Raw genomic sequence first — 111,192 nt, 5'->3', positions numbered from 1 at the left:
AGTTCCTGCTGGCGCCCGAGCATCCGGGAGAAGGAGATGTCCTGCGCGGCTTCCGCCTGGCCGACGATGAGGCCCGTGTCCTGCTGGGGGAAGAAGCCCTTCGGTATCCAGACGAACAGGGCGACGGACAGCGCCACCGACACGATGAAGATGCACAGCGTGACGAGGCGGAAGCGCAAGGCAATGTCGAGGGCCCGTTCATAGCCCCTTGCCAGCATGTCGAAGCCGCGTTCGCTCAGGGCGTAGAGCCTGCCGTGCCTGACCGTCTCCGCGCTACGCAGGAAGCGCGAGGCCAGCATGGGGATCAGCGTCAGCGAAACGAAGGCGGACACCAGGATCGTCATGGCCAGCGTGACCGAGAACTCGCGGAACAGCCGTCCGATGATGCCGCTCATCAACAGCAGCGGCAGCAGCACGGCGACCAGCGAAAGGCTGATGGAAAGGATAGTGAAGCCGATCTCGCCGGCGCCCGTCATGGCCGCCTCGAACGGCGTCATCCCGTCGTCCACGTGCCGCTGGATATTTTCGAGCACGACGATGGCGTCGTCGACGACGAAGCCGACGGCGATGGTCAGGGCCATGAGCGACAGATTGTCGAGGGTGAAGCCCGCCATCCACATCGCCCCGCAGGCCCCGAACAGGGCAAGCGGCACGGTCAGGCTCGGAATGGCGGTGGCACGGACGCTGCGCAGGAACACGAAGATGACGGCGACCACGAGCACGATGGTGATCAGCAGCGTGGTCTGCACGTCGCGGACCGCCGCGCGGATGGTCTGGGTGCGGTCGCTCAGCACCCCGATCTTGATGCCGGGCTGCATGCTCGCGGTCAGGCGTGGCAGTTCGGCCTTGATGCTGTCGACCGTGGCGATGACATTCGCGCCGGGCTGCTTGAAGATGATGAGGAAGATGCCCCGCTTGCCGTCGGCCCAGGCGGCCTGCTTGCTGTCCTGGGGGCCGCTGACCGCGCGGCCGATGTCCTTCACGTAAAGGGGCGAGCCGTTCTGATAGGTGACGATGACGTCGTTCCACTTCTCGGCCTCGGTGAGCTGGTCGTTGGTGTAGATGGTGTAGCTGCGCAGGGGGCCGTCTATGTTGCCGGTCGGGTCGTTGGCGGTGACGCCGCTGAGCTGGTTGCGGACGTCCTCCAGCGTCAGCCCCTTGGCGATCAGCTTGTCCGGATCAAGCTGCACGCGGATGGCCGGCTTCTGCTGCCCGCCGTAAAGCACCTGCGCGACGCCCGGAAGCTGGCTGATCTGCTGGCCGAGCTTGGTCTCCACCTCGTTGTCGACCGTCGTCAGCGGGAGCGTGTCCGAAGTGGCCGAGAGCAAAAGGATGGGCGAATCCGCGGGATTGACCTTGCGGTAGGTGGGCGGGCTCGGCAGATTTGCCGGCAATTGCCCGGAGGCGGAGTTGATGGCGGCCTGCACGTCGTTGGCAGCGCCGTCGATGTTGCGGCCGAGATTGAACTGCAGGGTGATCTGCGAGGAGCCGAGCGTGTTCACCGAGGTCATTTCGGCGACGTCCGCGATCTGCGCGAAGGCGGTTTCGAGCGGCTGGGCCACGGACGAGGCCATGATGCTGGGGCTGGCGCCGGGCAGTTGCGCCGACACCTGGATTGTGGGGAAGTCCACCTGCGGCAGGGGCGCCACCGGCAGCAGCGGATAGGCGGCCATTCCGACCAGCAATATGCCCGCCATCAGGAGCGAGGTCGCCACCGGATGCTTGATGAAGGGAGAAGATAGACCGCCTGTCGCAGCCATGTTCGTGTCTTCACTCCCGCGCCGCAGATCCGGCCGGCGCGATGGACGAGGTCGCGGCGCTGTCGATGGCCGATGGCCGGGGCCGGGCCTGTTGCGTCTGGCTCTCCGCCGCCCTGAGCAGGACCCCCGGCTGGACGCGGTAGGCGCCATCCGTCACCACTCTGTCGCCGGGCTTGAGGCCGTCGCTCACCACCGTTTCGCCGGCGTTCGTCGCCGAAACCTTGATCGGCAGCATCTGCGCCTTGCCGTCCGGGCCGGACACATAGGCGAACAGTCCGTCGGGACCGTGCTGCACGGCGGCCTCCGGCATCAGCGTCACGTTCGTCAGCGTGTTGACGAGCAGCCGGACGGTGACGGACTGGCCCGGCCAGAGCGCGTTGTCCTGGTTGGGAAATGTCGCCTTCAGGCTGATCGTCCCGGTTGCGACGTCCACCTGGTTGTTGGTGTAGGAAAGCGTGCCCTGCGACAGGACCTTGCTTCCGTCCTCGGTCATGGCCTGCACCGGCGCGTGACCGCTGCCGAGCGCCTTGCCTATGGCCGGGATCTCGTCCTGCGGCACCGGGAAGACCACGCTGATGGGCTGGACCTGCTCGATGGTGACGATGCCGGTGGTGTCGGTCGGCTGGACAAGATTGCCCTCGTCCACCAGCCGGAAGCCGGCCCTGCCGTCGATCGGCGAAAGAATGTTGCAATATTGCAGGTTCACCTGGGCTGCCTGCACGGCCGCCTGATCGGCCTCCACGGTGCCCTGGTCCTGGGCGACCAGCGCCACCTGGGTGTCCAGGGTCTGCTGGGGCAGGGCCTTCTGCTTCGCCAGCCCCTGGTACCGGGCCAGATCCACCTGGGCGCCCTTGAGCAGGGCCTGGTCGTGCGCCAGTTGTCCCTTGGCCTGATCGAGCGCCGCCTGATAGGGGCGCGGATCGATCTGGGCGAGCAGGTCACCCTTCTTGACCATGTCTCCCTGAGTGAAGCCGATCTTGATGATGCGCCCGACGACCTGCGTGCGCACCGTAACCGTGTTGAAGGCCTGCACGGTTCCGAGTTCGTCCAGGTTTACCGGAAAATCTCCCGTCCGCACGTCGGCGAGCGTGACGGGAACGCCCGCGTCCTGCGCCGGCGGCGTTGCCGGCCTGTCGGTTCGGCCCACGGCCCCGGCCAGATGATCGCGCTCCATCCACAGTCCGCCCAGGGCCACGATCGTCAGAAGGCCGAGTATCAGCCTCCTGCGGCCCTTTGGTTGCAAGGATCGCGAAGTACCGGACATGCTTTGGCCCTGGCGTCGACGATCGGCTCGACCGGCGTGGAAAGGCTGAAATGTCCGATTGAGAGGAATGTTCCATGCTCATCGGCCCGCACGCGAGTGTGATCGGCAGGTGAACGGTCCGAACGGAAGGCGTCGCGGCCCGCCCGGATGGCGGACGCGAAGGATCATCGATCACACGCCGCCCCGACGCGAAGCGGCCGGATACTGGCCAATCGTCGGACGGCGCCTGTATAATGCGCCCCACCGGCCGAAATCATGCAAAGCCACCGATAAGGGAGGAAGCCATGCCGTCTGCCCTTGACGTCGAACGCTGGCCCGACCTGCCGTATACGGCATGGAAGCCCACCTGCGAGACGCTGCATTTGTGGACTCAGATCGTCGGCAAGATCCGGCTGATGCGCGAGCCCTGGCTCAACCATTCCTGGCATGTGCCGCTCTATGTGACCGCGCGCGGCCTGACCACCTCGCCCATGCCCGCCGGCGGGCGGGCCTTCCAGATCGATTTCGACTTCGTCGATCTCCTGCTGTGGGTGAGGACCAGCGACGATCATGTCCGCCAGATCATGCTGGCACCGAAACCCGTGGCGGAATTCTACGAAGAGGTGATGGGCGCACTGGCCGAACTCGGGCTCGACACGCCGATCACCACCCTGCCCTGCGAGATCGCCGAAGGCATCCCTTTCGATCAGGACAACCTCCACGGCGCCTACGACCGCCTCTATGCCAACCGCTTCTGGCGCGTCCTGCTCTCGTCGCACGAGGTGCTCTCAAAGTTCCGCACCGGCTTCCTCGGCAAGGTCAGCCCCGTGCACTTCTTCTGGGGCAGCTTCGACCTGGCGGTGTCGCGCTTTTCCGGCCGGCGCGCACCCCTGCATCCAGGCGGCGTTCCGCGCCTGTCCGACGCCGTGACCCGCGAGGCCTACTCGCATGAAGTGAGCAGCGCCGGATTCTGGCCGGGCGGCGGCCCGATCGACTACGCGGCCTTCTATTCCTACGCCTATCCTGCGCCGGACGGTTTTGCTTCGGCGCCGGTCCAGCCGCCGCAGGCGTTCTTTTCGCAGGAACTCGGGGAGTTCCTGCTGCCCTATGAAGCCGTGCGCACCGCAGCCGACCCCGAGGCCATGCTCATGGCGTTCCTGCAGAGCACTTACGAGGCGGCGGCCGACCTCGGCAAATGGGACCGCGAAGCGCTTGAATGCACGTTTGGCGTACCTTGCCGTCCACGGCCCGTTTAGCGGGGATCGGCCGCCAGGTCAGGGTCGGGGCGACGGCGTTACCGCCACCTGCCTCACTCCCGCGCGGCCGACCACCGTGAACACCGTTTCGCGGTCGATCCGCTCAGCCGTGAGCATGCGCACCAGATCGTCCACGCCGCCGACGGCATGGCCATCGATTGCCGAGACGATATCGCCTTCCTTGAGGCCGGCTTTCGCCGCGGGTCCGCCCGCTTCGACCGAGCGCAGGCGCACCGCCGTGCGGCTCGTCACCTGCGACAGCAGCGCCGCGCGGCGCGGCAGCGCGACCGTGTCGGCCGAGACGCCGATGAAGGCGCGGCGCACGCGGCCGAAGCGGATGATTTCGGCAATGACGAAACTGGCGGTGTTCGAGGCGACAGCGAAGGCGATGCCCTGGGCGCCACGGATCACGGCGGTGTTGACGCCGATCACCTCGCCGGCCGACGAGACCAGCGGTCCGCCGGAATTGCCTGGGTTGAGCGCGGCGTCGGTCTGGATCACGTCGTCGATGAGCCGTCCGCTCGAGGCGCGCATCGAGCGGCCCAGCGCCGAGACGACGCCGGTCGTCACCGTCCATTCGAAGCCGAGCGGATTGCCGATGGCGATGGCGATCTGGCCGCGCCGCAGGCGCTTCGAATCGCCGAGCGGGGCGATGTCGGGAAAATGCCCGTCGGCCCGCACCAGCGCGATGTCGGTATCGGCGTCGCGGCCGAGCACCCGCCCTTCGGCGGACGTGCCGTCGGGCATGGCGACGCGCACGGCGCGCGCCTGCCCGACGACGTGGAAATTGGTGACGATCAGCCCGTCCGGCGCGATGACGAAGCCCGAGCCCTGTCCGGCCGCGCCGCTGTCGGCGACACGTTCGATGCGGCACACGGCAGGGCCGATGCGATCGACCGCGTCGGCGACGGTGGCGGAATAGGTATCGAGCAGGCCGGCATCCGGCTGCGGTTCCGGTGCGGACAGAGCCATGTGAGGCCTCCGGGCAAAGCAACAAGTCGATGCCTATATGTGCTGAGCGCGCCAGCGTGCCGCGACCTGGCCGGATGGCCAGTTGCGGCCGTTCCTAGCCGTCAGGCGAGTAGGAACTGCGGCCTGATGCGTCGATATCCGGGTATCGAAAGGTCCAACGACCGAACCCAGGAGTGAGACATGAGCAATTTCAATCTCGCCGCCTTTTCCGACGCTGTCGCCGGCATTGCCGAAAAGGCAGCGCCGCTGACCGCCAGTTTCACCGCCCAGCATGGCCGCACGGCAACGGCCTTCCATTGGGGCGATGGATTCTATGTGGCTGCCGAGGAAGCAGTCGAGCCCGACGAACGACAGCAGCTCGCTCTTGCCGCCGGCGAAACGGTGAGCGCCGAACTGGTCGGCCGCGACCCGTCGACCGGCATCGCCTTGCTGAAACCGGCGTCGGATGATGCCAAAGCCCCGGTCCTCGAACAGGCCGGCCCGGTGCGCCCCGGTTCCGTCATCGTGGCGGCAGGCCGGGATGGCGCCTCGCCGCTCGCCACACTCGGCACGGTGGGCGAGGTCGGGCCGGCGTGGCGCTCGCTGCGTGGCGGAACCATCGACCGGCGCATCAACCTTGCCGTCGCGGCCGGCGGCCGGTTCGAGGGAGGGCCGGTGCTGGACGCCAAGGGTGGGCTGGTCGGCATGCTGCTGTTCGGCCCGCGCCGCCGGGCGCTGGTCATCCCCTACGAGACGATCGCGCGCACGGTCGCCACGCTGAAGAGCAAGGGTCACGTGTCGCGCGGCTATCTGGGAGCCGGGCTGCACCCGATCCACCATGGCCACATGCAGGGCGCCATCGTCGTCAGCCTCGATGAAGAAGGACCGGCGAAAGCGGCCGGCATCGTGCTGGGCGACATCGTCACCGGCTGGAACGGCGAACCGGTGCGCGGCCCGCGCGAGCTGATCCGCAGGCTGGGGCCGGACAGCGCCGGCGCCGCGGTCACGCTCGGCGTGCTGCGCGGCGGCGAGGCGCGCGACGTTGCGGTCATCATCGGCGAGAAGCCGTTGAGCTAGGGTCCCTCGGTGCCAGATGGGACAAAACGATGCCGGCAAGGCTTGACGGCGACGAAGGCCTCCTCGTGCTGGTCGCGCTCGGCGATGCCGAACGCGGCCGGAGCCTTGCCGCGTCTCTCGGCGGGACGGACGGCATCGTTGCGTTGACGCAACACGACATCCAGGCCGGCGACCATGCGGAGGTGGCGGTCGTGGACGATGTCGCGGCGATGCAGGACCTGCCGCCGGGCACGCCGGTCGTGATGCTCTCGGACCATGGCGGCGGGGCGATGCCGGACGGCAATATTGCCGCGACGCTGCGCGCCGATGCCGATCCTGTCCTGATCGCCGCGGCGGCGCGGCTGGCGGCTGCCGGCTACCGCATATGCGAGGCTACGGCCGGAGCTTCGGCTCGCCATCTCGACGAGGCCGGCGATCCCGACGGGAGCGCAGCCGGCCTGCCCATCCGCCTTTCGCCGCGCGAAGCCGAGGTGCTGGCGCTGCTTGCCGAAGGGGCACCGAACAAGGTGATCGCCCGCCGGCTCGGCATCTCGGTCCATACCGCCAAGTTCCACGTCGCGGCGATCCTGGTGAAGCTCGGGGCGGTCAACCGCACCGATGCCATCGCCATCGCCATGCGGCAGGGACTGGTGCTGGTCTAGCGCCCTTGCGATCCCGCATGCAGCGCCGCGACAATACGGTCGGGCAGGAGCGGCAGGTCCGCCAGACGGGTGCCCAGCGCGTGGTTGACGGCGTTGACGATGGCGGGCGCCACCGGGATGGTGGCGATCTCGCCGATGGCCTTGGCCCCGAACGGCCCGGTCGGCTCGCCTTCCTCCACCAGGAGAACACGCAAGGACGGCATTTCCGGCGCGTTGACCAGCGTGTAGCGGGCGAAGCTGTCGGCCAGGATCCGACCTGCATCCGCGTCCATGGCCACGTCCTCGTAGAGCGCATAGCCGATGCCGATCTGGACGCCGCCGTGTATCTGGCCTTCCACCAGCATGGGATTGATGGCGCGGCCGACGTCGTGGACGGCGAGATAGTCGCTCACCTGGACCCGGCCCGTCAGCGTATCGACCTCGACCTCGGCAAAATGCGCCGCATAGGAGCCGGGATTGGCGCTGGCGCGATGGGTATGGGTGGCCGCGGGCAGAACGGTTCCGCGCGTCGCCAGCCAGCCGGCCAGCTCCGCGAACGTCATGGATGCATGGGCGGCCTCGGCCCGGCCGCCGCGCAACCTGATCTCGCCCGGGGCGGCATTTAGGGCGAGCGCCGCGGCATCGGCGACGGCCGCCGCAAGCGCAAGCGCGGCCCGGCGCACGGCTTCTCCCGCTATGTAGGTCATGCGGCTGGCGCGGGTGCCGAGATCGTAGACGCAGGCGTCGGTGTCCGCCGGAGCGATGACGATCTCGCCGGCGCGCAAGCCCAGCACCTCGGCGGCGATCTGCGCCAGCGAGGTGTCTGACCCGCAGCCGAGATCGTGCAGCGCGCAGACCAGCTCGGCCCCCCCGTCCGCCCGCAGGCGCAGCGTAGCTGTCGTGGCTTCGTCGTCGCCGGGAAAGCAACCGTTGATGTGGGTGGCGGCGGCCATGCCGACGCCGCGCCGGAACCGGCCCTTGCCGGCGCACGCCGCCCGGCGCTCCGCCCATTTGAAAGCTTCCGCCCCGCGCGTCAGGCAGTCCGCCCCCCGCGCGTTTCCGAGATCCAGCCCCTGCCACGGATCCCGCGCGCCGGGGGCCACGATGTTCGCGATGCGCGCAGCCACGGGGTCGAGGCCCATGTCGCGCAAGGCCAGGTCCAGCGCGATCTCGCCCACGGCATGGATCTGCGGCGAGCCGTAGCCGCGGAAGGCGCCCGTCGGCAGCGTGTTGGTGTAGACGGCCCGCCCGCGATATCGTTCCGCCGGCACGCAATAGAGCCGGGCCAGCCTTTGCAGCATGGAGCCGGGCAGGTAGTTGCCGCCGGTGCAGTAGGCGCCGATGTCCACCACGACGTCGGTGTCGCGCCCCAGGATGTGCCCATCGGCTGAAAGCGCGATGCGCATCCTTCCGGTAACGGCGGAGCGGGTCCTGGTCGCGATGAAGGTCTCGTGCCGGTTAAGCGCAAGGCGCACGGGCCGTCCGGTCTGTCCGGCCAGATAGGCGCAGATGGGATCGAGGATCGGCTCGGCCTTGCCGCCGAAGGAGCCGCCGATCGGCGCCTTGGTCACATGCAGCCGGCCGGGTTCCATCGCCAGCGCCTGCGCCACCACCGCCTGCACGGCAAAAACGCTCTGGCAGGGGGAGTGGACGGCGATGCGTCCGCCCGCCTCGGGCCAGGCCAGGCAGACATGCGGCTCGACCGCGCAATGGTGGCTGCGCGGGGTTCTGACCGCCACCTCGGCGACGTGGTCGGCGCGCGCGAAGGCGGCCTCCGGGTCGCCATGGACGAAGACCACCTCGTCCACGGGGTTGCGGTAGGTCGGACCGTCGGCATCCGCGACAGGCCCCCCATGGTCGAGCGCATCCTGCGGTGTCAGCACGGCGGGCAGGTCTTCGTATTCCACCGCGATCCTCGAGAGGGCGGCGCGGGCAAGGGCTTCCGTCTCGGCCAGCACCACCGCCACCCGGTCGCCGACATGGCGAACGACGGGAGGAAACATGCGCTCGTCGGCGAGAGCGACCTGCCCGCAATACCAGATCGAGCTGTTGTAGCCGTTCTGGGGCGTGTTGGCGTGCCACCAGACCCCGATGACGCCGGGAAGGCTCAGGGCGGCCGCGGGGTCGAGGCTGACGATCCGGGCGTGGGCGCGCGGCGAAAGCAGCAGCGCGCCATGCACCAGCCCTTCAACCACCATGTCCGCGGCGAAGCTCAGACGGCCGGTGACTTTCGCGACGCCATCGATCAACGGAACCCGCCGCCAAACCTGCTCCATCACAGCGCCTCGTCGAACAGCGGATCACGTGGCGACAACCCGCAGAGCCGCGCGATCAGATCAAGCCCCAGGCCGCGGATCGCCTGCCGTTTCCAGCTCCGCGAAGCGCGTCCGGGAATGGCGGCGTTGACCTCCTCGCTCAATGCCTGCATGAAGTCGCGCAGGGCGGCGGAAGTGAGCGGCCGGCCGGCCAGCGCTGCCCCGGCACGGCCAAGCCGGATCGGCCGGGGGCCGAGGCTGCCCGCCACCAACCGCAGCGCGCCGAAGCGGCCGTTCGAGAACTCTCCCATCGCGGCCATGTTGAGCCGCGAAATCGTCAGATCGCGGCGAGGACCGAGCTTGGCGAACGCGCTGCGCGGCAGGAGCCTTGCTTCCGGGAGGACCGCTTTCACGATGAGGCCGCCGGCCTCGGGATGGAAATCGCCGAGCGGGATCTCGGCGCTCGCACCGCCGGGCATCATCAGCCGCAGGCGGGCCTCCGCGAGCGCCAGCACCGGCACCAGATCGGCGGCGGGGGCCGCATTGGCGACGTTGCCGCCGAGTGTGGCACGGTTGCGGATCTGGACGGACCCGCATTCGGCGGCCGCCTGCCCCAGCGCCGGAAAACGCTTCGCCAGTCCGGCATGGGCCGCCAGCGCCGCCACGGTGGTGGCGCCCCCGATTTCGATATCGCCGCCGTCGGCCTTGATGCCGGCGAGGCCATTTATGGCCGAAACGTCCACCAGCAACCCTTGCCGCGGCAAAGGCCGTCCCGGCAGGAGAAGGTCGGTGCCGCCGGCGATGAAGCGGACAGGAAGGGGGCCCGCCATCAGCCGTGCCAGCGCGGCAAGGTCGGTGGGCCGGGCCGGCGCCAGCGCGGTCAAGCCCGGGCTTCCCTGCGCCGTTCCGCCTCGGCAGAGACGGCGCGCACGATATTCTCATAGCCGGTACAGCGGCAGATGTTGCCGGCCAGCGCGTGGCGGATATCTTCGGTTCCCGGAGCGGGGTTTGCCCGCAGCAACCCCTCCGCCGCCATCACCATGCCCGGCGTGCAAAAGCCGCACTGCACGGCGCCGTCCTCGACGAAGGCCGCCTGCAAGCTGGAAAGCGTGCCGGACCCACCCAGGCCTTCGACGGTGACGATGTCACGCCCCTGCGCCTGAAAGGCGAGCATCAGGCAGGCGTGGGCGGGCGCGCCGTCCGCCAGGACCGTGCAGGCGCCGCATTCGCCTTCGAGACACCCTTCCTTGAGTCCGGTCAGCCCGAATTCCTGGCGCAGGACCTCGCTCAGCCGTGCCAGCGGGTCGCTGCACGTTGAAACCTTCCTGCCGTTGACCGTGAAAGACAGTGCCATGGGCGTGCATTTCCGATAATACGCGCCACAATGCTACACGGGAAAATTCCAATGACAATTCATCATATTGTAAACATATCAAGATATATGATGACTATTGTAATCATATGATTACAATACGAGACAGAATTCCTTGCTTCCGTCATGGATCGGCATGACCATGACGGTGCCCCCTCATCCCCTGCCGGCGGCGAACGATCCAGGGCGCCACATCCGGCATGCGATGCGGCCATAGGCGGACACCGGCATCGAGATCGCGCCTGACGCGGCAGGCCATCTATTGGGAGCAATGCTGTACACTGTCGATGAAACCGCGCTCCGTCGAGAGCCCGCGACATGATCATCAGGGCGACCAGGCGATGACGACTGCAACCGGCATTTCAAATCCGACGCGGCCAGTGCCTGGCCTCGCCGACATGTCGCCTGCCTATTTCGGGCTGGTGATGGCCACCGGCATCGTCTCGTTGGCGGCCTTCATGATGGAGCGGCCCACGCTGGCATCCATCCTGTTCTATCTCAATATCGGGCAATATGGCGTGCTGTGCGTGCTCTATCTCCTGCGGGCCTGGCGCCATCCGCGAAGGTTCTTCGGCGACATGACCGATCACCTCACCGGGCCAGGCTATTTCACCGCCGTCGCCGGCACCGGCATCCTGTCCAGCCAGTTCATGGTGCTGGGCGAGAATTATGCGGCCGGCGGGGCGCTCTGGCTGGTCGCCGTCATTCTATGGTTCGGTCTCACCTACACAATCTTCACGGCCTTCACGGTAAAGCGCGACAAGCCGACGCTCGACAAGGGCATCAACGGCGGCTGGCTGCTGGCCGTGGTGGCCACACAGTCGCTATCGGTGACCAGCGCGCTCCTGGCCACGCATAGCGGCCAACCCTACCGGCTGGAACTCAACTTCATCGCCCTGTCCACATGGCTGTGGGGTGGCATGCTCTACATCTGGCTGATGGCGCTGATCTTCTACCGCTACGCCTTCTTCCGCTTCTCGCCCGGGGACCTGGCGCCGCCTTACTGGATCAATATGGGGGCGATGGCGATCTCGACGCTGGCCGGCTCGCTGCTGATCCTGAACGCGCCGCAGGCGCCCTATCTCACTTCGCTGCTGCCCTTCCTGAAGGGTTTTACCATCTTCTATTGGGCGACCGGCACGTGGTGGATCCCCATGCTGCTGCTGCTCGGGGTCTGGCGCCACATCTATGAGCGGTTCCCGTTGCGCTACGACCCGCTCTATTGGGGGGCGGTGTTTCCGCTCGGCATGTACGCCACCTGCACCTTGCAGCTCGACCATGCCATGGAGTTCGGCTTCCTGACCGGCCTGACTCGCACGTTCTTCTACATCGCGCTCGTTGCGTGGTCCGTCACCTTCGCAGGAATGCTGTATCGGCTGGCATCCATCCTGCGGCGCAGGACGCGCATTTCGCCATGATGCGAAAGGCGCCTCCCGCGACCCGCCTCGTCGGACGATAAGATCCCGCCTGCTCAGCGCAGGCTCATGCGCTGCAACGTGCCGTCGCGCAGGACGAGCTGGTGCCAGATGGCCATCAGCGCGTGCAAGCCGGCAAGGATCAGGATGAAAGTGCCGGCATTCTCGTGGAGATCGGCGATCAGGCCGGGCGGTCCCTGGACCGGTGCCGTGAGCGCCGGAAGCTGCAGGCCGAGGAAGGACACCGTCACCCCCATGCGCGATGCGGCGTACCAGCCGGTGATCGGCAGCCCGATCAGAAGCAGATAGAGCAGGCCATGACCTGTCTTTGCCGCGGTCGCGAGCCAGCCATGCTGGGCGCTCGTATCTGGCGCCGCTCCCGACAGCCGCAGGATCAGGCGCGGCACGATGAGGACCAGCACCGCCAGCCCCAGCGTGAAATGCAGCAGGGGCGGGTTTTCGATCACTTTGCGGCCACCCTCTGCAGTCAGCCAGGCGCCGAGCACCAGAAGGGCGGTCAACCAGTGAATGACGATCATGCTTTTGGAATAGCGGAAGGAATTGCTGGTCATAGTCTGCTTTTCCTGCATTTTGAAGGCAATATATTACCGAACGCGGCGGTCCGGCCCGTTACTTCACGACGGTCTGCGGCGACCCGCCCGTTTCGAACAGCCTGTTCGGCGCCGGCTTTCCGGAAGCGCCCGTCATGCCAGTCCCGGAAGATTGCCGCCGCTCGCGCGTGTCTTCCTCATCGTGCCGGTCCTTGCGCTTCATCCTGACGACCGAAAGCGTCGCCGGGTCGATCCTGGCCTTGAACGCCTGCCCGGTCTCGTCGACGCCCCTGACCTGATAGCAGCCGTCATCGATCTTGATCCGGCTCACCTGCCAGCCACGCGCCTGCGCCATCTTCTGCACCGCTTCGCGCGGTTGCCATTGGGTCATGGAAACGTGGCAATCGTCGTCTGCCATTGCCAGGCCGGGTCCAGCCGCGGCGAAAAGGAGCGAAGCGAGCAATATATGTTTCATCATGCCGTTTGTCCTGCATCAGCGTTCACATGCGGAAATGGTGGCACCCATTCCTGACGGGTAGCTGAAGCCGAATCGACTTTTGCGTCAGGCGGCTGACAGGTTCGGCGGCCAGAGATCAGGAACAGGCGCGGTGATACCTTCATGAGAGTCCTTTTGGTGGAAGACGACGCGATCCTCGGCGCAGCGGTGCGTGATCACATCGCGGCCGACAGTCATTCGGTCGACTGGGTCACCCGCCTCGACGCAGCGATCGACCATCTGGACAGCGCCGCCTACGACCTTGTCCTTCTCGACCTCATGCTTCCCGATGGGCAGGGCATCGCCTTTCTGCGCGATCTGCGCCGCAAAGGCGGCGTAACGCCGGTCATCATCCTGACGGCGCTGGATCAGATTTCGGACCGCATCAACGGGCTCAATGCGGGAGCGGATGACTACATGACCAAGCCCTTCGATCTGTCCGAGTTGTCGGCGCGGCTGAATGCGGTGGCACGTCGCTACAGCGGCAACCCCAACCCGCTCGTCAGGCTCGGGGATCTTCAGGTCGACCTCGCCGCCAGGACCGTCATGCGCAATGGCCGCTCCATCGATCTGACGGCGCGCGAGTGGGCGCTGTTCGAGGCTTTCGTCCAGCGTCCCGGCCAGGTGATTTCGAAGACGCAACTGGAAGAGCGGCTCTATACCTTCGGCGCCGAGGTGGAGAGCAACACGATCGAGGTCCATGTCAGCCGTCTGCGCAAGAAACTCGGGCATTCGGTCATCGATACGGTGCGCGGGATCGGCTACCGGCTGGGCGACGCCCGATGATTGCGCCCCGAAGCCTGCAATGGCGTCTGTCGCTCTGGCTGGGGCTGGGCATGACCCTGCTCTGGGTGGCGACGGCCGCGGTGACCGCCCAAAAACTTCGCCACGAGATGGACGAGGTCTTCGACAGCGCCCTCGAGGAAACCGGCCAGCGCCTTCTGCCGCTGGCCGTTCGCGACGTCATCGGCCGGGACAGCGACGACGAACCCGACCAGAGCGTCGCGACGATGCGCGAGCACGATGAATACTTCACCTATGTGGTGCGAGACGCGGAAGGTCGGGTACTGCTGCGCTCGCACAAGGCCGATTTGTCGGTCTTTCCGCCGTTCATCGGCATGGGATTCGCGAATACTCCCACCCACCGCATCTATTCCGATGCAGCACTTCAGGGCACAGTCACCATTTCCGTCGCCGAGCCGCTGGCGCGGCGGCGCGCGGTGGCATGGCAGACGTTGCTCGGACTGGCGCTTCCGCTCGGCCTGCTCGTTCCTGTCAGCCTGATCGGGGTATGGGCGGTCGTGCGCCTGTCGATGGGGCCGCTCCGGCGCTTCCGCTCGGACATCGAGGTCCGGGGTGCAGGCGATCTGACACCCATTTCCGCGGAAGGCCTGCCTTCGGAGATCCAGCCGAATGCGCTGGCAGTGAACCGCTTGCTTGAGCGTCTCAGCCGCACGCTGGAGGCCGAGCGCAGCTTTACCGCCAATTCCGCGCATGAACTGCGTACACCGGTCGCGGCGGCGCTTGCGCAAACGCAAAGACTGATCATCGAAACATCGGACAAGGCCGCGCGCGACCGCGCCCGCGAAATCGAGGCGGCCTTGCACCGGCTTTCCAGGCTGTCGGAAAAGCTGATGCAACTGGCGAGAGCCGAAGGGGCGCGGCTTCGGACAACGGAGCCGACCGACCTCGCCGCCATCCTGAAGATGCTCGTGGGAGAAATGGCGGAAACCGCCGACGGCACCGACCGTATCAAACTGACGCTGCCCGATGGCTCCATGCTGTCGCGGATCGATCCCGATGCCTTCGCGATCCTGGCGCGCAATCTGATCGAGAACGCGCTGAAGCACGGTTGTCGGCAGGAACCGGTGCGTGTGGCGCTGTCGGCGGACGGCGTGCTGCGCGTCGCGAATGCCGGACCGGCCGTAGCGCCGGATCTGCTTGCCCGCCTGTCTGAGCCGTTCGAACGGGGACAGGCGCAGGCGGATGGCGCCGGTCTCGGATTGGCTATCGCCAAGACCATCGCCGCCGGCGCCGGCGGCAGGATCGAGCTGCTATCCCCGCGGGAGGGGCGGCAGGACGGTTTCGAAGCTCGGTTCTTCATCGGCGGATGACGATGTGATCTGTCTGGAAGCGCCAAATGTGCGAAGATGATGTCGACGGCGGCCCGCTGCGCGACCGAAACGATCGAGAGGATGACGTGAAGCGATCTGTGTCGTTGGATTTTCCGATGGCCTTGTCCCTGGCAACCGTTCTGGGGATGGTTCTGGCCATCGCCGGCAGGTGGCTTTTCGGCGGGGAACTGGCTTTCCTCGGCCCGCCGGGCCTGGCACTCGTCTATCTTGCCGGCGGGATGCCGGCCGCATGGCGGGCCCTGGCCGCGCTCTGGCGCGAACGCATCCTCGACATCGACCTGCTGATGGTCGTCGCGGCGATCGCCGCCGCCGTGGTCGGCGCGCCTTTCGAGGGCGCCGTGCTTTTGACGCTCTTCAGCATTTCCACCACGCTGGAGCATCGGGCGCTGGGGCGCGCGCGCCGCGCGATCGAGGCGCTGATGGCGCTTCGGCCGGAAACGGCGCTGCGCAAGGGCACGGACGGCAAGGTCGAGGAGGTTCCGGCGGCCGAACTTGCCGTCGGCGATGTGGTGGTGCTGCGCCCCGGCGCACGGGTGCCGACCGACGGCGTGATCCTGAGCGGGCGCGGCGGCATCGACGAGGCCAACATCACCGGCGAATCCATGCCCGTCTCCAAGGAGCCCGGCGAGCAGGTGTTCGAGGCCACCGTCAATCTCGACGGCGTGCTGGAGGTGTCGGTCACCAGGACGGTCGGCGAAAGCACCATTGCCCGCATGATCCTGCTGGTGACCGAGGCGCAGGCCGCAAAGGCCCCCTCCGAGCGGTTCAGCTCCTGGTTCGGGCAGCGCTACACCGTTGCGGTCCTGGCGGGCGCGGTGCTCGCCTTCGCCGCCTTCTACTGGCTGGGGCGAGACTGGGAGCAGGCGCTCTACAAGGCCGCCACGCTGCTGGTCGCGGCCAGCCCCTGCGCCATCGTCATATCCGTTCCGGCCGCCATCCTGTCGGCGCTGTCGGCCGCCGCGCGAGGCGGCGTGCTGTTCAAGGGGGGCGCCGCTCTCGAAACGCTCGCGGCCGTCGACACGTTTGCGTTCGACAAGACGGGAACCCTGACGACTGGCCGCGCCGCAGTGACGCAGGTGGTCGCGCTGGACGGCGACGAGGAGCGCTTCCTGTCGCTGCTCGGCGGTCTCGAAGCGCATTCGGAGCACCATATCGCCGCCGCGATCCGCAGGGAGATCGCTGCGCGCGGCCTCGACATCGCACGCGTCGCGGACGTGACATCCCGTGCGGGTGCCGGCATTATCGGGTCCGACGCGTCCGGCACCCTGTGGGCCGGAAACTCCTATCTGGTCGAGGAAACAGGCGCCCGCGTCGACCATCCCGCGCTGGAGGCGCTGGCAAGCAGCGCCCAGACAGTCGTCTATCTCGGGCGCGGCCCGGCCGTGCTGGGCGCCGTCAGCGTGGCGGACGAGGCCAGGGCCAGTTCCGCTCCGGCGTTGGTCGCCCTGCGCGACAGCGGCGTGCGCCGGATCGTCATGATGACGGGCGACCGCAGGCCGGTGGCGCTGCGCATCGGCGCCGAACTCGGGCTGAAGCCCGACGAGATCCATGCCGCGATGCTGCCCCAGGACAAGGTGCGCGAAATCGGCGAACTGGCGGCAAGCGGCAAGGTCGCCTTCGTGGGCGACGGCGTGAACGACGCTGCCGCTCTTGCCCGCGCCGACGTCGGCATCGCCATGGGAGCGGCCGGCTCGGAGGTCGCACTCCAGGCCGCCGACGTGGCCCTGCTTTCGGAAGACTTGGAAACGCTTGCCCACGCACACCGGCTGGCCCGCCGCTCGGCCGCCATCATCCGGCAGAACCTCGCCGTCGCGATCGGCGCCATGGTGGTGCTCGTCGCCGGCGGCCTGTTCTTCGACCTGCCCCTGCCGCTGGCGGTCGTCGGCCATGAGGGCGGCACCGTCCTTGTCGTGCTGAACGGCCTGCGCCTGCTGTCGGATCCGATCCGCCGGGACAAGCGGCCTGCGGCGCCTGTGGGTTCGGCCTTCCAGCCGCAACCTCCGAAACAATTCGCTCGGGCAAAGACACCTGAACGCGTGGGATAGTCAGGCCGGCGCCTGGATCACGCGCCGGCCGGGGCGGTGGCGGCACTCACGGGCGGCGCCGCCCTGGCATGGCCGCGCGCCTCGAGGGAACGCAGAAACCGCCGCACGAAAAAGAGCGTCACCAGAAGCAGGCCGGGATAGCCGGTGCCACCCATCACGTAGGGGATCAACGCGTTGCCTTCCTGCACGGTGCGCAGATTGAAGGACAGCAGGCCGAGCGTGATGATGGCGCCGAACACCCACATGCCGAGCAGCCAGATACCGGTTTCCCAACCGGTCAGGTGCCTGCCCCAGCCGGCAGGCGCCGGCGCCTCCGCCGCGCCGGCGGCCGCCGAAGGCTCGCGCAGGCCGAGCGTCAGCAGATCGTAAACGATCAGGCAGACACCCGCGGCGAAGACGAGACCGAACAGCGGCACCAGCGCCTTGCTGAACAGCATGGCCGGACCGATATCGCCGCCGAACCAGTCCAGCCCGAGCGTGCGATAGACGAACACTTGCACCGTGCCGCCGATGGCGAAGGCGAAACCGAGCCCCAGCATGCCGGTGAAGACCAGCCAGAAGGCGAGCTTGCCCGGCCGCTGGTCGAAATTCGTCACCCCGCGCATGATCGGGACCGCGTAGTAGGCAGCCGCCAGGCCGAGCATCCCGAAGGTGCCGAACAGGGCCAGATGCGCGTGGCTCGCCGTCACCCAGGTGCCGTGCGACCACACATTGGTGAGCGCGAACGTCATGGTGAAGCCGAGGATGCCGGCGCCCACCTGTTCCAGCACCACCGACCCCAGCAGGAAGGCGAAGGCCGGCATGTTGGGGATCGGCTTGCCGTCCTGATGGGCGTCGAGATAGATGTGCCAGAAGCAGAAGATCAGCGGCAGCGGCTCCAATGCGCTGAACAGCGAGCCCCAGAATTGCCAGAACTCCGGCGTGCCGATCCAGAAATAGTGATGCGCATTGCCGATCAGCCCCGACAGCCACACCAGCGAGATGCCCCAGAACACGGCGTAGCCGACCGACTTCACGTCGGCCTTGAACAGCAGCACCAGCAGGAAGCCGACCAGCGAGATGTGGATGACCTCCCACACGCCCTCGACCCAGTAGTGGACGACGTACCAGCGGAAATATTCCTGCAGGTCGAGCCGCTCGACGAAGAACATGCCGAAAATCCACACCAGCGTCAGCGCCAGCACGCCGAGCCCGAGACCCCAGTGGATCTCGTTCCATTGCGAGACCGGCGGGAAGGTGCGCAGCACCACGTAGCAGAGGATGGCGAAGCCGATCAGGATGACCACGTCGGCGATGCGGCCCGCTTCCAGATATTCGAGCCCTTCCTGCAGCAGGGGCTGCCCCATCCACCAGCCGGCAATGCCCTGCTGCGCCAGCATCTGGGTGGCCAGGTTCCACACCACCACGGCCAGCAGCGCGTAGAACAGAAACTTGATCAGCCATGGCGAGGCCAGTTCGCGCTTCGACAGCAGCGGACCGACGAACAGGATCGTGCCGATGAAGCCGCACAGAACCCAGAAGATCGCCAGGTTGAGATGCTGGGTGCGGATGACGTTGAAGTTCAGCGTTCCGGCAAGCAGCGTCGGGTCGAGATGCTGGGCTGAAAGCAGAAGGCCGAGGGCGGTCTGGAAGAAGAACAGCACCAGCATGACCATGAAGAAGCGCAGGGAAAGGCGCTGGGTCCGGTATTCGATCCTGAACATGGCTCAATTCCCCCCAAGGCTGCGGATATAGGCGACGACGTCTTTTATCTGGTCTGCATCGAGTATCTCGGCAAAGGACGGCATGACGCCGGCCTCAAAGCCGGCGACGACCTTGGCGTCGGGCTTCAGAATCTTTTCGGTCAGATAGACGTCGTCGGCGACCACGCTCGACCCGTCGGCGAGCTTGACGGTGGAGCCGTAGAGGCCTCCCCAGCCGGGGCCGACCAGGCGCTGCTTGTCCTTGGCGTGGCAGGCCGTGCAGCCATTCTCCTCGGCCAGCTCGGCGCCGTGCGCGGTCGCGGAAATCGGCGTCGCGGCGGCCTGGCCGGTCCCTTCGGCCGGCGAAAGCGCGGCCTGCCGTGCTGCAACGGGCATCGGCGTCGCCTCAGGGAACGTCAGCCCGTCGACCTTCGGCACGGGCGGCCAGCCTTCGGTGTTCATCTCGGAGGTGTATTTCAGGAACGCCACCAGTTCGTGCACGTCGTCGCGGCTGAACGGCAGGTTCGGCATGTGCGTGGGCTTGCCCCCGCGCCGGTTGATGCGCTCGGCGGCGGCCGGATATTTTTCCAGATAGGCCTCGATCGTGTCGACGCCGGCTTCGGCGGCGATGGCCTTGTCCTGCAGTTGCAGCTTCACCGCGCCGCTCGTGGGCCAGGCGCCCGCCGAGGGCAGGAACGCTTCAAGCCAGGCCGGCCCGACCCCGGCGTAGAGCTTGGTCAGGTCCGGGCCGAAATAGGCGCCGTTGCCGACGATGGTGTGACAGCCCATGCAGTTGTAGGACTGGAATACGCGCTTGCCCTGCACCGCGTCAAAGCCGGCATAGGTTACCTTCGAAGGAACGACCTGCCCGCGCGAAGTGATGAACGAGACGCCCGACAGCGCCAGGAAGATGATGCCCATAAGGCCGAGGACTGCGAGCGCGCGACGGCGCTTCACCCCCTCATGGCACGGTTCGCCCGGCTTGCAGCTCATGGCCTATCCGCCTTGCCGGAGGGAATTTCGGCACAGCATGCGGATTGCTTTTCGCGCTCCAGCATGTCGTGCTCGAACAGCGTGCGCAGGCTGCCGAGGAACGCATAAAAGACATAGACGGCGAGGATGAACCCCACGATGAAATAGGCGGTCCACATAAAATGCGATTCCGCCCAGTAGCCGAAATCACGCCAGTAGGGCCAGGACAGCGCAAGGCTTGCGCCGCTGGCCACGATCGCCACACCCAATCGAATGATACGTTGCACAGACATATCCCCTCCATCGACACAATCGCTGCCGGCATGACGGAGCCGCGTCCCGCCGATCGCCCCTCGCGCCCTCGCCCCGTCGCCGATTGGACAGCCCCCGATTGGACAGGCGCCGATTGGACAGGCGCCGGCCAAACAGGTATTTTAGATGCCAATTCATAGCGCCGTTAATAGGCATTGTAAATACTAATTAAGGGAACCTCATGCGACTTGCCGCCTTCACCGACTACGGCCTGCGGATTCTGATGCGGCTTGCCGGCACGCCGGACGCGCCGTCGACCACCGCCCGCATCGCGGAGGAGTTCCAAATCCCCTACAACCACCTCACCAAGGTCGTGCAGGATCTCGCCCGCGGCGGCTTCGTCACAACCCAGCGCGGCGCCGGCGGCGGCATCCGGCTGGCGCGGCCGGCCGACACGATCACGCTTGGCGAGGTCGTTCGCCACCTGGAAGAACGTTACGACATGGTGGAATGTTTTCGGGCCGACGGCGGCGCGTGCCTTCTCACCCCGCGCTGCCGGCTGAAACCGCAGTTGGCCGCTGCGCGCGAGGCCTTCCTGGCCGAGCTGGACAAGACCAGCGTCGCCGAATGCGCTTATCCCGGGCCGGTGTCGGGCAAGCCGTCACGCCCGGCGACATAGCCGAACGCCAGGTCCGGCGGCACCGAAGGATGACTGCCGATGCTGGCCCCGCATTCGCCGTTCGGATGGCCGATTCGGGCGTGCCGGTGGCGGAACTCGCCGCGACCTAGCTTCGGGCGCCGTCTTCTATGCGCGGCAGGAACCAGGTCAGAAGGCCGGCCAGCGGCAGGAAGGCGCACAGCCAATAGACGCTTTCAATGCCGATGCTGTCCGCCAGCCCGCCCAGAATGGCAGCCGCGATCCCCGCCAGCCCGAAGTTGAGGCCATAGAACAGCCCGCCGATCAGACCGACGCGCTCCGGCAGCAATTCGATGGCGTAGATCAGGATCGAGGCGAAGGCGCTCGCGATGATCAGGCTGATCACCACGGTCAGCACACCGGTCCAGAAGAAATCGGCATAGGGCAGCAGAAGTGTGAACGGCAGCGGGCCGAGGACCGAAATCCAGATGATGCGATAGCGGCCGATCCTGTCGCCGGCAATGCCGCCGATCAGCACGCCCACGGCCTGAGCTACCAGGAAGACGAACAGCATGATCTGGGAGGTCGGGATCGATACGCCGAAACGCTCGATCAGGTAGAAGGTGTAGAAGGATCGGAAGCTCTCGGTGTAGGCGATCTTTGAAAACATCAGCAGCGTGAGAATGATCATGCCGGTCATGACGGTCGCCCGCGAATGCAGCCGGCTGTTTGCGGCGCTTCCTTGGAGCGAAGCCTTCAGGGTCGCGATATGCTTGCGGATCAGCGCGTGTTGCCCGGCAGTCCAGACCATCAACGCCATGGCGAGCAGCGCCGCCAACGTGAACCACGCAAGGCTCGCCTGGCCATGCGGCACGATGATGAAGGCGGCAAACAGCGGCCCGAGCGAGCCGCCGGCCTGGCCGCCGACCTGGAAGACGCCTTGGGCAAGCCCTTGCCGGCCGCCGGAAGCCTGGCGCGCCAAACGGGTCGCTTCGGGGTGGAAGATCGCCGAGCCGATGCCGATGCAGGCGACCGAAACAAGGATTATGCCATAGCTCGGGGCGAAGCCGAGGCTGATCAGGCCTGCGAGGGTGAAGGTCATGCCCACGATGGTCGAATACGGCATCGGGCGCCGGTCGGTCACGTAGCCCACGACCGGCTGCAGCAGCGAGCCGGCAATCTGGAAGGTCAGGGTGATGAGCCCGATCTGCACGAAATCGAGCGCATAGGCGTCCTTGATGATCGGATAGATGGCCGGAATGAGCGACTGGATCAGATCGTTGAGCAGATGCGTCAGGCCAAGAACGACCAGCACGGCCATATAGGTGCGCGGCTGCGTGACGGAGGGACCGAACTGGTTCAACTCTTGCTTCATTTTGAGGGAGGTGTTCCGTGCGACGCTTTTGCTTGATCTCGCCGCACCGTATCCTCACGCCGGCTTGAAGAAAACGGCCAGCAGGGGCCATTCGCAATGGTCCAGCCGCGAGATTGTGCAAACTGCGCGCCGTGGCAGCGGCAACCCGCCGGCGCGGCGGGGTCGGCGACACCGCGATGCCGGATCGCGATCGCCGGGAGATCCCGCCCGATGTTTGAGCGCGCGCAAAGTTCTCGGCCGCAGAGGCGGCTAGCAGGAGGTTTGTGCTCCCGCTGCCGCCGTCCTGGCTCCGGGATCCTTGCCAGGCCGGAGAGACGCATTGACGATTGCCATGGACGTGACGCCGGAAAAGCCGGAACCCGATTGGGACCCCCGATCCGACGCGGTGTTTTCCAACCAGATCAAGGCCTATGACGAAATGCGCCACCGCTGTCCGGTGGCGTATAGCGACTATCTCGGCTGGTCGCTGTTGCGGCACGAGGACGTGGTGCGGGCGCTGGACGACCACCACAGCTTCAGCAGCGCCGGTTCCCGCCATCTGTCGGTGCCGAGCGGCATGGACCCGCCCCGGCACACGGCCTACCGGCAACTGATCGAGCGCCATTTCGAGCCTGCTCGCGTCGAGGCCTTCGAGCCGCTGTGCCGCGCGATCTCGGCCGATCTCGTGTCCTCTTTTGAACGGAACGTGGAGATCGATCTGGTGGCGCGGCTTGCCCGGCGCTTCGCCGTGCGCATCCAGTGCGCCTTCCTCGGCTGGCCGGACAGCATGCACGAGCCGCTGCTCGAATGGGTTCGCAAGAACCACGAGGCCACGCTGGCCAGGGATATCGTCGCCATGGCGACGATCGCGCTCGAATTCGACGGCTATATCAGCCAATTGCTGGAGGCGCGGCGCCGTGCCGGCACAGCCGCGCCCGACGACATCACCACCGATCTTCTGCGCCAGCGGATCGGCGGGCGGCCGCTGAGCCAGGAGGAGATCGTCAGCATCCTGCGCAACTGGACGGTCGGCGAGCTGGGCACCATCACCGCCTGCGTCGGCATCCTCGCCCACTATCTGGCGCAGAAGCCGCAGCTTCAGCGGCAGCTTCGCAAGGAGCTCGGCCTGCTGCCGGCCGCCATCGACGAGATATTGCGGCTGCACGCGCCGCTGATTTCCAACCGGCGGGTGACGACGAAGCCGGTCGAGATCGGCGGGCGCAGGATCGCCGCCGGCGAGCGCGTCACGCTGATATGGGCCTCGGCCAACCGCGACGAGGCGGTCTTCGGCGATCCCGACGAATTCCGCCTCGACCGCGACCCGGACGAGAACCTGCTTTACGGCCGGGGCATCCATGTCTGTCCGGGCGCGCAACTGGCCAGGCTGGAACTGCGCGTCGTCATGGAGGAACTGCTGAAAGGCACAAGCGAGATCGCCCCGGCGCCCGGCCGCCAGCCGGTGCTTGCCATCTATCCGGCCAGCGGGTTTTCGGCGTTGCCCCTGCGGATCGGATAGTCTGCGGATCCGCCGGCGCCCGGACGGTCCGCAGCCGGCCATCACGATCTTGTTCCCGGACATTGACGAACCGGCCGGACCTTTCGCTTCCCGGCTGCGTTATGTTGACGGCTGCCCGATCGGCAGCGGCGTGGTGCCTGTCGCCTGTAATTTCCGTCGTCTTCTATGTCCGGAAGAGTTTTCCCGATGTCCGACTACAAGCCCTTGGCCCGGCAGGAAGCCATCGTCGTCGGGGCCGGTCGGCGCGCCGGGCAGGGCGCCGCGATCACGCCCGGCCGGGGCGCGCCCGAGGGCCGCGACATTTCGATGTCGGCCTAGGTGACATGGGCGGCTGGGCGCAGATCTCGGACGATGCGCTGGTCACCCGGCTTCAGCGCGCCGCCTTTTCCTATTTCCTCGACTATGCCGATGCGGAAAACGGCCTCGTCGCCGATACCTCGCGCGAGGGATCGCCCTGCAGCATCGCCGTGGTCGGCTTCGCGCTCTCCTGCTATCCCGTCGCCGTCGAGAACGGCTGGCTTCCGCGCGCGGAAGCCGCCGCGCGCACGCTCAAGGCGCTCAGGTTCCTTGCCCGAAGCCGGCAGAGCGAAGCGCCCGACGCCACCGGCTACAAGGGCTTCTATTATCACTTCCTCGACATGCGAACCGGCAGGCGCGTCTGGCAATGCGAGCTTTCGCTGATCGACACCGCCCTGCTGACCGCCGGCATCCTTGTCGCCGGTTGCTATTTCGACGGCGGCAACGAGGAAACCGAGATCCGCGAGCGCGCCGATGCGCTCTATCGCCGTGTCGACTGGCGCTGGGCCCAGAACGGAACCACGGGCCTGACGCAAGGGTGGAAGCCCGAATGCGGCTTTCTCCACTATGGCTGGGAAGGATATAACGAAGCGACCATCCTCTATGTCCTCGGCCTCGGCTCGCCGACTTTCGCGCTGACGCCCGGCGGCTACGAGCGCTGGAGCCTGACCTATCAGTGGGAGAACCTGCTGGATCGCGACGTTCTTTATTCCGGCCCGCTGTTCACGCATCTGTTTTCCCATGCATGGATCGATTTTCGCGGCATCCGCGATGCCTTCATGCGCGAAAAATCCAGCGACTATTTCGAGAACACCAGAAGCGCCATCGCCATCCATCGCGAATATGGCGAGCGCAATCCCTATGGTTTCAGCGCGTACAGCCGCGATTTCTGGGGCGTCACGGCGGGAGACGGCCCGTCCGCGCCCGAGATCCGCGAGGACGGGCGGGACCGCCGCTTCTTCGGCTATATGTCGCGCGGCGTGCCCTATGGGCCGGACGACGGCACGATCGCGCCATGGGCGATGCTGGCGTCGCTGCCCTTCGCCGCCGATGCCGCGCTGGCCGGCACGAGGCGCCTTCTGGAAACCTGGCCTCAGGTCTGCACCACGGACAGGTTTTCAAGCGGCTTCAATCCGACGCTGCGCGAAGGTTCGGGCGGCTGGCTTTCCGATGGGTGGTACGGGCTCGACCAGGGCCTGCTGGTGATGATGATCGAAAATCATCGCACCGGCCTGATCTGGCAGCTCATGCGGCGCTGCGCCTGGATACGCGACGGCTTGCGGCGCGCCGGCTTCGAAGGCGGATGGCTGTAGACATGCAAAATATCGCGCCGGCGACAGGGCCGGAGGACGACGCCAGCTATCTGCGGCGCGTGCGGCCGCGCGACCGGCCGAACCCTGCGCCGCGCGGTACCTACGACCTGGCCGTGGTGGGAGCCGGACCGGCGGGCGTGGCGGCCGCCGAATATGCCGCCCGGCTGGGCTTTTCGGTCGCCCTCGTCGAGCGCGACCATCTGGGCGGAAACTCGCTGAATACCGGATCGGTGCCGTCGAAGGCGATCATCCGAACCGCGCGCCTTTACGGCGCCATGCGCAATGCCGACGAATATGGCGCGCCCGCGCCATATGAGCCCGCTCTCGATTTCAGCCAGGCGATGGCGCGCATGCACCGGATCCGCACGCGCATCGCGGCCTATCATTCGGCCGACGATCTTGGCGCGCTCGGCGTCGACGTCTTTTTCGGAAGCGCCCGCTTCACGGATGCGCGCACGCTTGCCGTCAACGATGCCCGCCTGCATTTCCGCAAGGCGCTGGTCGCCACCGGCGCTCGCCCCCGGACGCTCGATGTTGCCGGCCTCGACGCGATGGGCTGCTATACGAGCGCGACGGTCTTCGGGATGGCGGCGCTGCCGAAGCGCCTCGCCGTCGTCGGCGGCGGCCCCTTGGGCTGCGAACTGGCGCAGGCGTTTTGCCGGCTGGGCGCGCATGTGATCATCGTGCAGAACAATGCCAAGTTCCTGCCGCGCGAGGAGCGCGACGCCGCCGAGATCCTGTCGCGCGCCATGGCGCGCGACGGCATGGAAATCCGCCTGAACACCACCGTGGTCGGCGCCCGGCGCGACGGCGCGGCCAAGGTTCTGGAAACCGTGAACTACGATGTGAAGGGCGAGGTCCGTGCCGACGAAATCCTGCTCTGCGTCGGGCGAACGCCCAATGTCGAGGAACTCTGCCTGGAACAGGCCGGCATCGCTTTCGATCGCGAAAAGGGGATCGAGGTCGATGATTTCCTGCGCAGCACCAATGCGCATGTCTATGCGGCCGGCGACGCCTGCCTGGCGCTGAAATTCACCAACGCCGCGCAGGCTTCGGCGCGGACCGCCGTGAGAAACGCGTTGATGCGGGCACGCGAGAGGCATGTCGACATCGCGACGCCCTGGTGCACCTTCTGCGATCCCGAGATCGCCCATATCGGCCTGCAGGTTTGGGAGGCGCGCCGGCAGCGGATTGCGATCAAGAGCTTCACCGTGATGATGCAGGATGTCGACCGGGCGATCACGGACGGCGAGGACACCGGCTTCGTCAAGATCCACATCGCCGAGGGCACCGATAGGATATTGGGCGCGACCATCGTCGCCTCGCGCGCCAGCGAGCTCATCAATGAGATGGCCGTCATCATGAGCGCCGGCATCGGCATGAAGGCCCTGGCCGAGATGGTCCACACCTACCCGGCCCAGTCCGATGCCATCATGCTCGCCGCGCAGGCCTGGCGGCGCGAATTCGACAAGGCGGTTCGGGCGGCACCGGCGTGAAGGCGCTTCGGCGCCGCGCCGGAACGACTCCGCGGAAAAAGCATTCTTGCCCATGACTGGAGAAGATCATGACGAAATATTCCATCGGCGACCATGTGAGCTGGAATTCGGAGGCCGGGCGGGTCAGCGGCAGGATCATCAAGGTCCATCACGAAGACTTCGACTACAAGGGGCACCGCCATCATGCCTCGAAGGACGATCCGCAATATGAGATCAAGAGCGATAGGACCGATCACGTCGCCGCGCATAAGGAAGGCGCGCTGACGAAGATCGGCTGACGGCGGCACGGTTCGCCACCATGCGGAGATTTTAGAGCGAGATGATCCCTTCCGGACCCCCTGTCCCGCTCCAAACTCACAAACGGCCAGCTTCAATGATGCGTTGCAGGAAGGCGCGGGTGCGCTCGTCGGTGGGATTGCTGAAGATTTGCGATGGCGGACCCTCCTCGTGGACCTTGCCGCCATACAAAAAGCACACCTTGCTGGCGACCTCGCGCGCGAACCCCATCTCATGCGTGGCCAGAAGCATGGTCATGCCCTCGGCGGCGAGGTCGCGCACGATGTTGAGCACTTCGGAGACCAGTTCGGGATCGAGGGCCGAGGTGATCTCGTCGAGCAGCAGCACCATCGGCCCCATTGCAAGGGCACGCACGATGGCGACACGCTGCTGCTGACCGCCCGACAGGCGGTCGGGATATTCCTTGGCCTTGTGCTCCAGTCCGATGCGCTTCAGCAGGCGAAGCGCCTTTTCTTCCGCCGCGGACGGCCTTTCATTCAGCACCTTGAGGGGCGCGAGGGTCACGTTTTCCAGAACCGTCATGTGCGGGAACAGGTTGTAGCTCTGAAAGACGATGCCGACGTCGCGGCGCAGCGCGTTGACGTCGACGCCCGGCCCGGACATGCGGTCGCCATGGATGCGGATCTCGCCGCCCTGGATGGTCTCGAGCCCGTTCATGCAGCGCAGCAATGTCGACTTCCCGCAGCCCGACGGGCCGATCAGGCAGACGACCTGATGCTCCTCGACCTCGAGACTGAGGCCGTTGAGGACCTTGAACTCACCGTAGCTCTTGATGATGTTGCGGATTTCGATCATCGCCATGGCGCGGGCAGCCTCAATTGCCTCCGGCGCGCATGCGGCGCTGGTCGCGTTCGATCAGCCTGTCGACCAGGCGGGTCTGTGGTATGGTGATCAGGATGAAGAGCAGCGCCACCGTGGTGACCGGCGACAGGTTGAAGTGGTTGGAGGCGATGATGCGGGCCTGGTTGAAGGCGTCTATCGAGCCGATGACGTTGACCAGCGCGGTATCCTTCTGCAGGCTGATGAAGTCGTTGAGCAGCGGCGGGATGATGCGGCGCACCGCCTGCGGAACGACGACATAGCGCAGGGTCTGCATGTAGGACAGGCCGAGGGAGCGGGCGGCCGCCACCTGACTCCAGTGGATGCTCTCGATGCCAGCGCGGTAGACTTCCGCGACATAGGCGCCATAGGTCAGCGTCAAGGCTAGGATGGCATAGGATTCCGGCGCAAGGTCCTTAAGCACCGGAAGCCCGGTCAGGGGGATGCCGAAGCCGATCAGGTAGATGTTGATGATCGCCGGCAGGCCGCGGAACATATCCGTATAGATCGTCGATATCAGCCGGACGGGTCGCGCCGCGTCGCCCGGCAGCAGGCGTGCGATGGCCACGACGAGGCCCCAGATCAGGACCAGGATTTCCGCCACCACGAAGATGCGGATGTTTGTCCAGAAGGCCTTGATGGTCAGTTCCAGGGAACTGGCGATCAACGGAACTTGGAAGAAGGTGCGGCTGACCGCAAGGTCGTTGGCGATGAAGAACTGCGCGGCGATCAGCATGATGACCACGACCGCCGCATAGCCGAACATTGAAAAGGCGTATTCGCGCAACGCCGCGGTCGCCACCCTGGCGGCCACCAGGTCGCCCGTCGCCAGCGCGGCCTTCGCCACCTGCGACTGGCGCCAGGACTGCACCGCCGGCCACAGCAGCAGCGGCGCAGCCACGCCGCAGACGACGAGGATCGCCGCGGCGACAACGTTTTGCGAACCGACGGAGGACAGGGCGGAATAGATGCCGTTCAGCGTCGACCAGGTCGCGAACACGACGAGGATGGCGACGAACAGAGCCGTGATCGACCACCCGGTCGCGTCCCTGGGCGGCGTTCCGGCGCTCCAGCGCCGTTCGCCGCCGAAAAGGCTGGGCGCGGCCCCGCCTCCCCGGTCGTAATCGTTCGACAACATCTGAATGCCGCCCCGGCGATCAAGGCTTGATGTAAGGGATCTTGGTCGGATCCGCACCCCATGCCTCGGCCAGATATTTGGTCGCCAGCTTGTCCAGGGTGCCGTCCTTCTTCAGCGATTCGATGCTCTCGTTCAACGCTGCCTCGTTCGGTGAACCCTTGGGATAGAGGGCGCCGTAGGATTCGCCGGTCGAATATTGATCCGGCACCACCAGGGCGCCGTTCGACTGCGAGACGGCGCCCAGCACGATCGAGGTGTCATGGATGACCGCGTCGACCTGGTTGGCCATCAGCGCCGTATCCATGCCGCCCATGTCGGGGAAGACCTTCACTTCCTTCGGATGCAGATGCTTGGCGACGAAGGCGGCGCCGGTCGTCCCCTGCATCACCGCGACCCGCATGTCCTTGAGCTTGGCTTCGTCGAACTGCTCGCCCTTCTTGACCATGACGCCGATGTCGGAATCGAAATACGGCGTGGAAAAATCAACGACTTTCGCGCGTTCCGGCGTGATGGAGATTTCGGCGAGCGCAAGATCGAAGTTCTTGGTCTGGCCGGCGACCAGAGCATCGAAGGAGACGTTGACCACCTTCACCTTGTCGAGACCCGCCCGATAGGCGATGTTGGCGGCCATGCAATATTCGTAGCCGTCCTTGATGGCATCGGGAGAATCGCCGTTCCACCAGCCGGGAGCCGGCAAGTTGGTCTCGACGGTCAGTTGGCCAGGGATGGCCGGCTTGATAGGAATTGAGCCCTTCGTGCCGGTCAATTCGCAATTTCCGATCGTTTCGGCATCGGAGAACGACACTACAGATAACGTAAAAAAGGTCGTTGCCAGCAGGGAATAACTCACGAGAACGAGATTTCTAGGCCACGATTTCATGATTACCTTCTCCCAAATTGCAGAATCCATGATTCATGCAACGGTCTTGCTTGAAATTGACCCTCCGGATTGAGCAATGGCAGTTTGCATGCGGTGCGTTTTCGCACTTTTGTTAACATCTGTGGCTCAAACACAAAAAGACAAGTGCCGATGCCTCGCGGCGCAAATGACGGCAAGCATTCTTGTCTTGGCTGGGCGGAATATGCCGGCAGTTCGACTGCGGCCGATTCGGATGCGCCGGCCCTTGGCCATCTCGGCGACCCGCCCGTCGATTTGAGCCACGACGAGCCGGCGCCGCCATTGTCGAAGGAGGTCGCCGGACGGGCGGCGGTCTATACCCGCTTCGGTAGCCACTTCTTTTCGAGGCGGCAGACCATGGTGTAGGCGGGGTCGAAGACATTGCCCACATCGTAGCGGACGGCCTGCCCCATGAGATGGCTCGCGGCCACGGGGCTCAGGCCGAAGTCGGCTGTCAGCCAGTTGAACATGTCGGTGGTGGCGTGCTGCAGCGCCTGGTCGAGCGGCCTTGCATTGCCGACCGAAAAGATGTCGGTCGCGTTCTCGCCGCGCGGCCAGACGAGATTGCGGCCCTTTTCGACCGTCAGGCGCAATTCGACCTCGAAGCAGGTCTCGATGCCGGTGCCGACGATCTCGCCGTCGCCCTGCCTGGCATGGCAGTCGCCGAGGAAGAACAGCGCGCCCGGCACGGCGACGGGAAACCACACCGTCGCGCCGGGGCGGAAACCGCGGTAGTCCATGTTGCCGCCATTCTCGGCGGAGGTGGCAGTGGAGAAGGCCTGCCCCATGGCCGGCGCCACGCCGAAACAGCCGATCATCGGCTCCAGCGGCAGCACGAGATTCTCGAGGCCCGGGACCGCGGGGTCCAATAGCACCGTCTGTGCCTGGCGGTCGATGCGCCACTGCACCTTGTCGCGCGGCGGCAGGCCGCGCACGAATTCCGGCTCGACGACGTTCCCGGCGAGCGCGGCACGCGTCCAGCCGGTCTCGCGGATCGGCGTCATGCGCAGGATCTCGACCCTGAGCGCGTCGCCGGTCTCGGCGCCGGCCACGAAGATCGGGCCGTTCATCGGGTTCGGCTCCGGGGCGCGCTGCACCCCGTCCTTGTCGACTCCGTTGGCGTCGATCGTCTCGGTGATCACCGTGTCGCCCGAGGCGATGGTGATCGCCGCAGGCAGGGTGCCCAGGACATTTTGCCATTCAGTGGCGGTAAAGCGGTGCGTGGTCATGGCTGACGGCGTAGCCGAGCGCCGCGTTTTCGGCAAGCGCGGCATGCCTGCGGCGCGGCTTCCGGCCCGGCGAAACAGCGCGCTCACAAGGCCGGGATGCCGCCGGTGCCGGTTCTTGACGGGCCGGGAGCGAATCCTAGCTTGCATCGCACCGGCGATCGCAATCGATGCTCCGGTTTTCCAGGGAGGAAAATATGAAAGGCAAATTTGCGGCCTGCTTTCTTGCCGGCCTCGCTGCAACGACGGCCGGCGTGATCCCCGCCGGCGCGGCGGATGCGCCGAAGCCGGTCTATTTCATCTTCACCGGTTACGCCTATCCCTACTTCGCGCCGATGGCCGAGGCGGTGAAGCAGGCCGCCACGCACCATCCGGACATGGCGGTCAAGATCGTCAACGCCAACAATTCTCCCTCGGACGAGATCGCCGATCTCAACGAGGCGGTTGCCGCGGGCGCCAAGGGCATCATCCTCAACACCATTCAGGAATCGGTCACCGGAACCGCCGCGAAGGCCATGAAAGCAGGCATTCCCATCGTCACGGTGGATCGCGACGTCGCCGACCCGTCGGCCCGCGTCGCCTTCATCGGCGACAATGACGTGACGCTCGGAAAAGAGGAGACGCAGTTCGCGGTGGATACCCTGGAGAAGAACAAGGTCAAGAAACCATGGCATGTGGTCATCCTTCAGGGCACGCTCGGCGCCAGCGTCTCGATCGGCCGCCTGAACGGCGCAATGGAGGTGCTGCAGCCCCTGGTTGACAAGAAGGAGGCCGAGATCTCCCTCAACCAGTCCGCGGATTTCGCCACCGACAAGGCGCAGGCGATGATCGCGACGGAGCTTGCCAAGACCACGGACATCCAACTCGTGGTCTGCGGCAACGACGCGATGGCGCTCGGCGTCGTCAAGGCGCTGCAGACGCATAACATCACACCGGGCAAGCAGACGCTCGTGGTCGGCGCCGACGCGCAGCCGGAGAGCCTGCAGGCCGTGAAGGAGGGCACGCAGCTCGACACGGTCACGCATTCTCCCTTTGTCGAGGCTTACTGGGCGGTCGAGGCGATGGCCAACATCCTTCAGGACGGCACCAAGCCGCCGGCTTCCAAGTTCCCCGACGGCAATGTCATCATCCCCATGACGGTCGTGACCCAGGCGAATGCCGACAATATCTCGGCCTGGGGCACGCCGGAGGAGATAGCGCCGCTGCCCTACGGCAAGGCGCAGGCCTATAGGGTGACCAGCGACAAGTGAGCGAAGCGGCCCCCGCAGAGGACCTCCGGCCGATCATCTCGGTCCGCGACCTGGTCAAGACCTTCGGGCCGGTCCGGGCGGTGGACGGCGTGAGCCTGGACATCTACCGGCAGGAGGTGGTCGGCATCATCGGCGACAACGGGGCCGGGAAATCGACCTTCCTGTCGCTGCTCACCGGCTTCCACCATCCCGATTCCGGCCGCGTGCTCTACCAGGGAAGCGAAGTGCAGATACGCTCGCCGCACACGGCGCGGAGCGAACTGAAGATCGAGATGATCTATCAGCGGCTGGAGCTCGCGCCGGACCTGACGGTCTGGCAGAACCTGTTCCTGGGCGAGGAGCTTCGCCGTTTCGGGCTGGGCATGGCGCGCAGCACCATGCGCGCCCGCGCGGGCGAAGTGCTGAGGCAATTGAACACGAAGATCTCGCCCGACGACATCGTGGGCGAACTTTCGGGCGGCGAGCAGCAGGCGGTGGCGATCGGCCGGGCCATCCTGTTCGACCGCCAGATCATCATCATGGACGAGCCGACGGCCGCCATTTCGGTGCAGAAGGTCGAAGATGTGCTGGCGCTCATCCGGCGGCTGCGCGGCGCCGGCAAGACGGTGCTTCTGGTCAGCCACAGGCTGGAAGACCTGATCGAGGTCTGCGACCGCATCGTCGTCTTCCGTCACGGCAGGGTCAGCGGCACGCTGGAAAACCGCGACCTCAGCGTCGGCGATCTTGTCCATGCCATGTTCTGAGCGGCCGGAATCGGCCAAGGAATCTATTTCGCGGAAGCTATCCGGGCCTGCAGGCCGGCAAGGATCAGGATCGCCGCCACGAAGATGTATTCATAGAGCGCCGGCAGGCCGATCAGCACGATGACGTCGTTGATCACGCCGATGACCAGGACGCCGAGAGCCGCGCCGACGATCGTGCCGCGGCCGCCATTGAAGGGAATGCCGCCGAGGATCACGCCGGCGATCGCCTGCAGGGAATCGCCCTGGCCCGTCAGCGGGTAGATCGAGTCCTGCCAGGCAGTGATCATGATGCCGGCCAAAGCGGCCATGAACCCGGAAACGGCAAGCACCAGCACCTTGACCATGTTCGTGCGGATGCCGACGGCGCGCGCGGCATTCTCGTTCGAGCCCGTCGCCCGGATCCAGTTTCCCAGCGGGGTGAACGACATCACCAGTTGCGCGCCGACGACGATGACAAGCGAGATGAGGATCAGGACCGGAAAGCCGGCGACGGTGCCGGCAATTCCGGAGAAGCCGAAGGGCCGCGGAGGGGTGGCGGCGTAGGGGCTGATGTAGTTTCCGCCGTTGAAGAGCAGGGCCACGCCGCGGATTCCCCAATAGGCGGCAAGCGTGACGATGAAGGAGGGAATGCCGCCGCGTGCCACGAGCAGGCCGGCGACGACACCGATGCCGGCGCCGGCAGCCAGGGTCGCAGCCACGGCCAGCGGCGCCGGCACCGCGTAGAAGACGGTCTGCCACGCGACGAACATCCCGGCGGCGGCCAGCATGCTTTCGACGCCCAGATCGATCATGCCCACCATGATCACGAACGCCTCGCCGACGGCGACGACGACCAGGAAGCTCGAACTCGTCAACAAGGCGGCGAGATTGCTCACGGTGAGGAAAGGGGGAGCGACGAGACTTGCGATGACGGAGGCCGCGATCAGGAAGGCCGCCGGCCGGCGCACCCCGCCAGGGCGGCCGGCAACGATTCTGGCGACGCCTCGCCACGACCAGTTCGTCATGGGCTTGTCTCCACCGCCCTTTGCGAAATCCATCCTTTGCGAGATCTCCGGGCCGGCGGTCGATCTTAGTCTTCGCGGCTGGATCTGGGCAAGACGAATGGCCGAAGGAACGCGGAGCGTTCCCCGGGGCAGGCTGCCCGGAGGGACTGGCCGAAACAAGCCGCTAACCGCGGAAATTCGGGACTATGCTGATAGCGGGAACCGATTTCAGCCAGCCAGGGGAATTATGGGATGGGCATGCAGAGTACTTAGCGCAGGAAGCTCGGAATCCTCTTCCGGCCTGCGCCGCAACCTCTCGGCCGTTTTAGATCGTCAATCGTAGCGAATTGGCAAATTGCGACGTGGCCGAGTCAGCCGGTTGGGCGAAGCCGTGATCGGCCAACTCTTCAATCCTGCCGTCTGGGTAAAGCCCAGTGGGGCGATGGGCGGCTCCTACAGAAACCAGCATGAACTCGTTGCCATCTTCACCAACGACCGCCGGCTGGGCGTCGAGGTTCCGAGGCCGGGCTATTGAAGCCGGCCTTCAGGCCACTTTCTCGTAGGCGATGTTCCGGGCCAGCCAGCAGCCGACGACGAGACCGCGAATGCCTGCGGCAGCGTCGCGCTCGACCTGGATGGTCCAGTCGCCGGGCGCGGGGGCATCCATCGAACGCTGGCAGGACAGCACGAACACATCCCGTCCCACCGGATGGATCGCGTGCATGGGACCGCGGCCCAGCAAGCCCTCGAAGCGGCCGAACAATGCCGTGCCGGCCTTGTCGATCTCCAGCCAGGCATCCAGTTCGCTGGAGAAATATCTGCCTTCCAGCCCCTGGGTGACGTCGCTGGCGACGCGGACCGCGCTCGCGCTCAGGTTTTCGCTGGGGCGCCTCAACCGCATGGCGTCGTCGTCGCGCGCCAGCGTCATCGAGGGCGCCTCCGCGGTGCTCTCCGACTTGAGGCGCAGCCGCTCGGGCGAGTGGGCGTAGCGCACGTCGAGCATCGCGCCATCCGCCCGCACGCTGAGCAGAAGGCCGTTGGCCTTGTCCAGATAGTGGCCGTTCCAGGCCGGATCGGCCACGCCGGCCGCCGCCGGCGTTTCCCGGTGGCCAAGGGCGGCGCGCAGCAACATGCGCGCCGCCTCATGGGAATCCGCTTCATGGTTGAGCAGGACGACCACCGACAAGCGCTGCGATGCGGCATGCATGCGGTGCAGGCGAAAGCCGCGCAATGCCCCGCCGTGCCCGGTCACGGCAACGCCGTCCACCGTCTCGTGCGAAAGGCCGTAGCCGTAGCGTGCGGATGTGCCGTCGCTGAATGTCTGCGGCCGCGACAGCCGCCGATAAAGACCGTCCGCGTCGTCGCGGGTGGCATCGATATGGCGTTCCCACGCCAGCATGTCTTCCAGCGAAGCCGAGATGCCGGCATCGCCCGTCCAGTAGATGCGGTTGGCGGCGGGGAAGAAGCCGACCTGGTCGTTGCCTTCGTAGCCGATCACGCCGTCCAGAGGCTTGCTGGTGTCGGCGGTCAGCAGCGCGGTTTCCATGCCGGCGGGCCCGAACAGCCGCTCGGCATAAAGCTCGGCAAGGGAACGGCCCGAAAAATCCTCCAGCAGGTCGGACAGGATGCGGAAGTTGCCGTTGGAGTAGGAATAGCTGCTGCCCGGCTCGAAGTGGGTGGTGCGCATGCGGGCCAGAAGCGGCTTGGCGTCCTCTCGCCCGAACACGCCTTCGGGCTCAGCGCCCTGAACGACGGTCAGCGCCCAATAGTCGCGCAGGCCCGACTGCATGTTGCAGAAATTGGCGATGGTGGGGCGGCGGCCCTCGAGGCGGGGAAGGAAATCCGCCACCCGTCCGTCGAGGCGGGCGGGGTCGCCCACCAGATCCAGGAGGACGCCGCATGTGAACTGCTTGCTGATCGAGCAGATCGGCAGCCGGGTAGCCGTCGTCATGGCCAGGCCGCTCGCCATGTCGGCATATCCCCATGCCTGCCGCGCCAGCACCTCGCCGTTCGCCACGACGCCCGCGACACCGCCCGGCCCCTTGAACTTCTCGGGAAGGGCTTCGAGCGCCCGCTTCAGGGATGGAAGATCGACCTTGCTCGCCAACGCGGGACTCCCGGTGCTGTTGCCGTGAACGGAGCCGGTATTGAAGATACCCGGCAGCGGAAGTCAATTTTTCGTCGTGGCGATCCCCGCATATTCGCGGGCGGCCCGGGGCTCGCCGAGCAGGCCGTGGCGTACGGCCATCGCGGCCGCCTGGGTGCGGTTTCGGGCGCCCAGTTTCTTCGTCGCCGCGCTCAAATGGAGGACGACCGTGGGGATCGAACGGCCGATGAAGCGCGAAATCTCCTTGGCCGAGTAGCCGTCGGCACAGTAGCGCAGGCACTGCCTTTCCCGCGCGGTGAGAGGGGCCGACGCAAGGCCCGGCACCGTATCGGCATAGGCCTGGTATGCGGCCTCGTGGAAAACCTGCGCGAGCAGGCCGAAATCGGCAATGTTGTGCAGCGCCTCGCCCGCGGTGGCGCCCGGCGCCAGCGTGCCGGTGACGGTGGCGTAGCCGCCATGCGGCATATGGATCGGCACGGTCACGCCGGCCGGCATGTCGTGGTCGAGCAGATAGCGCGCCACCGGTTCGGTTTCCGACGTCACGAAATGGCGGATGCGCGTGTCGGCTCCCGGCTCGTAGTTCCAGAAGAAGGGCACCGACGTGCGTGCGGCGAGCAGTTGCACCGGGTCTATGAGAAAATAGCCGCGGTCGCACCAGTATTCGTGCATGCCGCTGGCAATGTTGCGCAGCTTCATCAGCGACGGGATGGCGATATGACCATTCGGTTTCATGGGCACCGGCGTATAGTCGTAGATCATGGCGCCGAAGCCGAGTTTCTTCATGGCCTCGAAGGCATGATCGATGCGCTCGTCGAGGGTCTGATGCCGGGCGAATTGGTCCCTGATTGCCTCAATCCGGTCGAGCATGCCTGCCGCCAGTCTCCTTCGCCGCCGTGGAAATGATCCCGAACCTATCATTTCTTATAGCTGGCGAAAGCATGGCTGACGAATAAACTTGCCGAGGGCAGCGGACCGCCGGCAGGTCCGGGCGGCGGATTCGGGACGCTGCCTTTCACCAGGGCAGGGAGGGAACCATGTGGCGTGAGATCAGCCCCGACGAACAGGTCGACATCCGCGTCGATGGCCATCGGGTAAGGGCCTACAGCTTCGGCAAGGGGACGAACACGGTCCTGTGCCTGAATGGCGGGCCCGGCCTTCCATGCGACTACCTGCGTGAAGCCCATTCCTGCCTGATCGATCATGGCTATCGGGTCGTCGCCTTCGATCAGCTGGGCACGGGCGCCTCGGACCGGCCGGACGACGCCTCGCTTTGGACGATCGGCCGCTATGTCGCCGAAACCGAAACCGTGCGGCGCGAGCTCGGCCTCGGCAAGGTGCATCTGCTGGGGCACTCCTGGGGAGGCTGGCTCGCCATCGACTATGCGCTGACGCACCCCGAAAACCTCGCCTCGCTCATCCTTGCCGACACCGTCGCGGACATACCGCATCTGGTTTCCGAGCTTGAGCGGCTGCGTGCCGCGCTCGGCTCCGAAACCGTCGCCATGATGCAGAAGCACGAGGCCGAAGGCACGCTGGACCACCCCGAATACATGGCGGCCATCACACTGCTCAACTACCGCCACGTCTGCCGCCTGCCGGAGTGGCCGGCACCCGTGCGCCGCTCGCTGGACGACTGGAACATGGGTCCGTACGTGACCATGCAGGGGCCGAACGAGTTTCTCTATACCGGCAACCTCAAGGACTGGAACCGCGTGCCGGACCTGCCGAAAATCAAGGCGCCGGTGCTCATCGTCAACGGCGAGCACGACGAGTTGACACCCGCCTGCGCTTTGCGCATGAAAACGGCGATGCCCGAAGCGCAAGTGGCCATCATGCGCAATTCCAGCCACATGCCGTTCTACGAGAACCCTGGGGACTATTACCGCGTGCTGGTCGATTTCCTGTCGCGCCACGGAGCCGGCACATGAAGTACCGAACGCCGGGACGTTGAGGCATGCACCGGTACAAGTTCGTCCTCTATCGTCCGATCCAGTTCCTGCCGGTGCTGTTCGGCATCAGCGTCGTAACCTTCGTGCTGGTCCGGCTCATTCCCGGCGATCCCGCCCGTGTGCTGCTGGGCGCGCGGGCCACGCCCACGGCCATCGCCAACATCCGCCGTCAATACGGCCTCGATGAGCCGATGTGGCTTCAATATCTCTACTTCGTGAAAAACCTGCTCAACGGCGAGATGGGCAAGTCGATCCTCTACAAGATCGACGTGCTGAAACTCATCATGACCCGTATCGAGCCGACGCTGGTGTTGGTGCTGGCGAGCGTGGTGCTCTCTGTACTGATCGCGGTGCCAATGGCCGCACTTGCCGCCCGCAACCATGGCCGATTTGCCGATCACGCGGTGCGCGTCGTCTCGACGGCGGGCATCGGCTTTCCGCCGTTCTGGCTGGGGCTGATGCTGATCATCCTGTTCAGCGTCAATCTCGGTCTGCTGCCGGTTTCCGGCTATGGCGAGACGCTGGGAGAGAAAGTAGCCCACCTGGCCTTGCCCAGTCTGACGATCGCGCTGTCGCTTTCGACCGTGCTGACGCGCAGTCTGCGGGCGGCGATGGTGGAAGGCCTGCGCTCCGACGTCGCCGTCGCCGCACGGGCACGCGGCATGCCCGAGCGCGTGGTGTTCTGGCGCCACGTCGTTCCCAACTCGATGGTGCCGACCATCAACCTTCTCGCCATCAACATAGGCTGGCTGATCGGCGGGACGGTGGTCGTCGAAAGCGTGTTCGCCATCCCCGGCATCGGGCAATTGCTGGTGCGGGCGATCTTCTCGCGCGACTACATGGTCGTGCAGGGCGTGGCGATGATACTGGCCTGCGCCACGGTGCTCATCAACCTCATCGCCGACATCCTGACCGTCGCCGCCGATCCGCGGGTGAAGCTATGAGCGTGCGGGCCCTGGGCGGCGGGCGGATGGGCTGGCGGTGGCGGCTCGGCCAGCACACGGCGCTGGTGATCGGCGCGGCGATCCTGATCGTCTTCGTGCTGGCGGCGCTGCTCGCGCCCTATATCTCGCCCTACGATCCCATCGCGCAGAATGCCGACATCCGCCTGCTGGGCCCGTCCTGGGCACATCCGTTCGGAACGGACAATTTCGGCCGCGACATTCTTTCGCGGGTCATCTGGGGCGTGCGCATCGATCTCCAGATCGCCATACTGGGGGTGATCTTTCCCTTCATCATCGGCACGCTGATCGGCACGGTGGCGGGATTTTTCGGCGGGATCGTGGACGCGCTGTTCATGCGGCTCATCGATGTCATCCTGGCGTTTCCCTTCCTCGTGCTGGTCCTGTCGATCATCGCCATACTCGGGCCGGGCCTGAGCAGCTTCTACATCGCCATGGCGCTGGTGGGCTGGGTTTCCTATGCGCGGCTGATCCGCGCGCAGGTGCTGGTGCTGAAGAACAGCGACTATGCCGTCGCCGCCGTAAGTCTCGGGTTCAGCCGGTCGCGCATCATGTTCCGGCATCTTTTGCCCAATGCGATCGCTGGCTCGGTGGTGTTTTCGATGTCGGACGCGGTGCTCGTCCTGCTCAACGGCGCGGCCATCAGCTATCTGGGGCTCGGCGTCCAGCCGCCCATCGCGGAATGGGGCATCATGGTCGCGGAAGGCCAGCCCTTCATCACCACCGCCTGGTGGATCACGCTGTTTCCCGGCCTTTCCATCGTGATGCTCGCCTTCGGCTTCAGTCTGTTCGGCGACGCGCTCGGCGATGCGCTGGGGATGAAGGAATGAGCGCTCCCGTCCTCAGCGTCAGGGACCTCACCGTCGCCCTGGACGTGCCGGGCGGCGAGCCGCGCATGCTGCTCGACAAGGTTTCGCTCGATCTCGGGAAGGGCGAAGTGCTCGGGCTGGTCGGCGAAAGCGGCTCCGGCAAGAGCCTGTTCTGCCGCACGCTGGTCCGCCTGCTGCCGTCCAAAAACATGCGGATCGCGGAAGGCCGCATCATGCTCGGCGAGCGCGACCTGGCCAGGGCGAGCGAGGCCGAGATGCTGGATGTTCGCGGCGGCAGGATCGGGATGATCTTCCAGAACCCGACCAGCCATCTGGACCCGGTGATGACCATCGGCGACCAACTGGCCGAAGGGATACGCTACCATCAGGGGCTCGATGCGCGCGCCGCACGCAAGGAGGCGATAGCGATCCTGCGCCAGATCGGCTTTCCCGAGCCGGAGCGGCAGTTCGACGCCTATCCGCATGAGTTTTCCGGCGGCATGCGCCAGCGCGCGATGATCGGCGTCGCGCTGTCGTGCAATCCGGAGATCCTCATTGCCGACGAACCGACGACCGCGCTCGACGTCACCATCCAGGCGCAGATCCTGCAATTGCTGATGGACATACGCCGTGAACGCGGCCTGTCGATCATCCTGATCACCCACGATCTCGGGATCGTGGCGCAGACCTGTGACCGCATCGCCGTCATGCGCGAGGGCAGGCTTGTCGAACAGGGCGACAAGCGCGGCCTGCTGCGTTCGCCTTCCCATCCCTACACGAAGGCGCTCATCGGCAGCCATCCCTCGATGCCGCCTTCGGCGGGCGAAAGGAGGGCGGCGCCCGCGCCGGATGCAGCGGCAGCGACGGACAAGCCCTTGCTCGAGGTGGACGACGTCAATGTCCGTTTCGCCGGTTCCGGCAGTCTGTTCGGCGGGCGGTCGGGCGCGGTGCAGGCGGTGGCGGGCGTGTCGCTCAGGATCCTGGCGGGCGAGACGGTCGGCATCGTCGGTGAATCGGGCAGCGGCAAGAGCACCCTGGCGCGGGCGATCCTGGGGCTGGCGCCGATCGCGTCGGGTAACGTCATCTTCGACGGAACCAGCATGCGCGATGACCGCGTCGCCTTTCTCGCACGGCTTCGCCGCGAGACGGCGATGGTGTTCCAGGACCCATACAATGCCTTGAACCCGCGCCTTTCGATCGGCGATATGCTGGCCGAGGTGCTGAAGGTGCAGGACCGAATCCCGGCCGGCGATATTCCGGCGCGGGTCGGCGAGTTGCTCGACCTTGTCGACCTCGGCCGCGAGTTTGCTGCGCGGCGTCCGCGCAGCATGAGCGGCGGCCAGTGCCAGCGGGCCGGCATCGCCCGCGCGCTGGCGGTGGAGCCCCGCCTCATCATCGCCGACGAGAGCACGGCGGCCCTCGACGTCACCATCCAGGCGCAGATCCTCGATCTGTTCCGAGTGCTGAAGCGCAGGATGAACCTGACCCTGCTGTTCATTGCGCATGATCTCGCCATCGTGCGCAATCTCTGCGACCGGGTCGTCGTCATGCACCGGGGGCGCATCGTCGAGCAGGGAGCCTCGGCGCAGGTCTTCGGGCATCCGGCAGAGCCCTATACGCAGGCGCTGATACGAGCCATTCCCGATATCGATCCGGACAAGCCGCTTCTGCCGCAGGCGGCGCGGGAAGTTGCATAGCGGCGACCAGTCAGATCCAGACCAATCAGAAAGGGAACACGACAATGAAGAACAAATGGATGAAAATAGGCCTGGTGGCCATGATGGCGGGCCTGTCGTTTGGAGGGGGTATCGCCGAGGCGGCAGGCGTCCTGACCATCGGGCGGCGCGAGGATTCGACGACCTTCGACCCGATCAAGACGGCGCAGAACATCGATTTCTGGGTGTTCTCCAACGTCTACGACGTGCTGATCCGCGTCGACAAGTCCGGCAAGGTGCTGGAGCCGGGCCTGGCGGAAAGCTGGACCGTTTCCGAGGATGGGCTGACCTATACCTTCAAGCTGCGCGACGCCAAGTTCTCCGACGGCTCGCCCATCACCGCGGACGATGCCGCCTACAGCCTGCTGCGCATCCGCGACGACGAGGGCTCGCTGTGGAGCGATTCCTACCAGGTGATCGATACCGCGACGCAGGGTGACGACGCGCGCACGCTGGTGGTGAAGCTGAAAACGCTGTCGGCGCCGTTCCTGGCCTCGCTAGCCATGCCCGGCGCCTCGATCCTGTCCAAGAAGGGGCTCGAAACCATGGGCGCCGACGCCTATGCCGAGAACCCGATCGCCTCGGGCGCCTTCACGCTGAAGGAGTGGCGCCGCGGCGATCGCGTCATCCTGGAGAAGAACCCCAATTTCTGGGAAGCGTCCCGCGTCAGCCTGGATGGCGTCGAATGGATTTCGGTACCTGACGACAATACCCGCATGCTGAACGTGCAGGCGGGGCAATTGGACGCCGCCCTCTTCGTGCCCTTCTCCCGCGTGGCCGAATTGAAGAAGGATCCGGAGCTGGTCGTCACGCAGGACACCTCGACCCGTGAAGATCATCTTCTGATCAACCACGAGCACGGCCCGCTGGCCAAGAAGGAAGTGCGCGAGGCGCTGGACATGGCGATCGACAAGCAGGCGATCGTCGACACCGTAACCTTCGGCCTCGGCGAGGTCGCCAATTCCTACATTCCCAAGGGTGCCCTCTACCACGACGACAACGCGCTCCAGCGCCCCTACGATCCGGAGAAGGCCAAGCAGATGCTGGCGGATGCCGGCGCGGCCGGCCTGACGCTGAACTATGTCGTGAACGCCGGCAACGAGGTGGACGAGCAGATCGCCGTTCTGCTGCAGCAGCAGCTTGCCAAGGCGGGCGTGACCGCAAACCTGCAGAAGGTCGACCCCAGCCAGAGCTGGGACATGCTGATCGCCGGCGACTACGACCTCTCGGTCATGTACTGGACCTATGACGTCATCGACCCGGACCAGAAGACCACCTTCGTGCTGGGCCACGATTCCAACATGAACTACATGACGCGCTATCAGAATGAGAAGGTGAAGCAACTCGTCGCCGATGCGCGCATCGAGATGGATCCGGCCAAGCGCGAGGCGATGTATATGGAAATCCAGAAGACGGCCAAGAGCGACGTGCACTGGATCGACCTGTATTACAGCCCCTTCATCAACGTCACGCGCAAGAACATCGAGAACTTCTACCAGAACCCGCTCGGCCGCTTCTTCCTGGAAGATACGGTCAAGAACTGAGTCTTGCGCCCTGCGGCGCGGCGATTCCACAGCCGCGCCGCAGGGCCATGACCGGACGGCAGATCCGGCTTCAGCCGGAATATCCGGGCGCCGCTTGTCCCGGCATTGGAGAGAGGCGCCCGTATTATGGATCTCGTGGCACGATCCAGGCACCAGCTCAGTCTGTCTGACATCGCCCGGGAGCTGAACATAGCGCGCAGCACGGCACACACCATCTGTCACACGCTAGTGAGCCTGGAGCTTCTCATCCGGCGCAACGACCAGACATTCCAGATGGGGCCGCATGTGATGCGGTGGTCGAACGCCTTCACCACCCAGTCGGATGTCGCCGTCGAATTTGCCACCATGTGGGACCAGGAGACCGAATTGCCCGGCGCCACGATCACGCTCTCGGTCCTGGAAGGCGACGAGGTGGTCTATATCGCGGCCCGCAATTCCGATGCCTGCTTTTCCCGCGTCGAATTCCGGGCCGGAATGCGGATGCCGGCCGCCTTCACGGCCACAGGAAAGGCCTTCCTCAGCCATATGAGCGATTTCGATGTGCGAAAGCTTTTGGCAGACGGGCTACCGCCGCCGCGAACCCCGAAAAGTGTTCGGAACATCGAAGCACTGCTCCAGGAGCTCAATGAAGTCCGCAAAAACGGCTATAGCTGCGATAATGAGCAGGTAGCCGAGGGGATCGTCTGTTTTGGGGCATCGGTTCTCGATTCCCGTAACCGGCCTATCGCGGGTGTAGCGGTCAGCCTACCGGCGGAATCCATTCCAGATGTTCAACGAGAGCGCGTGATCTCGAACGTCCAACGTATCGCCACACGGCTTTCCCACAGGATGGGGGCCGACCTGACACGAAGGAGCGGATTGATCAGGAACGGAGATCAGCCGGCCAAATAGTGACGAAGCAAGCGGCCTGCACCCTGCTCTCCGAAAGTCCGGGAGCGTGGCCAGTTAGAGCGGATTTCGACCGTTATGAATCGAGAGTGGATTCCCTCGGAGCGTAATTTCTGATTCAGGATCCGTGCTGGTGATGGAGGCCGGCATGGATGGGCCAACCTCTTTCGATGGATTTGCGTTCGCGGCTTCTGGCGGCGGTTGATGATGGTATGAGCTGCCGTGCGGCAGCCGCTCGCTTTGGCGTTGCACCATCGACGGCGATCCGCTGGCAGGCGCAGCGCCGGGAAACTGGCGACTTTTCTCCCAAACCACAGGGCGGCGATATGCGGTCACGCCGGATCGAGGAGCGTGGGGCGGACATCCTGGCGATTTGGGAAGCGCGCAGGGACACCTCGCTTGAGGAACTGCGCCTGGCGCTGATCGAGATCGGCTTGCACGTCTCGATCGCCGGGCTCCACCGCTTCTTCGCGCGCCGTGGCATGACGCGCAAAAAAAGACTGGCCATGCCGTCGAGCAAGACCGTCCCGATATCCTGAAGCAGCGCCGGGCCTGGTTCGACGGCCAGATCGATCTGGAACCGGAGCGTCTTGTGTTCATCGACGAAACATGGACCACCACCAACATGACCCGCAGCCATGGACGCTGCCCAAAAGGCGAGCGGCTGCGGATGGGCTTCCCGCATGGCCACCGCAAGACCACCACGCTCGTGGCCGGGCTGCGCATGAGTGGCATGGTCGCACCGATGGTGCTGGATCGGCCGATCAACGGCGACTGGTTTGAAGCCTATGTCACTCAGGTTCTCGTGCCGGAACTGCGCCCCGGTGACGTTGTCGTCATGGATAATCTGTCGAGCCACAAGCGGGCCTCGGTGCGCGAACACATCCAGGCAGCGGGCGCGACACTGCGCTTCCTTCCGCCCTACAGCCCGGACTTCAACCCCATTGAGAAAGCCTTCTCCCGCCTCAAGGCCATGCTGCGCAAGGCGGGAGAGCGAACCGTCGGCGGCCTCTGGAGCCTGATCGGCAAGCTCGTCGATATCTTCCAGCCTAACGAATGCGCCAACTACTTCACTTCATGTGGTTATGAGCCAGACTGATCGAAAACCGCTCTAATCGATCATAGGCGAGCAATTTTGGTGGAAATTGATCGTAGTGGTAGTTCACGGCTTCAGAAAAATCGAGATTTAATGACGCGTTAGCCATTTTGGGTATCGCTTCCTGCCCTATACGATAATCAACGTTCGTTGATTATCGTATAGGGTGGTGAAGAGGCGTTGTCTATCGCATTTGGCGGTATTCGATAGTCAACAGGGGTTGGCTATCGTTGAGCAAAGGCAACCCGACTTGACTCTCGGCTATGCCTCCCCGTGATATCCAACATGGCTCTGAGAATCCTTATCAGTCGTCGCCTTTATCGCGCGCCGCTCCTGTTTCCGGCGCGCCCCTCGCGCCCCTTCCCCTTCAACCCGGCCGCAGATGCGCGCGCCACCCGGGAATCGCCCTGTCTCACCCCTCATCCGGCCGCAACTGCGCCTCGATGATCTCCCGCGCTGCCTCGTAGATCGGTTTGACCTCGGGCTCGCTGCCTTGGTGCGATTCGAGGAGATAGAGCGCTTGCTCGTACACCTCGCGGACCTCACCGTCGGATAACACCCCCTTCGCGCCCAGCGTCCCGATGAGGGCAGCGAGGATTGCCGCTGACGAAAGGTCGCTGGCGGCTATGGCGTCGATGCGCGGGTCTCGCTCTGCCATCCCCAGCCCCTCCCCAGAAGCCTGAACAACATCGCGCGCTAGGCGCAAAGCTGCAAGAGGGGTTGTCGTTCGGTGCGCAGACCCGGTGACATCGCCCGTTCCGGTTCACTGCGGCGGGCAATTCCCCCGTCGGAAGTTTGATTATCATGGTCGCATTCTCTCCCGAGGGAGGCGGCTGGGCTTTCGCGTTTGTACCCTCTCACGCATGCATCAAATCGCCGTGAACCACATTCTCCGCCACAGATCAGCCCATGAGGGCGCAGACGATCCAAAGTGCAAGGGACGTTAAGGCGCATTTTCGCGCCAGGGAGAAGATCATGATCGGCAAGGTTTTGGTTGCGATGGCCATTGTCACCGTCGCAGGGGCCCCGGCGTTTGCGGCGACAGAATATTGGGTCGGCCAGGACGCATCGACATACAAGTGTTCAGTGGTGAGCATGAAGCCGGACGGAAAGAAAATGATGGATGCCGGCCACAAGATGTTTGCCGACAAGGCCGCTGCTGAGAAAGCGATGAAGTCAATGTCCTCCTGCAAGTAGCGATTTGTGCTGACACTGTGCCGCCCGCTCCGGCTCGCCGGGGCGGGCTTCTCTTTTGGGGCAGGGCTTGTCAAGCAAAGGATACTGTCTCCGGCCCCAGGTGAGGCCCGGCGAAGTAGTGCTGAAGCACTGGCACGCAAAGGATCTGAGCTGCAGGACGTGATGGTTGCCCGCCAGGGGTCTGGCTTCTCTTCGAAGTCGGCGCTTGACCGCTCCATGATCGGGTCGGATGGAGAGGCATCCCACTCTTTTTTCCGAAGCTGCCAGTCTTAACTGACGTCCAGCCCGCCCGCGAGATTGCCTACCCACTCGTCCCTGAACGGGACCTCTATCCGCGCAGCGTCGCGGAATTCTCTATTCGATCGATCACTCAGGCGGTCTTGGCCTCCCAGCGATATGGCGTATTGTCCATCCACATCCGATGCAGGATGACTGCCAGGCGTCGAGCCACCGCCACGGTAGCCTTTGCCATACCTCGCCGACGCGCAATGGATAGTCCCCACGTCTTCAGCGGAGAGCTGCGCTTCGTGAGCCGCAGCAAGATTCCGGCGGCTTCTACCATTACCCAGCGGATTCCTGCATCGCCGCACTTGGAGATGCCTCTATCCCGGTCGATCTCGCCGGATTGATAGCGTGAAGGCGTCAATCCGAAGTGGGCTGGAACGGACCGAGATCGACTGAAGCGCGCCGGTTCGTCGACGCCAGCCCGAAAGCTTAGGGCAACCACCGGCCCAACTCCCGGTGCCGTCATGAGGAGTTTGCAGATGTCGTCGTTCTCAGCCAGCCGTTCCATCGCCTTTTGCAATCGCTGAAACTGCTCTCTCAGCACGCGGCGCACTTCCAGGAGAGGATCGATCACCAGGTGAAGATGCGGGGACTGTTCGAGCAATTCGATAATGCGCCGCTCAAACTGCAACCTGGTCACGACTCCAACCTTGAGGCCGAAGTTGCGCAGCAGGCCGCGTAGGTTGTTCTCCGCATCGACAATCTTCGCCTGCACGAACTTGCGCGCAGTGAGCAGCATCCGAATCTCCTGGCTCCGAACGGTCTTGACATGGACCGGCTTGTAGAGCCCGACCCGCATCATCTGCGCGATGCCTCGGGCATCATTGCGATCGGTCTTGTTGATCTGAGCTGAGAGCGCGGCCTTCATGTGCCGCGTCTCAACACAGATCACTGGATAGCCTGCGGCCGCGAGGCCGCTGTAGAGCCATTGCGAGAGTGGACCGGCCTCTAGGCCGACGCGCTTGTAGGGACCGCCAACTGCGTGAAGTGCGGTGCCGATCACAGTCGGCTCGGTCTCGACCTTGCACTCACGGATGAGATCGCCATGTGAACCGCCCCGGGTTTGCCGGAGGCCTTCTGGTTTAAGTTATGCCGCGATGGCCGGTTCTTCCAGCATGGCGTAGTAGCGTTCCTCGGCTTCGGCCGGCGGGATGTTGCCGATGGGTTCCAGCAGCCGGCGATTGTTGAACCAGTCGACCCAGGTCAGCGTGGCGAACTCGACCGCCTCGAAGCTTCGCCATGGTCCCCGGCGATGGATGACCTCGGCCTTGTGGAGGCCGTTGATCGTCTCGGCCAGTGCGTTGTCGTAGCTGTCGCCGACACTGCCCACAGACGGTTCGATGCCGGCTTCGGCGAGACGCTCGGTGTAGCGGATGCTGACATATTGCGATCCGCGGTCCGAATGATGAACCAGACCACCGCGATGAACGGGTCGGCGTTCGTGCAAGGCCTGTTCGAGAGCGTCGAGCACAAAGCTCGCATGGGCGGTCCTGCTCACCCGCCAGCCGACAATACGACGGGCGTAGGCGTCGATGACGAAGGCCACGTAAACGAAGCCCGACCAGGTGCTGACATAGGTGAAATCCGAAAGCCAGAGCATGTTCGGGGCCGGCGCGTGGAAGACCCGGTTCACGCGGTCAAGCGGGCACGGCGCGGCCTTGTCCTGCACCGTGGTGCGGATCGGCTTGCCGCGAATGACGCCGTGAAGGCCGAGGTCGGCCATCAACCGCTCGACCGTGCAGCGCGCGACATCAAAGCCCTCGCGCAGCATCTGCCGCCAGACCTTCCTCGCGCCGTAGACCTCGAAGTTCTCGGCGAAGACGCGCTCGATCTCCGGCTTCAGCGCGAGGTCCCGCTTCGCCCGCGTCGACAGCTTCTCGGGATCGGCGCGCTTGGCGACATGATCGTGGTAGGTCGACGGGGCGACCGGCAGCACCCTGCAGATCGGCTCGACCCCATGCGCCTCGCGGTGATCGTCGATGAACGCGATCATCGTTTGAATGGGCGGTCGAGCTCCGCCTGGGCAAAATAAGCGCTCGCCTTGCGCAGTATCTCGTTGGCCTGCCGAAGCTCCCGGTTCTCCCGCTCAAGAGCCTTCATCTTCTCGGCCATGTCTGTCGGAACGCCGGCTCGCTTGCCAGCATTAATCTCGGCCTTCTTCACCCAATCCAGCAGCGTGTGCGCCGAGCAGCCGATCTTTGCCGCTATCGACTGGCAGGCAGTCCAGCGCGAAGAATGATCAGCCTCGTGATCGAATACCAACCGCACCGCACGCTCGCGCACCTCAGGGGAAAACTTGTTCGTCGTTTTGCTCATCATGGCTCCATCCTATTGGGAAGTTGGAGCCTCCGGCAAACCCGGGGCGGTTCAGGCCCATCATTCCCCGGCGCACATGCATGCCCCGCAAGAGGGCCTTCGATCCCAGCAAGTACAAACTGCGCAACCGCGTCGAGCGAACCATCGGCAAGCTCAAGCAACTGCGCCGCATCGCAACCCGATACGATCGATTGCCCCTCAACTACCTCGCAACCCTATATCTCGCTGCAATCGCCTTCTGGTGCTGAATGTCGATTCAGCCTAGCAATCTCGCCATCGATAATGGATTTGACCGCCATGTCCGTGGCGTCTTGCTTATTTTCGCCGATAGTAGCCTTTGGCTTAAAGATTCCGTCGGGAACATTTTTCATCGACTGTCCTTCCTTAAACGAAAAAGGCCGGGGTTTACCCCGACCTTCTCCTGTTCGCCTCGATGGCCAGTGCCAGTACATCCATGGTCAAAGACCAGAGGCGAGGTCTTTATGCCGCCTGCAAATTCTCAGCTGAGGATTTGCCCTTACGCGGGTCCTGCACAACATCGAACGAGAGCTTTTGGCCCTCAACGATAGTACGCATACCGGCGCGCTCGACAGCGGAGATGTGCACAAACACATCCGCGCCACCGTCGTCCGGGGCGATAAAGCCGAAGCCCTTGGTGGAATTGAAGAACTTAACCGTTCCGATAGCCATGACGATTTCCTTTCAATCGGCAGAGAAATTCGCCGTCTGACCGAATGCCAAACGCCGTAGTCGTCGAATTTGAGAGGAAAGACCGGAGAAGCGCCTCGGCGCGAAACGAGATCAACAAGCAAAATCGATCATGCATACGTAGGCGATTACGCCAGTCGGCGCAAGCGCGTCGCCTCAATCGCCACCCTGATCTGGCGCGGGTTCCGTTTTTTCATTCTGGTCTGAGAGTTTTTTAGCCTCTTTGGCGGCCAGCTTTTCGGCTTTCTTTGCAGCCTTGGCGCGATCACGCTCATTGCGCTCGAAATTGTAATTCGGTGTACGGGGCATGAAGTCTCCTTTCTGGGAAACCTAGTTGGCCGGCTTAACCTATGCAACCCGCAGCCGAGCCTGATCCTCGCCCGCCATCTGCCCGAACTCGATCCATGTCATTCCGGTCGCCGTTACCAACGCCAGTTTTCTCATGATCATCCCTCGCCCCGGTCGGCACCGGCCGGCAATCGCGGAACTGGTCTGCGTCCTCGCCCGAAAGGGCAGTATGACGCTTGCAAGTGTCACGGCATCTCTAAGTGTCACAAAAAAGACTAATGAAATCAATGACGTGACACTTGATGACGCTTGTGACGCTTATTTGGGGGTGTTCTGAGAGTATATGAAGGCGCTGCTCCGAGCGCTGAGTGACGATCATTTCAGGCATCGGTCAAGGCGGGTGCCCTCAATCTCCACCCATCCGTCGCCGGTTCGGAAGGGTCTCACTTCATTCCATGTCAAACCCTCGCCAGAGCATCCCATCTCAAGGGTGGCGGCGGTTCGCTTTGTTATCCTGCATTCCCATTCCATGCCGACAACCCGCTCATCGTCCATCCACCAAAACCCGTCGTTCTGGACAGGAGGCGCGAAACCGTTGGTGCGGCGGAAGGCTTTGCAGATAGCCGGATCGGCATAAACGGGGCCAACGGTGATCGGCGGCAGGGTGACGTTCGGCGCCAGCACCATTGAGGTCGGTGGGGTATTGGACCGGCAACTATCAAGCCGGAAAATATTCGGCGCGGTCTGGCGGTCGTCCTCATCTTCCGGGGCATAGCCGTTGAACCATTCGACCTTTGCGCCGCCCGCATACCATAGCTCGCTATCCAGGCCGGCGAAGACAACCCAATCGCCTACGCCGTCGCCGTTCTCGTCAATCTTCTCGATGATGGCAGACGTTCCGTTGTCGGGCGCGTCGAGGTTGTTCGTCAACGCGAGATAGCAAACGACAACCCCGTTTGAGCAAGTCACCTTGCCGGCGGTGCGCCACGCCAGCTTCTGGTTTCGCCATTGCTCCAGCGTCACGTCGCTGAACATGTTGAGCCCGTCTGTGCCATAGATGACGTAGCGGGCCTTGTCGGTCGATGCAGACCAGATAGCATCCTTGTTTTCGCAACCGCTGGCGAACGACGGTGCCGACAGTGCCATGCATGCGCTGATGGCGAGGTGGGGTAAGGCCGGATACTTCATGTGGACCAGTCGCAGACAATCGATCCCGGTTCCTCGGCCGGAATGGCGCCGTAGTCCTCCGACAGCCCTTTCTCGAAATAGGAAGCGACTACGGAGCGGGGCGCGTCGAAAACCAGTTGAGCGGCCTGAATGCCGTTCTCCACCCCGAGCATAAGGATCAAGGCAGTAACCGGCACATTCACATATGTGCCTGAGAGCCCGTAGGTTACGACAACACTGTCCTCGGCCGGAGCGACCGACCGGAACGAAAGGACTTGCTCGACGTGGTCGGCAAGCTTCGCGGATCGGTAGCGCTCATCATTGAGCGTGTAGACCCTTGCGTCCCGATATTGCAGGTAGGCTAGTTCGCTCGATGGCGTGCATGTCTCAAACACCCCAAGGAAATCCGAGAAGTCGAAGGCATCCGCTCGGGCCTGGCTGGCGATGCAGGCAGCGGAGCTTATGAGCGCGACAGAAAGCAGCCCCTTCATCAACAACCCCTCCCACCGGGGAGCAAACCAGATCGCAAAACAGGAGTCGAGTCGGGAGAGCCGGAAAGGGGTTTTGTCGGGAGGGGGTAAGCGGCCTCGGCTTCTATCGGCCGCCGCCGTCACCGGCCGCGCCCTTGCGCAGTGCTACACCGGAGCCGCCCGCCGCACTGCCTTTTTCAAGGAACTGGATGCCGGCCTTCTCAAGCGCAGCCTTTATCCTTTCGACGGTCTCTTGCGAAACGAGTCCTGCGTGGTCCGGCTTTCCCTCAATTCGCCGCAACGTGATGAGGGGCACCCCTGCCATATCGCACAACTCCGCCTGGGTGATGCCCAGCAAATCCCGGCCGGCCTTGATAAGTCCCTTCATCGTTCCTCACTGAGTAATTTTTATCACTGATGCACTTGCTATCACCAACTGTCTAGTGATAAGAAGTTATCAGTCACTTAAAGACTGATTTGGAGCAACCCAATGCCGAACACCCCTGTTCCGGCCGCCGGCGAAGCTATGCCCCGGCCCAGCTACAACCGCGTGGAAATCATGAAGGCCGCGCACCGCTACGCCCAGATGTATCGGGGCCGCGACTGCTCCTATGCCTACCTGCTGAAACACGGGCTCAAGAATGCCTGGGCGGTGGCGAAGGAGGGGCTGACCCCGGCGCAGCGCCGGGCCGAGGCGATCAAGGCTGAAATCGCGGCGCTGGCCTACAAGCCTGCCCGCTATGACATTTTCCCGACCAAGCTCCGGCTTGAGGCCGAGCTGTCGGCGCTGGCGGCGTGAGGGAGGCGACAATGAAGAACATGGCTTCGCTTATCACCGATGCTCTCAAAGAAGTGGACGGCAAGAAGCAGGGAATCGACCTGCTGTGCCGCACCGTCGCGCAGTTCATGGAGGAACTGCACGGCGGCAGCTTCCGCATTCAGATCGAGCACGATGTCGGGCTGGTCGCTATCGTCCGCCGTCTTGATGGCAACGATCCTACTATCAAGCCGTCCGATCTGCGGGAGGCTGTGTGATGGAAAAGCTCACTCGTCGTTCGGTCCTGCAATCCGCGCCCGCCGTTGGGCTTGCCGCTCTCATGCCGGCTGCTGCCGTGAAGAGTTTCGGGCGCCGGCAGGCGTACGAAACTCCCCGAGGAAGGAACCCGCGGGCCACAGGCGATGGCTATGGGGATTTCGATTTTTGGCAGATGTCGGCGGTGGCGCGGCCGGTGTCGTGAAGCTCTGGGGTGAATGCGGACAGGCCGCTTCGTTGCGCCTCCGCGCGGTTTTGTCGGCCCGGCGCGCGGCTGGACGCGGCTCTGTCGGCGTTGATGATCACCATGGGCACGTGTGGGTTCGATGCCGGAGGCTGAGGGCCTGCGGTTGGAGGCTGGAGCATGCCATGCCGAGTCATGGACAGTTCTCCCGGTTCGTTGCCGTTGTGCCGGGCGGTCCGCGCGGTTGCCTCCACCGTTCGAACGTCTCGATGATGATCATGCGTCCGCCGCAGCAGGAGCATGGCGGCCGGAAGTTCTCCGGTTGGCCTGGCGTGTCGTCATCGGCCGGCGCGGCGACGTTCAGCAGTTCGCGGGCGCGTGCGAGGCTGGCCTTGCGAGCGGAGCCGGCGAGCAAGCCGTAATGCCTGATGCGGTGGAAGCCGCGCGGCAGGACGTGCAGCAGGAAGCGGCGGATGAACTCGTGGGTGGCAAGCGTCATGACCTGCTGCCGCTCGGCGCCAGGGCGGCGATAATCCTTGTAGCGGAAGGTGACGCTGCGATCGTCGAAGGCGATCAGGCGGCGGTTCGAGATGGCGACCCGGTGGGTGTAGCGCGACAGATAGGCGAGCACCGCCTTCGGCCCGGCGAACGGCGCCTTGGCGTAGACCACCCAGCGCTTCCTCCTGACGGGAGACATGTGGCCCAGGAATGCCCGCCGGTCGCTGAGGTGCGCCATCGATCCGAAGAAGCTAAGCCGGCCGGCGTCGTGCAGCGCGATTAGACGGGTCAGGAAGAGCCGGCGGAATAGCTTGCCGAGTACCCTCACCGGAAGCAGGAAGGCCGGTCGCGACGAGATCCACCGGGTCCCTCCCGGCGCGATGCCGCCGCCCGGCACGATCATATGGACGTGCGGATGGTGGGTCATCGCCGAGCCCCAGGTATGGAGCACGGCGGTGATGCCGATGCGCGCGCCAGGTGCTTGGGATCGGCGGCGATCGTCAGCATCGTCTCCGATGCCGCCTTGAACAGCAGGTCGTAGACGAGCGCCTTGTTCTGGAAAGCGATCGCGGCGATCTCGGCCGGCAACGTGAACACCACGTGGAAGTAGCCGACGGGCAACAGGTCGGCCTCGCGCTCGGCGAGCCACGTCCGCGCGGCCGCGCCCTGACACTTCGGGCAGTGCCGATTGCGGCAGGAGTTGTAGGCGATGCGCCACTGGCCGCAGTCCTCGCAGGCCTCGACATGACCGCCGAGGGCCGCGGTGCGGCAATGCTCGATCGCCGACATGACCTTGAGCTGATGTAAGCTCAGATGTCCGGCATGGGCGGCCCGATAGGCAGGCCCGGCAGCACGGAAGATGTCGGCGACCTCGACCCAGGCGCGCACGCCTCAGTCGTCGGGTGATTCTTCTCCCTTGAACAGGCCGAGCTTGTCGAGCGGGCTTGTGACGGTGCGCACCGTCCTGGTCGCGACCTTGGTATAGAAAGCAGTGCTGTTCAGCTTGGCGTGCCCAAGCAGGACCTGGATGACCCGGATGTCGACGCCATCTTCCAGAAGGTGGGTGGCGAAGCTGTGACGCAGCGTGTGCGGCCCGACGCGCTTGGCGATGTCGGCGGCCTGAGCCGCTTCGACGACGATACGATAGAGCTGCCGCGTGCTGATCGGCTTCATCGCATGCTGCCCCGGGAACAGCCAGCCGTCGCGATGCATTACGCCCTGCTGGTGTCCTACCTTCCACCACTGGCGCAGAAGGGTGAGCAGATCCTGCGACAGCATGGCATTGCGGTGCCGCCCGCCCTTGCCGCGTTCGACGCGCAGCAGCATGCGCTCGCTGTCGACGTCGGCGACCTTCAGCATCGACACCTCCGCGACCCGTAAGCCCGCGCCGTAGGCGACCGACAGCGCGGCCTGGTGCTTGAGGCAGGTCGTGGCGTTGAGGAGCCGGGCCACCTCGTCGCGGCTCAGCACCACGGGGAGCCTGCGCGGATGCGCCAGCCGGACGAGCCGGCGAGCCAGGTCCGGGCGGTCGAGCGTGTGGGTGAAGAAGAAACGCAGCGCCGACACGATGCCGTTCATGGTCGGAACAGGAACGCCATCCTCCTGCTGCTCGATCTGGAATCGGCGCAGGTCGTCGGCCGTAGCCGTATCCGGCGCTCGGCCAAGGAAGGACGCGAAGCGCCCGACGTCACGGAGGTAGTTGCGCTGCGTCTCCCCTGAGAAACGCCGCAGGTTCATGTCGTCGATCAGCCGTTGGCGCAGCGGGCTGGTGGGTGCATCGAGAACGGGATGAGGCATCGTCAGGCTCCTTGTTGAAGAAGCCCGTCATGCTCTGCCGCCACCGCACGACGCTCAATGCAAACGCGACGTCTGGCCAGTGTCCTCTACCTCAACCGCAGGCGCCCTCCCGCGCAGCGGTTCGTTCTCCGGTCGCCTGCTGCCGTCGCCCAGCCCAATCATGGGCATGTTCCGCGAATGGCAGGCGAAATATGAACAGGCTTGCGCCCCGACCCTGCCGTATTCGGAAGTGGACCGCGTTCTCGATGAATGCCGGGAGCTTGAAAGGCGGATGCTCGCCATCCCGGCTTCGAGCGCGGCGGACTTCGCGGCCAGGGCATTGCACTACCGGGCCGCGCACGAGGGCCGGGCAAGGAAAAGGGGAGACGCGTAATGTATGCCATCACCGCTCACGACCGCGCGCTGATCGACCAAGCTATCGCTGCCGGCGCCGTGCGCTACATTCCGCCGGGCGTTTCCGGGATCGATCTAGAAACCGGCCAGCCGTGGCCCACGGTAGAGGCCGCGATTGAAGCCCACCGTGTGCGCCAGGAGGAAATCGCCCGCCGGCTGCAAATGCTCGCGGAGAAAGCGGCCGCAAGCCGAAAGCGCGGGCGCGGACGGCTGCCGATAACGACGGAGGTCAATCGGAAGATAGTCCAGATGTGGAGGAGCGGGGCGACCCTGGCCGCCGTGGCCTATGCGCTCGATGTCTCGGCCACGAGTGCGATCTACCGCCGGTTCGAGATGTTGAAGCCTGGTCACAGGTGGAAACGTGGCAGGTAGGGGCTAAACGGCTTTTCCTTGAAATGAGGGAAAGCCCAAGTCCGCTCGACATTTCGCCGAAATTGTTTTTCGGGGTGCTCTCGGGGTGCCCTGACAAATCGGATGAAAGCCGGAAAGAAAGGGTGCTTTCGTAACCCGCTGTTATCGCTAGGGAATTTTGGTGGAGCCAATCGGAATCGAACCGACGACCTCTTGAATGCCATTCAAGCGCTCTCCCAACTGAGCTATGGCCCCACTCCCGGCCGGTGGCCGGCGCCGTTTCCGGCGAATGTCGGCGGATTTGGGTTTCCGCCGTCGATGCAGGCGGCTTCTAGCGCCGCCTTCGTCCAATGGCAAGCCTTAAAAGACGGCTTTCTACCGGAACCTTTCGTCCCGGCCGCAAGCCGGCCGCCGGCGCGTCAGATTTCGTCCTCGTCGTCGCCCACGCCGATCATGTTGGAGACGTCGTCGTCGCCCTCTTCCTCGTCTTCCAGGAAGGTGTCGTCGTCATCGTCGCCCAGATCGACATCGTCGTCGTCGTCGCCGAGGTCGGGCAGGTCGTCGCCCTTGGTCTCCTCGTCGGCATCCTCGAGCGAAACCAGCTCGGCACCCTCTTCCTCGGTGTCCAGCTCCTTCTCCTCGACCTCCTCCTCCTCTTCGAGCACAGCCGCCTTGCTGTCCTCGAAATAGGAGCGCGGATAGCTCTTGCCCGTATAGGGAGAGACGATCGGGTCCTTGTTCAGGTCGTAGAACTTGCGGCCCGTTTCGGGATCCACTCGTTTCGTGCCAAGTTCGGGTTTTGCCATGGCAAGCCTCTTGCGAAAAAGTCTGGTCCCCTTAATCGCTGTTTGCGGCGGTGTCAAAGCCAAATGCCGCGGGCCGGACAGGCCGCATTTGCGGCCTTTTTCGGGGATGACGACCGGGTCTTCGCATGTTAGGAACATTCTCGCAAGAACGACCACCGCGGCTTTGAGCAGGCGCTCGGCCACACAAACCCAGGACATTCGAACATGGCGCACGACGCCAAGCCAAATCCCGCGTCCGCGCGGCGCTCGCCGCCGCTTTCCGGCACCGCGCGCGTGCCGGGCGACAAGTCGATCTCCCACCGTTCCTTCATGTTCGGCGGCCTCGCCTCCGGCGAGACCCGCATCACCGGCCTGCTGGAAGGCGAGGACGTGCTGCGCACCGGGCAGGCCATGAAGGCCATGGGCGCGCATATCGAGAAGCGCGGCGCCGAATGGGTCATCCGCGGCACCGGCAACGGCGCCCTGCTGCAACCGGAAGGCCCGCTCGATTTCGGCAATGCCGGCACCGGCTCGCGCCTCACCATGGGGCTGGTCGGCACCTACGATATGGAAACGACCTTCATCGGCGATGCGTCGCTCTCGGGACGGCCCATGGGCCGCGTGCTCGACCCGCTGCGCCAGATGGGCGTGCAGGTGCTGAAAAGCGCTCCCGGCGACCGCATGCCGCTGACCCTGCGCGGGCCGAAGCATGCCGCGCCCATCGCCTACCGCGTGCCGATGGCCTCCGCACAGGTGAAATCGGCGGTGCTGCTGGCCGGCCTCAACACGCCGGGCGTCACCACGGTGATCGAGCCGGTGATGACGCGCGACCACACAGAAAAGATGCTGAAGGGTTTCGGCGCCAATATCGAGGTGGAGACGGACGAGCGCGGCGGACGCCACATCTTCATCGAGGGGCAGGGCAGGCTGACCGGGCAGGTCATCGCCGTGCCCGGAGACCCCTCCTCCGCCGCCTTCCCGCTGGTGGCGGCGCTGATCGTGCCGGGCTCCGACATCACCATCGAGAACGTGCTGATGAACCCGACCCGCACCGGCCTCATCGCCACGCTGCTGGAGATGGGCGCGCGCATCGACATTCTCAATGCGCGCAGCGCCGGCGGCGAGGACGTGGCGGATCTGCGCGTGCGCCATTCCGAGCTGAAGGGCGTGGCCGTGCCGCCGGAGCGCGCGCCGTCCATGATCGACGAATATCCGGTGCTGGCCGTGGCGGCCGCCTTCGCCGAGGGCGAGACGCTGATGCAAGGACTGGAGGAGCTGCGCGTCAAGGAATCGGACCGGCTGGCTGCGGTGGCGGCCGGGCTGAAGCTCAACGGCGTCGACTGCACGGAAGGCGAGGCCACGCTCGCCGTGCGCGGCGTGCCCGGCGGCAAGGGACTGGGTGGTAGGGGACTGGGCGGGCAGGCCGGCGGCAAGGATGCGGTGAAAACCCATCTCGACCACCGCATCGCCATGAGCTTTCTGGTCATGGGGCTGGCCGCGGACAAGCCGGTGACAGTGGACGACCAGGCCATGATCGCCACCAGCTTCCCCGAATTCATGGACCTGATGCGGGGCCTGGGCGCCGAGATCGACACGCAGCCGGCCGCCTGACCGCGCGGGATTACGCCGGCGCCGGCCCCTCGGCGACGAGGGCCAGCGTCAGCGGGTGCGCCGGATCGGCCAGCCCGTCTATGACGGAGAAATGGTGCCGGTCCGGCTCCAGAACCGCTTGCGTGGCGGCACCCAGCCCGGTCCAGACATTTGCAAGGAGCGCGTTCTGGCGCACGAATTCCGCGCGTTCGGCGCTGCCCGCCCAGCAGGTCAGGTGCGCACCCGCCATCGGCTCCAGCAGTGCCGGGCTTTCGGCCGCGGCCTCGGCGGCGTCGAGACGGAGCTGCGCATTCATCGACGTGCGCAGCAGCGGCCGCAGATCGTGCAGGCCGGAGACGGACACGACATGGCGCACCCGCGCCTGCATGGCGGCCGCCAGCGGCGAAGCGGCGCAGACCATGCGGCAGGCCAGGTGCCCGCCGGCCGAATGCCCGCTCAGCATCAGCGGGCCGTCCACCATGGAAGCCGCCGCTTCCGTGGCCGCCGCGACCTCGCGCACGATGCCGGAGACGCGGATGTCCGGACACTGGGTATAGGAAGGCAAGGCGACGGCGTAGCCATGCGCCAGCGGCCCGGCGGCCAGATGCGACCAGGTGCTCTTGCCGGTTTCCATCCAGTAGCCGCCGTGGATGAACACCACGAGGCCTTTGGGGTTTTTCTCCCGCGGCAGGAACAGGTCGAAGCGGTTGCGCGGCGCCGGCCCGTAAGGCAGGTCGAGCCGCGCCCGCCCTTCCTGCGCCAGCCGCGCGCGCAAAACTCTGGCAGGGCCGTCCCAGGCAGCCGGCCAGCGCTCGCCCCCGGCGATGTGGGCGCCGTTGCTGTAGGCGTCATCCCAGTCGGCAACGGCAAAATGCGGCATGCGGCCCCTCACGTCACCGCGGCGCGCACGGCAAAGCGCGGATCGCGCCAGGCGCCGGTGTCGAGGATCTCCTCCAGCGCCGCCGCCGCGCGCCAGACATCGGCATAGCCGACATAGAGCGGCGCAAAGCCGAAGCGCAGCGTGGCGGGCGCACGGAAATCGCCGATGACGCCGCGCGAAATCAGCGCCTGCATGACCGCGTAGGCATTTTCGTGGGCGAAGGAGACCTGGCTGCCGCGCCGCTGCGGCTGGCGCGGCGTTTCCAGCGCCACGCCGTGGCGGCCGCATTTCTGCTCCACCAGCGCGATGAACAGGTCGGTCAGCGCGATGCTTTTTTGCCGCAGCGCTTCCATGTCGACCTCGTCCCACAGGTCGAGCGCGGCCTTCAGCGCGCGCAGCGACAGGACGGGCTGCGTGCCGCACTGGAAGCGGCGTATGCCTTCGGCACCGGCAAAGCCGGTCTCGAAGGCGAAGGGCCGCGCATGGCCCCACCAGCCGCTGAGCGGCTGCGCCATGCCGTCATGGTGGCGGTGGGCTGCGTAGACGAAGGCCGGCGCGCCGGGACCGCCGTTCAGATATTTGTAGGTGCAGCCGACGGCGAAGTCGGCGCCGCAGCGGTCAAGCTCGACCGGCAGGGCGCCGGCGCTGTGGCAAAGGTCCCACACAACGAGCGCGCCGGCCCGGTGCGCCCGTGCCGTCAGCGCCTCCATGTCGCGCAGCGCGCCGGACTTGTAGTTGACGTGGTTGACCAGAACGACCGCCGTGTCCTCATCGATCAGGTCTTCGATGATCGGCGCGTCCCGCCCTTCCAGCCTGAGTTCCATGCCGGGACGCGTGGAGACGACGCCTTCGGCCATATAGAGGTCGGTGGGGAAGGAGCCGGCCTCCGCGACGATGACGCTGCGGTCGGGGCGCAGCGCGAGCGCGGCATGCAACGCCTTGTAGATATTGATCGAGGTGGTGTCGGCCACCACGGTCTGGCCGGCCGCCGCGCCGACCAGGCGGCCGATGCGGTCGCCGAGCTGCAGGGGCAGGTCGAACCAGCCGGCAATGTTCCAGCTCCGGATCAGGCCCTGGCCCCATTCCTCCTCTGCCGCCCTGCGCAATTCGTCAAAGACGGCGGGCGAGGCCGCGCCCAGCGAATTGCCGTCGAGATAGACGACGCCTTCCGGCAGCGCGAAACGGGCGCGGAAGCCGCGCAGCGGGTCGGCGGCGTCGAGCGCCTCGGCTTCGGCGAGATCGGCAAGCCTCGTCATCGCCCGCCCTTATTCGCGAAAGCTCTCGCGCGCCATGGCCGGGCCGCGGCTGCGCTTCAGGCTGGGCAGCGCCAGCATGGCCAGCACGAACAGGCCGGTGGCGAGCTTGAGGTCGGGCGGCGGCATGCCGGCCGCCAGGCACAGCGAGACGAGCTGGTAGTAGACGACGGCGCCGACGAAGGGCGCGAGCAACTGCCGCAGCACGGTCTGCTTGCCGGTGATGGCCTCGCCGATCATCAGCGCGGCCAGGCCGTTGATGAGGATGCCGAGCCCCATATTTACGTCGGCGAAGCCCTGGCTTTGCACCATCAGCGCGCCGCCCGTGGCGGTGAAAGCGCTGGCCATGCCGACCCCGCCGATGGTGGCGGCCCACACATTGATGCCCTGCGCCTCGGCCATGTCGGGATTGGCGCCGACGGCGCGCATGGCCGTGCCCTTCTCGGTGGTGAAGAACAGGTCAAGCAGCACGAACACGATCACCACGACGATGCCCGCGACCACGATCTTGCTGGCCGGGAAGCCGGCCTGGAGCCCCGGCACCCAGTCGAACACGGAAGAGGTGCCGAAGACGGAGAGATTGGAACGCCCCATGATGCGCAGGTTCACGCTGTAGAGCATGGTCATCATCAGGATGCCGGCCAGAAGCGTGTGGATACGGAAGCGCAGATGGATGAAGGCCGTGCAGCAGCCGGCGACGAAGCCGGCGACCAGCGCCACGGCGATGGCGGTGAGCGGCGAGGCGCCGGCGGTCAGCAGCACGCCGCACACGCAGCCGCCCAGCGGGAAGGCGCCCTCGCTGGTGAGGTCCGGGAAGCTCAGCATGCGGAAGGGGATCATGATGCCCAGCACCACGAAGGACAGGATCAGGCTTTGCGCCAGCGTGACCGGAATGAGCTGGACGAAGCTGGCGACGGTGGTTTCGATGAAGCCCATGTGGCAAAAATTCCCGTCTCAGCTCGCCAGAAGCATGCGGTCGGTCTTGACCGAGAAATGGCCGATCAGGTCGGCCACGGTGACGCTGGCCTTCTCCTCGCCGGCGATCTCCAGCCGCACGCGCCCGGCATCCAGCATCACCACCCGATCGCCATAGTCCACGGCATGCTGCATGTTGTGGGTGACCATCAGCGTGGTCAGCTTCAGCGCCTCCACGGCGCGCACGGTGGCCTTCATGACGATGTCGGCCGTGCGCGGGTCGAGGGCCGCCGTATGCTCGTCGAGCAGCAGAAGCTCCGGAGAGCCGCCGACGGCCATGATGAGCGACAGCGACTGGCGCTGGCCGCCCGAAAGAAGCTCGACCTTGGTGTCCAGCCGGTTCTCGAGGCCCAGCCCCAGCACGGCGAGCCGCTCGCGATAGGCGGCGATGCGCGCTGCGTGCAACCCGCGCCGCAAGGTCCGCCTGCTGGCGCGCAGCTCGGCCAGCAGCATGTTTTCGGCCACCGTCATGGAGGCGGCGGTGCCGCGCATCGGGTCCTGGAAGACGCGGGCCAGCCGCATGGCGCGCCTGTGCACCGGCACGGAGGTGACGTCGTCGCCATTGATGAGGATCTGGCCCGAATCCAGCGGGAGCGCGCCGGAAATGGCGTTGAGCATGCTGCTCTTGCCGGCGCCGTTGGAGCCGATGACCACGGCGAAGCCGCCCGTGGGCAGCGACAGGCCGAGCCCGTCCAGCGCCACCTTCTCGTCGGCCTGTCCCTTGTAGAAGACCTTGCGCGCGGAGCGGATCTCCAGCATCCCGATATCCCTTAAGAAAATGGCGGCGCCATCGCGCCGCCATGTCGTGCCCGCAACCGGGCCTGCTCAATCCACGAAGCAGTTGCAGTCGTCAAGGGAGGCGGGGATCTCGATGCCGAACTCCTTGGCCACCTTCTTCGAGATCAGCGGCGAGTGATCCTCATAGGCGGGCCTGGCCGGAGCGATGGTCTTGGGGTCCGCCCCCTTGAGAATCTGCGCCGCGATCTTGCCCGCATTCTCGCCGACCTGAACGTAGTTCACCGCGAAGCTCGCCGGCACCACGCCGTCGCGCACCGCGCCGTCGTCGGAATTGACGATGGGGATGCCGGCCTGGCGCGCGGCCGCCGACACGGCGGCGATCGCCGGCTGCAGCAGGTTGGAGGCGGGCGTGTAGATCACGTCGGCCTTGCCGGCAAGCGAAGCGATGCGCTGCTGGATGTCGTTGACGTTGTCGACGCCGACCTCGACCACCTCGAACCCGGCCGCCGGGGCCGCTTCCTTGACCTTTTCGAGCAGGGCCAGGTCGTTGGCCTCGCCCGGATTGTAGGGCAGGCCGAAGCGCGTGGCGTCGGGCAGGAGCTTCTTGGCGAAGGTCATGACGGCGGCCACGTCCTGCAGGTCGCTGGAGCCGGTGATGCCGTCGCCGCCCTCGTCCCACGAAGGCGTCAGCTTGGCCGCGACCGGATCGGTGACGGCGGTGAAGACGATCGGGATGCCGGAGCCCGCCAGCGCCTTCTGCGCGATCTGCGAGACCGGCGTGGTGACGGTGTAGATCAGCTTCGGATTCTCGGCCTGCAGCTTGGCGATCATCTGCGGCACCAGGGAGGCGTCGAAATTGGTATGGCTCTCGGTGTAGACGACATCGGTGCCTTCCACGAAGCCGTTGTCGGCCAGCGCCTTCTTGAAGCCGGCGATCGAGGCGTTGAGCTGCGGGTGCTCGCCGAAATTGGCGATGCCGATCTTGATCGGATCGGCCGCAGCCGCAACGATGCCGGCGACAAGCGCCCCGGCTGTGGCAAGGCCCGCGAGCCAGCCGGTTTTCGACCTGAACATGTACTTTCCCCTCCAGACTGAACAACCCGCCATGCGCTTGGCGGCGGTTGCGCGGGATCATAGCCGCTGGCCCAACCTTGTCAAAGCGATATATCAGGCTGCCGCTGCGGCAATTTCATCTATGATTTCCGCCCGTTGGTCGGGCTCGGGCCGGACCTACTCCGCCGGCCGGTGCGACGGCTCGGGCGCGGCCAGCGACGCGCTGCGCCGGCGATGGTCCGCGGCGATCAGCATGTAGACGGCCGGCACCACGAAGAGCGTGAACAAGGTTCCGATCGCCAGCCCCGCCGCGATGACCAGCCCCATGTTGAAGCGCGCGGCCGCACCCGCGCCCGTCGCCAGGATGAGCGGCGCCACGCCCAGCACCATGGCGCCGGTCGTCATCAGGATCGGGCGCAGCCGGATGCCGCAGGCGCCCTCGATGGCTTCGCGCTTGGATTGGCCGGAAGCCTGCAAATTGTTGGCAACCTCCACGATCAGGATGCCGTGCTTGCTGATGAGGCCCATCAGCGTGACCAGGCCCACCTGGGTGTAGATGTTCATGGACGCGCCGCCGACGCCGACACTGATGAAGGCGAGCGCGCCGGCGATCGACATCGGCACGGAAACCAGGATGATCAGCGGATCGCGGAAGCTGTTGAACAGGGCCGACAGCGCCAGGAAGACGATGATGAGGGCCAGCGCGAAGGTCGTGGCCATGCCGCTGGCCTCCTGCACGAACTGGCGGGACTGGCCGCCATAGTCGACCGAATAGCCCTGGGGCAGGGTGCGCGCGGCGATCGCGTCCAGCGTGTCCAGGGCCTCGCCGAGCGAGACGCCGGGAGCGGGCACGCCGGAGATGGTGGCCGAATTGAGCTGCTGGAAATGCGCCACCGCGCGCGGCGTCGCCTCCTGCTTCACCGTGGCGATCGCCGAGAGCGGGATTTCGGCGCCGTTCAGAGTGGCGATGGGATAGTTCATGATCTGGTCGATGTTCTGGCGCGAGCGCTGCTGCACCTGTGGGATGACCTGGTAGGAGCGGTTCTCGATGCTGAAATAGTTGACATAGCCGCCGCCCAGCATGGCCGCCAGCGAGGCGCCGACCGTGTTCATCGACAGGCCGAGAGCCGAGGCCTTGTCGCGGTCGATCTCGATCGAATATTGCGGATTGTCGACGTGCAGGTCCTTGGACACGAAGATGAAATCGCCGGATTTCTGCGCTTCCTGCATGAAGGCGTCCGACACTTCGTTCAACTGGTTGAAGTCGCCCGTGCTGCCGATGGCGAACTGCACCGGCAAGCCGCTGGCACCCGGCAGCGACGGGAACTGGAAGGCCACGGCCTGGCCGCCCGCGATCTTGTTCAACTCGTTCTGCACCAGCGGCTGAAGCACGTCGGCCGTCCTGCTCCGCTCGTCCCACGGCTTCAGCACCATGATGTCGAAGGAGGTGCCGGGCGCCTCGATCTGCAGCGCCTTGTCGGTTTCCGGGAAGCTGCGGAAGATTCTGGCGATCTGGTCGGAGTTGAGCAGCTTCTGCTGCAGCGTGGCATTGGGCGGGTCGGTCACCACCGCCGGAATGGCGCCCTGGTCCTCGTTCGGCGCCAGTTCGCTCTTTGCGCCGGCATAGAGGAAATAGATGCTGCCGAGAACTATGGCGGCGAAGACGAGCGTCACCGCAATGCTGTCCAGGCTGCCGTGCAGCATGCGCATATAGGGCCGGTGGATCTCCGAGAAGCGGCGGTCGATGAAGTCGGAGATGCGCTCCTCCCAGCCGCTGCGGTCGACCAGATGCGGCTTGAGGATGCGCGAGCACATCATCGGCGTCAGCGTCAAGGCGATGATCATCGACACGGTGACCGCGCCGACCAGGGTGAAGGCGAACTCGGTGAACAGGGCGCCCGTCAGCCCTTTCTGGAAGCCGATGGGCACATAGACGGCGACTAGCACCACCGTCATGGCCAGGATTGGCCCGGCCAGCTCGCGCGCCGCGGCAATCGCGGCCTCCATCGGCGGTGCGCCTTCCTCGATGTGGCGGTTGACGTTCTCCACCACGATGATGGCGTCATCGACGACCAGACCGATGGCAAGCACCAGCGCAAGCAGCGTCAGCAGGTTGATCGAGAAGCCGAGAACCAGCATCATCGCGAAGGCGCCGACCAGCGACAGCGGAATGGCGACGATCGGGATGGCCACCGAGCGCGGCGAGCCCAGGAAGGCGAAGACGACGAAGATGACGATGACCAGCGCCTCGATGAGGCTCTTGACCACCTCCTGGATCGAGCGGATGACGAAGGTGGAGGTGTCGTAGACGATATAGGCCTCGAGGCCGTGCGGCAGTTGCGCCTGGATTTCGGGAAACACCGCCCTCACGCCGGAGACCACGTCGAGCAGGTTGGCGGTCGGCGCCACCTGGATGCCGATGAACACGCCGGTCTGGCCGTCGAAGGCGACCTGCACGTCCGGGTTCTGCGAGCCCAGCGCCACGGTCGCGACATCCTTCAGGCGGATGACGGCGGTGCCGATCTGCTTGACCACCATATCGGCGAACTGCTGCGGGGAGTGCAGGTCGGTCTGCGCCGTCAGCACGGTCTGGGTCATCTGGCCTTCGGTGGTGCCGATGCCGGAAATGACGTTGTTGGTCGCCAGCGCGGTCCACACGTCGCCGGCCGTCAGGCCGTAGGAAGCCAGCTTGTCGGGTTTCAGCCAGGCGCGGAGCGCGAAGGTCTTGCCGCCCAGGATTTCCGCGGTCTGCACGCCCTTGACCGCCTGCAGCTTCGGCTGGACGACGCGCGTCAGATAGTCGGTGATCTGGTTGCTGGCGAGAACCTGGCTGCGGAAACCCAGATACATGGCGTCCGTGGTCTGGCCCACCGAAACCGCCATGGTCGGCTGCTGGGTGCCCGAGGGAAGCTGATTGATGACCGACGAGACCTTGGCGCTTATCTCGGTCATGGCCGCGTCGGCATCGTAGTTGAGGCGCAGATTGACGGTGATGACCGAAACGCCGCTGGTGCTGGAGGACGTCATGTAGTCGATGCCGTTGGCCTGCGCGATGGCGTTCTCCAGCGGCGTGGTGATGAAGCCGGCGATCACGTCGGGGGCCGCCCCGGGATAGATGGTCGTGACGGTGACGACGGCGTTCTGGGTCTTGGGATATTGCCGCACCGGCAGCGTGCGGAACGACTGGTAGCCGATCACCATGATGAGCGCGCTGATGACCAGGGCGAGCACCGGCCGGCGGATGAAGATGTCGGTGAAGTTCATCGCCGCACCTCAGTTCGGATTCGGCGGGGCGGCGTTGGGGTTGTCCGAAGGCTGCACCGCATTGTTGACGACGAGGGGAGCGCCGTTGGACAGCTTGAGCTGACCCGATGTCACCACGACCTGGCCCGGCGTGAGGCCCTTGAGCACGGCGATCTGGTCACCGCGGGTCGGTCCGGTGGTCACGAAAGTCTGGTCGGCGACGAGCTGCGGCTTGCCGTCCGGCCCCTTGCCCTTGTCGGTGACGACATAGACGACGTTGCCATAGGGGTTGATGGTGACCGCCGCCTGCGGCAGCGTGACGTAATCCTTGGGCTCGCCGACGGTGATCGACACATTGGCGAACATGCCGGGCAGCAGCCTGTGGTCGGGATTCGCAAAGCTGGCCCGCACCGTCAGGCTGCGGCTCTGGCTGTCGATGAGCGGGCTGACGGCGGTGATCTTGCCGTCGAAGCTCTGGCCGTCATAGGCATCGATCGTGGCGCTCACCGCCTGCCCGACCTTCATTTGCGACAGCGCCTGCTGCGGCATGGTGAAGTCGAACTGGATCGGATCGAGCGACTGCAGGGTGACGACGGGGGTGCCAGCCGCAAGATACTGGCCGAGGCTGACCAGCCTGACACCGAGCCTGCCGTCGAACGGCGCGCGGATCGCGTACTGGTCGATGAGCGCCTGCTGGGCCACCACCTGCGCCTGCGCCGCCTTCAGCGTGGCCTGGTCGGCGTCGAGTTGCGACGGAGGGATGATGCGGGTGGTGAGCAGCTTGGCGTCACGATCGTAGGTGATCTGGGCATTGGCCGCAGACGCCTGGAATTGCTGCAATGTCGCGATCTCCTGGTCGGCGAGAAGCTGGACCAGCAGATCGCCCTTCTTCACGTCCTGGCCGTCCTGGAAGCCGATCTTCTGGACGATGCCGGGAACCTGCGCCGACAGGTTGGCGCCCTCGACGGCGTTGAAGGAGCCGACCGATTGCAGCGCGGTATGCCAGGAGCTGGTTGTCGCGGTCATGGTCGACACCGTTTGCGGCGGCGATTTGAGACCGGCCAGATAGGAGGCGATCATGCGGGCCTTGAACGCCTGGAAGCCGAAGATTCCGCCCAGGATCACGCCGATCGCCACCAGCATGATCACCATGCGCTTGATGATCGTCCTGCGCCTGACCATGGTTGAAAACCCTGCTCCTTACGCTCGCGGGACCCCGCCGCCGTGAAGGCTCCGGCTCCGGAGGGTCACGGAAAGCGCCTTTCCGCCTTGGCGCTGGCCAGAACCTTGCCGCCCGCGTCGAGCGCCTGCATCGAAAGCTCGTAGTGGTGGGGCCTGGAAGGATCGGGCGGGCACGGTCCCTTGTAGTGGAAGGCGCCGTAGCCAAGTGTCTCCTGCCCGTTGAACGCAACCTCGCCACCGCCGTGGTTGAAGCCGGTGGCGTCCAGGTCCGTCATCCTGAAACGCAGCTTCACCGTGCCGTCGGGAACGTCCGCAAGCGTGATGGGCGGCGAGTTGGGATCGAAGCACTGACCGGTCGGCCCCCAGCGGAAGCCGAGGCTCATGCCGGCAAAGGCGGCCGACCCGCCCGCCAGCAGGAACGCGCACGCCAGGACCAAGCGCATGCCGACCTCCGAACAATATCGGCGTTCCACGCCGCAACTTGCGCCAACGGGCCACGGCGGGGGCGGTTCCAGTCGCGCCATCACACAAAACCGTGAAGCGGCCCGATCACGGTGCAATTTTATTGCGAAATATACCGCGCATCGCCGTTTGCACCCGGTCGGAAAACATGCAGACATGGCGCGGCCGCGAACGGGCGATCAAGGAGGCTTCATGACCGAGACGGTGGTTCAGCGTGCCTCCGGGCGCGGCATCTGGGGGTGGATGTTCTTCGACTGGGCCGCCCAGCCCTTCTTCACCGTCGTCACCACCTTCATCTTCGGTCCCTATTTCGTCTCGCGCATGGCCAGCGATCCGGCAACCGGCCAGGCGGCCTGGGGCTACGGCATCGCCGCGGCGGGCTTCGTCATCGCCGTCCTGTCACCGGTGCTCGGCTCGATCGCCGACCAGACGGGGCCGCGCAAGCCGTGGATCGCCTTCTTCGCCGCCATCAAGATCGCCAGCCTTTCGATGCTGTGGTTCGCCGCGCCCGGATCCAGTCTCTTCATGGTGGTGCTGTTCTTCTCGCTGGCCTCGGTGGCCGCCGAATTCTCCACCGTGTTCAACGATTCCATGATGCCCCGGCTGGTGCCGAAGGCGGAGATCGGCCGCATCTCGAACCTCGCCTGGGGGCTCGGCTATCTCGGCGGCATGCTGGCGCTGATCTTCGTCGTCGCCTTCCTGGCCGGCTCCCCGCAGACGGGCAAGACCATCATCGGCGCCGATCCGCTCTTCGGCCTCGACCCGGCCCTTGGCGAGGACGCACGCGCCACCGGCCCTCTGTCGGCGCTGTGGTATTTCGTCTTCATCCTGCCGATGTTCCTCTTCACGCCCGACGCCAAGCGCGGGCTGCCGGCGCGGCCGGCCGTGCGCGCCGGCCTGGCCGAGCTGAAAGCGACGCTCGGCGAGGTGCGGCGGCGCTCCGGCATCTTCCGCTTCCTCGTTGCGCGCATGACCTACCAGGACGGGGTCAACGCGCTGCTGGCGCTGGGCGGGACGTTCGCGGCCGCCATGTTCGACTGGTCGATCACGGAGATCGGCGTGTTCGGCATCATCCTCAACGTCGTGGCCATCTTCGGCTGCTGGTATGCGGCGCGGCTGGATACGGCGCTCGGTTCCAAGACGGTGGTCGCCATCGCGCTGGTCATGCTGTCGGTGGCCACGGTCGGCATCGTCTCCACCGGGCCGGGCTACACGCTGTTCGGAGCCCTGCAACTGCCAACGACCGACACGGGCGGCCTGTTCGCCACCGCCGCGGAGAAGGCATACATCCTCTACGGGCTGCTGATAGGACTGGCCTTCGGGCCGGTGCAGGCGTCGTCGCGCTCCTATATGGCGCGCAGCGTCACGGCCGAGGAATCCGGCCGCTATTTCGGCATCTACGCCCTGGCGGGGCGGGCGACGAGCTTCGCCGCGCCGTTTCTGGTCGCCACCGTCACGGCCCTGACAGGCTCGGCGCGGCTCGGCATGGCGGTCATCATCCTGTTCCTGGCCGGCGGCATGTGGCTGCTTGCCGGAACGCCCTATCCGGCGGACCGGCCGCAGAAGTGAGAGCCGCTCTTCCCCGAAGGGGAGGAAGGGCTCAATGCCGGAAATGCCGCACGCCGGTGAACACCATGGCGATGCCGTGCGCGTCGGCAGCGGCGATGACATCGTCGTCGCGCATCGAGCCGCCCGGCTGGACGACGGCGGTGGCGCCCGCCTCCACCGCGGCCAGCAGGCCGTCGGCAAAGGGGAAGAACGCGTCGGAGGCGACGACGGAGCCCTTGGTCAGCGGTTCGGCATTGCCGGCCGCCTCGGCGGCGTCTAGCGCCTTGCGCGCGGCGATGCGCGAGGAATCCACCCGGCTCATCTGGCCGGCGCCGATGCCGACCGTGGCACCGCCCCTGGCATAGACGATGGCGTTGGACTTGACGTGCTTGGCCACGCGGAAGGCGAATTTCAGGTCGGCCATCTCGGCTTCGCTCGGCCCGCGCTTCGTCACCACCTTGAGGTCGAGATCGTCCACCACCGCATTGTCGCGCGACTGCACGAGCAGGCCGCCGGCGACCGACTTCGCCAGCATGCCCGCGGCGCGCGGATCGGGCAGGCCGCCCGTCACCAGCAGGCGCAGATTCTTTTTCGCGGCGATGACGACCTGCGCTTCCGCGCTCGCCTCCGGCGCGATGATGACCTCGGTGAAGGTCTTCACGATCTCTTCCGCCGCTTCCGCGTCGAGCAGGCGGTTGACGGCCACGATGCCGCCGAAGGCGGAGACGGGATCGCAGGCCAGCGCCTTCAGATAGGCGTCCTTCAGCGTGCCGGCCTCGGCCACGCCGCAGGGATTGGCGTGCTTGATGATGGCGACGGCCGCCGCGCGCGCCGGATCGAACTCGCCGACCAGCTCGAAGGCGGCATCGGTGTCGTTGATGTTGTTGTAGGAGAGCTGCTTGCCCTGCAACTGGCGGGCCGTGGCGACGCCCGGCCGCCTTTCGCCGGTGACGTAGAAGCCGGCCTGCTGGTGCGGGTTCTCGCCATAGCGCATGACGTTTTCGAGCTTGCCGCCGAAGGCGCGCCACGCCGGATGCTCGATGGCGAGCGCCTCGGCGAACCAGCCGGAGATCGCCGCGTCGTAGGCGGCGGTGCGGGCGAACGCCTTGGCGGCCAGCTTCTTGCGGAAATCCAGCGACAGCGAGCCGAGATTCATCTCCAGCGCGTTGAGCACGGCGCCATAGTCTTCCGGATCGGTGACGATGGCGACATAGGCGTGGTTCTTGGCCGAGGCCCGCACCATGGCCGGGCCGCCGATGTCGATGTTCTCCACGATCGCCGCATAGTCGCCGCCCGCCGCGCGCACCGCCTCGAACGGATAGAGGTTGACCACCACGAGATCGATCGGCTCGATGTCGTGGGCCCGCATGGCCTCGGCGTGATCGGGGTCGCCGCGCACGCCGAGCAGCGCGCCATGCACGGACGGATGCAGGGTCTTGACGCGGCCGTCCATGATCTCGGGAAAGCCGGTGAGGTCGGACACGTCGCGCACCGCGATGCCGGCATCGGCAATGGCCTTGGCCGTGCCGCCCGTGGACACCAGCTCGACGCCGGCGCCGGCGAGCGCGCGGGCGAAATCGACCAGGCCGGCCTTGTCGGACACCGAAAGCAGCGCGCGCCGGACGGGCACGAGGTCGGGAGCGGGAATGTTCTTGGACGGGACGGCCATGGGGGCGGCCTTTCTCAAGCTGGGAGCCGGGGGTATCGGGAAGCGAGGCTGCGGCCTACCACATGTGGGAGGGAAATCAACCGATCCGCCGGCTTCAATGCCCGCGATACCGGTTCGAAAGGCCGCTGCGCAGCAGGAGCCAGCGCAGCTCGGGCACCTCGGACGCCTTGAAGGTCAGGACGATCTGCCGGCTGCGGCGCGGGCCGCCGAGAGCCGCGAAATAGATCGATTCCTCCACGTCCGGCTGCACCTCCGCACAGGTGAAGCTCCACCGTTCCGCGCCGGGGGCGGCCAGCACGAAGCGGCCCTGCTCGTCCCGGAACAGGCTGATGTCGGGATGCAGGTGGAAGCGCACCGTCACAAGGTCGCGGCCGTCGTCGGCGATCGCCCCGCCGCCGGCGGCCAGGAAGCGGTCGCGGCCGACCAGCGCCTCGCCATGCGCGGAAAGCGTCAGCTCGCGCTCATGCACGATGCCGAAGCGCTGCGCGTAGCCGTCGTGGCGGGCGACGAAGCCTTGCGTGCCGTCGCCGTCGATGCGCCTGCACGACACATGCCGCGGCCCGCCGATCAGCGGCAGGCTCGACGGCTCGCCCAGCCGCAGCGAATGGCTGACGCGGGCCGAGGAGCAATCGTTGAGCGTGGCGGTCGAATGGGCCGCGGTGGCGCGCGCCAGCGGCCGGAACTCGGGCGCGCCATAGGTGTCGACCCCCGCATTGACGACGTAGTGCTGGCGGCCGCAGGACAGCTCGAAGGACAGGCAGCCGGCATGCGCGGCCTCGGCCACCTCGACCGGCGGCGACCCGCCGGTGTCGGCGATCACGGTGACGCCGCCCATCGTCAGGCGCTCATAGCCCGAATGCGGCGCATGCAGCAGCGGCGCGCCGGCGGTGTCATCATGGTGGAGCACGGCCGCGATGCGGTCGTGGATGGTCGCGCCCATGCCGTTGAAGCGGGCAAGGCTGCCGTCCTCGTGGCGGAAGAAGCGTAGCGCCGGCAGCATCCGGTCGATGGCGCCCATCAGCGCGGCAGGCGGCGCCTCGGCCTGGTTGGCGTAGGTCTGCTTCAGCGGCAACAGGTCGGCCAGGATCTCCAGCACGGCGAGCGGGTTGCGCGAGATGTGGCCGCCATCCGGCAGGATCTGGTGGTCGAGCTCTTCGGCCAGGTTGCGCGTGGCCGTGCGCAGCGCCGAAGGCGGCGCCGGCAGGGAGAGCGCGGCGAAGGCCAGCGCGATGCGCGCGCGCAGCCGCTCCTTGCCGTCGGCCATCTCGCGCACCACCGAGCGCAGGTAGCGGATCTGCACGGCCAGCGACTTCAGGAACGCGCGGTAGAAGGGAAACTCCGCGCCCTGCAGCACCACGGACGAATGCTGCAGCCAGGCGATGACCCGCTTGGCGGTCGTGCCCGGGTCCCAGGCCACGCCGGCGATATGGCTGCCGTGCGAGGCGATCCAGTCGCTCACCAGCGCGCGCGCATTGGCGGCGGCAAGGTCGGTGCCGGCGGCGCGCATGTGGCGCAGCCAGCGAAAGCCGTGCAGCGATTTCCGCCAGCCCCGGTTGGGCACGTCGAGCTGGAACGGCGATTCGCCGCCGGTCTCCACCATGTGGCCGGCCAGCGGGAAGCGGCCGTGATAGATCTCCAGCGCGATCTGCGGGTCGGCAAGGCGCAGGTCCGGCGGCGCAATCAGCACGCGCTCGGGCGTGCGGCCGGAATAGCGCCAGCGATATGCGGGCCCGGCACGCAGGCGCCGCCGCGCCTTGCGCCAATATTCCTTCGCCACGAGCGCCCATATGCGCGCCGTATGGTCGGCAACGATCGTCATGTCCCTCACTGGGCCCGCACCCGGCGACAATGTATATGATTCAAGAACTTATGCGAAGACAGATTTTGCCGGCAACCTTATGGGGCGCGAAAGCGGGCGGCATAGAAGCCGTCGAGCCCGGAAAGCCGCGGCGTCTCCAGCTCCAGTCCGGCCGGCGTGGTGCGCACCGCGCCTTGCGGGGTCACGAAGGGCTCGATGCCTTCGACCTCGCCCGGCCGGATCGGATCGGACGCCACGGCGGCGGTCGAGGCGAGGAAGGCGCGATGCAGGTCCTCGCCCTCCAGCGGGTCGAGCGAGCAATTGGAAAAGACGATGCGGCCGCCCGGCTTGACCAAGGTGACTGCCCTGGCAAGCAGGCGCTGCTGCAGGTCGGCGAGCTTGTCGATGTCTGCCGGGGTCTTGGTCCACGGCACGTCGGGGTGCCGGCGCACCGTGCCGGTGGACGAACAGGGCGCATCGAGCAGAACGGCATCGAAAGGCCGCGCCGGGACAAACTCCAGCAGGTCGGACTGCACGACCGCTTCCGCCTGCAGGCCGAGCCGGTCGAGGTTCTGCCGGAGCCGCGCCAGCCGGTTCTTCGAAGCGTTCGACAGCGGTCACCCTGGCCCCTGCCAGGATGAGCTGCGCGGTCTTGCCGCCGGGCGCGGCACACAGGTCCGCGACATGCAGGCCCGCGACGTCGCCCAGCAGCCTTGCGGGCAGGCTCGCGGCGGCGTCCTGCACCCACCAGGCGCCCTCGGCGAAGCCGGGCAGTTCGGCAACGGGAGCGGCAAGCCTTTCGACACGCACCGAGCCGGTGGGCAGCACGATGCCGCCCAGCCGTTCGGCCCACAAGGCCGGATCGGCCTTGACGGTGAAGTTGACCGGCGCCTCCAGCCGGTGCATGGCGAGGATTTTCTTCGCCGCTTCCGGCCCGTAGGCTTCGGCCAGGCGCCGCGAGAACCATTCCGGCGCGTCGTCGGTGGCGGCAAGCACCGGCTCCAGCTCCGCAGCCTTGGCGCGCGCCAGCCCGCGCAGCACGGCGTTGACCAGGTTCGAGAACCGCGCCGTGCGCGGGTCGGACTTGGCGTGGGTGACGGCAAGGTCGACGGCCGCGCTGTCGGGAACGTCGAGGAACAGGATCTGCGCGGCGGCGACGTGCAGGATATGCGAGAGCGCCGTGGCGTTGGCCGGCAGCGGCCGTTCCAGCCGGCGCGCCAGCAGGGCGGAGATGGTCATGCGGTGGCGCAGCGCGCTTGCCAGGACGGCCCGCACCAGCGCGCGGTCGCGCGCGTCCAGGGCGCGATATTGCGGATGGCCATGCTCGTTGTCGGTCAGCCCGTCGAGCGACGTCCTGGCATCCACCACGGCTGCGAGCAGCCGGGCCGCGGCCTTGCGCGCCGCCAGGCCCGGCGCAGGCGCCGCGACGGTGTCTTTCGATTGCCCGGTGTCTTTCGATTGCGAAGTCGCTGACCTGCCGGCTGGGCCCGCGCCCCGCCTCACGACCAGGGACCCTTCGGCGGGTTTTTCGGCCCGGTCGGACTGCGGCCCCAGGGATTGGCGGGGGAGGGCTGCGCCGGACGCGGCGGCGGCGCGGATTGCCCGGCCCTGTCCCACGGCCCGGCCGGCCTGGCGGCCGCCTCGGGCGAGAAACCCGCACTCCCGCCGGAGCCCATATGCGCGGCCATGGCCTGCAGCGCGGCGATGCGGTTTTCCGTGTCGGGGTGGGTGGAGAAGAGATTGTCCATCCGCTCGCCCGACAGCGGGTTGATGATGAACAGATGCGCCATGGCCGGGTTGCGCTCGGCATCCGGATTGGGAATGCGCTCGGCCGAGTGTGCGATCTTGCCCAGCGCAGACGCCAGCCACAGCGGCTGGCCGCAGATCTCGGCGCCGCCCTTGTCCGCCTCGTATTCGCGCGTGCGGCTGACCGCCATCTGCACCAGCATGGCGGCGAAGGGCGCCACGATCATCGCCACCAGCACGCCGACAAAGCCGAGCGGGTTGTTGTTGTCGCGGTTGCCGCCGAGAAAGAAGGCGAAATTGCCGAGCATGGAGATGGCGCCGGCAAGCGTGGCCACGATGGTCATGGTCAGCGTGTCGCGATGCTTCACATGGGCAAGCTCATGAGCCATGACGCCGGCCACCTCCTCGCGCGACAGGCGCTGCAAAAGGCCGGTGGAGGCGGCGACGGCGGCGTTTTCCGGGTTGCGGCCGGTGGCAAAGGCGTTGGGCTGGTCGGCCTCGATCAGATAGACCCTGGGCATGGGCAGGCCGGCGCGCGCGGCCAGGTCGCGCACGATGCGATAATATTCGGGCGCGCTCCTCTCATCGACCTCGACGGCGTGGTTCATGGCCAGCACCATCTTGTCGGCGTTCCAGTAGCTGAAGAAATTCATGCCTGCGGCGACAAGGAAGGCGATGCCCATGCCGCCGGTGCCGCCCAGCAGATAGCCGACGCCCATGAACAGCGCCGTCATGACGGCGAGAAGCATGGCGGTGCGCAAAGTGTTCATCGTCCGATCCGTATCCGACCCTGTTGCCGCGTCCGGCGGGGGCTCGTTCCCCTGCCGCAACTTCGCTATATGATGGGAAACCGTTACCGTCGTTTCAATCCGCTGGAAGGATGTCGAATGAGCGAGCACGATACGAAAGCCGGCGAAGCCGTGCCGGCGCGCGACCTTTCGCCGGCCGCACGGCGCGCGCTGGCCGAAGCCGAGGCACGCCGCCGCGACTACCTGAGCCGGGAAGCGGCGCTGCCGAAGGAGATCGGCGGGCGCGGCGGCAAGGAGCCCGGCCGCTACGGCGACTGGGAAGTGAAGGGCCTCGCCACGGATTTCTGATCCGCCGTCTGAACCGGCGGTCACCGGCGGCCGAGTGCGGCGCGGACCAGCGCGGCGATTCGGTCTATGTCGTCTTCCTCCAGCCGGCCGATGCTTTCGCCGAGCAGGTTGGCCAGTTCGGTCGCGGCCGGGGAGAGGCCGGATGTGTCGATCCTGACCCGCGGATGCGAGGTCTCCGCCAGGCGTTGCAGTTCCTCCGCATCGTCCCAGATGATGTTGAAATAGCCGATGATCTTCTGGATCATCGACCAGGTGGGCACGCCGCGGCGGCCATGCTCAAGCGCGGAGAGATAGGCGGCGCTGACCCCGATGGCGGCGGCCATCTGCTTCTGGCTGACGCCGCGCTCGCGCCGCAGCGCGCGGATGCGCTCGCCGAGCGGGGTCATGGCGCCCTCCGCGTCACGGCCGCGTCCGCCTCAGGCGCACATAGATCGCACCGGCGCCGCCATGCTTGCGCGCGGCATGCTCGTGGCTGGAAACCAGGACCCGGAAGGCCGGCGTGGCGAGCCAGGCCGGCACCGCGCGCCGCAAGACCCCGTCGCCGCCCGAGGAAGAGCCCTTGCCGGTGATGACCAGCACGTAGCGGATGCCGCCGGCATGCGCCCGGTTCAGGAAGGAATAGAGCAGCGAATAGGCCTCGTCCTGGGTCATGCCGTGCAGGTCGACCCGACCCTCGATGGGCAGGCGCCCCTTGGCCAGCTTGTCCAGCGTCGGTTCGTCCATCGGATGGAGGGGATGGCGCGGCTTCGGCTTGGGCGCCAATGGCGCAACCGGGACCCGCGACGGCTCGGGGACCGGCGCCTTCAGTTCGGGCGCGATCCGCGGCGCCTCGACCGCCGCCTTGCCCTTCAACGGCATGGCCGTGCGGGCAACGAGGCTCCACAGGACGCGGTCCTCGTCGCTGAGCCTGTTGTCTGCCCGCCGGGTCACCGATTCGGCCCCGAAACGAGCAATGTCCGCGGCAGCAAGGCGAAGAAATCCGCGACGTGGCGCACCACGCCGGCGATCTCGCCGGCCGCGTCTCCCGAACCGGCGAAGAGGTCGCCGCGGGCCGGCCCGGTGATGGCGGAGCCGGTGTCCTGCACGACCATCAGCCGCCGGAAACCATTTTCGCCGCCGAAGGCATCAAGCGTGGGGGCTACGATGTAGAAGGGCGTGCCGAAAGTGTGCAGCAGCCGGTCCACGGCCAGCGAGCGGCCGGGCGTCAGCGGCACCTTGGCGGCCGCGATCGGCCCCAGGGCGGGATCGTCCACCGGCGCGTCGCGGAAGAAGATATAGGAGCGGTTCCGCCACAGGATCTCGTCCACCCGCCGCGGATGAGCCGCGAGCCAGGCGCGGATCGACTGCATGGTGACCTTTTCCAGCGGAATCTCGCCGAGGTCTGCGAGCATCCGGCCCGGCCCGGAAAAGCGCTGGCCGGACTTGGCGGCATAGGTGACGCGCCGCAAGGCACCGTCGGGCAGGCGCAGGCGCGCCGCGCCCTGCACATGGATGAAGAAGGCATCGACCTTGTCGGCCAGCCAGGCGATCTCCAGCCCCTTGCCCGCCAGCGCGCCGCGCTCGATCTGGCCGCGGTCGAAATATTCGACCGGACCCTGCGGCGTCTCGCGCCCGAAGGCGAGATATGGGTCCATGCCAGGGGGGCGGTTGGCGTCGTCGATGTCGATCAGGTCGGCGGGGCGGGAAAGCAGCGGGACCCGAAATTTTTCCGTCCGCATAGGCGAGGCCTCGGCCTCCGGCTCGTAGAAGCCGGTGACGAGGCCCGGGCCGCCATCTTCCGAGGAGACGCGCGCGGGGACAAAAAAGGTCTCGAAGAAGGCGCGAGCCTCACACGGCTTCGCCGATGAAACGGTGCGCGCGGCCGCGTAGGCTTCGGCGAAGGCGGAAAAGTCGACGCCCAGGCTGCCGGTGCGATAGGGTTTTGCCGGCACATGCAGGGCCGAGCGGCGAAAGGCTGCGAAGGCGGCCAGATGGTCGTCGTCGGCCCAGCCGGGCAGATCGGCGAAGGCGGCTTGCCGGAACAATGGCGAAAGCGGCACGACCGGCACCCCCCGTGATCCCTCGCCGGATGCGCTCAGTCTTCGGCTTCGGTGGCGACCAGCTTCCAGTTCGGATCGCGCGAGCGCGTGTCGCGGGCGAAGGTCCACACGTCCTTGACCTCGGCGACGGTCTCGGGATCGCCGTCGATCACGGCGCCCGCCTTGTCGCGCGTGGCGGAGATCAGCTCGCTGACGATGCGCAGCGTGACATGGGCTTCCGACCCCTTCATCTCGGCCGCGGTGATGTCGGCCTTGTCGATGCCGACGAAGGAGGACTGGATCTTCTCGGACTTCGCCTCGCGCTCGGCGATCGCGGCGACGAAGCCGTCATAGACCTCGCGCGACAGAAGGTTCTTCAGCGTCTTGCGGTCGCCGTCGGCATAGGCCATCACGATCATCTCGTAGGCCATCTTGGCGCCGTTGACGAAGCCCTTGGGATCGAAGGCCGGATCGTTGTCCTTGACCGCGCGCAGGCCCTTGTTGAGGTCGGTATCGGGCTTGGCGAAGGCGTCGATCGCCGCATATACGTCGGAAGCGGGTTCGCCCGGGGCGCGCTTGCGCGGCAAGGCGACGACGTTTTCCGGCGCCTGCGGCGCATCCTTGTCGCGGGAGCGGTTGGCCGAATAGGGATCGAAGGGCGGGCGCTCGCTGCCGGTGCGGCGACCAAGCACGTTGCGCAACTGGTAGAAGATCACCACCGCCGCGACCAGGAAGAATATCGTGCCCAAGTCAAAAAATGCCATATCCTGCGCCATTAGGTTCCTGTCCGGCCACCGGCCATGCCGCCGCATGGCGCCCAATCATCAAACCATATAGAACGCGCCGCGCAATCATTCAAATCAAAGGCAAGCATGCCTATCTGAGCAGATACGCCCCGCCGTCCGTTCGATCACGGCCAAGAAGGAACTGCCGCTTGCGCATTTCGATCCTGCCTCTTCTCCTGCTCGCGCTTCCGCTGGCGGAAATCGCCGGTTTCGTCGTGGTCGGGCGCCAGATCGGCGCCCTGGCCACGGTGGGCCTCGTGGTGGCTTCCAGCATCGGCGGCGCCATGCTGCTGCGCCACCAGGGCTTCGGCGTGATGCAGAAGGTGCGCCGCGAGATCGACGCCGGGCACGATCCCAGCCGCCAGCTCGCCCATGGCGCCATGATCGTGATCGCGGCGCTGCTGCTGATCGTGCCGGGCTTCATCACCGATATCGCCGCGCTTCTCCTGCTGCTGCCGCCGGTGCGGAACCTTGCCTGGGGCTTCGTGAAAACCCGCGTGACGGTCATGACCGATTTCGGCGCCGCCGGATTCGCCCGGCGCCGGCGCGGCCCGACCATCGATCTTGATGACGAGGATTTTTCGCGCCAGGACCGCAACGGCCGTCCCGATCCGGATTCGCCCTGGCGCCGCCTGGGCGGCGGCGACTGAAGCGGTGCAAAACCTTGTCTTGGCCCGCAGGCCGTGATAGCCAACGGCCGATTTCAATTCGGGCCCGCGCGGCCCGCACCAGGGAACAGGGCTGATGGCCGAGAACAACGAAGCGCCCGGCGGCGCAACCAACGGCAACGGCGCGCAGCCGACGCTCAACGTGCTGGCCCAATATGTGAAGGACCTGTCCTTCGAAAGCCCAGGCGCGCCGAATTCGCTGCGCGGCCGCGACAAGGCGCCCGGCATCGCCATCAATGTCAACGTCAACGCCAATCCGCTTTCCGAAAGCCAGTTCGACGTCAACCTGACGCTGAACGCCAAGGCGTCCTTCGAAAACGACGTGCTGTTCAATGTCGAGCTGGTCTATGGCGGGGTGTTCAACATCGCCGGCTTCCCGCAGGAGCACATGCTGCCGCTCCTGTTCATCGAATGCCCGCGACTGCTGTTCCCCTTCGCGCGCCAGATCATCGCCGACGCCACGCGCAACGGCGGTTTCCCGCCGCTGATGCTCGACCCGATCGACTTCGCCCAGATGTTCCAGCAGAAGCTGGCCGAGGACCAGGCCAAGACGAAGGTGAGCTGAACGCTCCCGCCGAAATCTTCCCGACGACAAACCCGGCTCCCGCCGGGTTTTTCTTATCCTATTGCGACCGCATCTGCGCCCACAGCGCCTTTTCGCCGAGCGATTCCACCAGGCGGGCATGCGCAGCCAGTTCGGCGTCGGTAAGCCGCGGCGGCAGGGGGGAGGGCCGCACGGAAAGGGCGACCGCCGTCGCTTCCGCCACGCCATCGGCGGCGACCGGAAGCGCGATGCTGTCCAGGATAAGCGCGGCCTGCTTGCCGCCGATCAGTTCGATATAGACCTCGGCCAGAAGCTCGGAATCGAGCAGCGCCCCGTGCTTGCTGCGATGGCTGTTGTCGATGCCGTAGCGCCGGCACAGCGCATCCAGCGAATTCGGCCCCATGGGGTGCTTGCGCCTGGCCAGCGCCAGCGTGTCCACCACCCGTTCCGGCCCGACGGCGGGATGGCCCAGGCGGGCGAACTCGGCGTTGATGAAGCCCATGTCGAAGCCGGCATTGTGGGCGACGAGCTTGGCGCCGTCGATGAATTCCAGGAACTCCTCGGCAAGGTCGCCGAACTTGGGCTTGCCGACCAGATCGGCGGCGCCGATGCCGTGAACGGCCTGGGCGTCGGCATGGATCTGGCGGCCCTGCGGGTCGATGTAGTGGTGGAACGTGCGCCCGGTCGGAAACCGGTTGACCAGTTCGATGCAGCCCAGCTCGATGATGCGGTCCTCGCGCGCATCGAGGCCCGTGGTTTCCGTATCGAAAATGATCTCGCGCATCGATTCGCTCCGTTCGCCCCAGCATGTAGCCTGGCGAAGGCCGGCGCAAGCTCAGGGCGGCGGCGCGGCGGCGTTGTCCCCGCCAGGGACGCCTTTCAGGAGCTCGGCGATCACCGTCGCGACGGCGGCGCGCGTCTGGTCGAAGCTGTGGCCAGTGTCGATGACGAAATCGGCCATCCGCCGCTTCTGCGCATCCGGCACCTGCCTAGCCAGGATCTGCTCGAACTTTTCCGCCGTCATGCCCGGGCGCGCCAGCACGCGCGTACGCTGGATGTCGGCCGGGGCACTGACGACCACGACCTTGTCGACACGCCCGCGTCCCCCGGTCTCGAACAGCAGCGGGATGTCGAGCAGGACAAGCGGCGCGCCAGCAGTGCGATGACGGAGCAGGAAAGCATCCGCATCGGCGCGCACCAGCGGATGGATGATCGCTTCCAGCTTCTTCAATGCCGCAGGATCGCCGAGGACATGGCCGCCAAGCCTTGCCCGGTCGACCACGCCGTCGACGGCGGTTCCGGGGAAGGCGGCTTCCACCAGAGGGACGGCCGCGCCGGCATAGAGGCGATGAACGGCCTCATCGGAATCATGCACCGGCACGCCGGCTTCGGCGAACATGCGGGCGGTGGCCGACTTGCCCATGCCGATCGAGCCGGTGAGGCCAACGACGATCACGCGCCGGCGTCCAGGTCGGCCACGACGAGGGCGCGTAGTTCCGGGGTGACCTGCGGGCGGATGCCGAACCAGCGCTCGAAACCGGGCACGGCCTGGTGCAGCAGCATGCCCAGCCCGTCCACCGTCTTCAGCCCGCGCGTGCGGGCCGCCGCCAGAAGCGGCGTTTCCAGCGGCACATAGACGATGTCGGTGACGATCGCCTGGTCGGGCATGACGGAAGGATCGACCGGAATCTCGGAATTGCCGTGCATGCCGAGCGAGGTCGTGTTGACGAGCAGGCCGGTCCCGGGCAGGAACTCGGCCGCCGCCGCCAGAGGATGCGCCGAAACGCCGGCGCCGAAGCGGTCAGCCAGTTCCTGCGCGCGCGCCGGGGTGCGATTGAGGATGCGGACCTCGCGAACGCCGCGTTGCAGGCAGGCATGGATCACCGCGCGCGCGGCGCCGCCGGCGCCCAGCACCATTACCGGGCCGTTCCGGGCCCAGCCCGGCGCATATTCGTCCAGATTGGCGGCAAAGCCGTGCGCGTCGGTATTGCCGCCGGCAAGGCGGCCGCCTTCGAACCACAGCGTATTGACCGCGCCGATCGCCTCGGCAGCCTCGTCGCGAAGCTCGGCCAAGGCCCAGGCCGCTTCCTTGTGCGGAATGGTGACGTTGCCGCCGGCAAAACCGGCCTGGCGAAGCCCTGACAGAAAGGCGGGAAAATCGGCCGGCGCCACGTCCACCGGTTCGTAGCTTCCCGCAATCCCATATTGCTTCAGCCAATAGCCGTGGATCTTCGGCGAGCGCGAATGGGCGATGGGGTGGCCGACGACGAACGCCTTGCTTGCCGATTCAGCCATCCAGAGCCCCCAGCTTGCGCAGTTCGGCCAGCAATGCGAGCAGCGGCAGGCCGACAATGGTGAAATGGTCGCCCTCGATCCTGTCGAAGAGCTGGATGCCCTCGCCCTCGATCTGGTAGGCGCCGACGCTCTGCAGCGCCTTGTCGCCGACGCGGGCCAGATGACGGCCGATGAAGGCGGGATCGAGCTTGCGCATGGTCAGGCTGGCAACGCCGACATGACGCCACAGGACCTGGCCGTCGCGCGCCAGGACGACGGCGCTGTTCAACTGATGCGTCCTGCCGGAAAGGGCCAGCAGGTGGCGCCGCGCGCCTTCCATGTCGGCCGGCTTGTGGAAGATCTCGTCGCCCAGCGACAGCGTCTGGTCGCAGCCGAGCACGAGCGCGCCCGGCCGGCGCTCGCTGACATCCAAGGCCTTGGCTTCCGCCAGAATGAGCGCCACGTCCTCCGGCGAGGTACCGCTGTCCTTCAAGGGCGCTTCCAGCGCCCGTTCGTCGACCTGGGCCGGAACGGCCTCGACGTCGATGCCGGCGTTGGCCAGCAGCGCCTTCCGGAACGGGCTTGCAGAAGCGAGGATGAGTTTTTCAGCCATGGCCGCCTGTCCTTTTCTGTAGCTTGAGGGTCGCAGGGCGACCTTAGCGCAAAACCACGTTCCTTGCGTTTGGTTGCGTTCCGTCACGTCGCTGGAGCCCGGTTTTCATACGAAAACCGAGGGACGCTTTTCCGGGCCATGCTCTATCGCGACTTGTTGCGCAGGGCAACGATGGCCGCGGCCGTCTCCTCGATGGAGCGGCGGCTGACGTCGATCATCGGCCAGCCGTGGCGGGTGCAGATCTGGCGGGCATAGGTCAGTTCCTCGCTGATCGACGCGCGGTCGACATAGCCGGCCGAATCATAGCCGGTGGTGGTGCCCAGCACGCGGTTCTGGCGCACCTGCGAGATGCGCTCGGCGGTGGCCACCAGGCCGACGACGAGCGGTTTGTGCGACGCGATCAGGCTTTCGGGGATCGGCACGCCGAGCACGATCGGGATGTTGGCGGTCTTGATGCCGCGATTGGCCAGATAGATGCTGGTCGGCGTCTTGGAGGTGCGCGAAATGCCGATCAGCACGATATCGGCCTCTTCCATATCCGCAGGAAGCTGGCCGTCGTCGTGCTCCATGGTGAAATTCAGCGCGTCGATGCGGCGGAAATATTCGGCATCGAGCACATGCTGGGCGCCGACGCGGCGGCCGGCCGGCGCGCCGAGATAGGACTGGAACACGGCCAGCACCGGCTCCAGCACCGACACGCAGGGCAGGCCCATGGAAGCGCAGCGCTCGTCGATGCGCCGCGCCAGCGTCTGGTCCACCACCGTGTAGAGGATGATGCCCGGCTCCTCCTCTATATCCTCGAACACCTTCATGAGCTGCTTTTCCGTGCGGATCAGCGGATAGATATGCTCGATGGCGCGCGCGTCCTTGTATTGCGCGGACGCGGCACGGCCCGCCGCCAGCAGGGTTTCGCCGGTCGCATCCGAAATCAGATGCAGATGAAAGAAGCTCTGGGGTTTGTTCACGGGATTCTTCGCTGCCTGTGGGCTGATGTGGACAAGCCGGGAGGAAAGGACGGACCTGCCGGGAGCGACTGTATCAGAAGCCGCTTTGTCCACAATTCGGGGTGCTGTAGAAGTTTTCCCACAGCTGGGGACAAGATCGTGGAGAGCGACAAAGCCACGCTGCCATCCACAGGACGGCTTTTCCGCGGAACGAGTGCAAATTGCTGATTCACATGGGTGAATCCGGAATTTCCGCAGAGTTTTCCCCTCGGGAGAGAAAAGGACGCGACACTATGGCGGCTGGCGCTTTGCAGCCCGAAGATGGACAGACGGGCATTCCCGATTCAAACAGAGTCATAGAATCAGAAGACTCTTTTTGAATCTCTATTTGTTTTAAGAGATGGGCAGTGAAGGCGAGGTCATGACTGGCAAAAGGATCATGCTCGACGTGCTGGGAGGCGAGACGGTGTTTCCGCCGCCGATCTGGATGATGCGTCAGGCAGGCCGCTACCTGCCGGAGTACCGCGAGACCCGCAAGCGGGCCGGCGGCTTCCTCGACCTGTGCTATAATCCCGACCTTGCGGTGGAGGTGACCCTGCAGCCGATCGAGCGCTTCGGCTTCGACGCCTCGATCCTGTTCTCCGATATCCTCGTCGTGCCGCACGCGCTGGGGCGCGGGGTCGCCTTCGAGGAAGGACGCGGGCCGGTCCTGACCCCGATCACGGCAGCCGAGGTGGGGGAACTGGACGCCGAGGCGTTTCACGTGAATCTGGCGCCGGTCTACGAGACGGTGCGCAGGCTGCGGAAGAAGCTGCCGGACGAGACGACGCTGATCGGCTTCTGCGGCGCGCCCTGGACCGTGGCCACCTACATGATCGCCGGGCACGGCACGCCCGACCAGGCGCCGGCGCGGCTGTTCGCCTATCGCGAGCCGCAGGCGTTCGCGCGGTTGCTCCGGATACTGGCCGAACAATCCGCCGCCTATCTCATCCGCCAGATCGAGGCCGGCGCCGACGCGGTGCAGATTTTCGACAGTTGGTCGGGCGTGCTGGACGAGGCGTGCTTCGAAGCGTTCTGCGTCGAGCCGGTGGCCGAGATCGTGCGGCGGGTGCATGCGGTGCATCCCAATGTGCCGGTCATCGGCTTTCCCAAGGGAGCGGGGCACCGCTATTCCGGCTATCGGCAAAAGACGGGCATCCAGGGACTGGGCCTGGACTGGACCGTACCGCTCGCCGCCGCGCGCGACCTGCAGCGCGGCGGTGCCGTGCAGGGCAATCTCGATCCCCTGCGGCTGGTCGCCGGCGGCAAGGCGCTGAGCGAGGGCGTGGATGCGATCCTGCGCGCGCTCGGCGACGGTCCGCTGATCTTCAATCTGGGCCACGGCATAACGCCGGAGACGCCGATCGCCCATGTCGAGGCGATGGTGAGGCAGGTGAGGAGCATACAGGGATGACGGCAGCCGAAACGCGGGGCAGCGGCGCGAATGCGCTGAAACGGGCGATCGCAGCCATCGCGATATTCCTCGTTCTGGCGGGGTTGCTGTTCTGGCTGGCGCCGAACGGCTTCTACCCGTGGGCCAAGGCGATCCATGTGATCGCCGTCATCTCCTGGATGGCGGGCATGCTCTATCTGCCGCGGCTCTTCGTCTATCATGCCGATGCCGAGAAGGGCTCCGTGCAGTCCGAGACCTTCAAGGTGATGGAGCGGCGCCTGTTGCGCGGCATCATCAATCCGGCGATGATCGTGACCTGGACTTTCGGCCTGTGGCTGGCCTGGAAGGGCTTCGCTTTTTCCGGCGGCTGGCTGCACGCCAAGATCGCCCTGGTCGTGGCGATGTCGGCCGTGCACGGCTACCTTTCGGCCGGCGTGCGGAAATTCGCCGAGGATCGCAACGAAAAGCCCGCCAGGCACTGGCGGATCGTCAACGAGATACCCACATTGCTGATGATCGTCATCGTCGTGCTGGTGATCGTCAAGCCGTTCTGACGAAGGGTTCGGCGCCAAAAGGCGTCTTGCTCTTTATCGGGAGCAAAGATAAAAGACGGGTCTTCCTTCCCGTCAAGCGCCGCCGTTCCTAGGATCAAGTCCCGGCCGCGCCCCCCGGCATCTGTCGCCTACCGCCGATACCTTCTCCCCAGCGGATCTCAGAGTCTATCCATGCAGGAAATGAAACTCCAGGAATTCAAGAACAAGAAGCCGACCGATCTGATCGCGTTCGCCGAATCGCTCGAGGTCGAGAACGCCAGCGTGATGCGCAAGCAGGAGCTGATGTTCGCCATCCTGAAGAAGCTGGCGGCCCAGGACGTGGAGATCATCGGCGACGGCGTGGTCGAGGTGTTGCAGGACGGGTTCGGTTTCCTGCGCTCGGCCAATGCCAACTATCTGCCGGGGCCGGACGACATCTACATCTCCCCCTCGCAGATCCGGCGTTTCTCGCTCAAGACCGGCGACACGGTGGAAGGGCCGATCCGCAGCCCGAAGGAAGGCGAGCGCTATTTCGCGCTGCTCAAGGTCAACACCATCAATTTCGACGATCCGGAAAAGATCCGGCACAAGATCCATTTCGACAACCTGACGCCGCTCTATCCGAACGAGCGGCTGAAGATGGAGATCGAGGCGCCGACCAAGGACCTGTCGGCGCGCGTCATCGACCTGGTGGCGCCGCTGGGCAAGGGCCAGCGCGGCCTGATCGTGGCGCCGCCGCGCACCGGCAAGACGGTGCTGCTGCAGAACATCGCCCATTCGATCACCGCCAACCACCCCGAATGCTACCTCATCGTGCTGCTGATCGACGAGCGGCCGGAGGAAGTCACCGACATGCAGCGTTCGGTGAAGGGCGAGGTGGTGTCCTCGACCTTCGACGAGCCGGCCGTGCGCCACGTGCAGGTGGCCGAGATGGTGATCGAGAAGGCCAAGCGCCTGGTCGAGCATGGCCGCGACGTGGTCATCCTGCTGGATTCCATCACCCGCCTCGGCCGCGCCTACAACACCGTGGTGCCGTCTTCCGGCAAGGTGCTGACCGGCGGTGTCGACGCCAACGCCCTGCAGCGGCCGAAACGCTTCTTCGGCGCAGCGCGCAACATCGAGGAGGGCGGTTCGCTGACCATCATCGCCACCGCGCTGATCGACACCGGCAGCCGCATGGACGAGGTGATCTTCGAGGAGTTCAAGGGCACCGGCAACTCCGAGATCGTGCTCGACCGCAAGGTGGCGGACAAGCGCATCTATCCGGCCATGGATATCCTCAAGTCCGGCACCCGCAAGGAAGACCTGCTGGTGCAGCGTTCCGACCTGCAGAAGATCTTTGTCCTGCGCCGCATCCTGGCGCCGATGGGCACGACCGACGCGATCGAGTTCCTCATCGACAAGCTGAAGCAGACCAAGACCAATTCCGACTTCTTCGATTCCATGAACACCTGATCGTCAGGCCGCGCCGCCATCGGCGGCATGGCTTCATCGATACTGGTCTGTTACCGGCGCCCGCATGACGGGCGCCGTTTTTTGTCGTGCGGCAGGGGTCCGCGAGGCTTTCCCGACAAAGCCGATCAGCGGATCGTGTTGTGTTCGCCTCCACCACTGCGCAGCCTTTCCTCCAGTTCAAGCGGATCGGCGATCGGCGGCAGGCAGGTCTGGCCGGTGCACAGATAGGCGCCGGCCCGGTCGGTTCTCGGCAAGGCACCGCCCGGCAAAACAGATGGGCCGTCGGCTGAGCCTATGGGGACAAAAATATCGACGCGGCGCGGGTCGGGATTTCGATTCGCCACCGGAACGAGGCCTGGCGTGCCGGCTTCGTCGATCACCACAAGCTTCATCGCCTGCAAAGCGAGCGCGCAGGAATTGACGATTCCCGCCTGGCCGTAGGGTTGATGGACAGCGCGCCCCGCAGCACTCTCGGCGACCGCCCAGGCCCTTTTTTGCAATTCCTCGTCGCCGGTCAGCGCGGCCAGGCGCACGAACGCCTCGACGATCTGGGCGGAGGCCGAGGGGATGGCCTCGTCCACGTCGCCACGGATGCGGATGGGGACATCTCCGGCATCGGAGGCGGTCAGAAAATGGCTTTCGCTGGTCTCGTCCGCATGCCAGCTGTCGAGTTGCTCGAGATAGTGCCGCGCCTTGGCGGCATAGACGGGGTCGCTCGTCGCTTCGTGCAGGGAAATAGCGGCGTTGGCGAAGGCGGCATAGTCGCTGGAAAGCGCCGGGAACAGCTTTTGCCCGTCAAGCATGGAGTGGGAGAGGCGGCCTTCCCGCGCGGCCGAATCGATGTGACGGAAGGCGGAAGCCGCCGCCTCGATCCAGTCGCGGCGGGAAAATGCACGCCCGCATTCGGCAAGCGCGGCGATCGCCAGCCCGTTCCAGTCGGTCAGCACCTTGCCGTCGCGTCCGGGCCGGATACGGCTTTCGCGGTCGGCCAGCAGGGCGCGCTTAAGCGTGGCAACCTTGTCGAGATCGGCGAGTTCCGCGGCCTGTTGGGCATCGGACTGGCGGATGACCGGCTTGCCCTCCCATGCCGCTGGACGGTCGAGCAGGAACCAGCGCCGGAAGAGGGCGGCGTCCGTTCCCAGCGCGGCGTCGACCTCTTCTTGGCTCCAGCAATAGAAAAGCCCTTCCTCGCCTTCGCTGTCGGCGTCGAGGCTGGCGGCGAAACCGCCGCCCTCGCTGCGCATCTCGCGCAGCATCCAAGCGACGGTTTCCTCGATTCGGACCCGGAACAAATCGTTGCCGGTCTCGGCGAAGGCCCAATTGCACAGCCGCAGGAGCTGGGCATTGTCGTAGAGCATCTTTTCGAAATGCGGGATCGTCCATTCCGCGTCGGTGGAATAGCGGCTCAGGCCGCCGCCGACATGGTCGTATATGCCGCCGGCCAGCATCTTTTGCAGGCTGGCCAGAACGGCGTCGCGGTGGGCCTCGTTGCGATCGCCGAGCCAGGACAGCCACAGCGTATGCACGAACGGGGCGTTGGGGAATTTGGGCGCGCCGCGCAGGCCGCCGCCCTGCATGTTGACCATGCCGAAAATGCCTTCGGCAAGGGCCGGCAGCGTGGACGGATCGAGCGGGGTTTTCGGCCGGCTGCCGGAAAGGCGGGTCTCGACATGCGCGCTCAGGCCGTCGGCGCTATGGTTAAGGCTTTCCTTCTTTTCCCGCCAGGCCCGGTCCACGGCTTCCAGCACCTGCACGAAGCCGGGCCGCCCGTAGCGCGCTTGCGGGGGAAAATAGGTCCCTCCCCAGAACGGCTTGCCTTGCGGGGTCAGGAACATGGTGAGCGGCCAGCCGCCCTGTTCGCCCATTGCCGAAAGGGCTGCCATGTAGACCTGGTCGATATCCGGCCGTTCCTCGCGATCGACCTTGATATTGACGAAGAGACGGTTCATGACGGCCGCGATCTCGGGGCTTTCGAAGCTTTCGTGCGCCATGACATGGCACCAGTGGCACGCGGCGTAGCCGATCGAAAGCAGGATCGGCCTGTCCAGCGCTGCGGCTTCCGCCAGCGCGGCCGGCGACCAGGCGCGCCAGTGCACCGGGTTTTCGGCATGCTGGCGCAGATAGGGGCTCGCTTCCTGTCCGAGCAGGTTCTCGGGTGGCAACTGAGGGTCGGGCAAAGAGGTCACGGCGTAGGCCCTGCGTTCCCGGCCAATGGGTTCCTGGCCGTTGTTTTCACGGCCATAAGGCTAGGGCGGTTTTCGTGGACGGGCAAATGCATTTCCAGGATTCCATCGTCGCGCTGTCGAGCGGCAGGCTGCCGTCGGGCGTTGCCGTCGTAAGGCTGAGCGGGCCGCGGGTTCGATTCGCCCTCGAAACGATCGCCGGCGATGTGCCCGAGGCACGCAAGGCCGCGCTGCGGCGGCTCAGATCCGCCGACGGTTCGGTCATCGACACGGCGCTGGTGCTCTTCTTCCCCGGGCCGAACAGCTTCACCGGCGAAGACGTGGCGGAATTCCATTCCCATGGCGGCCGGGCCGTGGTGGCCGCCTTGCTGCGGACTTTGACCGCGATCGAAGGCGTGCGCCAGGCCGACTCCGGCGAATTCACGCGCCGGGCGTTCCTGAACGGCAAGCTCGATCTGGTCGAGACCGAAGCCCTGGCCGACATGATCGGCGCCGAGACGGAAGCGCAGCGGCGCTTTGCCGTGCGGAATGCCGGCGGCGTGCAAAGCAGGCTTTACGCGGACTGGCGCCGCCGTCTTATCCATGCGCGGGCCATGATCGAGACGGAAATCGACTTCGCCGACGAAAGCGACGTTCCCGGCTCGGTCTCGGATGTGGTCTGGGCCGACGTGGCCGCCCTGGCGCAGGAGATCGAACGCCATGTCCGGGGCTATCATGCGGCGGAGATCATCCGCGACGGCTTCGATGTCGTCATTCTCGGCGCGCCCAATGCCGGCAAGTCGAGCCTGTTCAATGCGCTGGCAAGGCGCGAGGCGGCCATCGTCACCGACGAGCCCGGCACGACGCGCGACCTGCTGGAAGTGTCGCTCGATCTGCAAGGCGTTCTGGTTCGGGTGACCGACACGGCGGGCCTGCGCCGCGCAGCCGGCAAGGTGGAGGCGATCGGTATGGAGCGCGCCAAGGCGCGCGCGCGTTCGGCGGAGCTTGTGTTGCTGTTGGAAGACATGGCGGGTCCGGTGGAAACCGATTTGCGCGACATCGACGCTCCGCTTCTTCGCGTGGGCACCAAATCCGATCTGCTTGGGCCGGAGGGGGCGGGGGAGCGTCACTATGCGTTCGAGATTTCAACAATGACCGGCACGGGGCTGGAGAGGCTGGTTGGCGAGATCGGACGCCGTGCCGATGACGCGACACGACAGGCGGGCGATATATTGCCGTCCCGCCTGCGCCATGTCGAATTGCTCGGCGAGGCCAGGGAACTGCTGGAGCGGGCCGTGGCTGCGGACGCGACGATGACGGAGCTGCGCGCGGAGGATCTGCGGCTGGCAGCCGACAGGCTGGGGCGGATTCTTGGTGCCGTGGACGTCGAGGATCTGCTGGACGTGATCTTTTCGCAGTTCTGCATCGGCAAGTGATTCACGTGAAACACAAATACGACACTGGCGAGGGCTCAATCTGCGTCGCTGCGGGTGACTCACGTGAAACATGCTCTGTCGGCCGGCAGGTCGCGGCAAATAAGTTTCACGTGAAACAGGCATGAACTTGACAGCGCGCCGCCAACGGAACATCTCTGCCGCATCTACATGAAAGGGCCGAGGATGAAGGACAACTACGACGTCGTCGTCGTCGGGGGCGGGCACGCCGGGTGCGAGGCGGCCGCCGCTGCCGCCCGCTCCGGTGCTGCGACTGCAATGGTGACCCTGCGTTTCGACACGGTCGGCGTGATGTCGTGCAATCCCGCCATCGGCGGGCTGGGCAAAGGGCATCTCGTGCGCGAGATCGACGCCATGGACGGTCTGATGGGTCGGGTCGCGGACGCCGCCGGCATCCAGTTTCGCCTGCTGAACCGCCGCAAGGGTCCGGCCGTGCGCGGGCCGCGCGCGCAGGCCGACCGCAAGCTTTACAGGCTTGCGATGCAGGATGCGATCCGCGCCCAGGCCGGCCTCGAGGTGATCGAGGACGAGGTGGTGGATCTCGACGTCCGGGACGGCCGCGTGCAGGGCGTGCTGCTCGGCTCCGGGCGCCGGCTGGCGTGCGGCGCCGTGGTGCTGACAACCGGCACCTTCCTGCGCGGGCTGATCCATATCGGCGAGGAGAAGATCGTCGCAGGCCGCATGAACGAAAAGGCGTCCACGGGTCTCTCGGCGACCATGGTGCGCGTGGGCTTCGAACTCGGCCGCCTGAAGACCGGCACGCCGCCGCGGCTCGACGGCCGCACCATCGACTGGAAGGCGCTGGACAGCCAGCCCGCCGACGACGAGCCGCTGCCGTTTTCCCTGATGACCGAGCGCATCGTCAATCCGCAGATCGACTGCGGCATCACCCGCACCACGCCCGAAACCCATGATCTCATACGCCGGAATCTCGGCAGGTCGGCCATGTATTCGGGTTCGATCGAGGGGATCGGGCCGCGCTACTGCCCGTCCATCGAGGACAAGATCGTCAAGTTCGGCGATCGGGACGGCCACCAGATTTTCCTGGAGCCGGAAGGGCTGGACGACCATACCGTCTATCCGAACGGCATTTCCACCTCGCTGCCGCGTGATGTGCAGCTTGATATATTGAAGACCATTCCGGGGCTTGAGCGGGCAATCATGATGCAGCCGGGCTATGCGATCGAATATGATCACATCGACCCGCGCGAGCTGGAGTCGACGCTGGAGGCGCGGCGTCTTCAAGGCCTGTTCCTTGCCGGGCAGATCAATGGCACGACCGGCTACGAGGAAGCCGGTGCACAGGGCCTGCTCGCCGGACTGAATGCGGCGCGGCGCGCATGCGGGGCGGAGCAGGTGACGGTGAGCCGCACGGAAGCCTATCTGGGCGTAATGATCGACGACCTTACCCGCCGCGGCATCCGGGAACCCTATCGCATGTTCACGTCGCGCGCCGAATTCCGCCTGTCGCTGCGTGCCGACAATGCGGACGAACGGCTTACCCCCAGGGCGATGGCCCTGGGCATCGTATCGCCGGAGCGCGCCGCGAAGTTCGGGAAGATGCAGGAGCGGGTGGCCCAGGCGCGGGCCCTGGCGCTGAACACGAAGCTGACGCCGAACGAGGCAGCGCGCCACGGGCTGGAGATCAACAGGGACGGAGTGCGCCGCTCGGCCTATGACCTCCTGGCGCATCCGGAGGTGGACGTGGCCTGGCTCGTTCGCGTCGATCCCCGATTCGGCGAACTTGATGCGAAGACTGCCGAGGCGCTAGAAACCGAGGCCAAATATGCCGTCTACCTGGATCGGCAACGGGCGGATGTCGAGCAGATCCGGCGCGAGGAGGGCAGGCTGATTCCCGATGAACTGGATTTCGCCCAGGTGGCCGGCCTTTCTAACGAGCTCAAGCAGAAGATGCGCGAGCGCCGGCCCCGCTCAATCGCCGACGCCCAGCGCCTGGACGGCATGACGCCGGCCGCCTTGGCACTGATCGTGGCGCATGTCCGCAACCATGAGGGCAGGGCCTCGAAGCAGGCGGGCGCGGCGTGAAGGAAAGCGAGTTCGAGGAGCTTCGGGCCGCCGCGGGCGCGGTTTCACGTGAAACATTCGATCGCCTGCGCGAGTTCGAAACGCATTTCCGCAAATGGAACCGCAGCATCAATCTGGTCGCCGCGTCGACACAGGACGACATCTGGCGACGGCACATCGTGGACAGTGCCCAACTGGAGCGGATCGTGCCTTCCGCCCGGCGTTGGGTCGATCTCGGTTCCGGCGGCGGTTTTCCGGGCCTGGTCATGGCGTTCCTGCTCGCAGAAAGCGGTGGCTCCATCGACCTGGTCGAGAGCAACCGCAAGAAGGCCGGGTTTCTGCAGGCCATGATAGGTCAGTTCGGCCTGCCGGCCAGGGTGATCGCGCGCCGGATCGAGGAGGCGCATGCAATCGTTGCCCAGCCGGAGATCGTCACCGCCCGCGCGCTGGCTCCGCTCGGCATTCTGCTCGATCTGTCGGCGCCCTGGCTGCTGGCCGGGGCGAGGGGATTGTTCCACAAAGGCCGGGATTACCGGCGCGAAGTCGAAGAAAGCGCTCTTCGCTGGCGATTCGATCTGGTAGAACACCAGAGCATCGTCGATCCGCAAAGCGTGATTCTCGAGTTGCGCGATCTGCGGAAGGCTTGATGCAGACAGTCCGGCTATCACAATGACTTTTCGGCGGATATGATGACCCAGACTGGACCGAGAATCATAACGGTCGCCAACCAGAAGGGCGGCGTCGGCAAGACCACCACCGCCATCAACCTCGCCACCGCGCTGGCCGCGATCGGCGAGCGCGTGCTGATCGTGGACCTCGACCCGCAGGGCAATGCGTTGACCGGGCTCGGCATAGACCGCCGCGAGCGCATCGTTTCGTCCTACGACGTTCTAGCCGACGGGCTCGATCTGGAGTCCGCCGCCGTGGCCACGGCGGTGCCAGGCCTTTCGATCGTGCCGTCGACGCTCGACTTGCTCGGCATCGAGATGGAAATCGCCGCCGCACCCGACCGGGTGCTGCGGCTGCGCAACGCGCTGCGGCAGAGCGTGAACTACAGCTATGTGCTGATCGACTGCCCGCCGTCGCTCAACCTTCTGACGCTGAATTCCATGGCTGCCGCCGATTCGGTGCTGGTGCCGCTGCAATGCGAGTTCTTCGCGCTGGAAGGCCTGTCGCAACTGCTGGAAACGGTGGAGCAGGTGCGCGGCTCCATCAATCCCCACCTCACCATTCAGGGCATCGTGCTGACCATGTTCGACGGCCGCAACAACCTGGCCAACCAGGTGGTGCAGGACGTGCGCGCCCATATGGGCGACAAGGTCTACGAGACGGTCATCCCGCGCAATGTCCGGGTTTCGGAGGCGCCTTCCTATGGCAAGCCGGCCATCCTCTACGACCTGAAATGCACGGGCAGCCAGGCCTATCTGCAACTCGCCTCCGAAGTGATCCGCCGCGAGCGCCGATTGCGCGCCGCCTGACCAATCCGCTAGCGAAACGACCGGGATTCATCATGAACGACGACCCCTCTAGAAGACGCCTGGGACGGGGCCTGGCCGCACTGATCGGCGAGATGGACACTGTCGCGCCGGCCGCCGAGAAGCCGCGCACCGCGGCGGACGGCAAGGTGCCGATCGAGTTCATTTCTCCCAATCCGAGGAACCCGCGGCGCCAGTTCGGCGATGCGGACCTCACCGATCTGGCGCAGTCGATCCGCGAGCACGGCGTCGTGCAGCCGGTGGTGGTGCGGCCGGCGCCGGGGCAGGACGGCCGCTACGAGATCATCGCCGGCGAACGGCGCTGGCGCGCCTCGCAGCGCGCGGGGCTGGCCGAAATTCCCGTCATCGTGCGCGAAGTGGACGACCGGACCGCGCTCGAACTGGCCATTATCGAGAACGTGCAGCGCGCCGACCTCAATCCGATCGAGGAGGCGCAGGGCTACCAGCAGCTCATCGACGAGCACGGCTACAGCCAGGCCGACCTCGGCCAGGTCATCGGCAAGAGCCGCAGCCATGTCGCCAACACGCTGCGCCTGCTGCGTCTGCCCGACGTGATCCGCGACATGCTGGTCGACGGCGCCCTGTCCGCCGGCCATGCGCGCACGCTGGTGACGGCGCAGGACCCTGCGGGGCTGGCCAAGCGCATTGTCGAGGATGGGCTGTCGGTGCGGCAGGCCGAAGCGCTGGCGCAGATGCCGCCGGCGCAGCAGCGCGAGCCTCGGCCCGCGGCTGCCGCACAGAAGGATGCCGACATGCTGGCGCTGGAAAAGCTGCTGTCGGACGCCACCGGCATGAAGGTGACAATCGCGCACAAGGATCGCGGCGGCGAGCTGCGCGTTGCCTACCGCACCCTGGAACAGCTCGACGAGCTGTGCCGCCGCCTTAAACTGGAACGGTAGCGAAACGTTTTCCGCCCGGGCACTGACCGTGATATATTCAATCGCGACAGAGGGTTAGGGCGAGGGCCGGAAGAGGCCGCGCCGCGCCGCGCCGGGTCAGATATGCAGCGCGTGGCCCAGCGCCTTCAGCGCGGCCTCTGCAAAGGCCTCGCTCTGCGTCGGATGCGCATGGATGGTGCCGGCGATGTCCTCCAGCCGCGCGCCCATCTCCAGCGCCAGCGAGAAGGCGGCCGACAGTTCCGACACGCCCTGTCCGACCGCCTGGATGCCCAGCACCAGATGATTGTCGGCGCGGGCCACGACGCGGACGAAGCCGTCCTCGCCCTGCATGGTCATGGCGCGGCCGTTGGCGCTGAACGGGAAAATCCCGATCCTGGTTTCCCCCAGCGCCTTCGCCTCGTCCGGCGAGAGGCCGACCGAAACGATCTCGGGATCGGTGAAACAGACGGCGGGAACGGCGCGCTTGTCCCAGCTTCGCCGCTGGCCGGCGACGATCTCGGCCACCATCTCGCCCTGCGCCATGGCGCGGTGCGCCAGCATGGGCTCGCCGGTCACGTCGCCTATGGCGTAGATGCCGCGCATGGAAGTGCGGCACTGCTCGTCGATGCGAATGAAGCGGCCGGCCATGTCCAGGTCGATCTGGTCGAGGCCCCAGCCTGCCGTCACCGGCTTGCGCCCGACCGTGACCAGCACGCGATCGGCGGCGATCCTCTTGTCCCGGCCGTCGGAGGTTTCGACCAGCAGCGCGTCGCCCTTGGCCGAAAGCCCCTTGGCCTTGGCGCCGGTCAGCACCTCGATGCCGAGGGCCGAAAGCCGCTTGGTGACCGGCCGCACAAGCTCGGCGTCATATTGCGGCAGCACGCGCGCCAGCGCCTCCACCACGGTGACCCTGGCGCCCAGCTTGGCGAAGGCGATGCCCAGTTCCAGCCCGATATAGCCGCCGCCCACCACGGCCAGATGCTGTGGCACCTGGCGCAGCGCCAGTGCCTCGGTGGAGGAGACGACCGGGCCGCCGAATGGCAGGAACGGCAGCTCGACCGGTGCCGAGCCCGTCGCGATCACCACGGTCTCGGCCCTGATGACCTGCTCGCCGGTCTCGGTTTCCACCGAAACGGTCTTGCCGTCGCGGAAGGTGGCCCAGCCCTGCACATATTTGACCTTCGCCTTCTTCAGCAGCCCGGCGATGCCGCTGTTCAGCCGGCTTACGATCCCGTCCTTCCAGGCGATTGTGGCGGCGAAGTCGAGCGACGGATTTTCCACGCCAATGCCGAGGACGTCGGATCGGGCCGCCCAATGGCCGGCCTTTTCAAACTCCTGCGCGGCGTGGATCAGCGCCTTGGAGGGGATACAGCCGACATTGAGACAGGTGCCGCCGGGCTTGCCCGCCTCGACGATGACGGTGTCGACGCCGAGCTGGCCGGCGCGGATGGCACAGACATAGCCGCCCGGGCCGGCGCCGACGACGAGCAGCTTGCAGGAGATTTCCTTCATGATCCTACCCCTCGACGAAGATCAGCGTCGGCGTCTCCAGCAGCGTCTTGATGCGCTGGACGAAGACGGCGGCGTCCCAGCCGTCGATGACGCGATGGTCGAACGAGGAGGACAGGTTCATCATCTTGCGCGGCACGAATTGCGTGCCGTCCCACATCGGCCGCACCATCATCTTGTTGACGCCGATGATGGCCACTTCCGGATGGTTGATGACCGGCGTGGTCACCACGCCGCCCAGAGCGCCCAGCGAGGTGACGGTGATGGTGGAGCCGGACAGTTCCTCGCGCGTCGCCGTGCCGGCCTTGGCGGCTTCGGCCAGGCGGTTGACCTCGGCCGCGCAGCCCCACAGGTCGCGTGCCTCGGCATGCCTGACAACGGGCACAACCAGCCCGTTCGGCGTCTGCGCGGCTATGCCGACATGGACGCCGCCATGCCGGTGGATGATGCCGGCTTCGTCGTCGAACAGCGCGTTCACCTGCGGCTGCTCGGCAATCGCCCTGACCATGGCCCGGATCAGGAAGGGCAGCAGCGTCAGCTTCGGCCTTTCCGTGCCGCCGGCCCCCTGCTTCTGCCTGTTGAGCGCGGCGCGCAGGTCTTCCAGCGCGGTGACGTCCACTTCCTCGACATAGGTGATGTGCGGGATGCGCGATTTGGAAAGCTGCATCTTCTCGGCGATCTTGCGGCGCAGCCCGACGACCCTGATCTCCTCGACCGCCTCGTTGGGCGCCAGCCCGACCGCCGGTCGCGCAACCGGCGCGCCATGCCGCAGGAAGGCGTCGAGGTCCTCATGGCCGATGCGGCCGGCCGGGCCGCTGCCCGGAACCTGCCGCAGGTCGATGCCGGCTTCCTTTGCCCTGAGCCGCACCGCCGGGGAAGCCAGCGGCTTTTCGCCTTCGGGGCGGGGGGTGGCGGGCCGTATCGCCGGGGGATGCGCGGTGGCACCCCCACCCCTAACCCCTCCCCACAAGGGGGAGGGGGATTCCCTCCCCGCCGGCCGCAAGTTCCTCGGCGAGACGTCGTTCGACAGCCCCGCATCTTCGGATGCAGGTGCGCCGAGGCTGGGAGAGGACGTTGACGAAGCCGCGACAGGTTCCCCTCCCCCTTGTGGGGAGGGGCTAGGGGTGGGGGTTTTTTCCGCTTTGGCGGAAGCCGAAACATTGCCGTCGCCGGCCACCTCCAGCCGCAGGATCGGCGAGCCGACGGCGACCGTGTCGCCCACCTCCGCCCCCAGCCACAGCACCTTGCCATCGGTCGGCGAGGGGATCTCGACGGTTGCCTTGTCGGTCATGACGGCGGCGAGGACGGAATCCTCGCGCACCGGATCGCCGACCTTGACGTGCCATTCCACCAGTTCGGCCTCGGCCACGCCTTCGCCGACATCGGGAAGCTTGATGACGTATTCACCCATCGCTCAGGCCTCCATCGTCTCGGCGAGCGCGCGCCCGACCCGCGCCGGCCCCGGAAAATAGTCCCATTCCTGCGCATGCGGATAGGGCGTGTCCCAGCCCGCCACCCGCTTCACCGGCGCTTCCAGATGATAGAAGCAGGTTTCCTGAACCAGTGCCGAAAGCTCCGCGCCGAAGCCGGAGGTGAGCGTGGCCTCGTGCACGACAACGCACCGGCCGGTCTTCCTCACCGAAGCCACGATCGTGTCGAGGTCCAGCGGCAGCAGGGTCCGCAAATCGACGATCTCGGCGTCGATGCCGGTCTCGTCCGCCGCCGCCTCGGCGACATAGACCATGGTGCCGTAGGCGAGCACGGTGACGGCAGAACCCTCTCGCCGGACCGCGGCCTTGCCCAGCGGGGTGACGAAATGGCCGTCGGGCACCTCGCCTAGCTCGTGCTTCGACCAGGGCGTCACCGGCCGCTCGTGATGGCCGTCGAAGGGGCCGTTGTAGAGCCGCTTCGGCTCCAGGAAGATGACAGGGTCGGGGTCCTCGATCGAAGCGATCAGCAGGCCCTTGGCGTCGTGCGGGTTGGAGGGAACCACCACCTTCAGGCCGGAGACGTGGGTGAACAGCGCTTCCGGGCTCTGGCTGTGGGTCTGGCCGCCGAAGATGCCGCCGCCGGTCGGCATGCGCACGACGATGGGACAGGTGAAGTCGCCGTTGGAGCGGTAGCGCAACCGTGCCGCTTCCGAAACGATCTGGTCGTAGGCGGGATAGACATAGTCGGCGAACTGCACCTCCACACAGGGGCGCAGGCCGTAGGCGGCCATGCCGATGGCCGTGCCGACGATGCCGCTTTCGTTGATCGGGGCATCGAAACAGCGGTTCTTGCCGTATCTGGCCTGCAGGCCCTGCGTGCAGCGGAACACGCCGCCGAAGAAGCCGACGTCCTCGCCATAGACGACGACGTTGTCGTCGCGCCCCATCGACACGTCCATGGCGTCGCGGATCGCCTCGATCATTGTCTTTCTCGGCATCGTCACACCCCCGCCTGTTGGCGCTGGCGCCGCAGGTGCGGCGGCATGGTCTCGTAGACGCCTTCGAACATGTCGCGCATCGAGGGCTTGTTGCCGGAATGCAGCGTGCCGTGCGCCTCGGCCTCCTTCTGGGCGGCGATCACCGTGTCGAGTATCTCGGCCTCGGCCTGGGCGTGGCGCTCGTCGGACCACACGCCGCGATGGATGAGGTGGTTCTTCAGCCGGATGACCGGGTCGCCGAGCGGCCAGGCGTCCGATTCGGCCTTGGGCCGGTAGGCGGACGGATCGTCGGAGGTGGAATGCGCGCCGGCGCGGTAGGTGACATATTCCACCAGCGTCGGCCCGAGGTTGCGGCGCGCGCGTTCGATCGCCCATTTCGCCACCGCGTACACCGCCAGATAGTCGTTGCCGTCGACGCGCAGCGAAGGAATGCCGAAGCCCAGCCCTCGTGCGGCGAAGGTGCCGGAGCCGCCGCGCGCGATGCCCTGGAAGGTGGAGATCGCCCACTGGTTGTTGACCACGTTGAGCACCACCGGCGCCTTGTAGGTGGAGGCGAACACCAGAGCGGAATGGAAATCCGACTCCGCGGTGGAGCCGTCGCCGATCCAGCCGGCGGCGATGCGGGTGTCTCCCTTGATGGCCGAGGCCATGGCCCAGCCCACTGCCTGCACATATTGCGTGGCCAGATTGCCGGAGATGGAGAAGAAGCCGTGTTCCTTCGAGGAATACATGATCGGCAGTTGCCGGCCCTTCAGCGGGTCGGCTTCGTTGGAATAGATCTGGTTCATCATCGTGACCATCGGGTAGCCGTCGGCGATGAGCAGGCCGGCCTGCCGATAGGTCGGGAAGTTCATGTCGCCGGGCGACAGCGCCTTGCGGAAGGCGCAGGCAACCGCCTCCTCGCCCAGATGCTGCATGTAGAACGAGGTTTTTCCCTGCCGCTGCGCCATCTGCATGCGCGCGTCGAAGATGCGCAGCGTCATCATGTGGCGCAGCCCTTCCAGCAGTTCCTCGTGCGTCAGCAGGCCGGCCCACGGCCCGACCGCTTCGCCGGAACGGTTCAGCACCCGGATGATGGAGAAGGCGAGGTCGCGGATCTCGCGCGGATCAACGTCGATCTCGGGCCGCGGCACGGAGCCGGCCCTGGGGATGGGCACGTTGGAGAAATCCGGCGTGCCGCCCGGCCGCACCTCCGGCTCGGGAACGTGGAAACGCAACATCCCAGCATCGGCCATGACCTTCATCCTCCAATGTTGCCAGGCGATGTTTGCACATCTTCGCCGCCGCCGCCAAGACGGAGACAAAGGTTCGGGCAATGGCGCAGGCAACCTCCCCAGTGCGGCGACTGTGGCAGGAAACGCGCGTAATATCCCGTCTTTGATGACGGGCGCGCGGCAACAAACGCGATGGCGGAAGCATCGCCCGCGGATGAATGCTGCGAGGCTACCGCTTGCGTGTCGGCTCGTGCTAGGCAGGCGCCATGGCGCAGAAGAAAGCATTCGAAGTGGACGCATGGCTGGCGCGGCCGGACCCGAAGGTCGCGGTCGTGCTGCTCTACGGGCCCGACCGCGGGCTGGTGGCCGAGCGTGCGCGCGCCTTCGCTCAGCGCACCGGCCTGCCGCTCGACGATCCCTTTTCCGTGGTCAAGCTCGACGCGGGCGACGTGGAGAAGGACGAGGGCCGGCTGGTCGGCGAGGCGCGCACGGTGCCGATGTTTTCCGACCGCCGGCTGTTGTGGGTGCGCAATGCCGGCGCCCAGAAGAGCCTGGCCGACGACGTCAAGGCGCTGCTGGCCGAGCCGCCGCGCGATGCCGTCGTGCTCATCGAGGCGGGCGAGCTGAAGAAGGGAGCCGGCCTGCGCGCCGTGGTGGAAGCGGCGCCTGCGGCCATGGCGCTGCCCTGCTATGCCGACGAGGCCCGCGACCTCGACGGCGTCATCGACGACGAACTCGGCAAGGCGGGCATGACCATGGCGCTCGACGCGCGCCAGGCGCTGCGCCGGAGCCTGGGCGGCGACCGGCTCGCCTCGCGCGGCGAGATGGAAAAGCTGGTGCTCTATGCCCAAGGCAAGAGCGAGATCACGCTGGACGACGTGAAAGCATCGTCGGGAGATGTCTCGGGTCAGTCCTTCGACGACGCGATCGACGCGGCGCTGGACGGCCGCGTCGACGATTTCGACGCCGCCTTCACCCGGCAATGCCAGGCCGGCGGCCAGCCTTTCCTGGCGCTGGCCGCCGCCATGCGCCAGTTCCAGGCGCTCCAGTTCATGCGCGGGGCCATGGACCAGGGCGGCCGCAACGCCGCTTCGGTCGTCGCCTCGCACCGGCCGCCGGTGTTCTTCGCGCGCCGCAAGCTGGTCGAGAAGACGCTGGAGCGCTGGAGCGCGGAAGCGATCGGCCGCGCGCTGGCGCGCCTGCAGGCGGCCGTGCTGCAAACGCGGCGCCGCCCCGAACTTGCCGTGCCGCTCGCCCGCCAGGCGCTGCTCGGCATCGCCGTGGAAAGCGCCCGGCTCGGTCGCCGCCGCGGCTAAGGCTAAGGCTCGGCCGGCCGGTTCAGCTTGCCAGCCGGGTGGCCATCTCGTGCAGCGCGTAGGCGCTGCCGAAGCGGTTGGCGAGGAAGGCGTCCAGCGCGATGTCCTCCTGCCGCACGAAGCCCCTGGCCGGCAAGGTCCCGTTCGCCAGCATGTCCAGCACGGCGCAGATGCCGGAGGCCGTGGTGATCTGGATGGCGCTGCGCACGGTTTCGCCCACGCGCCGGGCATAGACCTTGTTGGCGTAGGTTTCCTGCATCAGGCGGCCGCCCTTGCGGCCGGAAACGGTGACGAACACGATGACGACGTCCTGCATGGTCGCCGGCAGGGCGCTTTCGAAGATGTCCTTCAGCACGTCGCGGCGGTGGCGCAGGCCCAGATCGTTGAGCAGCGCCTTCATGATCGCGGCATGGCCCGGGTAGCGGATGGTGCGGTAGTTCAGCGTGCGCACCTTGCCCTTCAGCGTCTCGGCCAGCGTGCCGAGCCCGCCGGAGGTGTTGAAGGCCTCGTAGGTGACGCCGTCGAGCGAGAATTCCTCGCGCTCCTCCAGCGGCGGCACTTCGACCAGCTCGCCTTCGACGATGGCCTCGCAGGGCTCGCAATATTCGTTGATGACGCCGTCGGTGCTCCAGGTCAGGTTGTAGTTGAGCGCGTTGGAAGGATATTGCGGCAACGCGCCGACGCGCATGCGCACGCTGTCCAGCGTGTCGAAGCGGCCGGCGAGGTCGGCGGCGACGATGGAGATGAAGCCCGGCGCCAGGCCGCATTGCGGGATGAAGGCGCATTGCGCGTCCCTGGCCAGCTCCTTGACGCGACGGGTGGAGGCGACGTCCTCGGTGAGGTCGAGATAGTGCACGCCCGACGTGCTCGCCGCCTCGGCGATGCGGGTGGTGAGATGGAAGGGCGCGGCGCTCAGCACCGCGAATTTCCCCGACAGAACCGCTTCGAGCGCGCCGGGCTCGGCGATGTCCAGCTCGCATGTGGCGACGCCGGCCGGCAGGTCGAGCCCGCCGAGCTGGGCGGCCGAGCGATCCACGACGGTGACGCGATAGTCGCCGGTCTCGGCAAGCATGGCGGCGATGGTGGAGCCGATCTTGCCGGCACCGACGATGACGATGTCCTTCATCATGGCGATCTCCCGAAGCCCGAATTTCATGCCGCCAGCATGGCACCTTGCCGGACGAATGAAAGCATGCGATTGGTCGTATCGACGCCCGTTTTTCGTCGTTATGCCGAGGCCAAACGTCATAATGCTCAGCCAGGCCGACCAGAACCTGATCGCGCTGCTGCGCGAGAACGCACGCGCCTCCACCGCCGAGCTGGCGCGGCGGCTCGGCGTGTCGCGCACCACGGTGCAGAGCCGCATCGAGCGGCTGGAGGCGCGCGGCATCATCGCCGGCTACGGCGTGCGGCTGTCGCCCGACCATGAGCGGGGGCTGGTGCGCGCGCATGTGCTGCTCACCGTCACGCCCAAGCTGGCTGACCGGGTGGTGCGCGAGCTGAAAGCGCTGGCGCAGGTGCGCACCCTGCATTCGGTAAGCGGCAGCTTCGACATGATCGTCATCGTCGAATCGCCCTCGATCGGCGATCTCGACGTGCTCATCGACCGGATCGGCGCGATGGAAGGCGTGGAGCGCACGCTGTCGTCGATCATTCTGTCCACGCGCATCGACCGCTGAACCGCTTCAGCCTGCCGAAAAACGGGGCGCCCGCCGCACCGACGGCGCCATGTTGCCCGTCCGCGATCTCACGTTTTCGGGATCGAAAACGCCGTTCGACCGTTGAAATGCGGGGCGGTGAGGACGGACACCTGGTTGCTGAGAGGAACCGACATGAAGAATATGATCATTTTGGCCGCGTTGCTGGTGCCGCTGGGTGCCTGTTCGCAGACCGAGAAGGGTGCGGCGGTGGGCGGTCTCGGCGGTGCTGCCGTGGGTGCGGCGGTCGCGGGCAATCCCTGGGAGGGTGCGGCGATCGGCGGTGCCGTCGGCACGGTCGCCGGCGCGCTGATCGGCCAGGCCAGCGAGCGCGGCCAGTGCCGCTACCGCGACCGCTACGGCCGCGTCTACGTGGCCCGCTGCCCGCGCGGCTATTGACCGTCGCCGGAAGAGGCAAGGGCAAAAGGAAAGGCGGCGGGCATGAAGCCCGCCGCCTTGTCCGAAATCCGGCCCGAAATCCGGTATGACTATTCCGCGCTTGCCTCGACCGGAGCCGCGGCAGCCGCAGCGGCGGCGGCTGCTTCTTCCTGCGCCTTGGCCATCAGAGCGGCGCGCTCCTGCGCCTTCTTGCCGGGCTCGGCCTTGTTGGGGTTGTTGCGGGTTTCGCGCTTCACTAGGCCGGCCTGGTCGAGGAAGCGCGCGACGCGGTCGGTCGGCAGCGCGCCGTGGCCGAGCCAGTGCTTGACGCGGTCGGCGTCCACCTTCACGCGCTCGCCGTCCTTGGGCAGAAGCGGGTTCCAGGCACCCACGGCCTCGATGAAGCGGCCGTCGCGCGGGCTGCGCGAGTCGGCCACCACGATGTGGTAGTAGGGACGCTTCTTGGAGCCCGCGCGGGCCAGTCTGATCTTCAGTGCCATTTTTTTCTCCTAAAGCTCTGAGTCTCGTTGATGTGTCTGCGGCAGATGGTCAGCCGGTCTTGCCAGCGCCGTTTTCAGCGGCGATCTGCTCGTGGTGGCGGATCACCTCGCGCACCACGAAATTCAAGAACTTCTCCGCGAAGTCCGGGTCCAGATGGGCCTCGTCGGCCAGCCGGCGCAGCCGCGCGATCTGCTCGGCCTCGCGCGCCGGGTCGGCCGGCGGCAGGCCATGCGTGGCCTTCAGCACGCCGACGGCCTTGGTGCAGCGGAAGCGCTCGGCCAGCATGTGGATCAGCGCGGCGTCGATATTGTCGATCGAAGCGCGGTAGCCGGACAGCATCCTGCGGGCCTCGTCCGTGTTGCGGTCTTCGCTCATTGCGCCCTCACTTCTTCTTGGTCGAACCGGGCAGCCCGCCGGCGCCGCCAAGTCCGGGAAGCTTCATGCCGCCCGGCAGGCCGGGAAACCCGCCGCCGCCGAGGCCGGGAAGGCCGCCAGGAAGCCCTCCGGGCAGACCCCGGGGAGACCCTTGCCCAGACCGGCGGCTTCCGCCTGCTTCTTCAGCGCCTCGAGCTGCTTGGGGTCCATCTTGGACAGGTCCGGCATGCCGCCCATCCCGCCCATGCCGGGCATCATGCCGCCGAGGCCCATCTTCGAAGCGAGACCTCCCATCAGGCCGCGCATCATGCCGCCGCCCTTGCCCTTGCCGCCCATGGCCTTCATCATGTCGGCCATGCCGCGATGCATCTTGAGCAGCTTGTTGATCTCGGCCGCATCCGTGCCCGAGCCGGCGGCGATGCGCTTCTTGCGGGAATGTTTGAGAAGATCGGGGTTGGCCCGCTCCTGCCTGGTCATGGAGGAGATGATGGCGAGCTGGCGCTTGAACATGCGGTCGTCCAGCCCGGCGGCAGCCATCTGGTCCTTCATCTTGCCCATGCCCGGCATCATGCCCATGATGCCGCCCATGCCGCCCATCTTCTGCATCTGGCCAAGCTGGTCGGCGAGGTCGTTCAGGTCGAACTTGCCCGACTGCATCTTCCTGGCCATCGCCGCGGCCTTTTCCGCGTCGATGTTCTCGGCCGCCTTCTCGACCAGGCTGACGATGTCGCCCATGCCGAGAATGCGGTCGGCGATGCGCTTGGGATAAAATTCCTCCAGCGCGTCCATCTTCTCGCCGGTGCCGATCAGCTTGATCGGCTTGCCGGTGACGGCGCGCATCGAAAGGGCCGCGCCGCCGCGGCCGTCGCCGTCCATGCGGGTGAGCACCAGGCCGGTGATGCCGACGCGCTCGTCGAAGTTCTTGGCCAGGTTGACGGCGTCCTGGCCGGTCAGCGAGTCGGCCACGAGCAGGATCTCGTGCGGCTTCGAGGCCTGCCTAATGTCGGCCATCTCGACCATCAGCGGCTCGTCGATATGGGTGCGGCCGGCGGTATCGAGGATGACCACGTCATGCCCGCCGAGCTTGGCCGCCTGCACGGCGCGCTTGGCGATGTTGACCGGCGTCTGGCCGGCGATGACGGGCAGCGTGGCGATCCCGGTCTGCTCGCCGAGCTGGCGCAACTGCTCCTGCGCGGCGGGCCGCCGCGTGTCGAGCGACGCCATCAGCACCTTCTTGTTCTGGCGCTCGGTCAGCCGCTTGGCGATCTTGCCCGTGGTGGTGGTCTTGCCGGAGCCCTGCAGGCCGACCATCATGACGACCACCGGCGCCGGCGCGTTGAGGTCGATGGCGACGCCCTCGTCGCCCAGCATGGCGACCAGCTCGTCATGGACGATCTTGACCACCATCTGGCCGGGCTTGATCGATTTCAGCACCGCCGCGCCGACGGCCTTCTCGCGCACCTTGTCGATGAAGGAACGCACCACTTCGAGCGCCACGTCGGCTTCCAGCAGCGCGCGGCGCACCTCGCGCAGCGCGGCCGCGACGTCGGCCTCCGACAGCGCGCCCCGGCCGGTCAGGCCGTTCAGGATCGAGCCAAGGCGTTCCTGCAGCGATTCAAACATGTTTCTTCCTTCGGTCCCGGGGTCGGCTGGTTCGATCCGAGAGGTAGTGCCTGCACGGCGAAGCGCCAACCCAAAAAGCCAAAGCCGAAAAGCACCCGGGGGCGCATCGCGCTGCCGGGTGTTGGCCTCCGGGATCTGTTTACGGCACCGGCCTCATGCGGCCTTCTGCGTCCCGGTCGGCTTTCGCGAAGACATTCGTCGCGGAAATCCGCCACGTGTAGACAGGAAAAGGCGCAAAGAGTCAAGCCGGCGACGCGGTGCCGCCCGGCAAGGGGCGCCGGCCGAGGTCCGGTCCCACCCGTAGCGGCGAGCGCGGATGCAGCAGCAGCAGCGCCGTCAGGCCGCTGGCCGCGATGCCGATGGCGCCGATGAACAGCGCGTCGCTGCCGGTCCAGCCCTCCGCCTCCAGCGCAGGGGCCGTGAAGAGAGCGAATGCGTCATAGCTTTCCTGATGCGAGATCAGGAGGAAGCCGAACAGATTGTTGGCCAGATGCGCGCCGAAGGCCGCGCCCAGATTGCCGGTGGCATAGACGGTGGCCAGCAGCACCAGCGCAAAGGCGAAGATGGAGACCAGCACGGAAAGGTTGATGGCAAGACCGGAAGCCGGGCTCCAGTGCATCGAGGTGAACAGGAGCAGCGGCAGCAGGCCCCACACGAGCGGACTGCGGAAGCGCGCGGCCAGGCCGCGCGTCAGGTAGCCGCGGAACAGCAGTTCCTCCGACGAGGTCTGCAGCAGGGTCAGAAGCACGATCGGCACCAGGAAGACAAGCCAGGACGACAGCGAAATCGTGCCGCGCCCGATGCCGGGACTGAGCACATAGAGCGCGACCTCCGACAGCAGCGAGGTGATCGCCACCGCCGCGAGCCCCTTGGCGAAGCCGTTCCAGGAAACGCGCCTGGCGTTGCCGAGGAGCGCCGCCAACGGCTCGCGATGCACCAGGCGCATGGCGACCCATACGCCGATCCAGATGCCGGCGAAGGAGGCCAGCGCCGTCAGCACTCCGGCCGGCGTGGCGATGAAATCCTGCGCGATGCCCCCGGCGGGCAGGTCGGCGCCCGACGCGGCCAGCCAGTGCGCATGGACATAGCTGCCGCCCATCAGGGCCGCCACCGTCCCCGCCATCCAGAAGGCGGCGACGATCGCCGAGCCCGCCAGCAGCCGCGGAAGGCCGGTCCGGCCGGACGGGATTTGCCGGTACATCTCGAAGGCGGCCGGATCGATGCTCAAACGCGATCTCCCATGGGGTGAGGGGCATGCGTAGCGCATGATCCGTTAAAGTTGAATGGCTGCGCGGCGCATGGCCGGGAACGCCGGGCCGCGACGATGATCGCGCCATCGTGGCCGCTGCCCTTGAATTGCCGGCTTCTGCGGTGACAAGCGCGCGTTTCGCTGGCAAGTTTTGCCGTGGGACGTGATTCAGGCATCAGGAGAAAAGAAGAATGGCATTTCTTGCCAAGGGAAGGATTTTCGGCGCTGCGCTCGCGGTTGGGCTCGCGGCGGCTACCGGCGCGCAGGCGGCCGGCCAATGCGGCAACGACGGCAGGGGTTTCGCGGCATGGGTCGAGGCCTACAAGGCCGACGCCAGGGCGCGCGGCATCGACACCGGGCCGCTGGCCGGGGTCAAATACGACACCGGCGTCATCAAGATCGACCGGGCCCAGCACAAGGCCTTCCGCGGCTCGCTGGAAGAGTTCATGGCGCGGCGCGCGCCCGCCTCCTACGTCAAGAAGGCCAAGGGCTACATGAAGTCGGAGGCCGGGCTGCTGCGCAAGATCGAGCAGCGCTTCGGCGTCCAGCCGGAAGTGCTGCTGGCGATCTGGGGCATGGAGACCGGCTTCGGCGCCAATTCCGGCAACAAGAGCGTGTTCAGCCCGCTGGCGACGCTGGCCTATGACTGCCGGCGTTCCGCCTTCTTCACCAACGAGCTCGATGCCGCGCTGGAGATCGCCCAGAAGGGCTACATCTCGGCTTCGCAGATGCGCGGCGCCGGTTTCGGCGAGCTGGGCCAGACTCAGTTCCTGCCGTCGAAATATCTGCAATTCGCGGTGGATTTCGAGGGCGACGGACGCCGCGACCTGATCCATTCGCGCGCCGACGTGCTGGCATCGACCGCCAATTTCCTGCGCGGCCACGGCTGGCAGCCGGGCGGCGGCTACGGGCCCGGCCAGGTCAACTACCGCGTGTGGAACGACTGGAACCGCGCCTCGATCTACCAGCAGGCCCTGGCCGAATTCGCGCGCCGGATCGCCAACTAGCCGCCGGCCCCTGAAGGAAAAACCCGGCGCCTGGCCGGGTTTTTTTGTTCCTGCAACCTGTGACAGGCGGAAAGCGGATCACCCCTTGCGGTCGCGCGCCGCCAGCGTCCTCAGCCGCAGCGCGTTGAGCCGGATGAAGCCCTCGGCGTCCTTCTGGTCGTAGGCGCCGCGGTCGTCCTCGAAGGTCACCAGCGCGTCGGAATAAAGCGTCTTCCTCGACTTGCGGCCGGTGACGATGACGTTGCCCTTGTAGAGCTTGAGCCTGACGGTGCCTTCCACGTCCTCCTGGCTCTTGTCGATCAGCGCCTGCAGCATGACGCGCTCGGGCGCGAACCAGAAGCCGTTGTAGATCAGCTCGGCATAGCGCGGCATCAGCTCGTCCTTGAGGTGGGCGGCGCCGCGGTCCAGCGTGATCGACTCGATCGCCCGGTGGGCGGCGATGAGGATGGTGCCGCCGGGGGTCTCGTACACGCCGCGGCTCTTCATGCCGACGAATCGGTTCTCGACCAGGTCGATGCGGCCGATGCCGTTGTCGCGGCCCAGATCGTTGAGCGCCGCCAGCATCTCGGCCGGCGATTTCTTCTCCCCGTTCAGCGCAATCGGGTCGCCCTTGAGGAATTCGATCTCGATCTCGGTGACGCGGTCGGGCGCGTCCATCGGCGAAACGCTGCGCTGGTGCACATATTCCGGCGGCTCGCTCCACGGGTCCTCCAGCACCTTGCCCTCGGAGGAGGAGTGCAGCAGGTTTGCGTCCACGGAGAAGGGCGCCTCGCCCTGCTTGTCCTTCGGCACCGGGATCTGGTGGGCCTGGGCGAAGTTGAGAAGGTCGGTGCGCGACTTGAAGTCCCAGTCGCGCCACGGCGCGATGACCTTGATGTCGGGATTGAGCGCATAGGCGGAAAGCTCGAAGCGCACCTGGTCGTTGCCCTTGCCGGTCGCGCCATGCGCGACGGCGTCGGCGCCGGTCTCCTTGGCGATCTCCACCAGATGCTTGGAGATCAGCGGCCGCGCGATCGAGGTGCCGAGCAGATAGGTGCCCTCGTAGAGCGCGTTGGCGCGGAACATGGGGAAGACGAAGTCGCGCACGAACTCCTCGCGCACGTCCATGACGCGGATGTCCTTGATGCCCAGCATCTCGGCTTTGCGTCGCGCCGGCTCAAGCTCGCCGCCCTGGCCGAGGTCGGCGGTGAAGGTGACCACCTCCGCGCCGAGTTCCGTCTGCAGCCATTTCAGGATGATGGAGGTGTCGAGGCCGCCCGAATAGGCGAGCACCACCTTCTTGACGTCTTTGAGCTTTGGCATGGGAATTCCGTTGTCGTTGGTTCAGCTCCAGCGAGCGCACTCATAGCAGGAAAGCGCCGCGCGACAAGCTTTCGGCCAAGCGGAGCGAAGCCGAAAATTGCGATCATGAGCGGAAAATCGTCAGAAAATTACGCGTGGGAGACCAAAATGACGATTCGGCGATTGTGGTGCGAGGTCGTTTTGTGCAATGCAGTGCGCCGGCCTTTCGGCCCTCCCCAATCCTCGCCAGCAAAAGACGGGAAACCAGACAGGATTTGACGATGTCGGAAAACAACCTTCTCGAAAGCGCTCTCGTTCGTCTCGACGACGCAGCCAAACACATCAATGTCGACGCCGATGTGATCGAGAAGCTGAAATTCGCCCGCGAGACCACGAAAGTCCGGCTGATGATCCGCATGGACGACGGCTCGCGAAAATCCTTCCTGGCCTGGCGATGCCGCTACGACGACACCCGCGGCCCGACCAAGGGCGGAATCCGCTTCCATCCCGACGCCACGGAGGAGGAGGTCGAGATGCTGGCCTTCTGGATGACCTTCAAATGCGCGGTGATGAACCTCCCCTACGGGGGCGGCAAGGGTGCCGTGCAGGTCGACGCGCGGACCCTGTCCAAGGCCGAGCTGGAGCGGCTGTCGCGTTCCTATATCCAGGCGTTTTCCCGCATCATCGGGCCTGACCGGGACATACCGGCGCCTGACGTCTACACCAACTCCATGATCATGGGCTGGATGGCCGACGAATATGCCCAGATCGTGGGCCAGACGTCGCCGGCCGTCATCACCGGCAAGCCGATCGCCCTCGGCGGCTCGCTGGGACGCGGCGACGCCACGGCGCGCGGCGGCTATTACCTGGTGCGGCACCTGGCTGGCGACCTCGGCCTGGACGGGCAGTTGCGCGTCGCCATCCAGGGCTTCGGCAATGCCGGCCAGTACATCGCCTCGCTGCTGGCCGCCGACGGCCACAAGATCGTGGCCGTCTCGGATTCCGGCGGCGCGGTTCAGGCGGCGGACGGCCTCGACCTGGAGGCGCTTCTGGCCGCCAAGCGGGACGGGCTTTCGGTGACGGCCACCGTCGGCAAGAGCGGCCATGAAGCACTGAGCGCGGCCGCGCTCGTGGGCGTGGACTGCGACGTGCTGGTGCCGGCGGCGCTGGAAAACATGATCCACACCGACAACGCCAATTCCGTGAAGGCCCGCCTGATCCTGGAGCTGGCAAACGGCCCGGTGACGCCGGAAGCCGACGAAATCCTGGCCTCGCGGGGCGTCGTGGTGCTCCCCGACATCCTGGCCAATGCCGGCGGCGTCACGGTCTCCTATTTCGAGTGGGTGCAGAACAAGCAGGGCTACTACTGGGAGCTGGAGGAGATCCACGCCAAGCTGCGCACCATCATGGAGCGCGAGGGCCGGGCGATCTGGGAGCAGTCGAGCTCGCGCGGCATCACCATGCGCACGGCCGCCTATGTGCACGCGCTGAGCCGGCTGGCCGAGGCC

The 111,192-nt window shown here is 66.1% G+C and carries 106 protein-coding genes, 1 tRNA gene, 3 pseudogenes and 1 other annotated feature (2 of these 111 running past the window's edge); of the genes and pseudogenes, 47 read left to right on the top strand and 63 right to left on the bottom strand.

Translation table 11 applies throughout. The features are described 5' to 3' along the window. Both ACTDI4_RS02735 and ACTDI4_RS02730 read right to left on the bottom strand, forming a co-directional pair. On the bottom strand, positions 1-1,760 hold the 5' portion of the coding sequence (locus ACTDI4_RS02735) for an efflux RND transporter permease subunit (protein WP_442839690.1). Its footprint begins 1,414 nt before the window's first position; only the first 1,760 of its 3,174 coding nucleotides appear in the window; its start codon is at positions 1,758-1,760; the stop codon falls past the left edge of the window. A gap of 10 nt (positions 1,761-1,770) precedes the next feature. Continuing rightward, positions 1,771-3,024 (bottom strand): efflux RND transporter periplasmic adaptor subunit, encoded by a 1,254-nt coding sequence (locus tag ACTDI4_RS02730; protein WP_442839689.1) that lies wholly within the window; start codon positions 3,022-3,024, stop codon positions 1,771-1,773. Positions 3,025-3,308: 284 nt separating this feature from the next. On the opposite strand from ACTDI4_RS02730, the gene ACTDI4_RS02725 reads away from it, so the two are divergent. Continuing rightward, positions 3,309-4,259, top strand: a complete 951-nt coding sequence (locus ACTDI4_RS02725; protein ID WP_442839688.1) for a DUF5996 family protein — start codon at positions 3,309-3,311, stop codon at positions 4,257-4,259. 18 nt (positions 4,260-4,277) lie between these two features. On the opposite strand, the gene ACTDI4_RS02720 is transcribed toward ACTDI4_RS02725, so the two are convergent. Continuing rightward, entirely contained in the window at positions 4,278-5,231 is a 954-nt protein-coding gene (locus ACTDI4_RS02720; protein WP_442839687.1) for a S1C family serine protease, read from the bottom strand. A gap of 180 nt (positions 5,232-5,411) precedes the next feature. Here ACTDI4_RS02720 and ACTDI4_RS02715 point away from each other — a divergent pair, with 180 nt between their 5' ends. Next, complete coding sequence (locus ACTDI4_RS02715) at positions 5,412-6,287, top strand: S1C family serine protease (RefSeq protein ID WP_442839686.1); 876 nt, start codon at positions 5,412-5,414, stop codon at positions 6,285-6,287. A 29-nt stretch (positions 6,288-6,316) separates the two neighbouring features. Next, on the top strand, positions 6,317-6,928 hold the full coding sequence (locus tag ACTDI4_RS02710) for a response regulator transcription factor (protein WP_442839685.1): 612 nt from the start codon (positions 6,317-6,319) through the stop codon (positions 6,926-6,928). Here ACTDI4_RS02710 and ACTDI4_RS02705 read toward each other — a convergent pair. From ACTDI4_RS02705 to ACTDI4_RS02695, 3 genes are read right to left on the bottom strand one after another with little or no spacing between them, the layout of a single operon-like run. Further along, complete coding sequence (locus ACTDI4_RS02705) at positions 6,925-9,156, bottom strand: xanthine dehydrogenase family protein molybdopterin-binding subunit (protein ID WP_442839684.1); 2,232 nt, start codon at positions 9,154-9,156, stop codon at positions 6,925-6,927. The two genes, ACTDI4_RS02710 and ACTDI4_RS02705, sit on opposite strands and share 4 nt — an antisense overlap. A 26-nt stretch (positions 9,157-9,182) precedes the next feature. Further along, the gene (locus ACTDI4_RS02700) at positions 9,183-10,046 is read right to left on the bottom strand and encodes an FAD binding domain-containing protein (RefSeq protein ID WP_442839683.1); all 864 of its coding nucleotides are present in this window, start codon (positions 10,044-10,046) and stop codon (positions 9,183-9,185) included. After that, positions 10,043-10,516 (bottom strand): (2Fe-2S)-binding protein, encoded by a 474-nt coding sequence (locus ACTDI4_RS02695; RefSeq protein ID WP_442839682.1) that lies wholly within the window; start codon positions 10,514-10,516, stop codon positions 10,043-10,045. Before ACTDI4_RS02695 ends, ACTDI4_RS02700 begins: the two co-directional genes overlap by 4 nt. A gap of 359 nt (positions 10,517-10,875) precedes the next feature. Between ACTDI4_RS02695 and ACTDI4_RS02690 the strand changes: the two genes are divergently transcribed. Then, a complete protein-coding gene (locus ACTDI4_RS02690) occupies positions 10,876-11,952 on the top strand; it encodes a tellurite resistance/C4-dicarboxylate transporter family protein (protein WP_442839681.1) in 1,077 nt (358 codons plus the stop codon). A 53-nt stretch (positions 11,953-12,005) separates the two neighbouring features. Here the strand turns inward: ACTDI4_RS02690 and ACTDI4_RS02685 are convergent, their stop codons facing one another. Together ACTDI4_RS02685 and ACTDI4_RS02680 are read right to left on the bottom strand one after the other, a co-directional pair. Beyond that, positions 12,006-12,521 (bottom strand): cytochrome b, encoded by a 516-nt coding sequence (locus ACTDI4_RS02685; protein WP_442839680.1) that lies wholly within the window; start codon positions 12,519-12,521, stop codon positions 12,006-12,008. A 58-nt stretch (positions 12,522-12,579) separates the two neighbouring features. Further along, entirely contained in the window at positions 12,580-12,978 is a 399-nt protein-coding gene (locus tag ACTDI4_RS02680) for a PepSY domain-containing protein (protein WP_442839679.1), read from the bottom strand. A gap of 141 nt (positions 12,979-13,119) precedes the next feature. Here ACTDI4_RS02680 and ACTDI4_RS02675 point away from each other — a divergent pair, with 141 nt between their 5' ends. The 3 genes from ACTDI4_RS02675 (at position 13,120) to ACTDI4_RS02665 (ending at position 17,176) form a co-directional block, all read left to right on the top strand. Beyond that, a complete protein-coding gene (locus tag ACTDI4_RS02675; protein WP_442839678.1) occupies positions 13,120-13,782 on the top strand; it encodes a response regulator transcription factor in 663 nt (220 codons plus the stop codon). Next, positions 13,779-15,110, top strand: a complete 1,332-nt coding sequence (locus ACTDI4_RS02670) for an ATP-binding protein (protein WP_442839677.1) — start codon at positions 13,779-13,781, stop codon at positions 15,108-15,110. Before ACTDI4_RS02675 ends, ACTDI4_RS02670 begins: the two co-directional genes overlap by 4 nt. Before the next feature lie 116 nt (positions 15,111-15,226). Further along, the gene (locus ACTDI4_RS02665) at positions 15,227-17,176 is read left to right on the top strand and encodes a heavy metal translocating P-type ATPase (protein ID WP_442839676.1); all 1,950 of its coding nucleotides are present in this window, start codon (positions 15,227-15,229) and stop codon (positions 17,174-17,176) included. 17 nt (positions 17,177-17,193) lie between these two features. Here ACTDI4_RS02665 and ACTDI4_RS02660 read toward each other — a convergent pair whose 3' ends face one another. Genes ACTDI4_RS02660 through ACTDI4_RS02650 form a run of 3 tightly spaced genes read right to left on the bottom strand, consistent with a single transcriptional unit; the run spans position 17,194 to position 20,123 of the window. Further along, the gene (locus ACTDI4_RS02660) at positions 17,194-18,879 is read right to left on the bottom strand and encodes a cbb3-type cytochrome c oxidase subunit I (protein ID WP_442839675.1); all 1,686 of its coding nucleotides are present in this window, start codon (positions 18,877-18,879) and stop codon (positions 17,194-17,196) included. A 3-nt stretch (positions 18,880-18,882) separates the two neighbouring features. After that, positions 18,883-19,851 carry a c-type cytochrome gene (locus tag ACTDI4_RS02655; RefSeq protein ID WP_442839674.1) on the bottom strand — a complete coding sequence of 323 codons (969 nt, stop codon included), beginning with the start codon at positions 19,849-19,851 and terminating at the stop codon, positions 18,883-18,885. Continuing rightward, positions 19,848-20,123, bottom strand: coding sequence for a hypothetical protein (locus ACTDI4_RS02650; protein ID WP_442839673.1), 276 nt, complete (start codon positions 20,121-20,123; stop codon positions 19,848-19,850). The genes ACTDI4_RS02655 and ACTDI4_RS02650 overlap by 4 nt, the downstream gene beginning before the upstream one ends. Positions 20,124-20,323: 200 nt before the next feature. On the opposite strand from ACTDI4_RS02650, the gene ACTDI4_RS02645 reads away from it, so the two are divergent. Further along, positions 20,324-20,761, top strand: coding sequence for an RrF2 family transcriptional regulator (locus ACTDI4_RS02645; protein ID WP_442839672.1), 438 nt, complete (start codon positions 20,324-20,326; stop codon positions 20,759-20,761). A gap of 106 nt (positions 20,762-20,867) precedes the next feature. On the opposite strand, the gene ACTDI4_RS02640 is transcribed toward ACTDI4_RS02645, so the two are convergent. After that, positions 20,868-22,094 (bottom strand): MFS transporter, encoded by a 1,227-nt coding sequence (locus ACTDI4_RS02640; protein ID WP_442839671.1) that lies wholly within the window; start codon positions 22,092-22,094, stop codon positions 20,868-20,870. 331 nt (positions 22,095-22,425) lie between these two features. Between ACTDI4_RS02640 and ACTDI4_RS02635 the strand changes: the two genes are divergently transcribed. The 5 genes from ACTDI4_RS02635 to ACTDI4_RS02615 all read left to right on the top strand — a co-directional run bounded on the left by ACTDI4_RS02635 (position 22,426) and on the right by ACTDI4_RS02615 (position 26,973). Continuing rightward, on the top strand, positions 22,426-23,589 hold the full coding sequence (locus ACTDI4_RS02635; RefSeq protein ID WP_442843243.1) for a cytochrome P450: 1,164 nt from the start codon (positions 22,426-22,428) through the stop codon (positions 23,587-23,589). Between the two features lie 186 nt (positions 23,590-23,775). Next, entirely contained in the window at positions 23,776-23,907 is a 132-nt protein-coding gene (locus tag ACTDI4_RS02630) for a hypothetical protein (RefSeq protein WP_442839670.1), read from the top strand. A 5-nt stretch (positions 23,908-23,912) separates the two neighbouring features. Next, positions 23,913-25,199: a glucoamylase family protein gene (locus ACTDI4_RS02625; RefSeq protein WP_442839669.1), complete on the top strand. Its 1,287-nt coding sequence runs from the start codon at positions 23,913-23,915 to the stop codon at positions 25,197-25,199. Between the two features lie 2 nt (positions 25,200-25,201). Further along, positions 25,202-26,695, top strand: coding sequence for a mercuric reductase (locus tag ACTDI4_RS02620; RefSeq protein ID WP_442839668.1), 1,494 nt, complete (start codon positions 25,202-25,204; stop codon positions 26,693-26,695). A gap of 68 nt (positions 26,696-26,763) precedes the next feature. Then, positions 26,764-26,973 (top strand): DUF2945 domain-containing protein, encoded by a 210-nt coding sequence (locus tag ACTDI4_RS02615; RefSeq protein WP_442839667.1) that lies wholly within the window; start codon positions 26,764-26,766, stop codon positions 26,971-26,973. Between the two features lie 76 nt (positions 26,974-27,049). Here the strand turns inward: ACTDI4_RS02615 and ACTDI4_RS02610 are convergent, their stop codons facing one another. From ACTDI4_RS02610 to ACTDI4_RS02595, 4 genes are all read right to left on the bottom strand, one after another. Then, a complete protein-coding gene (locus tag ACTDI4_RS02610; RefSeq protein ID WP_442839666.1) occupies positions 27,050-27,793 on the bottom strand; it encodes an amino acid ABC transporter ATP-binding protein in 744 nt (247 codons plus the stop codon). A 13-nt stretch (positions 27,794-27,806) separates the two neighbouring features. Next, on the bottom strand, positions 27,807-28,949 hold the full coding sequence (locus tag ACTDI4_RS02605; RefSeq protein WP_442839665.1) for an ABC transporter permease subunit: 1,143 nt from the start codon (positions 28,947-28,949) through the stop codon (positions 27,807-27,809). Between the two features lie 19 nt (positions 28,950-28,968). Beyond that, entirely contained in the window at positions 28,969-29,715 is a 747-nt protein-coding gene (locus tag ACTDI4_RS02600; protein WP_442839664.1) for an ABC transporter substrate-binding protein, read from the bottom strand. A gap of 446 nt (positions 29,716-30,161) precedes the next feature. Further along, a complete protein-coding gene (locus ACTDI4_RS02595) occupies positions 30,162-31,076 on the bottom strand; it encodes an acetamidase/formamidase family protein (protein ID WP_442839663.1) in 915 nt (304 codons plus the stop codon). A 194-nt stretch (positions 31,077-31,270) separates the two neighbouring features. On the opposite strand from ACTDI4_RS02595, the gene ACTDI4_RS02590 reads away from it, so the two are divergent. Together ACTDI4_RS02590 and ACTDI4_RS02585 are read left to right on the top strand one after the other, a co-directional pair. Then, positions 31,271-32,323 (top strand): sugar ABC transporter substrate-binding protein, encoded by a 1,053-nt coding sequence (locus ACTDI4_RS02590; RefSeq protein WP_442839662.1) that lies wholly within the window; start codon positions 31,271-31,273, stop codon positions 32,321-32,323. Continuing rightward, entirely contained in the window at positions 32,320-33,066 is a 747-nt protein-coding gene (locus ACTDI4_RS02585) for an ATP-binding cassette domain-containing protein (RefSeq protein ID WP_442839661.1), read from the top strand. The genes ACTDI4_RS02590 and ACTDI4_RS02585 overlap by 4 nt, the downstream gene beginning before the upstream one ends. A 23-nt stretch (positions 33,067-33,089) precedes the next feature. Here the strand turns inward: ACTDI4_RS02585 and ACTDI4_RS02580 are convergent, their stop codons facing one another. After that, positions 33,090-34,070 (bottom strand): ABC transporter permease, encoded by a 981-nt coding sequence (locus tag ACTDI4_RS02580; protein ID WP_442839660.1) that lies wholly within the window; start codon positions 34,068-34,070, stop codon positions 33,090-33,092. Positions 34,071-34,440: 370 nt separating this feature from the next. On the opposite strand from ACTDI4_RS02580, the gene ACTDI4_RS02575 reads away from it, so the two are divergent. Continuing rightward, positions 34,441-34,584 carry a hypothetical protein gene (locus tag ACTDI4_RS02575; protein ID WP_442839659.1) on the top strand — a complete coding sequence of 48 codons (144 nt, stop codon included), beginning with the start codon at positions 34,441-34,443 and terminating at the stop codon, positions 34,582-34,584. A 9-nt stretch (positions 34,585-34,593) separates the two neighbouring features. On the opposite strand, the gene ACTDI4_RS02570 is transcribed toward ACTDI4_RS02575, so the two are convergent. After that, positions 34,594-36,156, bottom strand: a complete 1,563-nt coding sequence (locus ACTDI4_RS02570) for a D-aminopeptidase (protein WP_442839658.1) — start codon at positions 36,154-36,156, stop codon at positions 34,594-34,596. Positions 36,157-36,219: 63 nt separating this feature from the next. After that, the gene (locus tag ACTDI4_RS02565; protein WP_442839657.1) at positions 36,220-37,023 is read right to left on the bottom strand and encodes a helix-turn-helix transcriptional regulator; all 804 of its coding nucleotides are present in this window, start codon (positions 37,021-37,023) and stop codon (positions 36,220-36,222) included. 167 nt (positions 37,024-37,190) lie between these two features. Here ACTDI4_RS02565 and ACTDI4_RS02560 point away from each other — a divergent pair, with 167 nt between their 5' ends. The 7 genes from ACTDI4_RS02560 (at position 37,191) to ACTDI4_RS02530 (ending at position 45,122) form a co-directional block, all read left to right on the top strand. Continuing rightward, on the top strand, positions 37,191-38,084 hold the full coding sequence (locus ACTDI4_RS02560) for a proline iminopeptidase-family hydrolase (protein ID WP_442839656.1): 894 nt from the start codon (positions 37,191-37,193) through the stop codon (positions 38,082-38,084). Positions 38,085-38,110: 26 nt separating this feature from the next. Then, positions 38,111-39,049 (top strand): ABC transporter permease, encoded by a 939-nt coding sequence (locus tag ACTDI4_RS02555; RefSeq protein ID WP_442839655.1) that lies wholly within the window; start codon positions 38,111-38,113, stop codon positions 39,047-39,049. Further along, positions 39,046-39,897, top strand: a complete 852-nt coding sequence (locus ACTDI4_RS02550) for an ABC transporter permease (protein WP_442839654.1) — start codon at positions 39,046-39,048, stop codon at positions 39,895-39,897. The genes ACTDI4_RS02555 and ACTDI4_RS02550 overlap by 4 nt, the downstream gene beginning before the upstream one ends. Continuing rightward, positions 39,894-41,573 (top strand): dipeptide ABC transporter ATP-binding protein, encoded by a 1,680-nt coding sequence (locus tag ACTDI4_RS02545; RefSeq protein ID WP_442839653.1) that lies wholly within the window; start codon positions 39,894-39,896, stop codon positions 41,571-41,573. The genes ACTDI4_RS02550 and ACTDI4_RS02545 overlap by 4 nt, the downstream gene beginning before the upstream one ends. Positions 41,574-41,617: 44 nt before the next feature. Beyond that, entirely contained in the window at positions 41,618-43,135 is a 1,518-nt protein-coding gene (locus ACTDI4_RS02540; protein ID WP_442839652.1) for an ABC transporter substrate-binding protein, read from the top strand. 105 nt (positions 43,136-43,240) lie between these two features. Next, a complete protein-coding gene (locus ACTDI4_RS02535; protein WP_442839651.1) occupies positions 43,241-44,026 on the top strand; it encodes an IclR family transcriptional regulator in 786 nt (261 codons plus the stop codon). A 149-nt stretch (positions 44,027-44,175) separates the two neighbouring features. After that, positions 44,176-45,122, top strand: a protein-coding gene (locus ACTDI4_RS02530; RefSeq protein ID WP_442839650.1) for an IS630 family transposase whose coding sequence is annotated in 2 segments (ribosomal slippage) — positions 44,176-44,512 and positions 44,512-45,122 — 948 coding nt in all. Because the reading frame shifts where the segments join, the coding sequence is not laid out codon by codon here. 409 nt (positions 45,123-45,531) lie between these two features. Here ACTDI4_RS02530 and ACTDI4_RS02525 read toward each other — a convergent pair. Further along, a complete protein-coding gene (locus ACTDI4_RS02525) occupies positions 45,532-45,777 on the bottom strand; it encodes a hypothetical protein (protein ID WP_442839649.1) in 246 nt (81 codons plus the stop codon). A 317-nt stretch (positions 45,778-46,094) separates the two neighbouring features. Here ACTDI4_RS02525 and ACTDI4_RS02520 point away from each other — a divergent pair, with 317 nt between their 5' ends. Beyond that, complete coding sequence (locus ACTDI4_RS02520; RefSeq protein ID WP_442839648.1) at positions 46,095-46,316, top strand: hypothetical protein; 222 nt, start codon at positions 46,095-46,097, stop codon at positions 46,314-46,316. Between the two features lie 370 nt (positions 46,317-46,686). Here ACTDI4_RS02520 and ACTDI4_RS02515 read toward each other — a convergent pair whose 3' ends face one another. Both ACTDI4_RS02515 and ACTDI4_RS02510 read right to left on the bottom strand, forming a co-directional pair. Further along, positions 46,687-47,604 carry an IS110 family transposase gene (locus ACTDI4_RS02515; protein ID WP_442839647.1) on the bottom strand — a complete coding sequence of 306 codons (918 nt, stop codon included), beginning with the start codon at positions 47,602-47,604 and terminating at the stop codon, positions 46,687-46,689. A gap of 84 nt (positions 47,605-47,688) precedes the next feature. Continuing rightward, positions 47,689-48,917, bottom strand: a protein-coding gene (locus tag ACTDI4_RS02510) for an IS3 family transposase (protein ID WP_442843242.1) whose coding sequence is annotated in 2 segments (ribosomal slippage) — positions 47,689-48,629 and positions 48,629-48,917 — 1,230 coding nt in all. Because the reading frame shifts where the segments join, the coding sequence is not laid out codon by codon here. Then, positions 48,520-48,636, bottom strand: a sequence feature (AL1L pseudoknot). (Overlaps the previous gene by 117 nt.) Positions 48,918-48,997: 80 nt before the next feature. Between ACTDI4_RS02510 and ACTDI4_RS02505 the strand changes: the two genes are divergently transcribed. Beyond that, complete coding sequence (locus tag ACTDI4_RS02505; protein ID WP_442839646.1) at positions 48,998-49,165, top strand: hypothetical protein; 168 nt, start codon at positions 48,998-49,000, stop codon at positions 49,163-49,165. A gap of 232 nt (positions 49,166-49,397) precedes the next feature. On the opposite strand, the gene ACTDI4_RS02500 is transcribed toward ACTDI4_RS02505, so the two are convergent. The 5 genes from ACTDI4_RS02500 to ACTDI4_RS02480 all read right to left on the bottom strand — a co-directional run bounded on the left by ACTDI4_RS02500 (position 49,398) and on the right by ACTDI4_RS02480 (position 51,938). Then, positions 49,398-49,607 carry a cold-shock protein gene (locus ACTDI4_RS02500; RefSeq protein ID WP_442839645.1) on the bottom strand — a complete coding sequence of 70 codons (210 nt, stop codon included), beginning with the start codon at positions 49,605-49,607 and terminating at the stop codon, positions 49,398-49,400. 174 nt (positions 49,608-49,781) lie between these two features. Further along, on the bottom strand, positions 49,782-49,934 hold the full coding sequence (locus ACTDI4_RS02495) for a hypothetical protein (protein WP_442839644.1): 153 nt from the start codon (positions 49,932-49,934) through the stop codon (positions 49,782-49,784). A gap of 354 nt (positions 49,935-50,288) precedes the next feature. Continuing rightward, on the bottom strand, positions 50,289-51,101 hold the full coding sequence (locus ACTDI4_RS02490; RefSeq protein WP_442839643.1) for a hypothetical protein: 813 nt from the start codon (positions 51,099-51,101) through the stop codon (positions 50,289-50,291). Continuing rightward, entirely contained in the window at positions 51,098-51,571 is a 474-nt protein-coding gene (locus tag ACTDI4_RS02485; protein ID WP_442839642.1) for a hypothetical protein, read from the bottom strand. The genes ACTDI4_RS02490 and ACTDI4_RS02485 overlap by 4 nt, the downstream gene beginning before the upstream one ends. Positions 51,572-51,674: 103 nt before the next feature. Beyond that, a complete protein-coding gene (locus ACTDI4_RS02480) occupies positions 51,675-51,938 on the bottom strand; it encodes an XRE family transcriptional regulator (protein WP_442839641.1) in 264 nt (87 codons plus the stop codon). A 102-nt stretch (positions 51,939-52,040) separates the two neighbouring features. Here ACTDI4_RS02480 and ACTDI4_RS02475 point away from each other — a divergent pair, with 102 nt between their 5' ends. Genes ACTDI4_RS02475 through ACTDI4_RS02465 form a run of 3 tightly spaced genes read left to right on the top strand, consistent with a single transcriptional unit; the run spans position 52,041 to position 52,788 of the window. After that, positions 52,041-52,349: a hypothetical protein gene (locus ACTDI4_RS02475; RefSeq protein WP_442839640.1), complete on the top strand. Its 309-nt coding sequence runs from the start codon at positions 52,041-52,043 to the stop codon at positions 52,347-52,349. 11 nt (positions 52,350-52,360) lie between these two features. Then, positions 52,361-52,585 carry a hypothetical protein gene (locus tag ACTDI4_RS02470; RefSeq protein ID WP_442839639.1) on the top strand — a complete coding sequence of 75 codons (225 nt, stop codon included), beginning with the start codon at positions 52,361-52,363 and terminating at the stop codon, positions 52,583-52,585. Beyond that, the gene (locus tag ACTDI4_RS02465; protein ID WP_442839638.1) at positions 52,585-52,788 is read left to right on the top strand and encodes a hypothetical protein; all 204 of its coding nucleotides are present in this window, start codon (positions 52,585-52,587) and stop codon (positions 52,786-52,788) included. Before ACTDI4_RS02470 ends, ACTDI4_RS02465 begins: the two co-directional genes overlap by 1 nt. A gap of 172 nt (positions 52,789-52,960) precedes the next feature. On the opposite strand, the pseudogene ACTDI4_RS02460 reads toward ACTDI4_RS02465, so the two are convergent. Together ACTDI4_RS02460 and ACTDI4_RS02455 are read right to left on the bottom strand one after the other, a co-directional pair. Further along, positions 52,961-54,153, bottom strand: a pseudogene (locus tag ACTDI4_RS02460) (IS91 family transposase). Between the two features lie 3 nt (positions 54,154-54,156). Then, positions 54,157-55,062: a tyrosine-type recombinase/integrase gene (locus ACTDI4_RS02455; RefSeq protein ID WP_442839637.1), complete on the bottom strand. Its 906-nt coding sequence runs from the start codon at positions 55,060-55,062 to the stop codon at positions 54,157-54,159. 372 nt (positions 55,063-55,434) lie between these two features. Between ACTDI4_RS02455 and ACTDI4_RS02450 the strand changes: the two genes are divergently transcribed. Beyond that, positions 55,435-55,827 carry a hypothetical protein gene (locus tag ACTDI4_RS02450; RefSeq protein WP_442839636.1) on the top strand — a complete coding sequence of 131 codons (393 nt, stop codon included), beginning with the start codon at positions 55,435-55,437 and terminating at the stop codon, positions 55,825-55,827. A 158-nt stretch (positions 55,828-55,985) separates the two neighbouring features. Here the strand turns inward: ACTDI4_RS02450 and ACTDI4_RS02445 are convergent. Beyond that, positions 55,986-56,061, bottom strand: a tRNA-Ala gene (locus ACTDI4_RS02445). A 164-nt stretch (positions 56,062-56,225) separates the two neighbouring features. After that, positions 56,226-56,612 carry a TIGR02300 family protein gene (locus tag ACTDI4_RS02440; RefSeq protein WP_442839635.1) on the bottom strand — a complete coding sequence of 129 codons (387 nt, stop codon included), beginning with the start codon at positions 56,610-56,612 and terminating at the stop codon, positions 56,226-56,228. Between the two features lie 204 nt (positions 56,613-56,816). Between ACTDI4_RS02440 and aroA the strand changes: the two genes are divergently transcribed. Further along, a complete protein-coding gene (gene aroA / locus ACTDI4_RS02435) occupies positions 56,817-58,202 on the top strand; it encodes a 3-phosphoshikimate 1-carboxyvinyltransferase (RefSeq protein ID WP_442839634.1) in 1,386 nt (461 codons plus the stop codon). A gap of 10 nt (positions 58,203-58,212) precedes the next feature. On the opposite strand, the gene ACTDI4_RS02430 is transcribed toward aroA, so the two are convergent. The 8 genes from ACTDI4_RS02430 to ACTDI4_RS02395 all read right to left on the bottom strand — a co-directional run bounded on the left by ACTDI4_RS02430 (position 58,213) and on the right by ACTDI4_RS02395 (position 67,948). Then, positions 58,213-59,061 carry an alpha/beta hydrolase gene (locus tag ACTDI4_RS02430; RefSeq protein ID WP_442839633.1) on the bottom strand — a complete coding sequence of 283 codons (849 nt, stop codon included), beginning with the start codon at positions 59,059-59,061 and terminating at the stop codon, positions 58,213-58,215. An 8-nt stretch (positions 59,062-59,069) separates the two neighbouring features. Beyond that, complete coding sequence (gene kynU, locus ACTDI4_RS02425; RefSeq protein WP_442839632.1) at positions 59,070-60,317, bottom strand: kynureninase; 1,248 nt, start codon at positions 60,315-60,317, stop codon at positions 59,070-59,072. Between the two features lie 9 nt (positions 60,318-60,326). Then, complete coding sequence (locus ACTDI4_RS02420; RefSeq protein WP_442839631.1) at positions 60,327-61,250, bottom strand: ABC transporter permease; 924 nt, start codon at positions 61,248-61,250, stop codon at positions 60,327-60,329. 18 nt (positions 61,251-61,268) lie between these two features. Further along, positions 61,269-62,048 (bottom strand): ABC transporter ATP-binding protein, encoded by a 780-nt coding sequence (locus ACTDI4_RS02415; RefSeq protein WP_442839630.1) that lies wholly within the window; start codon positions 62,046-62,048, stop codon positions 61,269-61,271. A gap of 66 nt (positions 62,049-62,114) precedes the next feature. Continuing rightward, the gene (locus tag ACTDI4_RS02410; protein ID WP_442839629.1) at positions 62,115-63,101 is read right to left on the bottom strand and encodes an ABC transporter substrate-binding protein; all 987 of its coding nucleotides are present in this window, start codon (positions 63,099-63,101) and stop codon (positions 62,115-62,117) included. A gap of 156 nt (positions 63,102-63,257) precedes the next feature. Further along, the gene (locus ACTDI4_RS02405; RefSeq protein WP_442839628.1) at positions 63,258-66,344 is read right to left on the bottom strand and encodes an efflux RND transporter permease subunit; all 3,087 of its coding nucleotides are present in this window, start codon (positions 66,342-66,344) and stop codon (positions 63,258-63,260) included. A gap of 9 nt (positions 66,345-66,353) precedes the next feature. Further along, a complete protein-coding gene (locus ACTDI4_RS02400; RefSeq protein WP_442839627.1) occupies positions 66,354-67,505 on the bottom strand; it encodes an efflux RND transporter periplasmic adaptor subunit in 1,152 nt (383 codons plus the stop codon). A gap of 65 nt (positions 67,506-67,570) precedes the next feature. Further along, the gene (locus tag ACTDI4_RS02395) at positions 67,571-67,948 is read right to left on the bottom strand and encodes a YbhB/YbcL family Raf kinase inhibitor-like protein (RefSeq protein ID WP_442839626.1); all 378 of its coding nucleotides are present in this window, start codon (positions 67,946-67,948) and stop codon (positions 67,571-67,573) included. Between the two features lie 211 nt (positions 67,949-68,159). Between ACTDI4_RS02395 and ACTDI4_RS02390 the strand changes: the two genes are divergently transcribed. After that, a complete protein-coding gene (locus ACTDI4_RS02390; RefSeq protein ID WP_442839625.1) occupies positions 68,160-69,536 on the top strand; it encodes an MFS transporter in 1,377 nt (458 codons plus the stop codon). A gap of 31 nt (positions 69,537-69,567) precedes the next feature. Here the strand turns inward: ACTDI4_RS02390 and purH are convergent, their stop codons facing one another. The 4 genes and pseudogenes from purH to htpX form a co-directional block, all read right to left on the bottom strand. Beyond that, a complete protein-coding gene (gene purH / locus ACTDI4_RS02385; RefSeq protein WP_442839624.1) occupies positions 69,568-71,184 on the bottom strand; it encodes a bifunctional phosphoribosylaminoimidazolecarboxamide formyltransferase/IMP cyclohydrolase in 1,617 nt (538 codons plus the stop codon). Positions 71,185-71,278: 94 nt separating this feature from the next. Further along, complete coding sequence (locus tag ACTDI4_RS02380) at positions 71,279-73,003, bottom strand: heparinase II/III family protein (protein ID WP_442839623.1); 1,725 nt, start codon at positions 73,001-73,003, stop codon at positions 71,279-71,281. 77 nt (positions 73,004-73,080) lie between these two features. After that, a pseudogene (locus ACTDI4_RS02375) lies at positions 73,081-74,485 on the bottom strand (RsmB/NOP family class I SAM-dependent RNA methyltransferase). Further along, complete coding sequence (gene htpX / locus ACTDI4_RS02370) at positions 74,482-75,498, bottom strand: zinc metalloprotease HtpX (protein ID WP_442839622.1); 1,017 nt, start codon at positions 75,496-75,498, stop codon at positions 74,482-74,484. Before htpX ends, ACTDI4_RS02375 begins: the two are co-directional and overlap by 4 nt. A gap of 117 nt (positions 75,499-75,615) precedes the next feature. Between htpX and ACTDI4_RS02365 the strand changes: the two genes are divergently transcribed. Further along, the gene (locus ACTDI4_RS02365) at positions 75,616-75,825 is read left to right on the top strand and encodes a DUF1674 domain-containing protein (protein WP_442839621.1); all 210 of its coding nucleotides are present in this window, start codon (positions 75,616-75,618) and stop codon (positions 75,823-75,825) included. A gap of 20 nt (positions 75,826-75,845) precedes the next feature. On the opposite strand, the gene ACTDI4_RS02360 is transcribed toward ACTDI4_RS02365, so the two are convergent. Genes ACTDI4_RS02360 through ACTDI4_RS02345 form a run of 4 tightly spaced genes read right to left on the bottom strand, consistent with a single transcriptional unit; the run spans position 75,846 to position 78,607 of the window. Beyond that, positions 75,846-76,211 carry a helix-turn-helix domain-containing protein gene (locus ACTDI4_RS02360; protein ID WP_442839620.1) on the bottom strand — a complete coding sequence of 122 codons (366 nt, stop codon included), beginning with the start codon at positions 76,209-76,211 and terminating at the stop codon, positions 75,846-75,848. 13 nt (positions 76,212-76,224) lie between these two features. Beyond that, positions 76,225-76,755 carry a Smr/MutS family protein gene (locus ACTDI4_RS02355; RefSeq protein ID WP_442839619.1) on the bottom strand — a complete coding sequence of 177 codons (531 nt, stop codon included), beginning with the start codon at positions 76,753-76,755 and terminating at the stop codon, positions 76,225-76,227. Continuing rightward, positions 76,752-77,864 (bottom strand): murein transglycosylase A, encoded by a 1,113-nt coding sequence (gene mltA, locus ACTDI4_RS02350; protein WP_442843241.1) that lies wholly within the window; start codon positions 77,862-77,864, stop codon positions 76,752-76,754. The genes ACTDI4_RS02355 and mltA overlap by 4 nt, the downstream gene beginning before the upstream one ends. 35 nt (positions 77,865-77,899) lie before the next feature. Beyond that, positions 77,900-78,607 carry a Tim44/TimA family putative adaptor protein gene (locus tag ACTDI4_RS02345; RefSeq protein WP_442839618.1) on the bottom strand — a complete coding sequence of 236 codons (708 nt, stop codon included), beginning with the start codon at positions 78,605-78,607 and terminating at the stop codon, positions 77,900-77,902. A 170-nt stretch (positions 78,608-78,777) separates the two neighbouring features. Here ACTDI4_RS02345 and ACTDI4_RS02340 point away from each other — a divergent pair, with 170 nt between their 5' ends. Beyond that, positions 78,778-79,278 (top strand): FxsA family protein, encoded by a 501-nt coding sequence (locus ACTDI4_RS02340; protein ID WP_442839617.1) that lies wholly within the window; start codon positions 78,778-78,780, stop codon positions 79,276-79,278. 94 nt (positions 79,279-79,372) lie between these two features. Continuing rightward, complete coding sequence (gene secB, locus ACTDI4_RS02335; RefSeq protein WP_442839616.1) at positions 79,373-79,861, top strand: protein-export chaperone SecB; 489 nt, start codon at positions 79,373-79,375, stop codon at positions 79,859-79,861. Positions 79,862-79,919: 58 nt separating this feature from the next. On the opposite strand, the gene dnaQ is transcribed toward secB, so the two are convergent. From dnaQ to ACTDI4_RS02310, 5 genes are all read right to left on the bottom strand, one after another. Beyond that, a complete protein-coding gene (gene dnaQ / locus ACTDI4_RS02330; RefSeq protein ID WP_442839615.1) occupies positions 79,920-80,624 on the bottom strand; it encodes a DNA polymerase III subunit epsilon in 705 nt (234 codons plus the stop codon). Between the two features lie 51 nt (positions 80,625-80,675). Further along, entirely contained in the window at positions 80,676-81,296 is a 621-nt protein-coding gene (coaE, locus tag ACTDI4_RS02325; protein ID WP_442839614.1) for a dephospho-CoA kinase, read from the bottom strand. Then, entirely contained in the window at positions 81,293-82,135 is an 843-nt protein-coding gene (locus tag ACTDI4_RS02320; RefSeq protein WP_442839613.1) for a shikimate dehydrogenase, read from the bottom strand. The genes coaE and ACTDI4_RS02320 overlap by 4 nt, the downstream gene beginning before the upstream one ends. Continuing rightward, positions 82,128-82,727, bottom strand: coding sequence for a Maf-like protein (locus ACTDI4_RS02315; protein ID WP_442839612.1), 600 nt, complete (start codon positions 82,725-82,727; stop codon positions 82,128-82,130). The genes ACTDI4_RS02320 and ACTDI4_RS02315 overlap by 8 nt, the downstream gene beginning before the upstream one ends. A gap of 143 nt (positions 82,728-82,870) precedes the next feature. After that, positions 82,871-83,692, bottom strand: coding sequence for a pyruvate, water dikinase regulatory protein (locus ACTDI4_RS02310; protein WP_442839611.1), 822 nt, complete (start codon positions 83,690-83,692; stop codon positions 82,871-82,873). Between the two features lie 400 nt (positions 83,693-84,092). On the opposite strand from ACTDI4_RS02310, the gene hemE reads away from it, so the two are divergent. From hemE to rho, 3 genes are all read left to right on the top strand, one after another. Beyond that, positions 84,093-85,124 carry a uroporphyrinogen decarboxylase gene (gene hemE / locus ACTDI4_RS02305; RefSeq protein ID WP_442839610.1) on the top strand — a complete coding sequence of 344 codons (1,032 nt, stop codon included), beginning with the start codon at positions 84,093-84,095 and terminating at the stop codon, positions 85,122-85,124. Then, on the top strand, positions 85,121-85,657 hold the full coding sequence (hemJ, locus tag ACTDI4_RS02300) for a protoporphyrinogen oxidase HemJ (RefSeq protein WP_442839609.1): 537 nt from the start codon (positions 85,121-85,123) through the stop codon (positions 85,655-85,657). The genes hemE and hemJ overlap by 4 nt, the downstream gene beginning before the upstream one ends. Before the next feature lie 171 nt (positions 85,658-85,828). After that, positions 85,829-87,091, top strand: a complete 1,263-nt coding sequence (gene rho, locus ACTDI4_RS02295) for a transcription termination factor Rho (protein WP_442839608.1) — start codon at positions 85,829-85,831, stop codon at positions 87,089-87,091. Between the two features lie 125 nt (positions 87,092-87,216). Here rho and ACTDI4_RS02290 read toward each other — a convergent pair whose 3' ends face one another. Then, complete coding sequence (locus ACTDI4_RS02290; RefSeq protein WP_442839607.1) at positions 87,217-89,277, bottom strand: thioredoxin domain-containing protein; 2,061 nt, start codon at positions 89,275-89,277, stop codon at positions 87,217-87,219. Between the two features lie 86 nt (positions 89,278-89,363). Between ACTDI4_RS02290 and mnmE the strand changes: the two genes are divergently transcribed. From mnmE to ACTDI4_RS02265, 5 genes are all read left to right on the top strand, one after another. Continuing rightward, the gene (mnmE, locus tag ACTDI4_RS02285) at positions 89,364-90,689 is read left to right on the top strand and encodes a tRNA uridine-5-carboxymethylaminomethyl(34) synthesis GTPase MnmE (RefSeq protein WP_442839606.1); all 1,326 of its coding nucleotides are present in this window, start codon (positions 89,364-89,366) and stop codon (positions 90,687-90,689) included. Positions 90,690-90,872: 183 nt separating this feature from the next. Further along, a complete protein-coding gene (gene mnmG / locus ACTDI4_RS02280) occupies positions 90,873-92,753 on the top strand; it encodes a tRNA uridine-5-carboxymethylaminomethyl(34) synthesis enzyme MnmG (protein WP_442839605.1) in 1,881 nt (626 codons plus the stop codon). After that, entirely contained in the window at positions 92,750-93,379 is a 630-nt protein-coding gene (gene rsmG / locus ACTDI4_RS02275) for a 16S rRNA (guanine(527)-N(7))-methyltransferase RsmG (protein WP_442839604.1), read from the top strand. Before mnmG ends, rsmG begins: the two co-directional genes overlap by 4 nt. A 42-nt stretch (positions 93,380-93,421) precedes the next feature. Then, a complete protein-coding gene (locus ACTDI4_RS02270) occupies positions 93,422-94,210 on the top strand; it encodes a ParA family protein (protein WP_442839603.1) in 789 nt (262 codons plus the stop codon). Positions 94,211-94,242: 32 nt separating this feature from the next. Further along, positions 94,243-95,127: a ParB/RepB/Spo0J family partition protein gene (locus tag ACTDI4_RS02265; protein WP_442839602.1), complete on the top strand. Its 885-nt coding sequence runs from the start codon at positions 94,243-94,245 to the stop codon at positions 95,125-95,127. Between the two features lie 96 nt (positions 95,128-95,223). On the opposite strand, the gene lpdA is transcribed toward ACTDI4_RS02265, so the two are convergent. The 4 genes from lpdA to ACTDI4_RS02245 are packed head-to-tail and all read right to left on the bottom strand — an operon-like array spanning position 95,224 to position 100,278. Further along, positions 95,224-96,618, bottom strand: coding sequence for a dihydrolipoyl dehydrogenase (lpdA, locus tag ACTDI4_RS02260; protein WP_442839601.1), 1,395 nt, complete (start codon positions 96,616-96,618; stop codon positions 95,224-95,226). Positions 96,619-96,622: 4 nt separating this feature from the next. Beyond that, complete coding sequence (locus ACTDI4_RS02255; protein ID WP_442839600.1) at positions 96,623-98,026, bottom strand: dihydrolipoamide acetyltransferase family protein; 1,404 nt, start codon at positions 98,024-98,026, stop codon at positions 96,623-96,625. Positions 98,027-98,029: 3 nt separating this feature from the next. Then, a complete protein-coding gene (locus ACTDI4_RS02250) occupies positions 98,030-99,043 on the bottom strand; it encodes an alpha-ketoacid dehydrogenase subunit beta (protein WP_442839599.1) in 1,014 nt (337 codons plus the stop codon). Positions 99,044-99,045: 2 nt separating this feature from the next. Continuing rightward, positions 99,046-100,278 (bottom strand): 3-methyl-2-oxobutanoate dehydrogenase (2-methylpropanoyl-transferring) subunit alpha, encoded by a 1,233-nt coding sequence (locus ACTDI4_RS02245; protein WP_442839598.1) that lies wholly within the window; start codon positions 100,276-100,278, stop codon positions 99,046-99,048. 245 nt (positions 100,279-100,523) lie between these two features. Between ACTDI4_RS02245 and holA the strand changes: the two genes are divergently transcribed. Continuing rightward, the gene (gene holA / locus ACTDI4_RS02240; RefSeq protein ID WP_442839597.1) at positions 100,524-101,573 is read left to right on the top strand and encodes a DNA polymerase III subunit delta; all 1,050 of its coding nucleotides are present in this window, start codon (positions 100,524-100,526) and stop codon (positions 101,571-101,573) included. Positions 101,574-101,595: 22 nt separating this feature from the next. On the opposite strand, the gene ACTDI4_RS02235 is transcribed toward holA, so the two are convergent. Next, positions 101,596-102,699, bottom strand: a complete 1,104-nt coding sequence (locus tag ACTDI4_RS02235; RefSeq protein ID WP_442843240.1) for a saccharopine dehydrogenase C-terminal domain-containing protein — start codon at positions 102,697-102,699, stop codon at positions 101,596-101,598. Positions 102,700-102,823: 124 nt separating this feature from the next. Between ACTDI4_RS02235 and ACTDI4_RS02230 the strand changes: the two genes are divergently transcribed. Next, a complete protein-coding gene (locus ACTDI4_RS02230; protein ID WP_442839596.1) occupies positions 102,824-103,252 on the top strand; it encodes an Lrp/AsnC family transcriptional regulator in 429 nt (142 codons plus the stop codon). Between the two features lie 153 nt (positions 103,253-103,405). Further along, the gene (locus ACTDI4_RS02225; RefSeq protein ID WP_442839595.1) at positions 103,406-103,669 is read left to right on the top strand and encodes a YMGG-like glycine zipper-containing protein; all 264 of its coding nucleotides are present in this window, start codon (positions 103,406-103,408) and stop codon (positions 103,667-103,669) included. Between the two features lie 89 nt (positions 103,670-103,758). Here ACTDI4_RS02225 and rpsP read toward each other — a convergent pair whose 3' ends face one another. The 4 genes and pseudogenes from rpsP to ACTDI4_RS02205 all read right to left on the bottom strand — a co-directional run bounded on the left by rpsP (position 103,759) and on the right by ACTDI4_RS02205 (position 107,375). Then, complete coding sequence (rpsP, locus tag ACTDI4_RS02220; RefSeq protein ID WP_442839594.1) at positions 103,759-104,148, bottom strand: 30S ribosomal protein S16; 390 nt, start codon at positions 104,146-104,148, stop codon at positions 103,759-103,761. 49 nt (positions 104,149-104,197) lie between these two features. Beyond that, a complete protein-coding gene (locus tag ACTDI4_RS02215) occupies positions 104,198-104,524 on the bottom strand; it encodes a chorismate mutase (RefSeq protein ID WP_442839593.1) in 327 nt (108 codons plus the stop codon). A 7-nt stretch (positions 104,525-104,531) separates the two neighbouring features. Continuing rightward, positions 104,532-106,147 (bottom strand): annotated as a pseudogene (gene ffh, locus ACTDI4_RS02210) (signal recognition particle protein). Positions 106,148-106,388: 241 nt separating this feature from the next. Beyond that, positions 106,389-107,375 (bottom strand): CPBP family intramembrane glutamic endopeptidase, encoded by a 987-nt coding sequence (locus ACTDI4_RS02205; RefSeq protein ID WP_442839592.1) that lies wholly within the window; start codon positions 107,373-107,375, stop codon positions 106,389-106,391. A gap of 212 nt (positions 107,376-107,587) precedes the next feature. Between ACTDI4_RS02205 and ACTDI4_RS02200 the strand changes: the two genes are divergently transcribed. Next, a complete protein-coding gene (locus tag ACTDI4_RS02200; protein WP_442839591.1) occupies positions 107,588-108,403 on the top strand; it encodes a lytic murein transglycosylase in 816 nt (271 codons plus the stop codon). 78 nt (positions 108,404-108,481) lie between these two features. Here the strand turns inward: ACTDI4_RS02200 and ACTDI4_RS02195 are convergent, their stop codons facing one another. Then, the gene (locus ACTDI4_RS02195) at positions 108,482-109,705 is read right to left on the bottom strand and encodes an argininosuccinate synthase (protein WP_442839590.1); all 1,224 of its coding nucleotides are present in this window, start codon (positions 109,703-109,705) and stop codon (positions 108,482-108,484) included. 260 nt (positions 109,706-109,965) lie between these two features. On the opposite strand from ACTDI4_RS02195, the gene ACTDI4_RS02190 reads away from it, so the two are divergent. After that, a protein-coding gene (locus ACTDI4_RS02190) for a Glu/Leu/Phe/Val family dehydrogenase (protein ID WP_442839589.1) crosses the window boundary here: on the top strand, positions 109,966-111,192 show its 5' portion. 39 nt of this gene lie beyond the right edge of the window; 1,227 of the gene's 1,266 nt are visible here — the first part of the coding sequence; it begins with the start codon at positions 109,966-109,968; its stop codon lies beyond the right edge, outside the window.

Origin of the sequence: Mesorhizobium sp. PUT5 (genome assembly GCF_052216645.1) — a bacterium.
In the GTDB taxonomy this organism is placed as follows: domain Bacteria; phylum Pseudomonadota; class Alphaproteobacteria; order Rhizobiales; family Rhizobiaceae; genus Mesorhizobium.
Note: the sequence above shows the minus strand (reverse complement) of the source record. Positions and strands in the feature narration are given on the sequence as shown.

Excerpts from the sequence above, each read along its gene's own strand:
- ACTDI4_RS02730 (WP_442839689.1), bottom strand. The coding sequence starts at position 3,024 with ATGTCCGGTACTTCGCGATCCTTGCAACCAAAGGGCCGCAGGAGGCTG.
- ACTDI4_RS02725 (WP_442839688.1), top strand. The coding sequence starts at position 3,309 with ATGCCGTCTGCCCTTGACGTCGAACGCTGGCCCGACCTGCCGTATACG.
- ACTDI4_RS02720 (WP_442839687.1), bottom strand. The coding sequence starts at position 5,231 with ATGGCTCTGTCCGCACCGGAACCGCAGCCGGATGCCGGCCTGCTCGAT.
- ACTDI4_RS02715 (WP_442839686.1), top strand. The coding sequence starts at position 5,412 with ATGAGCAATTTCAATCTCGCCGCCTTTTCCGACGCTGTCGCCGGCATT.
- ACTDI4_RS02710 (WP_442839685.1), top strand. The coding sequence starts at position 6,317 with ATGCCGGCAAGGCTTGACGGCGACGAAGGCCTCCTCGTGCTGGTCGCG.
- ACTDI4_RS02695 (WP_442839682.1), bottom strand. The coding sequence starts at position 10,516 with ATGGCACTGTCTTTCACGGTCAACGGCAGGAAGGTTTCAACGTGCAGC.
- ACTDI4_RS02690 (WP_442839681.1), top strand. The coding sequence starts at position 10,876 with ATGACGACTGCAACCGGCATTTCAAATCCGACGCGGCCAGTGCCTGGC.
- ACTDI4_RS02685 (WP_442839680.1), bottom strand. The coding sequence starts at position 12,521 with ATGACCAGCAATTCCTTCCGCTATTCCAAAAGCATGATCGTCATTCAC.
- ACTDI4_RS02680 (WP_442839679.1), bottom strand. The coding sequence starts at position 12,978 with ATGATGAAACATATATTGCTCGCTTCGCTCCTTTTCGCCGCGGCTGGA.
- ACTDI4_RS02675 (WP_442839678.1), top strand. The coding sequence starts at position 13,120 with ATGAGAGTCCTTTTGGTGGAAGACGACGCGATCCTCGGCGCAGCGGTG.
- ACTDI4_RS02670 (WP_442839677.1), top strand. The coding sequence starts at position 13,779 with ATGATTGCGCCCCGAAGCCTGCAATGGCGTCTGTCGCTCTGGCTGGGG.
- ACTDI4_RS02665 (WP_442839676.1), top strand. The coding sequence starts at position 15,227 with ATGGCCTTGTCCCTGGCAACCGTTCTGGGGATGGTTCTGGCCATCGCC.
- ACTDI4_RS02660 (WP_442839675.1), bottom strand. The coding sequence starts at position 18,879 with ATGTTCAGGATCGAATACCGGACCCAGCGCCTTTCCCTGCGCTTCTTC.
- ACTDI4_RS02655 (WP_442839674.1), bottom strand. The coding sequence starts at position 19,851 with ATGAGCTGCAAGCCGGGCGAACCGTGCCATGAGGGGGTGAAGCGCCGT.
- ACTDI4_RS02650 (WP_442839673.1), bottom strand. The coding sequence starts at position 20,123 with ATGTCTGTGCAACGTATCATTCGATTGGGTGTGGCGATCGTGGCCAGC.
- ACTDI4_RS02645 (WP_442839672.1), top strand. The coding sequence starts at position 20,324 with ATGCGACTTGCCGCCTTCACCGACTACGGCCTGCGGATTCTGATGCGG.
- ACTDI4_RS02640 (WP_442839671.1), bottom strand. The coding sequence starts at position 22,094 with ATGAAGCAAGAGTTGAACCAGTTCGGTCCCTCCGTCACGCAGCCGCGC.
- ACTDI4_RS02635 (WP_442843243.1), top strand. The coding sequence starts at position 22,426 with ATGGACGTGACGCCGGAAAAGCCGGAACCCGATTGGGACCCCCGATCC.
- ACTDI4_RS02630 (WP_442839670.1), top strand. The coding sequence starts at position 23,776 with ATGTCCGACTACAAGCCCTTGGCCCGGCAGGAAGCCATCGTCGTCGGG.
- ACTDI4_RS02625 (WP_442839669.1), top strand. The coding sequence starts at position 23,913 with ATGGGCGGCTGGGCGCAGATCTCGGACGATGCGCTGGTCACCCGGCTT.
- ACTDI4_RS02620 (WP_442839668.1), top strand. The coding sequence starts at position 25,202 with ATGCAAAATATCGCGCCGGCGACAGGGCCGGAGGACGACGCCAGCTAT.
- ACTDI4_RS02615 (WP_442839667.1), top strand. The coding sequence starts at position 26,764 with ATGACGAAATATTCCATCGGCGACCATGTGAGCTGGAATTCGGAGGCC.
- ACTDI4_RS02610 (WP_442839666.1), bottom strand. The coding sequence starts at position 27,793 with ATGGCGATGATCGAAATCCGCAACATCATCAAGAGCTACGGTGAGTTC.
- ACTDI4_RS02605 (WP_442839665.1), bottom strand. The coding sequence starts at position 28,949 with ATGTTGTCGAACGATTACGACCGGGGAGGCGGGGCCGCGCCCAGCCTT.
- ACTDI4_RS02595 (WP_442839663.1), bottom strand. The coding sequence starts at position 31,076 with ATGACCACGCACCGCTTTACCGCCACTGAATGGCAAAATGTCCTGGGC.
- ACTDI4_RS02590 (WP_442839662.1), top strand. The coding sequence starts at position 31,271 with ATGAAAGGCAAATTTGCGGCCTGCTTTCTTGCCGGCCTCGCTGCAACG.
- ACTDI4_RS02580 (WP_442839660.1), bottom strand. The coding sequence starts at position 34,070 with ATGACGAACTGGTCGTGGCGAGGCGTCGCCAGAATCGTTGCCGGCCGC.
- ACTDI4_RS02565 (WP_442839657.1), bottom strand. The coding sequence starts at position 37,023 with ATGCTCGACCGGATTGAGGCAATCAGGGACCAATTCGCCCGGCATCAG.
- ACTDI4_RS02560 (WP_442839656.1), top strand. The coding sequence starts at position 37,191 with ATGTGGCGTGAGATCAGCCCCGACGAACAGGTCGACATCCGCGTCGAT.
- ACTDI4_RS02555 (WP_442839655.1), top strand. The coding sequence starts at position 38,111 with ATGCACCGGTACAAGTTCGTCCTCTATCGTCCGATCCAGTTCCTGCCG.
- ACTDI4_RS02550 (WP_442839654.1), top strand. The coding sequence starts at position 39,046 with ATGAGCGTGCGGGCCCTGGGCGGCGGGCGGATGGGCTGGCGGTGGCGG.
- ACTDI4_RS02545 (WP_442839653.1), top strand. The coding sequence starts at position 39,894 with ATGAGCGCTCCCGTCCTCAGCGTCAGGGACCTCACCGTCGCCCTGGAC.
- ACTDI4_RS02540 (WP_442839652.1), top strand. The coding sequence starts at position 41,618 with ATGAAGAACAAATGGATGAAAATAGGCCTGGTGGCCATGATGGCGGGC.
- ACTDI4_RS02525 (WP_442839649.1), bottom strand. The coding sequence starts at position 45,777 with ATGGCAGAGCGAGACCCGCGCATCGACGCCATAGCCGCCAGCGACCTT.
- ACTDI4_RS02520 (WP_442839648.1), top strand. The coding sequence starts at position 46,095 with ATGATCGGCAAGGTTTTGGTTGCGATGGCCATTGTCACCGTCGCAGGG.
- ACTDI4_RS02505 (WP_442839646.1), top strand. The coding sequence starts at position 48,998 with ATGCCCCGCAAGAGGGCCTTCGATCCCAGCAAGTACAAACTGCGCAAC.
- ACTDI4_RS02500 (WP_442839645.1), bottom strand. The coding sequence starts at position 49,607 with ATGGCTATCGGAACGGTTAAGTTCTTCAATTCCACCAAGGGCTTCGGC.
- ACTDI4_RS02495 (WP_442839644.1), bottom strand. The coding sequence starts at position 49,934 with ATGCCCCGTACACCGAATTACAATTTCGAGCGCAATGAGCGTGATCGC.
- ACTDI4_RS02490 (WP_442839643.1), bottom strand. The coding sequence starts at position 51,101 with ATGAAGTATCCGGCCTTACCCCACCTCGCCATCAGCGCATGCATGGCA.
- ACTDI4_RS02485 (WP_442839642.1), bottom strand. The coding sequence starts at position 51,571 with ATGAAGGGGCTGCTTTCTGTCGCGCTCATAAGCTCCGCTGCCTGCATC.
- ACTDI4_RS02480 (WP_442839641.1), bottom strand. The coding sequence starts at position 51,938 with ATGAAGGGACTTATCAAGGCCGGCCGGGATTTGCTGGGCATCACCCAG.
- ACTDI4_RS02475 (WP_442839640.1), top strand. The coding sequence starts at position 52,041 with ATGCCGAACACCCCTGTTCCGGCCGCCGGCGAAGCTATGCCCCGGCCC.
- ACTDI4_RS02470 (WP_442839639.1), top strand. The coding sequence starts at position 52,361 with ATGAAGAACATGGCTTCGCTTATCACCGATGCTCTCAAAGAAGTGGAC.
- ACTDI4_RS02465 (WP_442839638.1), top strand. The coding sequence starts at position 52,585 with ATGGAAAAGCTCACTCGTCGTTCGGTCCTGCAATCCGCGCCCGCCGTT.
- ACTDI4_RS02455 (WP_442839637.1), bottom strand. The coding sequence starts at position 55,062 with ATGCCTCATCCCGTTCTCGATGCACCCACCAGCCCGCTGCGCCAACGG.
- ACTDI4_RS02450 (WP_442839636.1), top strand. The coding sequence starts at position 55,435 with ATGTATGCCATCACCGCTCACGACCGCGCGCTGATCGACCAAGCTATC.
- ACTDI4_RS02440 (WP_442839635.1), bottom strand. The coding sequence starts at position 56,612 with ATGGCAAAACCCGAACTTGGCACGAAACGAGTGGATCCCGAAACGGGC.
- aroA (WP_442839634.1), top strand. The coding sequence starts at position 56,817 with ATGGCGCACGACGCCAAGCCAAATCCCGCGTCCGCGCGGCGCTCGCCG.
- ACTDI4_RS02430 (WP_442839633.1), bottom strand. The coding sequence starts at position 59,061 with ATGCCGCATTTTGCCGTTGCCGACTGGGATGACGCCTACAGCAACGGC.
- kynU (WP_442839632.1), bottom strand. The coding sequence starts at position 60,317 with ATGACGAGGCTTGCCGATCTCGCCGAAGCCGAGGCGCTCGACGCCGCC.
- ACTDI4_RS02420 (WP_442839631.1), bottom strand. The coding sequence starts at position 61,250 with ATGGGCTTCATCGAAACCACCGTCGCCAGCTTCGTCCAGCTCATTCCG.
- ACTDI4_RS02415 (WP_442839630.1), bottom strand. The coding sequence starts at position 62,048 with ATGCTGGAGATCCGCTCCGCGCGCAAGGTCTTCTACAAGGGACAGGCC.
- ACTDI4_RS02410 (WP_442839629.1), bottom strand. The coding sequence starts at position 63,101 with ATGTTCAGGTCGAAAACCGGCTGGCTCGCGGGCCTTGCCACAGCCGGG.
- ACTDI4_RS02405 (WP_442839628.1), bottom strand. The coding sequence starts at position 66,344 with ATGAACTTCACCGACATCTTCATCCGCCGGCCGGTGCTCGCCCTGGTC.
- ACTDI4_RS02400 (WP_442839627.1), bottom strand. The coding sequence starts at position 67,505 with ATGGTCAGGCGCAGGACGATCATCAAGCGCATGGTGATCATGCTGGTG.
- ACTDI4_RS02395 (WP_442839626.1), bottom strand. The coding sequence starts at position 67,948 with ATGCGCTTGGTCCTGGCGTGCGCGTTCCTGCTGGCGGGCGGGTCGGCC.
- ACTDI4_RS02390 (WP_442839625.1), top strand. The coding sequence starts at position 68,160 with ATGACCGAGACGGTGGTTCAGCGTGCCTCCGGGCGCGGCATCTGGGGG.
- purH (WP_442839624.1), bottom strand. The coding sequence starts at position 71,184 with ATGGCCGTCCCGTCCAAGAACATTCCCGCTCCCGACCTCGTGCCCGTC.
- ACTDI4_RS02380 (WP_442839623.1), bottom strand. The coding sequence starts at position 73,003 with ATGACGATCGTTGCCGACCATACGGCGCGCATATGGGCGCTCGTGGCG.
- htpX (WP_442839622.1), bottom strand. The coding sequence starts at position 75,498 with ATGAACACTTTGCGCACCGCCATGCTTCTCGCCGTCATGACGGCGCTG.
- ACTDI4_RS02365 (WP_442839621.1), top strand. The coding sequence starts at position 75,616 with ATGAGCGAGCACGATACGAAAGCCGGCGAAGCCGTGCCGGCGCGCGAC.
- ACTDI4_RS02360 (WP_442839620.1), bottom strand. The coding sequence starts at position 76,211 with ATGACCCCGCTCGGCGAGCGCATCCGCGCGCTGCGGCGCGAGCGCGGC.
- ACTDI4_RS02345 (WP_442839618.1), bottom strand. The coding sequence starts at position 78,607 with ATGGCATTTTTTGACTTGGGCACGATATTCTTCCTGGTCGCGGCGGTG.
- secB (WP_442839616.1), top strand. The coding sequence starts at position 79,373 with ATGGCCGAGAACAACGAAGCGCCCGGCGGCGCAACCAACGGCAACGGC.
- dnaQ (WP_442839615.1), bottom strand. The coding sequence starts at position 80,624 with ATGCGCGAGATCATTTTCGATACGGAAACCACGGGCCTCGATGCGCGC.
- ACTDI4_RS02320 (WP_442839613.1), bottom strand. The coding sequence starts at position 82,135 with ATGGCTGAATCGGCAAGCAAGGCGTTCGTCGTCGGCCACCCCATCGCC.
- ACTDI4_RS02315 (WP_442839612.1), bottom strand. The coding sequence starts at position 82,727 with ATGGCTGAAAAACTCATCCTCGCTTCTGCAAGCCCGTTCCGGAAGGCG.
- hemE (WP_442839610.1), top strand. The coding sequence starts at position 84,093 with ATGACTGGCAAAAGGATCATGCTCGACGTGCTGGGAGGCGAGACGGTG.
- hemJ (WP_442839609.1), top strand. The coding sequence starts at position 85,121 with ATGACGGCAGCCGAAACGCGGGGCAGCGGCGCGAATGCGCTGAAACGG.
- rho (WP_442839608.1), top strand. The coding sequence starts at position 85,829 with ATGCAGGAAATGAAACTCCAGGAATTCAAGAACAAGAAGCCGACCGAT.
- mnmE (WP_442839606.1), top strand. The coding sequence starts at position 89,364 with ATGCATTTCCAGGATTCCATCGTCGCGCTGTCGAGCGGCAGGCTGCCG.
- mnmG (WP_442839605.1), top strand. The coding sequence starts at position 90,873 with ATGAAGGACAACTACGACGTCGTCGTCGTCGGGGGCGGGCACGCCGGG.
- ACTDI4_RS02270 (WP_442839603.1), top strand. The coding sequence starts at position 93,422 with ATGACCCAGACTGGACCGAGAATCATAACGGTCGCCAACCAGAAGGGC.
- ACTDI4_RS02265 (WP_442839602.1), top strand. The coding sequence starts at position 94,243 with ATGAACGACGACCCCTCTAGAAGACGCCTGGGACGGGGCCTGGCCGCA.
- lpdA (WP_442839601.1), bottom strand. The coding sequence starts at position 96,618 with ATGAAGGAAATCTCCTGCAAGCTGCTCGTCGTCGGCGCCGGCCCGGGC.
- ACTDI4_RS02255 (WP_442839600.1), bottom strand. The coding sequence starts at position 98,026 with ATGGGTGAATACGTCATCAAGCTTCCCGATGTCGGCGAAGGCGTGGCC.
- ACTDI4_RS02250 (WP_442839599.1), bottom strand. The coding sequence starts at position 99,043 with ATGCCGAGAAAGACAATGATCGAGGCGATCCGCGACGCCATGGACGTG.
- ACTDI4_RS02245 (WP_442839598.1), bottom strand. The coding sequence starts at position 100,278 with ATGGCCGATGCTGGGATGTTGCGTTTCCACGTTCCCGAGCCGGAGGTG.
- holA (WP_442839597.1), top strand. The coding sequence starts at position 100,524 with ATGGCGCAGAAGAAAGCATTCGAAGTGGACGCATGGCTGGCGCGGCCG.
- ACTDI4_RS02235 (WP_442843240.1), bottom strand. The coding sequence starts at position 102,699 with ATGAAGGACATCGTCATCGTCGGTGCCGGCAAGATCGGCTCCACCATC.
- ACTDI4_RS02230 (WP_442839596.1), top strand. The coding sequence starts at position 102,824 with ATGCTCAGCCAGGCCGACCAGAACCTGATCGCGCTGCTGCGCGAGAAC.
- ACTDI4_RS02225 (WP_442839595.1), top strand. The coding sequence starts at position 103,406 with ATGAAGAATATGATCATTTTGGCCGCGTTGCTGGTGCCGCTGGGTGCC.
- rpsP (WP_442839594.1), bottom strand. The coding sequence starts at position 104,148 with ATGGCACTGAAGATCAGACTGGCCCGCGCGGGCTCCAAGAAGCGTCCC.
- ACTDI4_RS02215 (WP_442839593.1), bottom strand. The coding sequence starts at position 104,524 with ATGAGCGAAGACCGCAACACGGACGAGGCCCGCAGGATGCTGTCCGGC.
- ACTDI4_RS02200 (WP_442839591.1), top strand. The coding sequence starts at position 107,588 with ATGGCATTTCTTGCCAAGGGAAGGATTTTCGGCGCTGCGCTCGCGGTT.
- ACTDI4_RS02195 (WP_442839590.1), bottom strand. The coding sequence starts at position 109,705 with ATGCCAAAGCTCAAAGACGTCAAGAAGGTGGTGCTCGCCTATTCGGGC.